Below are 115,343 nucleotides of genomic sequence, written 5' to 3'. Positions count from 1 at the left end.
GCGGCGGCCTCTCCTTCGAGGAGGCCGCCGCCCTGGTCTGACAGAGGTCGTCAGGTCTTGGTGCGGTACTTGTGGATGGCGACCGGGGCCATCACCACGGTGATGACGAGCGACCAGAGCAGCGTGATCATGACGTCGTGGGCGACCGGCTGGCCGCCGTTCATCAGACCCCGGGCCGCGTCCGCGAGGGACGACAGCGGGTTGTAGTCGGTGAACGTCTGCAGCCAGCCCGGCATGGTGGACGGCGGCGAGAAGATCGAAGAACCGAACTGCAGGGGCATCAGCACGAGGAACCCCATTCCCTGGATGGCCTGGGCGTTCTTCATCACCACGCCCATGGTCAGAAAGATCCACATGATGGAGGAGCCGAAGACCAGGGCCAGACCGATGGCGGCGAACAGGCCGGGGACGTTCGACACGGACAGACCGAGCAGGAAGCCGACCCCGAGCAGGATCGCCGTGGCGAGCAGCAGCCGGCCGATCTCCACCGAGATCTTGGCGATCAGGACCGAGGCCCGGGAGATCGGCAGGGACCGGAAGCGGTCCATCACGCCGGTCTGGAAGTCCTGGTTGAAGCCGGTGCCCACACCCATCGCGATGTTCATGCCCATCATCGCCATGAGGCCCGGGACGACGTAGTTGACGTACTCGTCCTGGTTGCCCTTGCCGGCGATCGCGCCGCCGAAGACGAACACGAAGAGCAGCGTGAAGACGATCGGCATCAGGATGACGTCGAACATCGACTCCGGGTCCTGGCGGATCCACAGCACGTTGCGGCGGACCAGGGCGCTGATGTGGCGCAGATGGGCGCGTATGCCGACGTGCGGATCGTCGTCGGTGCCGAGCGCCGAGGGCGCCTCGATGACGGTGGCGGCGCTCATACGGCGGCCTCCTCGTAGGACTCGTGGGAACGGTCGGCCGGGGTGTCCCGCGGGTCGTCCGGATCGGTCGGTTCGGTGGCCCGGTGGCCGGTGAGGGAGAGGAACACCTCGTCCAGGCTGGGCAGTTCGGTGCTGAGGCCGGCCAGGGTGATGCCCCGGGCGGTGAGCGCGCCGACCACGGCGGTCAGCTGCTCGTCGCTGAGGATCGGGACGAGGACCGTGCCGGTGGTGATGTCCACCGTGGCACTGCCCGGGCCCGTGAGGCCGAAGTCGTCGAGGGCCCCGGCCGTGGGGCGCAGCTCCAGCGGGTCGGCCGGGCGGATGCGCAGGGTACGGCCGCCGACCTTCGCCTTCAGCTCGTCGATACCGCCGTTCGCGATGACCTTGCCGCGGTCGATGACCGTCAGCTCGTTCGCGAGCTGCTCGGCCTCCTCCATGTACTGGGTGGTGAGCAGGACGGTGACACCGTCCCCGACCATCCGCTTGACCTCGCCCCACACCTCTTTACGCGTACGGGGGTCCAGGCCGGTCGTCGGCTCGTCCAGGAACAGGACGGTCGGACTGCCGATCATGGACGCGGCGAGGTCGAGGCGGCGCCGCATACCGCCGGAGTACGTGCTCGCCGGGCGCTTGCCCGCGTCGGTGAGCGAGAACCGCTCCAGCAGTTCGTCCGCGCGGGTGCGGGCGTCCTTGCGGGTCAGGTCGAGGAGCCGGCCGATGAGGTAGAGGTTCTCGCGGCCGGAGAGCTTCTCGTCCACGGACGCGTACTGGCCGGTGAGGCCGATCACGCGGCGCAGGCGGCGGGGCTGGCGCACGACGTCGAAGCCGGCGACCGTGGCGCGGCCCGCGTCGGGTATGAGGAGGGTGGAGAGGATGCGTACGAGGGTCGTCTTGCCGGCGCCGTTCGGGCCGAGCACGCCGCGGACCGTGCCCTCGCGCACGTCCAGGTCCACGCCGTCCAGTGCTTTGGTCTCGCCGTAGTGCTTGACCAGTCCCCGCACGCTGACGGCGTCGGGGCGGGGTGTGCCGCCGTCCTGCCGGGGCTCGTTGTCGATTCGCGTCATGCCCCCCAAACTCCCACCCCCCACCGACAAACCACCGACAGCTCACCGACAGGCTCCGCCTGGGGGTGGGCCCAAAAGACTGCGCTAGGTACCTAGGGGCGCGGGGAACTGCGCAATGGGGGGCGAGGGGGCGCAGCCCCCATGCGGGGGCGGGTGGAGGGAAAACGGCAGCCCGCCGACGGGGGAAATCGGCGGGCTGCCTTCTTGCCGCAGTGGACCGTTGGGTCAGTGGACGGAGTGCTCCTCCTGAGGGAACGTTCCGCCAATGACATCGTCGGCGAACGCCTTCGCCGCATCCCCCATGACCTGCCGCAGATCCGCGTACTGCTTCACGAACCGCGGCATCTTCCCACCCGTGAGCCCGAGCATGTCGGTCCACACGAGAACCTGCGCGTCCGTCTCGGCCCCCGCCCCGATCCCGACGGTCGGAATGTGCAGCACGCGCGTGACCTCGGCGGCCAGCTCCGCCGGCACCAGCTCCAGTACGACGGCGAACGCCCCCGCGTCCTGCACGGCCTTGGCGTCACGCAGCAACTGCTGAGCCGCCTCCTCGCCCCGCCCCTGCACCCGGTACCCCATGGAGTTCACGGACTGCGGAGTGAGCCCGATGTGCGCCATCACGGGGATACCCGACTCCACGAGCAGCTTGATCTGTTCGTGCGAGCGCTCGCCGCCCTCCAGCTTCACGGCCCCGACCCCGGCCTCCTTCACCAGCCGCATGGCCGACCGCAGCGCCTGCACGGGTCCTTCCTGGTACGACCCGAACGGCAGGTCGCCCACGATGAGGGCGCGCGAGGTGCCCCGTACGACCGCGGCCGACAGCATGGCCATCTCGTCGAGGGTGACGGGCACGGTGGTCTCGTAGCCCAGGTGACAGTTGCCCGCGGAGTCGCCGACGAGCATGACCGGGATGCCGGCCTCGTCGAAGACGGACGCGGTCATCGCGTCGTACGCGGTGAGCATCGGCCACTTCTCGCCGCGCTCCTTGGCCACCGTGATGTCGCGGACAGTGATACGGCGTGTGCCCTTGCCTCCGTACAGCGCCCGGTTGCTGCTGTCGGTGGTGTTCTGGGCAGCCGAAAACTGCGTCATTGCAACGGCTCCTTCTGTCATCTCGAAGCGCCCTGACGGCGTCCCCGGATCCCCTCCATGGTGGCACCTCGTGCCACAGAACGGCTAGGGGGGCCGCAGTGGCCCTCGTCTCCGCCTCCACCGGGCCCCAAGCGCGCCTCCAGAGCTCGTAAGGTCTCGGTAAAGGAATCCGATACGAGACGGTCTCGTATCGAATCCCCTCTAGCCTTTTCAGCATGACAACTCCTGCCGACACCGCGCCCCGGATACCGGAGGCCGTGCACCGACGACGCTGGGCGATCCTCGGCGTGCTGATGCTGAGCCTGCTGATCGTCGTTCTCGACAACTCGATCCTGAACGTCGCGATCAAGACCATCTCGACGCCCGCCCCGACCGGTCTGGGAGCCACCCAGAGCGAGCTGGAATGGGCGATCAACTCGTACACCCTCGTCTTCGCGGGCCTGCTCTTCTCCGCGGGTCTCCTCGGTGACCGGCTCGGGCGCAAGAAGGTGCTGCTCGGCGGCCTCCTCGTCTTCGGCATCGGCTCGGCGCTCGCCGCCTCCTCGGGCTCCCCGGTCGAGCTCATCTCGTTCCGCGCGGTGATGGGCCTCGGCGCCGCCTTCGTGATGCCGGCCACCCTCGCCGTCCTGATGAACGTCTTCGAGCGCGACGAGCAGCCGAAGGCCATCGGCATCTGGGCGGGCGGTGTCGGCCTCGCCATCGCCATCGGCCCGATCACCGGAGGGGTCCTGCTCGACCACTTCTGGTGGGGTTCCGTCTTCCTGATCAACGTACCGATCGTGATCGTGGCGATCGGCCTGATGATCTGGCTCGTCCCCGACTCGCGCGACCCGAAGCCCGGCCGTATCGACCCGGTGGGCGTGGTGCTGTCCGTCATCGGCCTCGTCCTGCTGGTGTACGGCATCATCAAGGGCGGTCAGCTCGCCGACTTCACGGACGCCAAGGTCCTCGCGACCATCGGCGCCGGACTCGTCGTACTCGTCGGCTTCGTCGTGCACGAGAAGCGCAGCGACCATCCGTCGATCGACATCGACTACTTCAAGAACAAGGTCTTCTCCGCGGCCATCGCCGCCATAGCGCTGGTGTTCTTCGCGCTGATGGGCGTGACCTTCTTCTCCGTCTTCTACACCCAGAGCGTGCGCGGTTACTCGCCCCTGCAGACCGGTCTGCTGATGCTGCCGCTGGCCGTCGCGCAGCTCATCTTCGCGCCGCGCGCCCGGCTGGTCGTGGACCGTTTCGGCAACCGGGCCACCACGACCGCGGGCATGCTCACCATCGCCGCGATGCTGGGCGCGTTCGCCGTGCTGGAGGCGGACACGCCGATCTGGATCCTGGAGGTCGTCTTCTTCCTGATGGGTGCGGGCATGGCGCACATCATGACGCCGACCAGCGTCGTGATCATGCAGGCGCTGCCCCGCGAGAAGGCGGGCTCCGCCTCCGCGCTCAGCAACACCTTCCGCCAGGTCGGCGGCGCTCTGGGTATCGCCGTACTCGGCTCGGTCCTCTCCGCGGCGTACCGCTCGGGCATCGAGGACAAGCTGCCCGAGGCCGCCCGGCACGAGGCGGGCGAGTCCATCGAGGCGACCCTCGGTTTCGCCGCGAAGCTCGGCCCCAAGGGCGACGCCCTGATCGGCCCGGCCAACGACGCCTTCCTCCACGCGATGCACGTGACGGCCCTGTGCGGCGCGGGCGTGGCGGTGGTGGGCGCACTGGTCGTCTACCTGTTCCTCCCGGGCCGCACCCCGACAAAGACAGAAAAGGAAACGGACCTGGTGAGCGCCGATCACTGAAGCGCCCTGAAGGGGCGCGGGGAACGGCGCGCCCGGCCGCGACGCACCCGCACCCAGGCCACAACCCCCCCCGTCTGACAGGGACAATCGACCCGAACGGTGAAGGGCGGGCGGCCACACGACGGCCCGGCGTCAAGGACAGCAACACCCAACAGAGCGGAGCGATCACGTGGGCGGCGTGGAGCAAGGGCCGGGCGGAGCCGGACGGACCGGCGGCGGCCCCGCCAGAGGCCGCCCCCGCAGCGAGGCGGTGGAACGCTCGATCATCGAGGGCGTCATGCGCCTCCTGGAGGAAGGCGTCCCGCTCGCGGAGATCTCCATAGAGCGCGTAGCCCGCATCGCAGGCGTCGGCAAGGCCACCATCTACCGGCGCTGGAGCGGCCGCGAGGAACTCTTCTGCGACGTGATGCGCACCGCCGAACCGCCCGACCCCGGGCTGCCCGGCACGTCCATGCGCGACGACCTGATCGTCATACTCGAATCGCTGCGGCACCGCGGTCTGGCCTCGCGTTCGTCGGCGATCATGCACAACGTCTACGCGCAGATGAAGAGCAGCCCCAAGCTGTGGAAGGTCTACCACGCGGCCGTCATCGAACCGCGCCGCCTGATGACGCTCGACGTCCTGCGGCGCGGCCAGGCGAACGGCGAGTTCCGCGCGGACGTCGACGTCGAACTGGCCAACGACCTCTTCGTGGGCCCCATGCTCGTCCGCGCGGTCATCCGTCCGGACGCGGGCCTGGAGGAGGGACTGTCCGAACGGATCGTCGACACGGTCCTGGCGGGGCTGGGCCCCGCCGCCCGCTGAGACTGTGAGTTCCGCCCCCTGGACGCCGGTCGGTCCAATGTGCGCGTTCCGTCACAGACCACCCCACCTGGACCGCCGCCGGAACTCGCCGTGCCCCCTCGGTCGTCCTTGTGCCCGTACGGCCGCCGTGCGGCGGCGGGAACGATCGCGATCATCCCCTAGGGTCTTAGGGCGCGGGGATGATGTGAACGGCAGTTGGTGAGGCGACGGTATGGCGCAGGCGTACATGACGGAGACGGGCAGCGGCGGCCAGGGACCCGACCGCAGAGGCCCCCGGCTCCGCCGCCTGCTGACGTCGCTCCGTACCGACCGGGGCATCTGGCGGCGGGGGATCGTCCTGGCCGCGTTCGCCCTCGTACTCGCCCTGGTGATGGCGCTGCACGCGCAGATCCCGAACCGGATCGGCAACCTCGGCAGCCTCCTGGAGACCTTTCTGCCCTGGCTGGGCCTGGCGATCCCGGTGCTGCTCGTCCTCGCGCTGTTCCGTAAGTCCGCGACCGCGCTGATCGCCGTGCTCCTGCCCGCCATCATCTGGGTCAACCTCTTCGGCGGGCTCCTCGTCGACCGGACGGGCTCCGGCGGCGACCTCACCGTCGCCACGCACAACGTCAACGCGGACAACCCGGACCCGGAGGGCACGGCCCTCGACGTGGCCGCCTCCGGCGCGGACGTGGTGGCCCTGGAGGAGCTGACGACCTCGGCGGTCCCGGTCTACGAGAAGGCGCTCGCCTCGACGTACAAGTACCACTCCGTGCAGGGCACGGTCGGCCTGTGGAGCAAGTACCCGCTGAGCGGGGCCGCCCCCGTCGACATCAAACTCGGCTGGACCCGCGCGATGCGGGCGACCGTCACCGCGCCCGAGGGGCGGCTCGCGGTGTACGTGGCGCACCTGCCCTCCGTGCGGGTGAAGATGGAGGCCGGTTTCACCGCGCGGCAGCGCGACAAGAGCGCCGACGCGCTCGGTGAGGCCATCGCCGACGAGAAGCTGCCGGACATCGCCCTCCTCGGCGACCTGAACGGCACGATGAACGACCGTGCGCTGAACGGCGTCACCTCGCAGATGCGCTCCGCGCAGGGCGCGGCGGGCAGCGGCTTCGGGTTCAGCTGGCCGGCGTCGTTCCCGATGGCGCGGATCGACCAGATCATGGTCAAGGGCGTCGAGCCGGTCACCTCGTGGACCCTCCCGGAGACGGGCAGCGACCATCTCCCGATCGCCGCCCGCGTGAAGCTCTCGGCAACCGGCTCGTAAGAGCTTGTGTCACAGGCTCTTACCTCTGGGAAACCTCTGGGAATACTGAGGCTGGAAGAGTTTGTTCCGCAGGTGAACATAAACTGCACGGAACACCGCTCTCCCCTGTGAAAGGTCCCTCATGCCCCTGGCCCTGCTCGCCCTCGCCGTGGGCGCCTTCGGCATCGGCACCACCGAGTTCGTGATGATGGGGCTGCTGCCCGACGTCGCGGACGACCTGAACATCTCGATCCCCAGCGCGGGCCACCTCGTCTCCGCGTACGCGATCGGCGTCGTCGTCGGCGCCCCGCTGCTCGCGGCGGTCACCGCGCGCATGGCCCGCCGCAAGGTCCTGATCGGACTGATGGTGCTGTTCGTCGTGGGCAACACGCTCTCGGCGTTCGCCCCCGACAACACCTCACTGCTCGCGGCCCGCTTCCTGAGCGGCCTCCCGCACGGCGCGTTCTTCGGCGTCGGAGCCGTCGTCGCCACCGGTATGGTCTCCGCCGAGCGCAAGGCCCGCGCGGTCTCCCTCATGTTCCTCGGCCTGACCGTCGCGAACATCGTCGGCGTCCCCGCCGCGACCTTCGTGGGCCAGCAGTTCGGCTGGCGCGCCACCTTCCTCGGCGTCAGCGTGATCGGCCTGGCGGCCATCGGCTCCCTGGCGCTGCTCCTGCCCCGGAACTCCGAGCACGACGCCACCGCCACCGGACTGCGCGGCGAACTGGCCGCCCTCAAGTCGCTCCCCGTCTGGCTGGCCCTCGGCACGACCGTCGCGGGCTTCGGCGCGCTCTTCTCGGCGTACAGCTACATCACGCCGATGCTGACGGACTCCGCCGGGTACGCCGACTCCAGCGTGACCCTGCTGCTGGCGCTGTTCGGCGTGGGCGCGACGGCGGGCAACCTGCTCGGCGGGCGCCTGGCCGACCGCTCGATGCGCGGCACCCTGTTCGGCGGCCTGGTCTCCCTGGTGGCGGTCCTGGCCCTCTTCCCGCTCATGATGAACACGGCATGGAGCGCCCCCCTCGCGGTGGTCCTGCTCGGCGCGGCGGCGTTCATGACCAGCTCCCCGCTCCTGCTCATGGTCATGGAGAAGGCGTCCTCGGCCCCGTCCCTGGCCTCCTCCGCCAACCAGGCGGCCTTCAACCTTGCGAACGCCGGCGGCGCCTGGATCGGCGGCCTGGCCCTCGCGGCGGGCTACGGCGTCACGTCCCCGGCGCTCGCGGGCGCGGGCCTGGCGATCCTGGGCCTGGGCGTCGCGGCCGTCGCGTACGTCGTGGACCGCAACCGCGGTACGACGAACGCGGGCCGCATAGTGGCGACCCACACCCCGCAGCACGCGGAGGTCCCGGCCCACCACTGACGCCGGCCGCCACTGCCGCCCGGCGGCGGGGATAAGCGGTTGAGGTGCACCGACATCCCTGTTACAAACGTGGGCGGGTCAGCGGGTGGCCGGCGGAACGAGGGGGCCATCGCGTGGCACGGGCGAGGACGGGCGACGGTACGGGCCGCAGCGGCTTACGGCGCGGACGCCGGCCGCTGCTGGCGGCGGTGGCGGTCGACTCGCTGGGCACGGGCCTGTACCTCCCGCTGTCCATGCTGTACTTCCTGCGGGTCACCGATCTGGACCTGGTGACGATCGGCGTGCTCACCAGTGTGAGCACCGCCCTGACCCTGCCGCTGCCACTGGTCGTCGGAAAGCTGGCCGACCGGTTCGGGCCGCGGCTGGTGGTCGCCGCCGGACAGGCGCTGCAAGGGACCGGGTTCCTGCTCTACCTGCTGGTCTCGGGAACGGGTTCGCTGGTGGCCGCCATGCTGGTGACCACGGCGGGCCTGCGGGTCTACTGGTCCTCGGTCTTCACCCTCATCGCCGACCTGGCGGACGCCGAGAGCGCGGACGCGACGGGCACGGACGCGACGGGACTCGCGGGGGCGGACGCCAAGGACCACTGGTTCGCCCGGGCCGGGATGATCCGGGAAGCGGGCGCGGGCGGCGGCGCCCTGCTCGCGGGCGCGGTGCTCGCCGTCGACTCGACACGCGTCTACGACGGACTGATCCTCGCCTCCGGGCTGGCGTTCCTGGCCGCCGCACTGGTGGTCGCCCTCGCCGTACCCGCCCTGCCGCACACCGCCCCGCCGGCCGAGGGCCGCTCCGGCTACGGCGCACTGCTGCGGGACCGCCCCTACCTCGCACTGATCGCGATCTCCACGATCTTCGCCACGTGCAGCACGTTCCTGTCCCTGTCACTGCCCGTGTACGTCATCCAGGGCCTGTCGGGACCGGACTGGGCGCCCGGCCCCCTCCTCGCCCTCAACACCCTGCTGCTCGCCACCTGCACGGCCGCCGTGACCCGCTTCGTGCGGCGCCGCTCCACCCGCGCCCGAGCCATGGCCTGGGCCGGCGGCCTGTGGGCGCTGTGGTGTGCCGCGTCCGCGTCGGCCGTCCTGCTGCCGTCCCGGGCACTGGTGCCGTTCCTGGCGGCTGCGGTGGTCTGCTACACCCTCGCGGAGATGGTCTACGGCCCCGCCTCCAACGCGCTCGCCGCGGACGCGGCGCCGCCCGGGTCGCGGGGCACCTATCTGGCGGCGTTCCAGTACTCCTACGCCGGGGCGAACGTCCTCGCGCCCACCCTGTTCGGCGTGCTCTTCACCCACAACCGCCTGCTGCCCTGGCTCGCCGTGGGCCTGCTCGCCGCACTGGGCGCGGCACTGATGCTGCTCCTGGCACCCCGCCTGCCGCGAGAACACGGCCCGCGGCAGCGCGTGGCCGCGGCCACGCCCGTGCCCCCACAAGACAAAAGCCTGCGCCGTTCCCCGCGCCCCTGAGGAACCCGGGCGTGCTTTTCAGGGGCGCGGGGAACGGCGCGATCAGCCCCCGCCGGCCCGCAGTCGACGACGGAGCTGCCGTCAGGCGTGCCTTTCGGGGGCGCGCCCCGTCACAGCCGCTCGCGCCACTGATTCGTGATGGGCAGCCGCCGGTCCTTGCCGAAGCCCTTCGCCGAGATCTTCGTACCCGGCGGGTACTGCCGCCGCTTGTACTCGGCCGTATCGACCATCCGGAGCGTCTTGGTGACCATCTCCCGGTCGAACCCCGCGGCCACGATCGCGTCGGCCCCGGTGTCCCGGTCGACGTACAGCTCCAGAATCGCGTCCAGGACGGGATAGTCCGGCAGCGAGTCCGTGTCGACCTGCCCCGGCCGCAGCTCGGCGCTCGGCGGCTTGGAGATGGAGTTCTCCGGGATCGGCGGAGTCTGCCCCCGCTCGACCGCGGCCCGGTTGCGCCACTCGGCGAGCCGGAAGATCGACGTCTTGTAGACGTCCTTGATCGGCCCGTACGCGCCCACGGAGTCGCCGTACAGCGTCGAGTACCCCACCGCCAGCTCGGACTTGTTGCCCGGCGCCAGCACGATGTGCCCCTCCTGGTTGGAGAGGGCCATCAGCATGGTGCCGCGCAGCCGCGACTGGAGGTTCTCCTCGGCGAGCCCGGTGAGGCCCAGCGACCCCATGTACGCGTCGAACATCGGCTCGATCGGTACGGTCCGGAAGTTGAGCCCGGTCCGCCGCGCCAGCTCGGCCGCGTCACCCTTGGAGTGGTCCGAGGAGTACTTGGACGGCATCGACACGCAGTACACGTTCTCGGCGCCCAGCGCGTCGCAGGCGATCGCGGCGACGAGGGCGGAGTCGATACCGCCCGAGAGCCCGATCAGCACGGAGCGGAAACCGTTCTTCGCGGTGTACGCCCGCAGGCCCACCACGAGCGCCGAGTACACCTCCTCGTCGGCGTCGAGCCGCTCGGCGTACCCGCCGGAGAGCTCCGCCTCGTACGGCGGCAGCGGCTCGTCGGAGATCACGAGGTGATCGATGCGCAGCCCGTCGTCCACGATGCCCGAGGGCTGCTCGGGGGCGGCGGCGGGCAGGTCCAGGTCGAGGACGACACACCCCTCGGAGAACTGGGGCGCCCGCGCGACGACCTCGCCGTGCCGGTCGACGACGATCGAGTCGCCGTCGAAGACCAGCTCGTCCTGGCCGCCGATCATGGCCAGGTACGCGGTCGTGCAGCCGGCCTCCTGCGCGCGCTTGCGCACGAGGTCGAGGCGGGTGTCGTCCTTGTCGCGCTCGTACGGGGAGGCGTTGATCGAGAGCAGCAGGCCCGCCCCGGCGGAACGGGTCGCCGGGACCCGGCCGCCGTCCTGCCAGAGGTCCTCGCAGATGGCGAGCGCGACGTCGATGCCGTGCACCCGTACGACCGGCAGGGTGTCGCCGGGCACGAAGTAGCGGAACTCGTCGAAGACGCCGTAGTTCGGCAGGTGGTGCTTGGCGAAGGTGAGGACCACCTCGCCGCGGTGCAGCACCGCCGCGGCGTTCCGCGGGGCGCCGGCCGGCTGCCCGTACCTGGGCTGGGCCTTCTCGGAACGGTCCAGGTAGCCGACGACGACCGGCAGCTCCCCGAACCCCTCCTCGGCGAGCCGCGCGGCGAGGGCGTGCAGGGCCGCGCGGGACGCCTCCACGAAGGACGACCGCAGGGCCAGGTCCTCGACGGGGTACCCGGTCAGCACCATCTCGGGGAACGCGACGAGGTGCGCTCCCTGCTCGGCGGAGTGCCGGGTCCAGCGGACGACCGCCTCGGCGTTCCCGGCGAGATCGCCGACGGTCGAGTCGATCTGATTCAGGGCGAGGCGTAGTTGAGGCACGAGACCCAGTGTAATCGTCAGACCGACGTTATGGGGTGCCCGCCCTGCCCCACACCCCAACGGACCTGCTTGCGCCGTTCCCTGCGCCCCTGGGGGCCCCTGGGGTTTGTCGGCCGACTGCGGCCCGGTGGGGGTTGGCCGCGCCGTTCCCCGCGCCCCTTTGGGGCGGGTCGGTGTGGGCCCGGTGCGTGGCCCGCCCGCTCAGGGGCGCGGGGAACGGCGCAGTCTTTGGCTTTTAGGGGCGCGGGGAACGGCGTGGTCAGCTCCATCGGCCCGCCCTTCAGGGGCGCGGGGAACTGCGCGGCCCGCCCCCACCGGCCCGTGCCCGCGAACATGCGGAACCAACACCCCGCCCCGATCATGGGCGTCAATGACCACACCCCGCCCCGCCCCGGCCGCAACCGCCACCCTCCTGGCCCTGGCAGCCCTCACCTACTCCGCATGGACCCTGGAGACGTTCCTCGGAACAGGCCTCCCCCCGGCCCACACCTACGTGAGTGAACTCGCCGCGACCAACCAGCCGTACACCACCCTGTTCCGCACGACGGACCTCCTCGCGGGCACGCTGGTGTGCGCCGCAGTCGCAGTCGCAGCCGCAGCCGCGACCCTGTCGGCCCGCCGCATCCCACGGACCGCCCGAGCCGCCCTCCTCCTCTTCGGCGCGGCCACAGCCGTGGACTCCCGACTGCCGCTCAGCTGCACCCCCACCACGGACCCGGAGTGCGCCGCGAGGGAGACCGCGGCCCTGGTCCCGTGGACCCATTCCGCGCACACGGTGAGCAGCACGGTCGCCCTGTGCGGCATCCTCGTCGCCATGGCGACCCTCACCCGCACGGCCCGCATGGGCCCCGCCCTCCTGGCGCTCGAACTGGCCGCCACCGCCTGGACCCTGGCCGCGATCGCCGCCCTGGAGACGGGCCACGACGGCTGGGGCGTCGGTATCGCCCAGCGCCTCCAGGTCGGCGTCATCGCGATCTGGCTGGGCGCACTGGCCGTCTCCCTCCGCCACGTCCCTGAGCCCGCCGCCCGCGGGGCTCTCCGCGCAGCGGACGTCCGGCCATGACCTTTGTCCGCATCGACGGAATCCCGCACCACATCCGCGTGGACGGCACAGCCACCGCCCCCGTCTGTCTGCTCAGCGTCGGCCTGGGCATGTCCTGGTTCGACTGGGATCCCGTGCTGCCGTTCCTCGCCCCGTACCGCACGGTCGTCCGCTTCGACCGGCCGGGCCTCGGGCTCAGTGCTCCCGCGCCCGCGCGCGCGTGGCCCACGCTCACCGGTGAGGCGCACCGCATCGCGCGCGTGCTCGACGCGGCCGGTGTCCGCACGCCCGCCACCGTCGTCGGGCACTCCCTCGCCGGTTTCCACTGCGAGGCCTTCGCGCGGCTGTACCCGGAGCGGACGGCCGGGCTCGTCCTGGTCGATTCCAGCGTCGAGGAGGAACCGCGCCCGAGCCGCGCGCCCGCCCTCCGGAACACCGTCACGCGCGCGTGCGGCACGCTGCTGGCGGGCGCGGGCCTCCCGCGGGCACTGGGCCCACTCCTGCGGCGTACCGCGGTCAGGGCCGTACGGCACAACGGCGGCGACTCCGCCCCGTACGACCCGGCCCCGTACGATCCGTCGCCGTTCGACCTCGTCCGGCGTGCCTACTCCACCAGCCGCTTTCTGCGCGCCGCCCTCGCCGAGAACGCGACCTACCGGGACCAGGCGGTCGCGCTGGACGGCCTGCGGGAGCGGCCTCTGCCGGACGTACCCGTCACCGTCCTGGCCGCCGCCGACCACGGCGGCAACGGTTCACGACACTGGCTGGACCGCCAGGAACGCCTCGCCGAGCGCCTCGGCGCCACCTTCCGCGTCTCCGCCCCGGCGGGTCACCTCGTCATGCTGGACCGCCCCCAGGACGTGGCGGCGGCGATCCTGGACGCGCCGAACGAACCGGTGCGCCCGTCCCCCGCCGGCCAGGAAGAGGAACGGACGCACCGGAGATGAGAAGCCGCTGAACCTCGGATCCTCAGCGGTTCGGCGGTTCAGCGGCTCAGTGACTCAGCGGCGGTACGAGGTCACGTAACCCGGTGCGGGCGAACCCACCCCCGTGACGTCGTCGTACCCCCGCACAGCCTTCAGGCTGCTGTCCTTGCCGAGGCTGCGGACCGAGGTCAGCAGGCCCTCCGAGGCGTCGAAGGCGTTGGCGAAGTCGACGCGTGCCACCGCGAGGTCGCGGCCCGTGGGGCGGTCCGTGACGTCGTGGTAGAGCTTCGTGCCGTAGCGGTCGTAGATCGCCGGGTTGGCGAACCCGATCGGGCGCCCGCCGCGTGCCTGCTGGGCGAGCGCCTGGACGCCCGCGACGACCGGAGCGGCGAGCGAGGTGCCGCCGATGCGGTACTCGTCGTACTTCTGCGTCCCGTCCGGGAAGGTCTGCGTCTGCCCGACCAGGAACCCGGTGTTGGGGTCGGCGATCGCCGCGATGTCGGGAACCGTCCGCATGGCCTGCCGGCCGTTCGCCTTCGCGAGCCGCGACGGCACGACACCCCGCTGGTAGAACGGCTGCTTCACCGTCGCGCTGGTCCCGCCGCCCGCACCCGAGGTGTACGCGCCCGGGAAGTCCGTCCAGCTCTTCCCGTCGGCGGACAGGTTGGCCTTGAGTGTGCCCCAGCCGGTCTCCCACTTGTACGTGTCGCCCTTGCCGACGGCGAGCGAGGTGCCGCCGACCGCCGTGACCCACGCCGAGTTGGCGGGGGTGTCGACCTGCTTCGTACCGGTGTTGGCGACCTCGTCGCCGTTGTCGCCGGACGAGAAGTAGAAGCCGATGCCCTCGATCGCGCCGAGCTGGAAGACCTGGTCGTAGGCGGCGGCGAGGTCCGGCGTCTGGTTGGCCTCGATGTCGCCCCACGAGTTGGAGACGATGTCGGCGAGGCGCCCGTCGACGATCTTGCCGAGCGAGTCGAGGAAGTCGTCGTCGTAGCAGGACGCGGCGCCCACGTAGACGATGTCCGAGGCGGGCGCGACCGCGTGCACGGCCTCCACGTCGAGGGTCTCCTCGCCGTACCAGCCCGCCGCCCCGCACTCCTCGGTCCGCGTGTACTGACCGGGCAGCACCTGCTGCAACTGCCCGCCCCTGTACCTCGCGTCACCGTGCTTCGCCGCGTACGTGGCCGCGTCCGCCGCGATCGTCGGCGAGGCGTACGCGTCCGTGATCGCCACGGTCACGCCCTTGCCGGTCGCCTTCCCCGCTCCGTAGGCGGCCCGCAGCTGCTTGCCGGTGTAGCCCTTCACGGCGTACGGGACCTTCGTGCCGTACGCGCCCGGCAGCGTCGTCGCGGTCTTCGAGCCGTAGTACGACGAGAACGGCCCGGCGTTGCGGAACACGGCGTCCGGCGGCGGCAGGGTGTCGGAGTGGTCCGCCTTGTGCGGGGCGTTGTCCAGACCGGTCACGGTGAGGACGGCGCCGTTCAGCCCGGCGGGCGCGGAGGCGGCCTTCGCGGGGGCGCGGTAAGTCTTCTTGCCCTTCGCGTAGTTGTGCAGCTGCGTGCCGAACGCCTTCTCCGCGTCCGCCACTTCACCCGTCACCGACACGTAGTGCGTACTGGTGCCCGTGACGGTCAGTCCCGCCGACTTCAGCCAGGCCGTCACCCCGGCCACCTGCGCCTCGGTCGCGCCGAAGCGGGAGCGGGCCTGCCGCGCGGTGAGGTACTTCCCGTACGAGGCCGACGACGGGTCGGAGACGGCCTCGGCGTAGGCGCTCAGGCCCGCCGCGTCCCGTCCGGCGAGGTAGACCCGGGCGGAGACCCGGGAGCCGTCCGCCGTGGCCCCCTTGTCCGCCCCGGCCGTGGCCCACAGGGGCTTGGTGCCCTGGAGCGTGTCACGGCCGGCCGGGTCGTCGGAGGCGTGGGCCGCGGGTATGCCCAGGGCCAGCGCGCCGGCGAGCAGCGGCAGGGTCGCCGCCATGCTCACACCGGCGCGTACCGCGGCGCGATTGGATCTCATGGAACCCCCAAAGGATCACTGGATGGGGGTCACTCTTGCGATGAACTGTCCATGCCAGGGGAATGGCCGGGACATGGCTGGCCCAAAAACCACCCAAGGAACCGTATGGCAAGGGCATTTGGGGTGTTATGGATCAGTTGTGGATCGATTGCGGATCGGTCGTGGATCGGTTGCCGATCGGTTGTGGATCAGCTCTGGATCAGTTCAGCGGCTTCGCGCCGCGCTGCTCCAGCAGATCCGAGATCAGCTTCATCTCCGACTCCTGGGCCTGCACCATGCCCTGCGCGAGCCGCCGCTCCACGCCGACCTGGCAGCGCTCCACACACCCCTTGGCCATGTGCACACCGCCCACGTGGTGGGCGTACATGAGCTGCAGATAGCGCACCTCGGCCGCCTTGCCGCTCAGCTTGCGCAGCGCGTCCATCTCGGTGTTGGTCGCCATGCCCGGCATCAGCGCGCCGTCCTCGCCGGACCCCATGCCGGCCATGCCCATCCACTCCATGGGCTCGTCGGCGGACACCTTGGGCAGCTCCCACAGGTCCAGCCAGCCGAGCATCATGCCGCGCTGGTTGGCCTGGGTCTGCGCGATGTCGTACGCGAGGCGGCGCACGTCCTCGTCGTCGGTGAGGTCGCGCACGATGTACGACATCTCGACGGCCTGCTGGTGGTGCACGGACATGTCACGGGCGAAACCCGCGTCCGCGGAGTCCGCCGCGGGCGGCCGCATCCCGGAGTCGTCGCCGTCGGCGACCGCGTAGGTGATCGCCCCGGCCGCCACGAGGACGGCCGCGGCGGCTCCGGTGATCCAGCCCGCGGACTTCATCCCCGTCACTTCGACAGGCCGTTGGTGCAGGCGGCGCCGGGCTCGGGCGTCTGCTTGCCCTGGACGTACGTCTCGAAGAACGTGCCGACGTCCGGGTCGTCCGCGCTCTTCACCGTCCGCTGGTGGCCCCACGCGGAGAGCATGATCGGGTCCTGCTGGTCCTCGACGGGGCTCATCAGCGAGTACGGCGTCTTCTTGACCTTCTCGGCGAGCGCCTTCACATCGGCGTCGGACGCCTTGCTGTTGTACGTCACCCAGACCGCGCCGTGCTCCAGCGAGTGCACGGCGTTCTCGTTCTTGATCGCGTCTTCGTAGACGTCGCCGTTGCAGTTCATCCAGACCTGGTTGTGGTCACCGCCGACCGGGGGCTCCATCGGGTACTCCACGTCCTTGGTGACGTGGTTCTGCGTGAGCTTGGTGCTCCACTTCTTCACGCCGTCCTTGCCCGTGACGAACTTCCCCGACGCCGCCTTCGAGTCGCTCGCCGCACTGTCCTTGTCGTCGGACTGCGACTTGATCAGGAACGCGCCACCGGCGACGAGACCGGCGACGACGATCACGCTGGCGGTGATCGTGAGGACCCGGTTGCGCCGCTCGCGGGACTGCTCGGCGCGCCGCATCTCCTCTATCCGCGCCTTGCGCGACGGGGACTCTGTCTTCTTGGCGGAACCCATGGGGTGGTCCTTCTGGGGGAAAGGGGCAGTGGAGTGGTCTGCTGATCGTAGTGGGGGAGGAGGGGTTCCAGATGGGGAGCCCTGCGGATTGGCCGAATGGACGGGGCCGCGGCAGATAATTTGAAGCAGGGATGCGCATTATCTACGCTGCCGGTATGCGGCTGTTGCGATCGACCGACCTGGCTCTGCGCGTCCTGATGCGGCTCGCCGTCGCCGAGGAGACCGCGACGCCCACGACGCGTGACGTGGCGGCGGCGATGGAGGTGCCGTACACGCACGCCGCGAAGGTCGTCGCCGAGCTCCAGCACCTCGGACTGCTCTCCGCGCGGCGGGGACGCGGGGGTGGGCTCGCGCTCACGGAGGAGGGGCGTGGGGCGTCCGTGGGGGCGGTCGTGCGGGTCTTCGAGGGTGAGGGGGATGTCGTCGACTGCGAGGGGGCGTCGCCGTGTCCGCTGCACACGGGGTGCCGCCTACGGGTCGCCCTGCGGCGCGCCCAGGAGGCGTTCTACGCCTCCCTGGACCCGCTGACCATCACGGACATGGTGGCTGAGCCGACGGGTCCGCTGCTACTGGACATCACAATGCACTGAGCGACGACGCTGCCGCTGCGGGCGGGCTTGCCGGTCGGCTGCGGGCCGGTGGGGGCCGTTCGCGCAGTTCCCCGCGCCCCTAGAGGGTGCCACCTGGCGTTTGTCGGTCGGCTGCGGGCCGGTGGGGGTCGGCCGCGCAGTTCCCCGCGCCCCTAGAGGGTGCCGCCTGGGGTTTGTCGGTTGGCTGGGGGCCGGTGGGGGCGGGCCGCGCAGTTCCCCGCGCCCCTTTGGGGCGCCCCCCAGGGGCGCGGGGAACTGCGCAATCTTTGAGGGTGCGAGGACCGACGCGACCAGCCCCCACCGGGCCCGTTTTTCAGGGGCGCGGGGAACGGCGCAATCTTTTAAGGGGCGCGGGGAACGGCGCGGGCAACCCCCACCGGCCCGCAGCCAAGGCGCAACCCCCGTCACGCGTCGGTAGTCGCCAGCCACAGGTCAGGGCCGAAGACCTCGTAGTGGACGTCGGCCGGAGAGACCCCCTTCTCCAGGAGCTGCCCACGCACCGCCCGCATGAACGGCAACGGCCCACACAGATACGCCCGAGTACCCGGCGCGATCACCACTCCGGAGAGGTCGACCAGCCCCGCACGGTCGACCGGATGCCCGGCCGCCGCCCCCCGCTCGTACCAGAAGCACGCCACCCCGTCGGCGAGCTTCGAGACGCACCCCTCATGCTCCTCGCGCAAGGCGTGCTCCTCCGGGGACCGGTCCGCGTGCACCACGGTCACCGCCCCCCGATGCCCGTCCGCCACGAGCTGCTCCAGCACGGCGAGAATCGGCGTCACGCCGATACCGGCGGACGCCAGAAGCACCGGCGTGAGCGGCCCGGCGTCGAGGACGAGATCCCCGTACGGCGCGGACACTTCGAGCGTGCTGCCGACCCGTACGCGCGCGTGGAGGTGGTTGGAGACCTCCCCGTCGGGCGCGCCCCCGCCGTGCACCCGCTTCACGCCGATCCGCCGTACGGACGAGCCGGCCGCGCCGATGAGGCTGTACTGGCGGGTCTGGAGCGCCCCGTCCGGCAGCTCGACGCGTACGGAGACGTACTGGCCGGGCCGGAAGGCGGGCGCGGGGGAGCCGTCGGCCGGGCGGATCAGGAAGGTGGCCACGTCCGTGGTCTCCTCGACGCGCTCGACGACCTGCCAGGTCCGCAGCCCGCCCGGGCCGCCGTCGACGCCGTCCGCCTCGCTCGCCGCGTACAGCCGCTTCTCGATGGCGATGAGCGCGTTCGCCATCAGCCAGTACACCTCGGTCCAGGCGGCGGCGACCTGAGGGGTGATCGCCTCGCCGAGGACGCCGGCGATGGCGGCGAAGAGGTGCTTGTGGACGACCGGGTACTGCTCGGGGGCGATGCCCAGGGACGCGTGCTTGTGCGCGATGCGGTTGAGCATCGCGTCGGGCCGTACGTCCGGCCGCTCGACGAGCTGGGTGGCGAAGGCGGCGAACGCGCCCGCCAGGGCCTGGCGCTGGGTGCCGGAGGACTGGTTGCCGCGGTTGAAGAGGTCGCGCAGCAGCTCGGGGTGGGCGGCGAAGAGGCCTGCGTAGAAGCGGTCGCTGATCTCTCCCAGGGCCCCGCCGACGGCGGGAAGGGTGGCGCGGACGGTGGCGGCGGACTGCTCGGACAGCATCGGGGCTCCTCAAGCTCGACTGTCCGCACGGTATTAAAACTTGCATCTCAAATGCAAGTTATAGAGGGGTGTCTGTGGGTGTGGGGAAGGTGACGGAGAGACGCCAGTGGTCGGCCATTTCATGTGCGCCGCTCAGCGGGCAAGATGGGCGTCAGTGCAGTACACCTGCCGTGTGCGAGGCGTTCGGGCGGAGGTCGGCCGGACGATCGGGGCCCGCAACGCGCATGAAATGCTGATGTGGTGTGATGCGCAGGTGCCCGACCGCCTCCCTGGGACGGGAGCAGGCGGCCTGACCAGCAAGATTGGGTGGAAGCGGAAGATGGACAAGCAGCAGGAGTTCGTGCTCCGTACTTTGGAAGAGCGCGACATCCGTTTCGTACGCCTGTGGTTCACGGACGTGCTGGGCTTCCTCAAATCGGTGGCCGTGGCCCCGGCGGAGCTGGAACAGGCCTTCGACGAGGGCATCGGTTTCGACGGATCGGCCATCGAGGGCTTCGCCCGCGTCTACGAGTCCGACATGATCGCCAAGCCGGACCCGTCGACCTTCCAGGTGCTGCCGTGGCGGGCCGAGGCCCCCGGCACCGCCCGGATGTTCTGCGACATCCTGATGCCGGACGGCTCGCCGTCCTTCGCGGACCCGCGGTACGTGCTGAAGCGGGCGCTGGCGAAGGCCTCCGACCAGGGCTTCACCTTCTACACGCACCCGGAGATCGAGTTCTTCCTGCTGAAGGACAAGCCGACGGACGGCTCGCGGCCGACCCCGGCCGACAACTCCGGCTACTTCGACCACACCCCGCACAACGTCGGCATGGACTTCCGCCGCCAGGCGATCACCATGCTGGAGTCGATGGGCATCTCGGTCGAGTTCTCGCACCACGAGGGCGCGCCGGGCCAGCAGGAGATCGACCTGCGGTACGCGGACGCGCTGTCCACGGCCGACAACATCATGACGTTCCGGCTGGTCATGAAGCAGGTGGCGCTGGAGCAGGGCGTGCAGGCGACGTTCATGCCGAAGCCCTTCAGTGAGCACCCGGGCTCGGGCATGCACACGCACCTCTCCCTCTTCGAGGGCGACCGCAACGCGTTCTACGAGTCGGGCTCCGAGTACCAGCTCTCCAAGGTCGGCCGCTCCTTCATCGCGGGCCTGCTGAAGCACTCGGCGGAGATCGCCGCGATCACCAACCAGTGGGTCAACTCGTACAAGCGCATCTGGGGCGGCTCCGAGCGCACCGCGGGCGCGGGCGGCGAGGCACCCTCGTACATCTGCTGGGGCCACAACAACCGCTCGGCCCTGGTCCGCGTACCGATGTACAAGCCCGGCAAGACGGGTTCGGCGCGGGTGGAGGTCCGCTCGATCGACTCGGGCGCGAACCCCTACCTGACGTACGCGGTCCTGCTGACCGCCGGCCTCAAGGGCATCGAAGAGGGTTACGAGCTGCCGCCGGGCGCCGACGACGACGTGTGGGCCCTCTCCGACGCGGAGCGCCGCGCGATGGGCATCGAGCCGCTGCCCCAGAACCTGGGCGAGTCCCTCTCCCTGATGGAACGCAGCGAACTGGTCGCCGAAACGCTCGGCGAGCACGTCTTCGACTTCTTCCTGCGCAACAAGAAGGCGGAGTGGGAGGAGTACCGCTCCGAGGTGACGGCCTTCGAACTCCGCAAGAACCTGCCGGTGCTGTAGGAACTGCGGCCGGGTCGCGGGAGCGGCCGGCTGCTTGAACCACCTGAAACGTGAACCACTCGGGGCCGACGGTCGTGGACCGTCGGCCCCGACTGGTTTTCCGGGAGACGCGGGTCACACGGGTGCGTGTCACAGGGTGTCGGGCTGTCTCGTCTCAGGGGTGTAGGTCCCCGACGAGCACCGAGGAGTGCGTGATGGACGCTCGACTGAACTATTTCGCCAGTCCGATGGCCGGGAAAGCTCTCAAGTACTTCATGTCGGCGGGCAAGGCGCTCAAGGAGTCGCCGTTGCCGGTCGTGACGCAGGAGTTGGTGGCCCTGCGGGTCAGTCAGGTCAACGGGTGTGCCGTCTGCCTCGACATGCACACCAAGGAAGCCGCCGCTGCCGGGGAGAGCGCCGTGCGGCTCAGTCTCGTGGCGGTCTGGCGGGAGGCCACCGTCTTCACCGAGGCCGAGCGGGCCGCGCTGGAGCTGGCCGAGCAGGGGACCCGGGTCGCGGACGCGGCCGGCGGGGTCAGCGACGAGGTCTGGGCGCGTGCCGCCAAGCATTACGACGAGGAGCAGCTCACCGCCCTGGTGATCCTGGTGTCCTTCATGAACACGGTGAACCGGCTGAACATCATCACCAGGCAACCCGCCGGTGACTACAAGGTCGGCCAGTTCCACTGAGCGGAGACAGGGAAGGGGAGTCGGCGTGAGCAAGGTCGAGGAGTTCGAGGAGCTGCGTCCCCTGCTGTTCTCGATCGCCTATCGCATGCTGGGCAGCGTGAGCGAGGCCGAGGACGCGGTCCAGGAGACCTGGCTGCGCTTCGACGGCTCCGCGACCCGGCCCACGTCGACCAAGGCCTTCCTGTCCGCCACGGTGACCCGTATCTCGATCGACGTACTGCGTTCCGCCCGGGTGCGGCGCGAGGAGTACGTCGGGCCGTGGTTCCCCGAGCCGCTGCTCACCGACCCCTACCAGGACCCGGCCCGCTCGGCGGAACTGGCCGACTCGGTGTCGATGGCCGCGCTGCTGCTCCTGGAACGGCTCAGCCCGCTGGAGCGGTCGGTGTTCGTGCTGCGCGAGGTGTTCGGCTTCGGCTTCGACGAGGTCGCCGCGGCGGTGGGGCGGTCGGAGGCGGCCTGCCGGCAGTTGCAGGTACGGGCGCGGCGGCATATGCGGGCCGGACAGCCACGGTTCGAAGCGGACCGTCAGGAACGGGAGGAGCTTGCGACCCGGTTCTTCGGCGCCCTGCGCGAGGGTGACGTCGACGGTCTGCGGGATCTGCTCGCCGCCGATGTGTCGATGGTCGGGGACGGCGGTGGCAAGGCACCGCAGCTGGCCAGAGCCGTCGTCGGCGCCGAGAACGTGGCCCGGCTGCTCGCCTCCGTCTTCCCCCACATGGCCCGCGTCGACGTCACCTTCGAGCCCCACGAGGTCAACGGCCGCCCCGGCGCGGTCTTCCGCGACCGCGACGGCAAGGTGCTCCACATCCTGGCCCTTGAGGTGCTCGACGGGCGCATTCACACCATCCGTTCGGTGATCAACCCCGACAAGCTCGGCCACCTCGGTCCGGTCGCCGACGCGTGGGCCGTCGACCGCGAGGTCAAGCGGGCCCGCCGCCAAGCCAATTGAGCGATCGATCGACCCGTACGCGGGCTCAGCGTACGGGCTCACTCTGTGGACAGTATGCGTAACCCTCCGTGATCATGGGTGGGTTGGCGGTGTTGGCGGGGTGGACGGGTCGGTGGGTGCGGGTGAACGGAGGGCCTGGCATGACGGACGGTACGGGTGGGGTGGGTGCCCCTCTTGGCTGTGGTGGCGGCGAACCGGAGGTGTCCGACAGCCTCAAGACGTTCGGCGAGGTGGTCAAGGCCTTCCGGAAACGGGCCCGCCTCACGCAGGAGGAGTTCGCGCCCAGAGTGCGGTACTCGGCGCCGACCGTGGCCTCCATCGAACAGGGCCGCCGGTTTCCGCCGCCGGACTTCGTCGAGCGTGCGGAGGAAGTGCTCGACGCGTTCGGGGCGTTGCGGGGGGCCGCACGGCATCTGTCGCGTCAACCGGGGCTGGCCAGTTGGTTCCGCCAGTGGGCCCGCCTGGAGGAGACGGCGGTGAGTCTCTACACGTACGAGTGCCGCCTGATCCCCGGGCTGTTGCAGACCGAAGCGTATGCGCGCACGCTGTTCGTGAACCAGCTGCCTCCATTGGGCGACGACCAGATCGAGGCCCAGTGGGCGGCACGGTCGGAACGCCAACGGCTGCTGCGGGAGCGGCCGAACACGGCGTTCAGCTTCATCCTGGAGGAGCATTTGTTCCTCCGGAGGACGGGGGAGGCCGAAGTAACCGTGGGCGTTGTGGACCATGTACTGGAGCTTGCTGAGCAACGCAACGTCGAGGTCCAGGTGATGCCCCTTGCCCAAGGGGCGCATGCCGGCGTCGCGGGGCCGATGCAGCTGTTGGAGGCCTCGGAAAACCGTTGGTTCGCCTACAACGAGGGTCAGCGCGGCGGCCTGTTCGTTTCCGAATCGAAGGAACTCAGCGTCCTCCAGATGCGGTATGCCAGGATGCGCTCACAGGCTCTCTCCCTCGATGACTCTGTGAGCCTGTTGCGGCAGATGCGAGGAGCGCTATGAAGACGACCGAACTGGCCTGGTTCAAGAGCAGTTACAGCAGCAGTGGTGATGGCGACTGTGTCGAGGTCGCCCTGTCCTGGCACAAGTCCAGCTACAGCAGCGGGTCGGGAGACGACTGCGTCGAGATGGCCCGCTGCCCGGATCTCATCCACGTGCGTGACTCCAAGGCGCAGGCAGGTCCCCAGCTTGCCGTCACCCCCAGCGCCTGGACCAGCTTCCTGGCGTACGCGGCCAGCGGCTGACGTCGGCCGGTCCAGGCGCTCGGGCCGGGGGACTACTGCTGTTCCGCCTGGTCCGTCAGCAGCTTGTGCAGCGGCTTCGCCGCTCGTTCGCGGTACTCCTGGATCGCCCAGCCGTTACCGTCCGGGTCGGTGAAGTGCATGAACGTGCCGCCGTCCTGGGGTGCGTACGCGACGGGCTCGCTGAGTTCCAGGCCCCGAGCGGTCAGCTCCTCGTACGCGGCCTTGGCGTCCGCGACGACCAGTTGCATGCCGTGGTACGTGCCCGGCTGCGGGGTGCCCGACGGGATCGGCACGCCCTTGGCGAGCGCGATCGAACAGCCGGACCCGGGGGGAGTCAGCTGGACCACCCGCGCGCCCGGCATCACCTCCGTGTCGATGTCGACGTGGAAGCCCACCTTGTCCTCGTAGAAGGCCTTCGCCCGGTCGATGTCGGTGACCGGCAGCATGATCACTTCAAGGGCCATGTCCATGGAACGACTCCTTTGTCGTGTCTCGCGTGTCGTGTGTCGCGGAGCCTTCGCGGCGCATCCGCTCGGTGCCCCAGACGCCCAGCGGGCCGAGCGCCTGGTTGAGCGTGCGGCCGTGCTCCGTCAGGGAGTACTCCACCCGCGGGGGCACCTCGGCGTGGACCTCCCGGTGTACGAGATCGTCCTCCTCCATCTCGCGCAGGTGCTGCGTGAGCATCTTCTCGCTCACCCCGGGCAGGCCGCGACGGAGTTCGGCGAAGCGGCGTACGCCATGGGTTTCGAGCTCCCAGAGGATCAGCCCCTTCCACTTGCCGCTCACCACGTCGAGCGCGGCGTCGATGCCGCAGATGTAAGGCCCGAGTCTCGGCGCCTTGGCCATCCCTGATCCCCCTCGCGAACGCACGGACTTACGAAAAGGTGAGTACCGCAGAAAATAGTGCGTACTTCCTAGATTAGTGAGGCTCTTCGAGCATGGAGGAGTGAACGAACAACAGAACGCCACCGACACGCCGGACAGCACTGCCACCGCCGGCGGCATCACCGCCGCCACCGTCATCGGGCTCGGTCCGATGGGCCGGGCCATGGCCCGCACTCTCCTCACCGCCGGTCACCCGGTCACCGTCTGGAACCGCACCGCCGGCCGGGCCGACGGGGTCGTCGCCGACGGGGCGGTACTGGCGGCGACCCCCGCCGAGGCCGTCGAAGCCGGCGACCTCGTGATCCTCGGCCTCACCGACTACGCGGCGATGTACGACGTCCTCGGCAGCGCCACCGGATCCCTCGCCGGCCGGACACTGGTCAACCTGAGCTCCGACACCCCCGACCGCACCCGCGAGGCCGCTGCCTGGGCGGCCGGTCATGGCGCCGCCTTCCTCACCGGCGGTGTCATGGTTCCCGCGCCGATGGTCGGCACGGCGGCGGCCCACGTCTACTACAGCGGTCCCCGCCAGGTGCTGGAGAGCCGGCTGGCGGCACTGGCGCCGCTCGGCACGCCGAAGTACCTGGGCGAGGACCCGGGGCTCGCCCAGCTGATGTACCAGGCCCACCTCACGGTGTTCCTGACCACCCTGTCCGCGCTGATGCACGCCACCGCGATGCTGGGGAGCGCGGGAATGAAGGCCGTGGAAGCGCTGCCGGAGCTGCTGTCCTCCGCCGACTCGATCGGCGCCATCCTGAGGGCGGGCGAGGACGACCCCGGCGCCGCGCTCGACGCGGGTGAGCATCCCGGTGACCTCAGCACGGTCACCATGATGGGCGCGACCTCCGACCACATCGTCGAGACCAGTACGTCCCTCGGCCTCGACCCGGCGCTCCCGCTGGCCGTGCGGGCCCACTACCGGCGCGCGATCGAGGACGGGCACGGCGGCGACAACTGGACCCGCATCATCGACGGCATCCGCGAACCGCGCTGACCGGACGCGAGGCCCGCGCACCGACGGCCCCGCGCACCCACGGCCCGCCGCACCACGCACCCACTCCCCGGCAGTCCAGGCGCTTCCCCGCGGCTCTGCGGTTAGGCTCAAGCCGTACGACCTTGATCGCGTGGGTGGCATCCGGTGGGTGGCATCCGATGGGTGGCGGCGCGCGGGGTGACATCGCGGGGGACGACGGAGGCCGGGATGACGGTGCCGGGGCGCAGGAGCAGTACCTTCTCTCGGCTGCTGCGGCACGGTTTCACCGATCCGTCGGGCGCCGAGCGGCTGCTCGACAGCCCGCAGCTCGCGGCCGTGACGAACGACCCGGTGCTGCTCGACGCGCTCGGCGCCACCGCCGACCCGGATCTGGCGCTGCTCGGGCTCGTCCGGATCGTCGAGGCGCAGGACAGCGACACGGGGCGGCGCGAACTGCTCGACACGCTGATCGCGGCCAAACCGCTGCGCGACCGGCTGCTCGGGGTGCTCGGCGCCTCCGACGCGCTCGGCGACCACCTCGCGCGCCACCCGCTCGACTGGCAGGCCCTCGTCACCTACGAGCCGCAGGACCTGCATCCCGGCGTCGCGGAGTTCGAACGCGGGCTCGCCGAGGCGGACGACCCCGTGTCGCTGCGGGTCGCCTACCGGCGGTGCCTGCTGTCCATCGCCGCCCGTGACGTGTGCGGGACCACCGACATCGCACAGGCCGCGGCCGAGCTGGCCGACCTCGCGACCGCCACCCTGCGCGCCGCGCTCGCCCTCGCCCAGGCCGCCGCGCCCGAGGACGCCGGGATGTGCCGGCTCGCGGTGATCGCGATGGGCAAGTGCGGCGGCCACGAGCTGAACTACGTGTCGGACGTCGACGTCATCTTCGTCGGGGAGCCCGCCGAGGGCACCGACGCGGCCGACGAGGACAAGGCGATGCGGGCCGCCACCCGGCTCGCGGCCCATCTGATGAGGATCTGCTCGGAGACCACCGTCGAAGGGTCCATCTGGCCCGTCGACGCCAACCTGCGCCCCGAGGGGCGCAACGGCCCGCTCGTACGCACCCTCAGCAGCCACCTCGCCTACTACCACCGCTGGGCCAAGACCTGGGAGTTCCAGGCCCTGTTGAAGGCGCGGGCCGTCGCGGGGGACCTCGAACTGGGCGAGGAGTACGTCTCCACGCTGGCCCCCCTCGTCTGGCAGGTCGCCGAGCGGGACAACTTCGTCGCCGATGTGCAGAAGATGCGGCGGCGCGTCGTCGAGAACATCCCGCCCGCCGAGATCGAACGGGAACTGAAACTCGGCCCCGGCGGACTGCGGGACGTCGAATTCGCCGTACAGCTCCTGCAGTTGGTGCACGGACGCGTGGACACCTCGCTGCGCAGCGGGACCACGCTGGACGCCCTGAAGGCACTGGCGGCGGGCGGGTACGTGGGACGCGTCGACGCCGTGCAGTTCGACGAGGCGTACCGGTTCCTGCGGTCCATGGAGCACCGCATACAGCTCTTCCGGCTGCGGCGTACGCACCTGGTGCCCGAGGACGACGCCGATCTGCGGCGCATCGGACGGTCGCTCGGGCTGCGGACCGACCCGGTCAAGGAACTGAACCGGGAGTGGAAGCGGCACGCCGGGGTGGTGCGACGGCTGCACGAGAAGCTGTTCTACCGGCCGCTGCTCGACGCCGTCGCCCAACTCGCCCCAGGCGAAGTCAGGTTGAGCCCGGGAGCGGCACGGGAGCGACTGGTCGCCCTCGGGTACGCGGACCCGGCCGCCGCGCTGCGCCACCTGGAGGCGCTGGCCTCCGGCGTCTCCCGCAAGGCCGCCATCCAACGTACCCTGCTGCCCGTCCTGTTGGGCTGGTTCGCCGACTCCGCCGACCCCGACGCGGGACTGCTCAACTTCCGCAAGGTCTCGGACGCGCTCGGCAAGACCCCCTGGTACCTGCGGCTGTTGAGGGACGAGGGGGCCGCCGCCGAGAACCTGGCCCGCGTCCTGTCCGCCGGACGGCTCGCCCCCGACCTCCTGATGCGGGCGCCCGAAGCCGTGGCCCTGCTCGGCAACGGGTCCAGCGGCGGCCTCGTGTCCCGCACCCGCGCCCACCTCGAACAGGAGATCCTCTCCGCGGTGGGCCGGGCCGGCAAGGGAGAGGCCGCCGTCACCGCCGCGCGGGGCGTACGGCGGCGGGAGCTGTTCCGCACGGCCGCCATCGACATCGTCAGCTCCTACGGCACCGAGGAGACACCGGCCAACGCCGACCAGGGCGCACTCGTCGACCTGGTCGGCGGCGCCATCTCGGACCTCACGGCGGCGACGATCTCCGGCACCCTGCGGGCCGTCGTCCGCGACGGCTGGGGCGAGACCCTGCCCACCCGCTTCGCGGTCATCGGCATGGGCCGCTTCGGCGGCCACGAACTCGGTTACGGGTCCGACGCGGACGTGCTGTTCGTGCACGAGCCCCGGGAGGGTGTCGGTGAGGAGGAGGCCGCGCGGGCCGCCAGCACCGTCGTCTCCGAGATGCGCAGACTGCTGCAGATCTCCAGCGCCGATCCGCCGCTGCTCATCGACGCCGACCTGCGCCCCGAAGGCAAGTCCGGGCCGCTCGTACGGACACTGAAGTCGTACGAGGCCTACTACCGGCGCTGGTCGCTGGTGTGGGAGTCGCAGGCCCTGCTGCGGGCCGAAGTCGTCGCGGGCGACGAGGAGTTGGGGCGCCGGTTCCTCGACCTCGCCGATCCGCTGCGGTACCCGGCGGAAGGGCTCGGGGAGGACGCCGTACGGGAGATCCGGCGGCTCAAGGCGCGGATGGAGACCGAGCGGATGCCCCGCGGGGCGGACCCCACGCTGCACACCAAGCTCGGGCGGGGCGGGCTGTCCGACGTGGAGTGGACCGTGCAGTTGCTGCAGTTGCGGCACGGGTGGGTGGAGCCGGGGCTGCGGACGACCCGTACGCGGGAGGCGCTCGCCGCGGCGTGTGCGGCCGAGCTGATCGCCGGGGAGGACGCGGCGATCCTGGACGAGGCGTGGGTGCTGGCCACTCGGGTGCGGAACGCTGTGATGTTGGTGCGGGGGCGGGCGGGGGACACGTTTCCGTCCGACGGGCGGGAGTTGGCTGCGGTGGGTCGTTATCTGGGGTACGGCCCCGGGCATGTGGGGGACATGCTCGACGACTATCGGCGTACGACGCGGCGGGCGCGGGCGGTCGTGGACGAGTTGTTCTACGGGGCGTAGTGGTGGCGACGGGCTTTTCCCGCCCCCGCCGCCCCTACCCTTCCCGTCACTGCATGGGGGCTGCGCCCCCTCGCCCCCCTTTGTCCTCAAACGCCGGACGGGCTGAAAGATTCGCGGGCGGGCTGGAGATCTTCGGCCGCCCGGGGACATCTCAGCCCGTCCGGCGTTTGAGGACCGGGGGTTCGGGGGCAGCGCCCCCGAGGCAGGTACGGGATGGGTAGGGGCGGCGGGGGCGAGAGAATGCCACCCCCGCCAGCACCACGCCCATCCCCACCACCACCCGCAGCCCGACCTCCTCGCCCAGCACCACCGCCCCCATCCCCACCGACACCACCGGCAACAGGTACCCGACCGTCGCCGCACTCGTCGGACCCTCGTCCGCGATCAGGCGGTAGTTGAGGTAGAACGTGACCCCCGTGCCGAGCACCCCGAGCGCGGTCACCGCCAGGAGACCCGTGGCGTCGGTGTGGACGGGCCCGGCCGCCGGAAGCGCCACGCACGTCCACGCCGTGGCCGTCAGCAGCTGCGCCGCCGACACGGCGAGCGGCGCCCCCCGCCCCGTAAGCGTGCGCGCCATGTACGCGAAGGCCACCGCGTAGCTCGCCGCCGCGCCCAGCAGGGCCAGCGCGCCCCACGTCAACAGGCCCGAGCGATGCCACGGGGCGAAGATCAGGAGCGTACCGGCGAAGCCCAGGAACAGGCCGGTCAGCCGGACGCGGCCGAGTCCGCGGTCCGTGCCCAGGGCGATCCCGATCAGCAGCGACCACAGGGGAGTCGTCGCGTTCAGCACGCCCGCGACGCCCGAGTCGACCGTCTGCTCGCCGACGCTGAACAACGCGAACGGGACGGCGTTGCAGAAGAGGGCCGCGACGACGAGGTGGCCCCACGTCCCGCGGTCGCGCGGCAGGCGCCGGCCCGCCGAACGGGCCAGGAGCAGGAGCACGGCCGTGCCGAGCGCGCAGCGCGTGATGGTGATCTGGGCCGGGGACAGCCCGTGGTTCAGGGCGAGTTTGATCCACAGGAAGCCCGAGCCCCAGAGGAGCGCCAGGGCGGCCATGCGGAGCGTGGAGGTGAGCGGCATGCGTCCACGGTGAGTCACGGGTGACGTAAGGACAAGTGAAAGATGTTGCATGGACTGTTAACCTCACCTACATGCTTGATGTGCGACGCATGCAGATGCTGAGAGCCGTGGTCACCAGCGGGTCCGTGACGGCGGCGGCGACCCGCCTCGGCTACACGCCCTCGGCGGTCAGCCAGCAGATCGCGGTGCTGGAGAAGGAGGCCCGTACGCCCCTGCTCGAACGGGTCGGCCGGGGCGTACGGCCCACCGAGGCCGGCCTGCTGCTCACCGGGTACGCGGACGCCATCGGCCGCCAGGTCGCCGAGGCCGAGACCGCGCTCGACGACCTGCGGGCGGGCCGGACCGGGCGGCTCGCGGTGCGGTACTTCGCGACGGCGGGAGCCGCGCTGGTCGCCCCGGCGGTGGCCCGGGTCCGGGCCGAACACCCCGGCGTGCAGATCGAGTTGAAGCTCATCGACCCCGAGGATCCGCTGCCGGACGTACGGGAGGGCCGGGCGGACCTGGCCCTCGTGGTGCGGCCGGAAGGGGAGACGGAGGGGGCCGACGGCGTACGGCTGGTGCGGCTGCTCGACGATCCGTATCGCGCCGTACTCCCGAAGGGGCACCCGCTGGCGGGGCGGCGGACCGTGGCGCTGGCCGACCTCGCCGAGGAGCCGTGGGTCGGCAGCGAGTGGCCGGGGCCCTGTCTGGACGCACAGCTCGCGGCGTGCGAGGCCGCCGGCTTCCGGCCCCGGTTCGTGGTGGAGAGCGAGGACTACGTCACCGCGCAGGGCTTCGTCGCGGCGGGCCTCGGCGTCAGCCTGGTCCCGCGCCTGGGCCTGGGCAGCCGGCACCCCGGAGTGGTCGTACGGGAGGTCCGGCGGCCGGAGCCGGTGCGGGCGATCTTCGCCGCCGTGCGGGAGGCCGCGGAGCCGACACCCGCGCTCCGGAGTTTCCTGGCGGCGCTGCGGGAGGCCGGGGGCGGCGGGGAGTGACCCCGCCGGGGTCTCCGTGGCGGGCTCCCCGTCGGGGCCCCTGCCCCGGACCCTCGCCCTGGACCCCTGCCCTGGACCCCTGCCCCGGACCCCTGCCCCGGCCTCTCAGGTTTTGGGCGGCACCGGCTGTGGGACGGGCTGCGGGACCTGTTGCGGGAGCGCGTACGGCAGCGATCCGTACCAGAGCCTCGCCACCGTGTAGCCGAACGCCAGGCACGCCATGCCGCCCACCGCGTCCAGCCAGAAGTGGTTGGCCGTGGCGACGATGACCACGAGGGTCGCCACCGGGTAGAGCAGGCCGAGGACCCGGACCCAGGGGACCGAGGCCAGGGCGAAGATCGTGAGGCCGCACCACAGGGACCAGCCGATGTGCATGGACGGCATCGCGGCGTACTGGTTCGACATGCTCTTCAGGTCGCCGGAGGCCATCGAGCCCCAGGTCTGGTGGACCACGACCGTGTCGATGAAGTCGTTGTCGGTCATCAGGCGCGGCGGGGCCAGCGGATACAGGTAGTAGCCGACCAGGGCCACACCCGTGGTCGCGAAGACGACCGTGCGCGTGGCCGCGTACCGGCCCGGATGGCTGCGGTAGAGCCACACCAGGACGCCGATGGTGACCACGAAGTGCAGGGTCGCGTAGTAGTAGTTCATGCCGACGATCAGCCAAGTCACCGAGTTCACGGCATGGTTGACCGATTCCTCGACGGCGATGCCGAGGTGGTGCTCCATCCTCCAGAGCCAGTCGGCGTTCTCCAGCGCCTGGGTCCGCTGCTCCGGAACGGCGTTGCGGATCAGCGAGTACGTCCAGTAACTCACTCCGATGAGCAGGATCTCGAACCAGAGCCTGGGGCGGCGAGGCGTACGCAGCCTTCGCAGGAGACGGTGTCCCGCGCTGCCGTGCGCCTCGTCCGCGACGGGCTGTGGAGGGGCCTGCTCCTGGCCTTCCAGTGTCGTCACGGTGCTCTCACCCATAGGGACAGAGTCTGCCAGATGAGCCTTTCCCGACCGATCATCCCTTGGGTGGGTCCTGGCCGCACGTTCTACACCTGAAGTAGGTGAGGCACTACTTCCTGCGCACGAGAACGCCCGCCCCGCACCCCTGAGAGGTACCCCTGGGTGGTATCGCAGATATGGCCGGTCTGGCTGGTGTCGCCGGTATCGCTAGGCGCGGTTGCGGTCCCCGGGGGACGAGGCCGTCGAGCCCCGCACCACCAGCTCGGGCATGAACACGAACTCGCTGTGGGGGGCCGGGGTCCCGCCGATCTCCTCCAGCAGCGTACGCACCGCGGCCTGGCCCATCGCCGGGACCGGCTTGCGGACCGTGGTCAGGGGCGGGTCGGTGAACGCGATCAGCGGGGAGTCGTCGAAGCCGACGACGGAGATGTCGTCCGGGACTTCGAGCCCGCGCTGCCGGGCCGTGCGTATGGCACCCAGCGCCATCATGTCGCTCGCGCAGACGATCGCCGTGCAGTCGCGGTCGATGAGGGCCGCGGTGGCGGCCTGTCCGCCCTCCAGCGTGTACAGCGAGTGCTGGACGAGGCGCTCCTCGATGTCCGCCGTGGCCAGACCCAGCAGGTCCTGCATCGTGCGGACGAAGCCCTCGATCTTGCGCTGCACCGGCACGAACCGCTTGGGTCCCAGCGCCAGGCCGATCCGGGTGTGGCCGAGCGAGACGAGGTGCGTGACCGCGAGGGCCATCGCCGCCCGGTCGTCCGGGGAGATGAAGGGTGCCTGCACCTTCGGCGAGAAACCGTCGATGAGGACGAACGGCACTCCCCGTCCGCGCAGTTGCTCGTAGCGCTGCATGTCCGCGGAGGTGTCCGCGTGCAGTCCGGAGACGAAGATGATGCCGGCGACCCCCCGGTCGACCAGCATCTCGGTCAGTTCGTCCTCGGTGGAGCCGCCCGGGGTCTGTGTCGCGAGCACCGGCGTGTAGCCCTGCCGTGTCAGCGCCTGGCCGATGACCTGGGCCAGGGCCGGGAATATCGGGTTCTCCAGCTCCGGGGTTATCAGCCCGACGAGCCCCTCGCTGCGCTGGCGCAGTCGTACGGGCCGCTCGTAGCCGAGCACGTCGAGCGCGGCCAGTACGGACTGGCGGGTGGTGGCGGCGACGCCCGGCTTCCCGTTCAGGACCCGGCTGACGGTCGCTTCGCTCACCCCCGCCTGCGCTGCGATGTCGGCAAGCCGTGTGGTCACGGGATTGGACTGTACCGGCCGGGGATCGCGTTGCCCACTGAACGAACGCCGTGCGCGGGCACTTGGACGGCCCGCTCCGGGCTGCTGCGTCATCGCGTTCCCTCGTGATTCTGGTCGGCAGTGTCGTGGCGGGGTGGTCGTCGTCCGCCGCGTGCGCCCGTGCGGACGGGGTGTTTCCTGCAAGGCGCCGAGCGCCGATGATCCTCGTGACGGACGAGTATGGCAAGAGCTTGCAGAGTCTTGCACGGCGGCCCCGCACCCCATGAATGCCTCTGTGGCAAGGCATGGCGGCAGATCGGGACGGTTCCGAAGAGGTCACGGCGGGGTAACTGTCCGCGGGTCTTGCACTTTTTTGCTGCAAGGCCTTTCGCGCCGCTTACATCGCTGTTACGTTCACGTCGCCCGACGGCGGCAACGGTGCGGTCGGCGAGTCGGCAGGGACGGCGGACGGGGCCGCTCCCTCAAGCACACGGGCTTTCACCCTCAAGGAGAACTCATGCGGCGTGGCATAGCGGCCACCGCACTGGTGGCGTCCCTCGCCCTCGCGGCGACGGCCTGCGGCGGAGACAGCGACGACAGTGGCAAGGCGGACGGCCCGGTCACCCTCACGTGGTGGGACACGTCCAACGCCACCAACGAGGCACCGACGTACAAGGCCCTCGTGAAGGAATTCGAGAAGGCCAACCCGGACATCAAGGTCAAGTACGTCAACGTGCCCTTCGACCAGGCGCAGAACAAGTTCGACACCGCCGCCGGTTCCAAGGGCGCCCCGGACATCCTGCGTTCCGAGGTCGGCTGGACCCCCGCGTTCGCCAAGAAGGGCTTCTTCCTGCCGCTCGACGGCACCGAGGCCCTCGCGGAGCAGGACAAGTTCCAGGCCAGCCTGATCGAGCAGGCCAAGTACGAGGGCAAGACGTACGGTGTGCCGCTGGTCACCGACACCCTCGCGCTGGTCTACAACAAGGAACTCTTCGCGAAGGCCGGCATCGACGCGGCGCCCACCACCTGGGCCGACCTCAAGACGGACGCCGGCACGGTCAAGGAGAAGACGGGCGTCGACGGCTACTGGGGCTCCACCCAGGCCTACTACGCGCAGTCGTTCCTGCACGGCGAGGGCACCGACACGGTCGACGCCGACGCCAAGAAGATCACCGTCAACTCGCCCGAGGCGGTCAAGGGCTACAAGACCTGGCAGGGCCTGTTCAGCGGCAAGGGCCTGCACAAGGCCGACACCACCGCCGACGCGTACGCCCACATCCAGGACGCCTTCGTCAACGGCAAGGTCGCCTCGATCATCCAGGGCCCGTGGGAGATCACGAACTTCTACAAGGGCTCGGCCTTCAAGGACAAGGGCAACCTCGGTATCGCCACCGTCCCGGCCGGCTCCAACGGCAAGGCGGGCGCCCCGACCGGCGGCCACAACCTCTCCGTGTACGCGGGTTCGGACAAGGCCCACCAGGAGGCCTCGCTCACGTTCCTGAAGTTCATGACGTCGGCGAAGTCGCAGGAGACCATCGCCCTCAAGAACTCCACGCTGCCGACCCGCGAGGACGCCTACACCACCGAGGTCAAGTCCGACCCGGGGATCGCCGGCTACCAGGGTGTGCTCGCCGCCGCCCAGCCGCGTCCGGCGCTGCCGGAGTACAGCTCGCTGTGGGGTCCGCTCGACACCGAGCTGCCGAAGATCGCCGGTGGCAAGGAGTCCCTGGACAAGGGCCTGGGCAACGCGGAGACCGCGATCGCCAAGCTGGTCCCGGACTTCAGCAAGTGACACCGGGTGGCCGCCGGATCCGTCCCCGTCCAGAACGGGGGGCGCGTCCGGCGGCCACCGGCCCACGACCGGCCCACAGGCTCAGGCCGGCAGACCCACCGGCCTGCTGAGCAGCCCCTGATTTTCCAGAAGGTGTCGAATCATGACAGTCGTCATCGACCGCGCGACCGGCAAGCGCCGGGGGAGCCGGGCCCCGCGCCCCGGCCCGCTCCAGCGCATGAAGCGTTCGTACCAGAAGTACTGGTACGCGTACGCGATGACCGCCCCGGTGGTCGTCGTGCTCGGTGTGCTGGTGCTCTATCCGCTGGTGCGCGGCATCTACCTGACGTTCACCGACGCCACCAGCCTCAACTCGGCCCGCACGATCGGCGTCAACCACATCGACGCCACGTACGAGTTCATCGGCCTGGACAACTACGCCGACATCCTGTGGGGCCCCACCGCGTACGACCGGTTCTGGTCGCACTTCATCTGGACGATCGTGTGGACGGCGCTCTGCGTGCTGCTCCACTACGTCATCGGGCTCGGGCTGGCGCTGCTGCTCAACCAGAAACTCAAGGGCCGCACCTTCTACCGGCTCATCCTCGTGCTGCCGTGGGCCGTGCCGACCTTCGTCACCGTCTTCGGCTGGCGGTTCATGCTCGCCGACGGCGGCATCATCAACTCCATGCTCGACGCGGTCCATCTGCCCTCGCCGCTCTGGCTCGAGGACACCTTCTGGCAGCGGACCGCCGCGATCATGGTCAACACCTGGTGCGGTGTGCCGTTCATGATGGTCTCGCTGCTCGGCGGACTGCAGTCCATCGACCCCGTCCTGTACGAGGCCGCGGAGATGGACGGCGCCAACGCCTGGCAGCGCTTCAGGAACGTGACCCTGCCGGGTCTGCAGTCGGTCAGCTCCACCGTCGTCCTGCTGGGCGTCATCTGGACGTTCAACCAGTTCGCCATCATCTTCCTGCTCTTCGGCGACACCGCGCCGGACGCGCAGATCCTCGTCACCTGGGCCTACCAACTGGGCTTCGGCCAACAGCCGCGCGACTACGCGCAGTCCGCCGCGTACGGCGTCCTGCTGCTGTCCATCCTGATCGTCTTCACCTCCGTCTACCGCCGCTGGCTGGCCCGCAACGAGCAGCAGCTCGCGATCTGAGGCAGGAGCCCCCATGAGCACCACGACCGTCAAGACCCCGCCCCCGGTGGACGGGACGCCCGCGGGCACCGCACCGGCCGGCAAGGGGCCGCGGCGCGGCGAGCGCAGTCGCGCCGGGGCCCTGACCTCGCACGGCATCCTCGTCGTCGCCAGCCTGATAGCCCTGTTCCCGATCGTCTGGCTGATCTATCTGTCGCTCGGCCCGGACAAGGACGACTATCTGCACCCCGGGGGCATCCTCGGCAAGATGACGTTCGACAACTACACGTTCGTGTTGCAGCACACGCCGTTCTTCGACTGGCTGTGGAGCACGCTCGTCGTGTCGCTGGGCACGACCGTCATCGGCGTGCTGGTCGCCGCCACCACCGGCTACGCGGTCTCGCGCATGCGCTTCCCCGGCTACAAGAAGTTCATGTGGGTGCTCCTGGTGACCCAGATGTTCCCGGTCGCGGTACTGATGGTCCCGATGTACGAGATCCTCAGCGAACTCCAGCTGATCGACAACTACTTCGGCCTGATCCTCGTCTACTGCTCGACGGCCGTGCCGTACTGCGCGTGGCTGCTCAAGGGGTACTTCGACACGATCCCCTTCGAGATCGACGAGGCCGGGCGCGTCGACGGGCTCTCGCCCTTCGGCACGTTCGCGCGGCTGATCCTGCCGCTCGCCAAGCCGGGGCTCGCCGTCGCCGCGTTCTACAGCTTCATCACCGCGTTCGGTGAGGTCGCGTTCGCCTCGACGTTCATGCTGTCCGACACGAAGTACACGTTCGCGGTGGGGCTGCAGAGCTTCGTCAGTGAGCACGACGCCCAGCGCAATCTGATGGCCGCGACGGCTGTGCTCGTGGCCATTCCGGTGTCCGCGTTCTTCTATCTCGTGCAGAAGAATCTGGTGACCGGGTTGACCGCGGGTGGCACGAAGGGCTAGCCGCCGGCTGCGGGTTGTTTGTCGTCTGCGGACCCGTTGTGGCTGGTCGCGCAGTTCCCCGCGCCCCTTTGGGGCGCTCCTCCGTCACGTATCTAGGAAGCCATGAGCCAGCAGTATTCCGCCGACTCGGCACCGAAATCCGCTCTTGTGACCGTCGCCGATCGTCGCGACTGGTGGCGGGACGCGGTGATCTACCAGGTCTATCCGCGCAGCTTCGCCGACAGCAACGGTGACGGCATGGGCGACCTGGAGGGCGTACGTTCCCGACTCCCGTATCTGCGCGACCTCGGCGTCGACGCCGTGTGGCTCAGCCCGTTCTACGCCTCGCCGCAGGCCGACGCGGGCTACGACGTGGCGGACTACCGGGCCGTGGACCCCATGTTCGGCAATCTGCTCGACGCCGACGCGCTGATCCGCGACGCCCATGAACTGGGCCTGCGGATCATCGTCGACCTTGTCCCCAACCACTCCTCCGACCAGCACGAGTGGTTCAAGCGTGCCCTCGCGGAGGGGCCCGGTTCGCCGACCCGGGAGCGCTACCACTTCCGCGCCGGCAAGGGCGAGAACGGTGAACTGCCGCCCAACGACTGGGAGTCCATCTTCGGCGGCCCCGCCTGGACGCGGGTCACCGAGCCGGACGGCACCCCGGGCGAGTGGTACCTCCACCTCTTCGCGCCCGAGCAGCCCGACTTCGACTGGGACCACCCGGCGGTCGGCGACGAGTTCCGCTCGGTGCTGCGGTTCTGGCTCGACATGGGCGTCGACGGCTTCCGGATCGACGTGGCCCACGGCCTTGTGAAGGCGGAAGGGCTGCCCGACCTGGGATCCCACGAGCAGCTGAAGCTCCTGGGCAACGATGTCATGCCGTTCTTCGACCAGGACGGTGTGCACGAGATCTACCGCCGGTGGCGGCTCGTGCTCGACGAGTACTCCGGCGACCGCATCTTCGTCGCCGAGGCGTGGACGCCGACCATCGAGCGCACCGCCAACTACGTGCGCCCCGACGAGCTGCACCAGGCCTTCAACTTCCAGTACCTGAGCACCCACTGGGACGCGGAGGAACTGCGTGCCTGCATCGACCGCACGCTCGACGCGATGCGGCCCGTGGGCGCCCCCGCCACCTGGGTGCTGTCCAACCACGACGTGACCCGGCACGCGACCCGGTTCGCCAACCCGGCCGGGCTCGGCACCCAGATCCGGCTCGCCGGAGACCGCGAACTGGGCCTGCGCCGGGCCCGCGCGGCCACCCTGCTGATGCTCGCGCTGCCCGGGTCCGCGTACCTGTACCAGGGCGAGGAACTGGGCCTGCCGGACGTCGTCGACCTGCCGGACGAGGTCCGCCAGGACCCCGCGTACTTCCGGGGCGCCGGCCAGGACGGGTTCCGTGACGGCTGCCGGGTGCCGATCCCGTGGGACCGCGAGGGCTCCTCGTACGGCTTCGGCGGCGGGGGCAGCTGGCTTCCGCAGCCCGCCGGGTGGGGCGAGCTGAGCGTCGAGGCACAGACCGGGGTCGCCGGTTCGACCCTTGAGCTGTACCGGGCCGCGCTCGCCGCGCGCAGTGAGCAGGCCGACCTCGGCGCGGGCGACCGGGTCGAGTGGCTGAAGGCGCCCGAAGGCGTGCTGGCCTTCCGGCGCGGGGCGTTCGTGTGCACCGCCAACACCGGGGGAGAGGCGGCGACCGTCCGCGCGTACGGGCGGGTGCTGCTCGCGAGCGGCGAGGTGACCGTCACCGACGACGGCGAGGCGAAGGTGCCCGCCGACGCCACCGTGTGGTGGATCGCCGACTGACCGTTCACCAACCGGCGTGTCCTGTAAGAAGTTTCAGGAATTTTCAGAAGCCCGTCTTCCGCTTTGGGAGGCGGGCTTCTACGATCTGCGGCACCGCACTGCTGTTGAATTTTGCAGCAAGAACCTTCAACGGAGAAGGGACCCCCACACATGGCCAAGAGAGCACTGTCCTGCGCGCTCGCCGTGGCGGCCGCCGCGTTCGTCGTCCCCGCGAGCACCGCCGGTACCGCCCACGCCTCCCCACCGGGCACCAAGGACGTCACCGCCGTCCTCTTCGAGTGGAACTTCGCGTCCGTGGCCAAGGAGTGCACCAACCGGCTGGGCCCCGCCGGATACGGATACGTCCAGGTCTCCCCGCCCGCCGAGCACATACAGGGCTCGCAGTGGTGGACCTCGTACCAGCCTGTCAGCTACAAGATCGCCGGGCGCCTCGGTGACCGTACGGCCTTCCAGAACATGGTCAACACGTGTCACTCGGCGGGCGTGAAGGTCGTCGCCGACACCGTGGTCAACCACATGTCGGCGGGTAGCGGCACGGGTACGGGCGGCTCGTCCTACACGAAGTACGACTACCCGGGCCTGTACTCGTCGTACGACTTCGACAACTGCACCTCGCAGATCAGCAACTACCAGGACCGCGCGAACGTCCAGAACTGCGAACTCGTCGGACTCGCCGACCTCGACACCGGCGAGGAGTACGTCCGCGGGGCCATCGCCAAGTACATGAACGACCTGCTGTCGCTCGGCGTCGACGGGTTCCGCATCGACGCGGCCAAGCACATACCGGCCGCCGACCTCGCGAACATCAAGGGCCGGCTGAGCAACACGTCCGCGTACTGGAAGCAGGAGGCCATCTACGGGGCCGGGGAGGCGGTCCAGCCGACCGAGTACACCGGCACGGGGGATGTGCAGGAGTTCCGGTACGCGTTCGACCTCAAGCGGGTCTTCAACAACGAGAATCTCGCCTACCTGAAGAACTACGGGGAGGGCTGGGGGTACATGAGCAGTGGTGTCTCGGGCGTCTTCGTCGACAACCACGACACCGAGCGCAACGGGTCGACGCTCAGCTACAAGGACAACGCGAACTACACGCTCGCGAACGTGTTCATGCTGGCGTACCCGTACGGGGCGCCCGACATCAACTCGGGGTACGAGTTCTCGTCCGCGGACGCGGGGCCGCCCAACGGGGGCTCCGTGAACGCCTGTTGGCAGGACGGGTGGAAGTGCCAGCACGCGTGGCCGGAGATCCAGTCGATGGTGGGCTTCCGGAACGCCGTCCGGGGGGAGTCTGTCTCCAACTGGTGGGACAACGGAGGTGACGCGATCGCCTTCGGACGCGGCGGCAAGGGCTTTGTGGCGATCAACCACGAGTCGTCGTCGCTTTCGCGCACGTACCAGACGTCGCTCGCTGCGGGCACGTACTGCAATGTGCAGGCGGGGTCCACGGTGACGGTGAACGGGTCCGGTCAGCTGACGGCGACGCTCGCCGCGAACACGGCGCTGGCGGTGTACGCGGGCAAGTCCACCTGCTGATCCGCCTGCGGGCCGACGGGGGCAGGCCTCAACGATCGCGCAGTTCCCCGCGCCCCTGAAAAACCGTGCTCGTCTGCGGGCCGGTGGGGGCGGGCCCAAACGATTGCGCAGTTCCCCGCGCCCCTGAAAAACCGTGCTCGTCTGCGGGCCGGTGGGGGCTGGCCGCGCAGTTCCCCGCGCCCCTCGGGGAGGGGCTGCGCCCCGTCCCACCCAGGGGCGCGGGGAACGGCGCAGTCTTTTGTCTTTGGCTTTAGGGGCGCGGGGAACTGCGCAATCGTTTGGCGGTCGGTGAAAACTCTTTCTACCCTTTGCAAGGCTCTTGCAGAAAGCGTTTCGGCGGGGATAGCGTCGCGCCGATCCCATCGCAAGGAGTCAGGCCTGTGATACCGAGACGGACCGCGGCCCTCACCGCCGCAGCCCTCGCCGCCGTGCTCGTCCAGCCCCTCGCCGCCCGCGCGGCAACCCCACCCGCGCCCCCCTCGGACGCGGCCCTGGCGAAGACGCCCGCCCGTAACGACCTCACCCGGGAGCAGTTCTACTTCGTCCTGCCGGACCGGTTCGCCAACGGGGACACCGCCAACGACAGGGGCGGCCTCACCGGCTCCCGGCTCGCCACCGGTTACGACCCCACCGACAAGGGTTTCTACCAGGGCGGCGACCTCAAGGGCCTGACGAAGAAGCTCGACTACATCAAGGACCTCGGCACGACGGCCATCTGGCTGGCGCCGATCTTCAAGAACCAGCCCGTGCAGGGCACCGGTGATGGGGGCACCTCCCAGACGGAGTCTGGGGCAGCCTCGGCCGGCTACCACGGCTACTGGATCACCGACTTCACGCAGGTCGACCCGCACTTCGGCACGAACGCCGACCTGGAGCGGCTGATCGACAAGGCCCACGGCAAGGGCATGAAGGTCTTCTTCGACGTCATCACCAATCACACGGCCGACGTCGTCGACTACGAGGAGAAGTCCTACTCCTACCTCTCCAAGGGCGCGTTCCCGTATCTGACGAAGGACGGCGAGCCCTTCGACGACGCCGACTACGCGGACGGCGAGCGGAAGTTCCCGGCCGTCGGCGGCGGCTCCTTCCCGCGTACCCCCGTCGTGGCCCCCGCGAAGAAGAACGCCAAAGTCCCCTCCTGGCTCAACGACCCGTCGATGTACCACAACCGCGGCGACTCGACCTTCGCCGGTGAGAGTTCCGAGCAGGGTGACTTCTCCGGGCTCGACGACCTGTGGACCGAGCGTCCCGAGGTCGTCACCGGTATGGAGAAGATCTACCAGCGCTGGGTGCGGGACTTCGGCATCGACGGCTTCCGGATCGACACCGTGAAGCACGTGAACATGGAGTTCTGGACGCAGTGGGCGACCGCGCTCGACGCGTACGCGGCCAAGCAGGGGCGCGACGACTTCTTCATGTTCGGTGAGGTGTACTCGGCGGACACGTCGATCACCTCCCCGTACGTCACCGAGGGCCGCCTCGACTCCACGCTGGACTTCCCCTTCCAGGACGCGGCACGGGCGTACGCCTCCCAGGGCGGCAGCGCGCAGCGGCTGGCCTCGGTCTTCGGCGACGACTACAAGTACACGACGGACAAGGCCAACGCGTACGAGCAGGTCACCTTCCTCGGCAACCACGACATGGGCCGCATCGGCACGTTCCTCAAGCAGGACAACCCCGGTGCGTCCGACGCCGAGCTGGTGAAGAAGGCCGAACTGGCCAACGAGCTGATGTTCCTCGGCCGCGGCAACCCCGTCGTCTACTACGGCGACGAGCAGGGCTTCACCGGCGCGGGCGGCGACAAGGACGCCCGCCAGACCATGTTCGCGTCGAAGACCGCCGACTACCTGGACGACGACCAGCTCGGCACGGACCGCACGCACGCCGAGGACGCGTACGACACGAGCGCGCCCCTGTACCGGCAGATCGCCGCGCTCGCGGGGCTCCGCAAGGCCGACCCGGCCCTCGCGGACGGCGTACAGACCGAGCGGTACGCGGCCGAAGGCGCCGGCGTCTATGCCTTCTCCCGCACCGACGCGAAGACCGGTGTCGAGTACGTCGTCGCCGTGAACAACGCGGACGAGGCGAAGAGCGCCACCTTCGCGACCGGGTCGGCGGGCATGACCTTCCGTGGGATCCATGGGACGAAGGAGTCGCTGAAGAGCGGCGCAGACCGGCGAGTTGCCGTGACCGTTCCGGCCGGGTCCTCCGTCGTCTACAAGGCTGCCGGGCGGCTCGCCCCGCCCGCCGTCAAGCCGACTGTCACGCTCAAGGCCCCCGCCGCCGGTGCCACCGGCACCGTCGAGATCGCCGCCGACGTCGACGGGGGACAGCTCAACCGGGTCGCCTTCGCCGCGCAGGTGGGCAACGGGAAGTGGCGCACGCTCGGCTCCGCCGACCACGCGCCGTACAAGGTCACCCAGGTCGTCGGTAAGGACGTGCCGGCCGGAACCGCCCTGCGCTACAAGGCCGTTGTCGTCGACTCGGCCGGGCGTACCGCGAGTGCGACGGCCGCCTCCACCACCGGCACCCCGCCCGCCGAGGAGGTGCCGACCGCCTCTTCGCGCGAGGACGCGATCGTCCACTACAAGCGCGCCGACGGCGACTACACCGACTGGCGGCTCTACGCCTGGGGCGACATCGCCGAGGGCGAGGAGACCACCTGGCCGGCGGGTCATGACTTCGTCGGCCGGGACGCCTACGGGGCCTTCGCGTACGTCAAGCTCAAGCCGGGCTCCTCCGCCGTGAACTTCCTCGTCATCGACAAGGACGGCACCAAGGACGTCTCCGCCGACCGCACGATCGACGTCACGAAGACGGGCGAGGTCTGGGTCGAGCAGGGCAAGGAGGCCGTACGGACCGAGAAGCCCGCCGCCGACTACCCGGCACCGGACAGGACCAAGGCGGTCCTGCACTACCACCGGGCCGACGGCACGTACGACGGCTGGGGTCTGCACACCTGGACCGGCGCCGCGAACCCCACGGACTGGTCGAAGCCCCTGGAGCCGGTGCGGACCGACGCGTTCGGGGCCGTCTACGAGGTGCCGCTCGCCGAGGGCGCCACCAGCCTCAGCTACATCCTCCACAAGGGCGACGAGAAGGACCTGCCCACCGACCAGTCGCTCGACCTCACGGCGAACGGCCACGAGGTGTGGATGCTGGGCGGCCGGGAGAAGTACCTCCTGCCACAGCCCGCGGGCAGCGCCGCCGCACTCGACCCGACCACCTCCAAGGCGGTCTGGATCGACCGGAACACCGTCGCCTGGAACGGCGACGAGAGCGCCGCGTCGACCCAGTTGCTGTACTCCCGCAAGGGCAGCATCAAGGCGGAGAACGGCACGCTCACCAGCACCGACGAGCGGTGGCTGCGGCTGGGGAAGACCTCCCTGACCGACGCCCAGAAGGCCGCGTTCCCGCATCTCAGGGACTACAGCGCCTGGTCCGTCGACCCGCGCGACCGCGACCGGGTGCGCGAGTCCCTGCGCGGCCAGCTCGTCGCCTCCCAGCGGGCCGCCAACGGGGCCGTGCTCGCCGCGACGGGCGTACAGATCGCGGGCGTGCTCGACGACGTGTACGGGACGGCCGCGACGAAGGCGGACCTCGGCCCGACGTTCCGCGGCGGCCGGCCCACACTGGCCGTCTGGGCGCCGACCGCCCAGGACGTCTCGCTGGAGATCGGCGGCACTACCGTCCCCATGAAGCGGGACTCCGCTTCCGGGGTCTGGTCCGTCACCGGGCCGGGGTCCTGGAAGAACAAGCCCTACCGGTACGTCGTCAAGGTGTGGGCGCCCAGCGTCCGCCGACTCGTCACCAACAAGGTCACCGACCCGTACTCGGTCGCCCTCACCGCGAACTCCGAGCGCAGCCTCGTCGTCGACCTGGACGACAGGTCCCTCGCCCCGGGCGGCTGGTCGGGCCTGAAGAAGCCCAGGGCCGTACCGCTGAAGGACGCGCAGATCCAGGAACTGCACATCCGTGACTTCTCCGTCGAGGACGGAACCGTCCCGGCGAAGGACAAGGGCACTTACCGCGCCTTCACCGACAAGGACAGCGCGGGCTCCCGGCACCTCAAGAAGCTCGCCGAGGCCGGGACCTCGTACGTCCACCTCCTGCCCGTCTTCGACATCGCCACGATTCCCGAGAAGAAGGCGGACCAGGCGGTCCCCGACTGCGATCTCGCCTCCTACGCGGCCGACTCCGACAAGCAGCAGGAGTGCGTGGCGAAGAGCGCCGCGAAGGACGCGTACAACTGGGGGTACGACCCGTACCACTACACGGTGCCGGAGGGCTCGTACGCCAGTGATCCCGGCGGGACGCGCCGCACGGTCGAGTACCGGCAGATGGTGAAGTCGCTCAACGAGGACGGTCTGCGGGTCGTCATGGACGTGGTCTACAACCACACCCCCGCCAGCGGGCAGGCCGACACGAGCGTGCTCGACAAGGTCGTCCCCGGCTACTACCAGCGGCTCCTCGCCGACGGCTCGGTCGCCACCTCCACCTGCTGCGCCAACACGGCACCCGAGAACGCCATGATGGGCAAGCTGGTCGTCGACTCGATCGTCACCTGGGCCAGGGAGTACAAGGTCGACGGGTTCCGCTTCGACCTGATGGGCCACCACCCCAAGGCCAACATCCTGGCGGTCCGCAAGGCCCTCGACGCGCTGACCGTCGCCAAGGACGGCGTCGACGGCAAGAAGATCGTCCTCTACGGCGAGGGCTGGAACTTCGGCGAGGTCGCGGACGACGCCCGGTTCGTCCAGGCCACCCAGAAGAACATGGCCGGGACCGGCATCGCCACCTTCTCCGACCGGGCCCGCGACGCCGTGCGCGGCGGCGGACCCTTCGACGAGGACCCCGGCGTCCAGGGCTTCGCGTCCGGCCTCTACACCGACCCCAACGACAGCGAAAACAACGGGAGTACGGCCGAGCAGAAGGCGCGCCTGCTGCACTACCAGGACCTGATCAAGGTCGGGCTCTCCGGCAACCTCGCCGGCTACACCTTCACCGACACCGCGGGCAAGCAGGTCAAGGGCTCCCAGGTCGACTACAACGGGGCGCCCGCCGGATACGCGGACGCGCCCGGCGACGCCCTCGCGTACGCGGACGCCCACGACAACGAGTCGCTGTTCGACGCGCTCGCCTTCAAGCTGCCCCAGGGCACCTCGGCGGCCGAGCGCGCACGGATGCAGGTCCTCGCGATGGCCACGGCCACCCTGTCGCAGGGCCCCGCGCTCTCCCAGGCGGGCACCGACCTGCTGCGCTCCAAGTCCCTGGACCGCAACTCCTACGACAGCGGCGACTGGTTCAACGCCATCCACTGGGAGTGCCGCGAGAGCAGCGGCGGTGGCAGCGGCAACGGATTCGGACGCGGGCTGCCGCCGGCCACCGACAACGAGGCCAAATGGTCCTACGCCAAGCCCCTGTTGACGTCCGTCGAGGTGGGCTGCCCGCAGATCGAGGGCGCGTCCGCCGCGTACCGCGATCTGCTGCGCATCCGTACGGGTGAAGCCGACTTCGGGCTCGGCACCGCGGGACAGGTGCAGTCGAAGCTGTCCTTCCCGCTGTCCGGCAAGGACGAGACCCCCGGAGTGATCACGATGGAACTCGGCGACCTCGTCGTCGTCCTCAACGCGACCCCCGGGGCACAGGAGCAGAAGGTGGCGGACCTGAAGGGCACGGCGTACGCGCTGCACCCCGTACAGGCCAAGGGCGGGGACGCCGTCGTCAAGTCCGCTTCCTACGCGGCGGACTCGGGCACGTTCACCGTCCCCGGACGGACCGTGGCGGTGTTCTCCCGAACCTCCTGACAGGGCATTACCGTTGGTGGGGCGGCCCCGGGACCCCGGGCCGCCCCACCGGTGTGTCCGAGGGCTGGCAGATGGACGTCAACGGCAAGCGAACAGACGCGACCGTGCTGCTCGTGGACGACACGGCGGCAGGCCGCTACGCCATGGGCGCCCTGCTGCGCCGGGCCGGCCACCAGGTCGTCGCGGCCACCACCGGCAACGAGGCCCTCGTCGAACTCGACGCACGGCTGCGCAGGGGAACCCTCCCCGACGTGGCCCTCGTCGACGTGGAACTCTCCGACATGAACGGCTTCGAACTCTGCCGCAGGATCAAGGCCCGCGCGCACATGGCCGGCCTGCCCGTCGTGCACTTCTCGGTGTCCGCCGTCAGCCCCGGCGACCGGCGCCGGGGTCTTGAAGCGGGCGGCGAGGCGTATCTGGCGGTGCCGGCCGAGCCCGAGGAGATCGACGCGGTGGTCCGGGCCGCGGTGCGCACCGCGCGGCTGCGGGCCGACGACCAGGCACTGGCCCGGCGCCTGACGCTGCTGTCGGAGACGATCGTCACCATCCAGGCCGCCCGCAACCTCCAGGAACTCGCCGACGCCGCCGCCAACGGCACCGCGCGGCTCACCGGTGGCCCCGCCGCCGTCTTCTTCCTCGGCCCGGACGACGAGCTGTACCGCGCCCTCTCCAAGGACCGCACCTCGCTCGCGCTGCCCGACGAGGGCGCCCACCGGGCCGTGGCCGGACTGCTCCGGCGGCTCACCCGCGGGCAGTCCGGGGTGCGGATCACCACGGTGCCCGCGCCGCTGTGGCCCGGCGGGTTCTTCCGGCCCGGCATGCAGCACGACGCCCGGCTGGCGCTCATCCTCACGCAGGAGGGCAAGGCCGCGGTGTGCCTGGCCACGCCCACCCGCGGGGTGCGCAGGGTGAACCCGGAGGAGGAGACCCTGGTGGCCCGGCTCGCCCAGGCCACGGCGTACGCCGCCGAGCCGCTGCTCATGTACCAGGTCGAACGGCACGTCGCCCTCACCCTCCAGCACAGCTTCCTGCCCCAGCCGCACCGGCTCCCCGAACTGCCGGGCATCGACGTCGCGGTCCGTTACGTGCCCGCCTCGCAGCAGACCGAGATCGGCGGCGACTTCTACGCGGCCCTGCGCACCGACGACGGCGTGCTCGTCGCGGTGGGCGACGTTGTGGGGCACTCGCTGGACGCGGCCACCGTCATGGTCGAGATCCGGCACGCCCTGCGCGCCTACTGCGTCGACGAGAGCGACCCGGCCGTGCTGGCCGAGCGCCTCGACAAGATGCTGCGGTACTACCACCCCGGGATCACCACCACGGTCTGCCTGGCCCTCATCGACCCCGCCACCGGGCGCACCCGGATCGCCAACGCCGGCCACATCCCGCCGCTGATCATCCGCGACACCGGTACGGCCGACTACGCGAAGGCCGCCGGACCACTGCTCGGGGTGGGGCTGCCCCATCCGGCGCCGACCGAGCTGTTCCTCGAAGCGGGCGACCGGCTCCTGATGGTGACCGACGGGCTGATCGAGACCCGGGGTACGGATCTGGCGGCGTCGATGGAACACCTCCGGGCCGCCGCCGTCGGAGCGCTGCCCGGTCTGGACGCCCTGTGCGACACGCTCCTGGACTGCTTCGGCCATGAGCGGGAGGACGACATCGCGCTGCTCGCCCTGAGGCTAGGGTGAGGGTTGTTTTCCCCTCGAACAGGAGTGCCCATGCCGCAGATCACCGTCGACTACTCCGCGTCGCTCGGCGACGCCTTCGACCGGCAGGGGTTCGCTGCCGCGCTGCACGCCATGGTGGTGGAGACGGCCGCCGCGAAGATCGAGGCGTGCAAGTGCCGGTTCCGGGTCGTCCACGACGTCGTCGTCGGGACCGATGTGGCGGGGCACGCGCTGGTGCATGTCGGGGTGGCGCTGCTGCCGGGGCGCTCCGCCGAGGTGAAGTCGGCGCTGACTTCGGGGGCGTTGGAGCTTGTACGGGGGCATGTGAAGCCGGTCGACGGGCTCGCGCTCCACGCGTCCGCGGAGGTCCGCGACCTTGAGCCGTCGTACCAGAAGTACGTGGACTGACCTCACAGTGCGGGCCGGTGGGGGTCACCCGCGCAGTTCCCCGCGCCCCTGACGGGGCGCCCTTCAGGGGCGCGGGGAACTGCGCAGTCCTTTGGGCCCGCCCCCACCGGCCGGCACCGTGAGCTCGGCCCGGGCGACGGGTCAGCCGGCCAGGGCGAGCAGGCGGGTGACCAGGTCCGCGAACGGGCTCTCGGACGGTTCCTGGGACAGAGCCGCCCGCAGAACCGCCGCCATCTCCGCATCCGACGCCGCACTGACCGCCGCCAGCGCGGCAAAGTCATGCACCAGCTGAACCTCGAGCTCCGCCCGCGGAATCCGGCGGCCGTCCAGCCAGAGCAACGCAGTCGCCTCCGCCAGCGAGATCCAGGAGCGGACGACGAGTTCGAGCCGGGCCGACGGCCGCTCCACCCGCAGATGGGACAGGATCTGCAGGTACGCCGCCTGCCGCACCCCGTCGACGAGCGCGTTCGTCGTGGTGGACCCGACCGAGGGACCACCCCGCATCAACGCCGAGAAACCGGGCCCGTGCTCGTCGACGAAGTCGAAGTACCGCCGCATCACGCGCAGCAGCCGCGCCCCCAGCGGACCTTCCCGCGGCTCAACGAAACGTTCCGCCAGATCGTCCGAGGCGCGCTTCAACGCGGCCTCGTACAGGCTGAGTTTGCCCGGGAAGTAGTGGTAGACCAGCGGTCGTGAGATGCCCGCGGCGGAGGCTATCTCGTCGATGGACACCTCGTCCGGCGAGCGCCGGCTGAACAGTTCGAGGGCGACGCCGATCAACTGCTGCCGTCGCTCCTCGACGCCCATTCTGCGTCGCACCCCGGTAGTCATATGAACACCTTACCGATCGAACCGATCGGAACCGGCCTCGAACAGACCGCCGCTCGGGGCCGGTACCGGGGGCGGCACCAGGACCGTTCAGCGGAGCCCGCCGATCTCCCTCCCGCTGCTCAGCGTGCCCTTCAGGACCGCCTGAGCGCCCTGTTCGGCCCGCACGGCGAGGAGATTGCTCCCCGCCGCCCCGCTGACGCCGCCCGTCGCACGGATCGACGCCGTGTCCTTGCTGCCTGCGGCGAGGAGGTACCAGTCGCCCTTGACGGACTTCCACAGCACACCCGCCAGGACGTGGGGGTCCTTCGAGCCGCACGCGGACGCGTTCTCCGCCTTCGCCGCGACCGCGCCGAACCGCTGCCCCGGCGCGTGGAACTGGGCGAGCACCCGCGGGCCCCCGCCCCGCCAGGTCTCCGCACGGGTGCACAGCCACTCCGCGGTGCCGCTCCCGTCGGGGAGGGGCTGACGGGCGTAGCTCCAGGAGTTGACCGAGCGCACGCCCTGGCCGCGGGCGTCCGCGAGGGAGCAGGCCAGTGGGGACCAGTCCGCCGCCGAGGCGTCGCCGGGCCGCCCGGGACGGCCCGAGGTGAGCCGGGCGGGTGTCAGCTCCCCGAGGTCGGTCGACAGCCGGGTGCCCGTCCGGTCCGTCAGCTCCAGCACGTTCCAGGAACGGCACTCGCCGGTCTGCAGGGCCGGGCTCGCGAACGGCTCGGTCACCCCGTCCGCCGAGCGCGCCAGCGGTGTCGTACCGGACGTACCGGCTGCACCGGTCGCACCCGCGGCGGACTTCAGCAGGTCGCGCACGACGGCCGTACGCACCCAGGGTGCCGTCAGATAACGGACGTTGCCGTCGGTGCGGCCCAGGACCACCGCGTCGGCGTCGGCCCCCGAGGCGCCGTCGACCCGGGCGAAGTCGAGGGCGGCGCCCTGGGTGCCGCCGTCCTTCGCCTCGGCGTACCGCGCGATCCGCAGTCCGTCGTACAGCAGCACCACGCGGCTCTGGTCGACCTCGCCCGCGTACAGCAGCTGGGGCGGTCCCGGCGGGGCGCCCGAGGGGGTGCCGGGGGTCGCCGAGACCTGTACGGACCCGCCGGGCCGCGCCCATACGGCGAGCGCGCGGCGCAGCAGGCCCTTGTCGCCGGTGAGCGCGCCGCGCGCGGGCCACACGGAGAAGTCGGTGCGCGCGGACGACTCCCACGCCCCCGCCGGGACCAGCGTGAGTTTGCCGGGGTCCAGGGCGGCCTGGGCCGCCGGGTTCTGCGCGTACGGGGGAGCGGCGGCGCCCTCGGGGCCCCAGCCGTCCCCGGGCATGCCGAGGAGCGCCCCGCACACGGCCACCGCGGCGGCTGCGGCGATCGCCGCCTTGATGTGCTGGCGGCGGCGCACCAGATCGGTGGGCCGGGCGTGCAGCGAGCACGGGTCGAACTCGGGGGAGGTCAGCAGCGCGTCGGCGCCCTCGGCCGTGTTCATCGTGTCCGCCTCCGCGAGGGCGGCGGCCGGGGCCTCCTCGCCGGCCGCGGCCAGCACCTTGCGGACGTCCGCGTCGGTCATCCGCTCCAGGCCGCGCAGGACGAACGCGGCGCGGGCCGGGGCGGACAGGGCCGACAGCCGTTGGTCCAGGGCGAGTTCGTCGGCTCCGCCGGAGCGGGGGAAGAGCCGCAGGCCCCACACCTGCGGGAGCAGCGGCGGCAGTTGGGCCCGGGTGGGCCAGGCGCGGAAGGTCAGCGGCCGGGCCGCCTCCAGTGCCGTCCGCAGGACGCGCAGACGCACGTACGCGTACCCGGGGTCCGCGTCACGGCCCTCGGTGGCGGTCTTCTGGGCCGGGAGCACGGAGGTGTCGCCCGAGGCCCTGCCGCGGGGCAGGGTGCGCTGGGTGAGCGCGTGCGCGGTGAGCACCCGGCGGTTGCGGCCCAGGCTCGGCGGCAGCACCAGATAGGCGAGCCGGACGAGCCGCGGATAGTGCTCGACGAGCGCGGCCTCGGCCTGCTCGATGTCGACCACCGGCCCGGGGGCGGCGGCTGATGCGGGGCGGGGGCGCGGGGCGACATCCTGTGACTGCACGTTCAGCAGAACGAGCGAATCGGTGGATGGTCACCTGGACCGCCCGGTACCACCGGGACTCGGCCGCCGTGTGCTATGCCTCCGGCTCGACGAGCAGGCGCGCGTAGTTCGCCATGGACCGCTGGTAGCGCGGCAGATGGGGGGCGAGGGCGCCCAGGACGAGCGAGAGGCCTTCGCGCTCACGGCCCAGGCTCGCCAGGCACAGGGCGAGAGTCGCCCGTACGGCGTCGTCCAACTCGTCGGACACTCCCACGAGTTCGGGCGACAGCAGCTTGACGCCCTCCTCCGGCTGCCCGATGTTCCGCAGCGAGCTGGACAGCTGGATCTTCGCACGCCGGCCGCGGTAGCCGTCGAGGCCGAGGTCCAAGGCCTCCCGGTACAGCGGAACGGCGTTGCCGGAGTGGCCCGTCGAGTCCCAGGCGCACGCCCGCTCGAAGGGGGCGACCGGGCTGTCGGCGGGCAACTCGGCCGCGAGCGTGTCGATCAGCGTCCGGAACTCCACCGCGTCCGTCTGCGGATCGGCCTCGAAACCGGCCCAGGCGGCGGCCACCCGCTCGTCCCAGCCCGCCGCGCCTGCGCCCTCGTTGCCGGCCGTACGGTCCGCTGCCCTGTTGGTCGCGCTGTCCTCTGTCGTCACTGGCTCACCTTCGCACACGTGCGCCAATCAAAAGCAACGCTTCTGTGGCGCAGGTCACTGTCACGTGTCCCGTGGTGCCTGTATGACGGAATCGGTCACTCGTGCCGCCGTCGTTTGAGCGTGGAGCGTGCGGGAGCCGTATCGAAGACCGGGGCCCCTGTGCGGGCTTTCGGAGGCGTGGGCGCACGGCCCCGGCGAGGCATGTCGCCGGAATGGACCCGGAGGTACGGACGTAATGAGTTTTACGGGCAAGAGGCTCGCGGTCGGCACGGCCGGGGCGGTCGTGGCACTCCTCGCGGTGACCGGCTGCGGTTCCGACGGCGGCGACGAGAAGAAGGTTCCCGAGACCGCCACCGGGAGCCTGGAGCACATCGCGAGCGAGGCGGGCTGCAAGCCGAACATGCAGACGGACGCGGACACGATCCGGCAGGCCATCTGCAAGAGCTCCGGCGAGAAGTACGTCCTCGCGACGTTCGCCACCGACCGCGGCCAGGCCGAGTGGCTGACCGGGGCGAAGGACTACGGCGGCTACTACCTCGTGGGCCGCAAGTGGGTCGCCGTCGGGGAGAAGAAGACGGTCACGGCCCTGCGCGGCCGGCTCGGCGGGACCATGGAGGAAGGCTCCGAGCACATGAACCCGGGCGGCAGCCACAACAGCGGTACGCACAGCGGCGGCAGCCACGAGGGCTGACCCCGCCGAAGGGGCCGGGCCCGCCGAACGACCGCGGACCGGCCAGGAGGACTCGGGCCACAAGGGCTCAGGACACGAAGAAGCCGGCGGTGGGAATTCCCACCGCCGGCTTCTTCTTCATGCCCGGCGTTCAGCGCTCACGTAAGGATCACGTGCAGTTCTGGCCGCTGTTGATGCAGTTCACGACCTCGTTCATCTCGTTCTCGTCGAAGAAGTTGATGAAGTCGTTGTGGTCGGTGATCGGCTTGTGCAGCTGGTCCGGGAAGGAGTCCACCGCGAACGCGTTGGTGATCTGGTCACCCTGGATCTGCGGGGCCGCCACGTCGTAGACGAGTCGGACCTGCAGCTGGGGGATGGCCTGGAAACCGTTGCCGCAGGTGCCGTCCGCCTGGACGAAGGACACGTGCGTGCGGTGGTTGGCGCTGTCGATGTTCTGGCCGTCCCAGCAGCTCTGGAAGTTGGACGTGCGCACCACGGAGCTGCCCTCGGGGCAGATCGGGAACTTGTCCGTCAGCTGGCGGTCCTCGAAGCCGGTGCAGCTCCAGTTCGTGTTGGCGTTGTTGAGGCCGTTGACGAAGGCCTTGGCGTCACCGGTGATGATGCGCAGGGCCGTCGGCATCGCGACGACATCGCCCTTCTTGTTGCCCACGAACTTCAGCTGCGCTTCGCTGGCCTGCTGGATCGTGCCGACGTTGCCGTCCTGACCGCCACCGGCGGCACCCGCGTCAATGTCGTCCTTGCCGTCCTGCACACGCAGTACCGGCCAGAAGTACGAGGACTTGTCGCCCTGGTTCTGGCAGGTGGTGTCGGCGTTCGCCAGGTCCTGGTCGCTCGCGAAAGCGTCGTTGGACTGGTTGCCGACGTAGTCGTGCTGGTGCTGGGCGCCGTTGCTGACACCCGGGGCGACGATCACGTTGTCCGAGTTGCGGAGCTCGTTCTCGTTGGTGCCGCAGCTCGTGGTGAAGGTGCCGGTGGAACCGCTGTCCCCGTTCGCGGGGAGCCCGTTGGCACCCACGCCCTTGGGGCCGCCGTTCGGCTGGACCTGGGTGATGTCCTGGAAGTCGGCTGCCACGGGCCCGTTGTCGGCCTGACCGCCGTTACCGCCGTCGCCACCCTGGCCGCCGCCGTTGCCGGCCTGGCCACCGTTGCCGGCCTGGCCGCCATTGTTGCCCTGGCCACCGTTGTTGCCCTGACCGCCGTTGTTACCGGCCTGGCCACCGTTGTTGCCCTGGCCCCCGCCGGTGGGATTCTCGGCAGGCACACCCTGGCACCCGGCGAGCTTGCCGCCTCCTCTCGGACCCTTGCCGCCCGCGCGCTTGATGTTGTTGCTGATCCTGTCGATCGTCGCAACACGCTTGGACTTCAGTGGACCGAGGATGGCGTTGTTGACGTAGCCGGGGTCCCCCGCCTGGGCCTGGCGGGTGTCCGCAAGACGCTTATAGGCCTCCGTGACCTGCTGGTCGAGCTGGGCCAGCTCCTTGTCGACACCGGCGCGGGCGCCCTTGGGCACGGAGGTCAGCTTCTGGCCGACGTCCGGGCATTTGATCGTGGCCACCGAGGCGGCGGTCGTCTGCGCGTTTCGCGTCGAGTTCTTGCTCTCGCCCGCGGAAGCGTAGATGTTGGCCGCAAGCAGACCGCCGCCACCCAGCGCGAGAGCCGCCGATGCGGCTATCGCCCGGTTGGCGAGCGTGGAGCGGCGTTTTCGGTTCGTGCGTCCCATGGAACTCCCTCTGGCTTCCTTGCGGGGGCATCGAGGCGCCCGGCAGGAGGTGAAGCGGCTCCGTTCAATACGGAGGAGGTTCCTGGGGCGTTCAGAGGCCCCAGAAATTGATGAGAGTTCCGTGGCGCAATCCTGCCGCAAGGGGCGCAGAAGCCCCTGAAACAACGGCAGTTGAGCGGGAATTATTGAATATCATTCAGCGGATCTGAAACTCGGGAACGGTTCGGTCCCGCCCTTGTCCCCCTCGCTTATGAACCCTTTCAGCGGCCCTGGTCCAAATAGGCGAGAACGGCCAGGACGCGACGGTTGTCGTCGTCCGAGACATCGAGATCGAGCTTCTGGAAGATGTTGGACGTGTGCTTGGCGATCGCCCGCTCCGTGACCACGAGTTGGCCCGCGATCGCCGCATTCGACCTGCCCTGCGCCATCAGTTCCAAAACCTCCAGCTCACGAGGTGTCAGCCGCCCCAGCGGCCGGCCGTCGCCCTGCCGCCGCGCCAGCAACTGCTGGATGACCTGCGGATCCATCACCGTGCCGCCCGCGGCCACCCGCCGTACCGCGTCGATGAACTGCTCGGCGTCGAACACCCGGTCCTTCAGCAGATAGCCGACGCCGCCGGTCCCGTCGGCGAGCAGCTCACGCGCGTACAACTGCTCGACGTGCTGGGACAGGACGAGGACCGGCAGCCCGGGTCTGGCCCGGCGCGCCGCGAGCGCGCACTGCAGCCCCTCGTCGGTGTGCGAGGGCGGCAGGCGTACGTCGACCACGGCGATGTCCGGCTGCAACTCGGCGAGGGCCTGCGTCAGTTCGGGCCCGCTCTCGACGGCGGCGGCGATCTCGAAGTCGAACGCCTCCAGCATCCGGACCAGACCGTCGCGCAGCAGGAACAGGTCTTCGGCTAGGACAACTCGCAAGGGATCTCCATGGTCACCATCGTGGGACCGCCCGCGGGACTGCTGACGGCCAGGATGCCGTCGAATGTACCGAGTCGCCGCTCGACTCCGGAGAGCCCCGACCCCGAACCGATCACGGCGCCGCCCCCGCCGTCGTCGGTGACCGCGATCCGCAGCGTGCCGCCGTGCTCCGGGCTGTGGTGCAGGTCCACCCAGATCCGCTCGGCGCCCGAGTGCTTGACCGCGTTGGTGAGGACCTCGCTGACGGCGAAGTACGCCGCCGCCTCCACCGGTTCCCCGAGGCGGCCGGGCAGGTCCACGTCGACCTCCGTGGCAATCGGCAGCCGCAGCGCCAACGCCCGTACGGCATCCCCGAGTCCGCGTTCGGCGAGCACCGGGGGATGGATGCCGCGTACGAGGTCCCGGAGTTCGGTGAGGGCCTCCGCGGAGGACCGGCGGGCCTGCGCGACGAGCTGCCTGGCCTTCGCCGGGTCCTTCTCGATCAGCGCCTCGATCGTGCCGAGGTCCATGCCCATCGCGACCAGCCGGGCCTGGGCCCCGTCGTGCAGATCCCGCTCGATCCGGCGCAGTTCGGCCGCGGAGGTGTCCACGGCGTCGCGCCGCGTCTCGGTCAGTACGCGGACCCGCTGGGCGAGTTCGCCCTGCCCGGACGCCAGGACGGACCGGGTCAGCAGGAAGTGGACGCGCAGCAGGAAGGGGGCCGTGTACACGCCGACGACGAGCAGGGCGGCGCCCAGGGCTCCCGCGGCGAGGGCGCCGGGCTGCCCGCCGACCGGCACGAACCCGTACCACCAGCCGACGTACGTGCCGTCGGTGAAGACCCGCCACAGCCCGGCGGCCAGCGCGAACCCCTCGAAGGGGTAGAGGATCAGCAGGGCGGGCAGCAGCGCGGTGACGAAACCCGCGGTCATGTCCACCGGGAGCCACAGCAGGTCCCGCCGGACGGCCGGATCGCCGAGCAGACGGAAACACCGCTCCCACGGATTGGCGCCCTGCGGGACGGGCCGGTACGTGGGCGGGATCCGCACCCCGCTCCACCGGACCGCCAGCAGCCGCCGCCAGTTCGCGAAGCCGCGTACGGCGGCCAGGACCCCGGGCGTCGTCATGATGCCGATGCCCAGCGGTACGAGCACGATCGACACGACGGAGAACACGAAGAGGACGATCGACCCGGCCGGCGCCACGACGGCCAGCAGCAGGGCCCGCACTCCGGCGACCGCGGCGGTACGCGCCCGGCCGCCGGTCCTGTCGTCCCCGTGATCCCGGTGGTCCGGACGGTCCCCGTTGGTGTCCATGCCCCCAGTCTCGCCCACCGCGCGACGGTGGTCAGGGGGCCGAACCACCTGAAAGGGGGTGGTGCTGGCACCACCCCCTTCGCCGCTCCCCGGATCTCAGCCGCGCAGGAGCTTGTCCTCCACGGCGGGATCGAGCCCGACGACGGGACGGTCGGGGCGCCGGGGCGGGGTACCGCCGATGTCCTGGAGCCAGCTCCAGGTGTCGGCCACCGTCTCGGAGACGGGACGGCAGCGCAGCCCCGCCCCTACCGCCTTCGACACGTCGACGCGGTGCAGCATGGCGTGCATCTCGGAGTCCGGCGGCACCCACACGGGCAGCTGTGTCCAGGGCTCGACACCGGCCGCCAGGATCACCTCGGGCTCGGTCCACCGCAGTTCCGCCCGCCCGCCGGTGACCCGCGCGCAGGCGTCCAGCAGCGTCTGCGTGGTCGCGTGCCCCGAAGGACTGATGAGGTTGTACGCCCCACCGGCCCCGCCCTCCACGGCCCCCAGCGTCCACTCGACGAGGTCGCGCACGTCGATGTACTGGAGGGGGAGTTCACGGGGGCCGGGCGCGAGCACGGGGCCGCCGCGGGCCGCACGGGTGAGCCACCACGGCAGCCGGCCGATGTTCTCGTACGGGCCGAGGATCAGCCCGGCCCGTACCAGGAGCGCCCGCTCCTCGCCGAAGGCGTCGAGCACGGCCAGCTCGCCACCGCGCTTGTCGCGGGCGTAGTCGGTCCGTCCGGCGTCGGGGGAGGCGCCCTCGACCGGCGGGCCGCTCTCGTCGTAACCGGCCGGCTGCGGCCACGCGTACACGGAACAGCTCGACACGTAGACGTACCGCCGGACGCGGTCCTTCAACAGCTGCGCGGAGTCCCGCACCACGTGGGGAGCGCCCGACCACGTATCGACCACGAGGTCCCACGAGCCGCCGCCGGGGCCCTGTCCGTCCTCGGCGAGGGCCGCGAGTCCGCCGGGCGCGGTGCGGTCGCCGTGCAGGGAACGTACGCCCGCGGGCGGGTCGTGGCGGCCTCGGTGGAAGACGGTCACGTCCCAGCCGCGCCGCAGCGCCGCCTCCACGACCGCCCGCCCCACGAACTCCGTACCGCCGAGCATCAGAAGTCTCATGGAGGGGACTCTGCCCCGCTCAGCCGTGCGGCGGAACGGAATTCTGCCCACAGGCAAACCGTCCCGCCGCCGGATGGATCAACTGCCCGTGACGGGCGCGTACTTGTAGCCGACGCGCCGCACGGTCCTGATGGTGTCGCGGTGCTCCACGCCGAGCTTGCGGCGCAGCCGGGCGATGTGGACGTCGACGGTCCGGCCGTCGCCCACGTGTCCGTAGCCCCACACCGTGGTGACCAGCTGGTCGCGGGTGTGCACCCGGTGCGGATGCGCCACCAGGTGTGCGAGCAGCTCGAACTCCAGGTACGTGAGGTCGAGCGGGCGCCCGTCGACCTCGGCGGTGCGCTGGACGGTGTCGACCCGCACGGGCAGGTCGTGCCCGGCCACCGCCTCCGTCTCCGCCCCGGTCTCCGTCTCGGGCACGGCGACCGGCAGCAGGGAGGGCTGGTCGGCGGGTACGAGGACCAGGTACCCGATCATCGGCGGGTGGCCCGGCAGCGTGGGCAGGGTGTGCGGGGGAGCGGGCAGCCAGGTGGCGCCCGGCGGCAGGAAGTCGGTGACGTCGACCACCTCGTCCCGGTCGACGGCCCGCAGCCGATGACGTGCGGAGCCGGTGGACGGGGCCGGGGAGGTGGCGGTGGCCACGGAGGAGAAGGAACGGGTGTTCGCCATGAGAGGTCAGCTCTTTTCGCGCGAGAGGTCGTCGAGGACGTACGTCGTGCGCGCTGGCCGAAGGCCGGTGTACGGCTTTAGAGGGCCTGCGCGTTCGTCGCGCGACAACACACCCGGTCGAAGTCGTGGTGCTGACGGGAAGGCCAGAAGGGCTCAAGGTCGTGCCGACCCGTAGCGATGCACTCCTGGAAGCTGGCCATGCCCCCATTGAAGCAGACACAGCCCCGCAACATCAGCCTCCTCTCACTGTCCGGACACCCACGACAGCACGAGGCCCGCACAGGTGCGCCCCGTCAGGGGCGCGGGGAACGGCGCAGTCTTTTGTCTTTAGGGGCGCGGGGAACGGCGCAGTCTTTTGTCTTTAGGGGCGCGGGGAACGGCGCAATCCTGTCGCTTCTAGGGGCGCGGGGAACGGCGCAGGCTTGTCGTTTTCAGGGGCGCGGGGAACTGCGCGACCAGCCCCCACCGGCCCGCACGTGCCCACAACCCCCGCCCCCCCCATCCCCCGAGCGGACGCGAAGGGGCGCCCACCGATCCCGGTGAGCGCCCCTTCACGTTCAAGCAGAACAGCCGGTTCAGACCTGCCCGGCCTTCTCCAGCGCGGAGCAGCACGTGTCGACGATCAGCCGAGTCACCACATACGGGTCGACATTCGCGTTCGGACGCCGGTCCTCGATGTACCCCTTGCCGTCCTTCTCGACCTGCCAGGGGATACGCACGGACGCCCCACGGTTGGACACCCCGTACGAGTACTCGTTCCACGGCGCCGTCTCGTGCAGCCCCGTCAGCCGGTCGTCGATGCCCGCGCCGTAGTTCTTGACGTGGTCGAGCGGCTTCGAGCCCTCGCCCAGCGACTCGCACGCGGTGATGATCGCGTCGTACCCCTCGCGCATCGCCTTCGTGGAGAAGTTGGTGTGCGCACCGGCCCCGTTCCAGTCACCCTTCACCGGCTTCGGGTCCAGCGTCGCGGAGACGTTGAAGTCCTCGGCGGTGCGGTAGAGCAGCCAGCGGGCCACCCACAGGTGGTCGGAGACCTCCAGCGGCGAGACCGGTCCGACCTGGAACTCCCACTGTCCGGGCATGACCTCGGCGTTGATGCCGGAGATGGCCAGACCGGCCTTGAGACAGTTGTCCAGGTGCGCTTCGACGATCTTGCGGCCGAAGATCTCGTCCGCGCCGACGCCGCAGTAGTAGCCGCCCTGGGGGGCCGGGAAGCCGCCCACGGGGAAGCCGAGCGGGCGCTCGCCGTCGAAGAAGGTGTACTCCTGCTCGATGCCGAAGATCGACTCCTGGGCGGCGAACTTCTCGGAGACCTCGCTGAGCGCGGCACGCGTGTTGGACTCGTGCGGCGTCATGTCGATGTTGAGGACCTCGCACATGACGAGGATGTCGTCACCGCCGCGGATCGGGTCCGGGAAGGTCGCGACCGGCTTGAGCACACGGTCCGATGCGTGACCCTCGGCCTGGTTCGTGGACGAGCCGTCGAAGCCCCAGATCGGCAGCTCCGCACCCTTCGCGTCGTCGCCGAGTATCTTCGTCTTCGAACGGAGCTTGGCCGTCGGCTCGGTGCCGTCGATCCAGATGTACTCAGCCTTGAAGGTCACGGGCCACATCCTTCGGGGTGGGTCTCTAAGCGCAGTGCGGTAGCTGCGGCGCTGCGGCACTGGGGCGCCGCGGAGGATGCCCGAAGCCTGTCAACAGGCAGTTTCCCGATCATTGCCCGGATGTGAACCCCGTGTTACCTGGTGCCCATGTGGTAGGGGTCACCTATGGAGAGCGTCCCTGACTCGTATGCGATGGGTTTCGGACAGGTGGCGGCCGTGGCCGCCACCCGACACGAAACGGAGCGGGCGGGACGGAGCGGTCCGGTGGGGCCCGTCAGCCCACCTTCTCGATGAGAGCCTTGCGGATCAGGAACTTGCCGGGCTCGCGGACCTGCTCGAACGCCTCGTTGTTCAGGAGCGCGCAGCTGCCGGAGACCGAGGTGACCTCCACGGTCGTGGACTTGTTGTTGTCCAGGTTCGTGACCTTGAGCTTCGTACCGGCGGGGAACTGGTTGCTGGACGCGGCGGGCGCGCCCGCCTCACCCGAGAGGGTGACCGTGGACCCGTTGCAGACCTGCTCGCCGGCGGCGCCGCCGCCACCGGCGGCCGGGACGGACGGGGCCTGCGACGGCTGCTCGGCGGGAGCGGACTCGGCGGGCGGTGCCTCGGTCCCCGCCCCGGTACCGTTCCCGGTGCCGGCGTCGCCGCCCCCTTCGCCCACGGTCGCGTCGGACTCGCCGACCGTGCAGCCGGAGGCCTCCTGCTGCAGCTTGATCTGCGCGATGACCGCTTCACGGTTGGCGATCCGCGCCTCGGACTGGGCGTCCGGTGCCGTGCGCTGTCCCTCGATGAACTTCTCGTTGTTGCCGAGGGCGGTGGCCAGTCCGCCGCACACCACGGAGGACTGCGCGGTGGACTTGGCGGAGTTCGTGGCTGGCGTCGCGTTCGACGTGGCGGCCAGGGCGAAGGCCCCGCCACCGGCCACCGCGGCGGCGCTCACCAGCAGGGCGATCTTCTTCTTCGTCCCGAGAGTTCTTCTGCGCGACATGAACGGCTCCTGTCCCCGGCCGCCCCTGGCGGCGGCCGTTCGCCGTTATGTACGAGATACCGAACGAACTTGCTCACTGATTGACCGGAGTCGCTCAAGTAACGTGGATCACACGGGTGTTGTCAGGGCTGCTGCCGGCCCAGAGCGTCCCGTACCGCCTCGTCCGTCCGCGCGACGACGGCGGTCCCGTCCTCCGCGGTGATGATGGGCCGCTGGATGAGCCGGGGGTGCTCGGCCAGCGCCGTGACCCACCGCTGGCGCGAACCGGCGTCACGGGCCCACTCCTTCAGCCCCAGCTCCTTCGCCTCGGCCTCCTGGGTGCGGGTGATGTCCCACGGCTCAAGACCGAGCCGCTCCAGGACCGCCCGGATCTCGGCCTCGCTCGGCACGTCCTCCAGATACCGCCTGACCGTGTACTCGGCCTCCTCCGCGTCCAGCAGGCCGATGGCGCTGCGGCACTTCGAACAGGCCGGATTGATCCAGATCTCCATGCCGCCCAAGGTACGCGAGAACACCGTGCCACTCACTGGTCACGGCACCCCCAAAAGGCCTCTGGCCAGGGGCGATTGTCAGTGGGCGGCAGTAGAATAGAAGCAGTGTTCGAGGGTGCCGCCGGAGACGCCGACCGGCGCCCCGACCGCGACAGGAGGATGCCTGTGCCCGCTGCCGCACTGAGTCCGCTGCCCACCCAGTCCACCGCCAAGAGGGCGGTCCAGCTGGACCTGCCCTACCAGCCCGTCGAGAAGCGCGCGCTGCCACCGGGGCGCCCGCGCGAGTGGTACGTCACGCACAACCGCCGCCTCAAGGCGATGCGGCTGGCCATCGCCCTCCTCGACTCCGGCGTCTACGTACCCAGGCAAGCCCACAACGACACGATCCGCAGCACGGCCGCACTCATAGGCGTACACCCCCCGTCGGACACGACCTGTCACATGGTCCGTGCCCTGATGAGGTACGCACGCTGAGCCCGCGCCCGTAGCGCCGCCCGTGTCCGTGCGCCGCCCGCGTCCCGGGCGGCGCGTCGGCGGTTCTCCGCTCTCAGCCGGACGCCAACTCCCGTTCCAGCGGGGTCCGGAAGCGGGGAGTGACCCGGGTGGGACCCATCCACGACCGCAGCCGGTCTGCCTCGGCACCGATCGCGTCCAGGGCCTCGGCGCCGACGTCCTTCGTGTCCGCGCCCTCGCCGGCCGGCAGTCGCCAGACGATCTCGCCGTCGGGGCGCTGCGCCCAGCCGCCCACGATCCGCCCGTCCCACCAGACGGTCGGCCCGATGTTCCCGCTGCGGTCGAAGAGCGCGGGCCGCAGCCCGGGCGGGCAGTACCAGTCCCGTTCCTGCCAGCCCATGGCCGTCGGGTCCAGGCCGGGCAGCAGCGCGGCCCACGGTTCGACGGCCCCGGCCGGTTCCACCGCGTCGGCGAGCACGTACGCCACGCCCTCGTCCACCGAGACGGTCACCGCTCCCACCGCGCCCAGCGCCCGCCGTACGTCGCTGACCTTCCACCCCGTCCACCACTTCAGGTCGGCCTCCGTGGCCGGCCCGCACGCGGCGAGCCAGCGCCGGATCAGCTCCGCCTGGGCCTCGGCGACGGGCAGTTCGGCGCACGGGGGAGCCGCGGCCCACCGGAACTGCGTGGACGTCCACGACCCCAGCGGACGCCCCCGTACGACCCTGCCCTCGGCCCCCAGGACCCGCAGCAGCCGCGACGAAACGGTGTGCACTCCCTCGTAGCCCGTACCCGGCGCGTACGCGAACTGCTCCCTCAACCGCGGCTCCTCGCGCGCCAGTTCGGCGGCCGTCGCCTCGCCGCGCCGGGTCAGCGCGGCCAGCGTGGACGTCTCCACCTCCGCGAGCCACTTCGCGTCGGGAGCGCCGACGCGGGCCATGTCCTTGACCAGGGAGGCCCGCGCCCGGGCGGCCACGGCGAGCCCGGTGGACGCGTGCACGACCGGAACGAGCCCGGTGGGGAACACGAACACGGTCTGCCGCATGCCGTGCATCCGGATCAGCGTCCGGTCCTCGTACAGGGCCCGCTCCATCTCCGGCACGACCCTTGCCGCGTCCGCGAGTCGCGCCCCCACGGCGAGGTGGACGCTGACGGGATCCGTCCCGTGCAGCGCCACCAGCGAGGCCGCGACCTCCTCGGGGGTGCCGGCCCGGGCGGCCCGGGCCAGCCGTTGCCCGACGGCCAGCCGAGCCCGCCGCTCAACCACCCCGATGTGCCGCCGTTGCCCGCTCATACCGTTCCCCCTGTCCGGTTCCCGTCCTCGGATTCTTGCGGATTCCTTCCGGATCCGCCCTCGGCCGGGAGCCGGGAGCGGCGACGGGGACTGGGTCGGGGGCCGAGGAGGGCGGTGGCCCCGGACGCAGATTTACTCACTCCGAAGCACCCTCATTGCTCCCCTCTGTGACGATTTGGCTTGACCCCGGGCTGTTTTGTGACTGCTCGTAAGCGGACCCGGCCGTTATTCGTTTCCGTCGGACAGGGAGCGCCGGGCATCCTGAGGGCTACTCTCGACGACACCGACGGCCCGGCGCACAGTCCGGCACGGCGTCGGACAGCTCAAGGTCCCACCACCCACGTACAAGGAGACCCACCATGGGTACCTTGATCATTTTGGCGATCCTCGTCCTGGTAGTCCTGGGATTCAACAGTCCCGTCTGGTGGCTCACCGCGGCCGCCCTGATCTACCTCTACGTCCGCTTCTTCCGGGCGGGCCAAGGAGCCTCCGGCCCGTCGTCGGGCGGTGGAGGCGGCGGCGGAGGTGGCGGAGGCGGAGGCGGAGGCGGAGGCGGTTCGAGCTCCACGACCCGGATGGACAGCGACTACCACTCGTACCGCCAGCGCCGCGACCGGATGGCCAAGTGGGAACGCCGCTACCGCCGCGAACGCCCCTGGAACGTCAAGAAGTGACAGAGCCCCGCCACTGCCCGAGGGGCGATGGCGGGGCTCCGGTCACACCGTACGACTGGTCACCGGTCGGACACCGGATCGATCACACGTCGTAGTACAGCTCGAACTCGTGCGGGTGCGGACGCAGCTGCAGCGGGGCGATCTCGTTCGTGCGCTTGTAGTCGATCCACGTCTCGATCAGGTCGGACGTGAAGACGTCGCCCGCGAGCAGGAACTCGTGGTCGGCCTCAAGGCGGTCGAGGACGGCCGGGAGCGAGGTCGGGACCTGCGCCACGCCCGCGTGCTCCTCGGGCGCCAGCTCGTAGAGGTCCTTGTCGATCGGCTCGGCCGGCTCGATCTTGTTCTTGATGCCGTCGAGGCCCGCGAGGAGCAGCGCCGAGAAGGCGAGGTACGGGTTGCCGGAGGAGTCGGGCGCGCGGAACTCGACGCGCTTGGCCTTCGGGTTCGAGCCGGTGATCGGGATGCGCATGGCCGCGGAGCGGTTGCGCTGCGAGTACACCAGGTTGACCGGGGCCTCGAAGCCGGGGACCAGACGGTGGTACGAGTTCACCGTCGGGTTGGTGAAGGCCAGCAGCGACGGGGCGTGCTTGAGGATGCCGCCGATGTAGAAGCGGGCGGTGTCCGACAGGCCCGCGTAACCGGCCTCGTCGTAGAACAGCGGGTCGCCGTTCGCCCACAGCGACGAGTGGATGTGCATGCCCGAGCCGTTGTCACCGAAGATCGGCTTCGGCATGAAGGTCGCGGTCTTGCCGTTGCGCCACGACACGTTCTTCACGATGTACTTGAAGAGCTGGAGGTCGTCGGCCGCGGCGAGCAGCGTGTTGAACTTGTAGTTGATCTCGGCCTGGCCGGCCGTGCCCACCTCGTGGTGCTGGCGCTCGACCTGGAGGCCGGACTTGGCCAGCTCCAGGGAGATCTCCGCACGCAGGTCGGCGAAGTGGTCGACCGGCGGGGTCGGGAAGTAGCCGCCCTTGTAGCGGACCTTGTAGCCGCGGTTGTCCTCGATCGCACCGGTGTTCCAGGCGCCGGCCTCGGAGTCGATGTGGTAGAACGCCTCGTTCGCCTTGGTGTCGAAGCGGACGCTGTCGAACACGTAGAACTCGGCCTCGGGGCCGAAGAACGCCGTGTCGGCGATACCGGTCGACGCGAGGTACGCCTCGGCCTTCTTCGCCACGTTGCGCGGGTCACGGGAGTACTGCTCGCCCGTGATCGGGTCGTGGATGAAGAAGTTGATGTTGACCGTCTTGTCGCGGCGGAAGGAGTCGACGCGCGCGGTGGACAGGTCGGCGCGGAGCGCCATGTCGGACTCGTGGATGGCCTGGAAGCCGCGGATGGAGGAGCCGTCGAAGGCCAGTTCCTCGGTCGGGTCGAAGGCCTCTGCCGGAATCGTGAAGTGCTGCATCACACCCGGCAGGTCGCAGAAGCGGACGTCGACGAACTTGACGTCCTCGTCCTTGATGAACTTCTTGGCCTCGTCGGCGTTCTGGAACATCCAGCTCCTCCTACTCCCGCTCACTTCGGACCGGGGTGGTAGTTCGTTCGTGCGGCCAGTGCGGTGGCACACGCTGAGCCCGACCTTAAGGACGGGTGATTTCTCCAGCGTGACCCATTTGTTTCGCCCAAGTTAACCGGACGAGGTCCGGTGTACCCCACCTGTCCGCATGGCAAAACGGTCGCAGTACCGTGGACGGGTGGACAACAGGCAAGCAATCGGATCGTGGCTGTCCGGACCCCGCGCCGCCGCGGAGGACGCCGGTGCCGACTTCGGATACCGCGGAGAGCAGCTGGGCCTGCCCGAGTCGGGCCCCGGCTCCATCGCGCGCCCCGGCAGGCGGCTGGGTGCCCTCGTCGTCGACTGGGGCCTGTGCACCTTGATCGCATACGGCCTGATCACCGACGGCTACGGCCAGGCGACCGGGAACTGGGCACTGCTCATCTTCTTCGCCGCGAGCGCGCTGACCGTGGGCACTCTCGGCTTCACACCCGGCAAGCGGCTGTTCGGTCTGCGGGTCCTCGCCCTGGAGACCGGCACGGTCAGCCCGCTGCGCGCCCTCCTGCGCACGGTCCTGCTGTGCCTCGCGCTGCCGGCCCTGATCTGGGACCGCGACGGACGCGGGCTGCACGACCGCCTGGCCCGCACGGTCGAGGTCCGGATCTAGGTCCGCCACCCTTTTCGTGCGACGGGCCCGGCTTCCGTACGAAGCCGGACCCGGGCATCAGAAAGGGGCGCCCCGGAACCGTCGGTGATTCCGGAACGCCCCGTTCCAGTGGAGCTCAGGTGCGCCGCTAGCGCATCTTCCCGCCGCGCGGCATCCGCATTCCCTTGGGCATCGGACCCTTGGGGAGCGGCATGTTGCTCATCAGGTCGCCGAGCGCGCGCAGCCGGTCGTTGGTCGCGGTGACCTGCGGGCCGGTCAGTACGCGCGGCAGCTTCACCATCGTCGTACGGAGCTTCTTCAGCTCGACCTGGCCCTCGCCCGTGCCGACGAGGATGTCGTGCACCGGCACGTCCGCGACGATGCGGGCCATCTTCTTCTTCTCGGCGGCCAGCAGGCTCTTCACCCGGTTCGGGTTGCCCTCGGCCACCAGCACGATGCCGGCCTTGCCCACGGCCCGGTGGACCACGTCCTGGCTGCGGTTCATCGCCACGGCCGGGGTCGTCGTCCAGCCGCGCCCGACATTGTCGAGCACCGCCGCCGCCGCGCCCGGCTGGCCCTCCATCTGGCCGAAGGCCGCCCGCTCGGCCCGGCGCCCGAAGACGATCGCCGACGCGAGGAAGGCGAGCAGGAGGCCGAGAATGCCGAGATAGATCGGGTGACCGATCCAGAAGCCGATCGCGAGGAAGACACCAAGGGTGACGATTCCGACAGCCGCGAGTACAAGACCGATCTTTTTGTCGGCCTTGCGGGTCATCTTGTAAGTCAGAGCGATCTGCTTGAGTCGCCCGGGGTTCGCAGCGTCCGCTGCGGGTTCCTTCCTCGCCATGCCGTGAAGTCTACGTGTCGGGGGAAGCGCCGACGACGGCGGTGCCTGCTCGGCCTTCGTCACGGCCCTCGCTCGGAGGCGGGGGACGGCCCGCAGACGGGTGGCGGCTCAGAGGTGGCTGACGAAGGACTGCTCCACGGCACGCTGTGCCTCGACGCGGTCCTTGGCGCGGCGGCGGTCCTCCAGGACGGACGTCCAGGCGTTGCGGCGGGCGGTGCGCTGGCCACTGCTCAGGAGCAGGGACTCGACGGCACGGAGTGCATCGGTGAACGACGGAATCGCTGTGGCGCGTACGGGCGCGGCCTGCATGATGGGGGTCCCCCCTCGGGACGGCGGCTCTGGCTAAGGCTCTACGGGGTGTAGGACCAGGGTCACTGAATGGTGTTACCAGGGCGTGACCGACCGGTCAAACGCCAGTGAAGCCTTGATGCGCAGGCCCGAAACCTTGACGCGGCCCTGAGGTGGCCCCCATCTGCGGGGACGCTCAGGACCGCGTCGTACAGGCCATTACTGATGAGTAGCCACTTGTGCGCAGATTCACACGCTGGTCTGGCACTGCGTGCCATTCGGCGGGGTCGCCGATGGCGGCCGAAACGGCTCAGACGGCCTGCGAGGCGACGTACGAACCGCGCTTCTCGATGGCCATCTGGTAGAGGCGGCCGGCCCGGTACGAGGAGCGGACCAGCGGGCCCGACATGACTCCGGAGAAGCCGATCTGCTCGGCCTCCTCCTTCAGCTCCACGAACTCGTGCGGCTTCACCCAGCGCTCGACGGGGTGGTGACGCACGGTGGGCCGCAGGTACTGCGTGATGGTGATGAGCTCGCAGCCCGCCTCGTGCAGCTGACGCAGGGCCTCGCTGACCTCTTCGCGGGTCTCGCCCATGCCCAGGATCAGGTTCGACTTCGTGACCAGACCGTAGTCACGCGCCTCGGTGATGACCTTCAGCGAACGGTCGTACCGGAAGCCCGGACGGATGCGCTTGAAGATGCGGGGGACCGTCTCCACGTTGTGCGCGAAGACCTCCGGGCGGGAGGAGAAGACCTCGGCGAGCTGGGCCGGCTCGGCGTTGAAGTCCGGGGCCAGCAGCTCCACCTTGGTCCGGCCCTCGGCGCGGTCCGCGGTCTGCTGGTGGATCTGGCGGACCGTCTCCGCGTACAGCCAGGCGCCGCCGTCCTCCAGGTCGTCGCGGGCGACGCCGGTGATGGTGGCGTAGTTGAGGTCCATGGTGACCACGGACTCGCCCACGCGGCGGGGCTCGTCACGGTCCAGCGCCTCGGGCTTGCCCGTGTCGATCTGGCAGAAGTCGCAACGCCTCGTGCACTGGTCGCCGCCGATGAGGAACGTGGCCTCGCGGTCCTCCCAGCACTCGTAGATGTTGGGACAGCCCGCCTCCTGGCAGACCGTGTGCAGGCCCTCGCTCTTCACGAGGTTCTGCATCTTGGTGTATTCGGGACCCATTTTCGCCCGGGTCTTGATCCACTCGGGCTTGCGCTCGATGGGGGTCTGGGCGTTCCGGACCTCCAGGCGCAGCATCTTGCGTCCGTCGGGTGCGACTGCGGACACATCGGCTCCCTGTAGCTTCGATTCTTCGGCGTACACCAGGGTACGCCCGTTCGGTGCGTGGCCCCCGAGGAGGGGAACCTTCGGGAACGGGGGTGCATTCCCGAAGCTCGGGGCGCCGGCTGAAGCCTTCGGCTGCGCGCCGGTGGGGGCGGGGCCAAAGGACTGCGCAGTTCCCCGCGCCCCTTGGTGTCTCGGCCCGTCCGCTGCCTTTCAGCCCGTCCGGCGTTTGAGGACGAAGGGGGCGAGGGGGCGGATCCCCCATGTGTGGACGGGAACGGGTAGGGGCGGCGGGGGTGAGGAAAAGCCCTACACCCCCACCCCCTCCACCGCCCGCGGCAGGAGCTCCGCGTTCCCCAGGACGTCCGACAGGTGGCGCTCGGCCACGGGCAGCACCTCCGCGATGGTCAGGTCCCGCCCCAGCTCGTGCGCCAGCGACGTGACCCCCGCATCCCGGATCCCACAAGGAATGATCTTGTCGAAGCTGGACACGTCGGGGTTCACGTTCAGGGCGAAGCCGTGCATGGTGACCCCCTTGGCCACCCGGATCCCCATCGCGCAGATCTTGCGGTCCTCGCGCCGCTGCCCGGCGTTGGAGGGCGCGTACTCGGGCCCGTTCAGCCGCGGATCGAACTCCTCGTCCGCCAGCCGGGGATCGAAGTCGAGGGAGAGCCCGCCGAGCGCCGGCCGCTGGTCCACCGGATCGCCGAGGACCCAGACGCCGGCCCGTCCCTCCACCCGGCTGGTCTCGACGCCGAACTCCGCGCAGACCCGGATCATCGCGTCCTCGAGGCGCCGGAGATGGGCGACGACGTCCACCGGACGCGGCAGTTTCTGGATCGGGTAGCCGACCAGCTGCCCCGGACCGTGCCAGGTGATCTTCCCGCCCCGGTCCACGTCGACGACGGGTGTGCCGTCGAGGGGCCGCTCGCTGTCCGCCGTGCGGCGGCCGGCCGTGTAGACCGGCGGGTGCTCGAGGAGCAGACAGGTGTCGGGGATCTCGTCCTGGAAACGGGCCGTGTGGACACGGCGCTGCTCGTCCCAGGCTTCCTGGTACTCGACGGCGTCCGCACCGAAACCCATGCGGACGAACCGCAGCTCACTCACGGCAAGCGCCTCCCTTGCAAGAGTTTGTGGGGCCGGTGGACGGTCCCGTAAGGCTCGTAAACGCCCCACGCCACTGTACGTCCGGTCGGCGCGCGTCAGCCCTGAGGGCAATCCTCACACGATCGGATGAATGAACGTCGAAATGTGCGATCGGTTGCTTACAGACCGCTACATTCGCGCCGTTCACGAGGCAAATAAGGGCTGCTCAAGGCATGGCGGCCGACCTCGCCCCGGGCCTGCCCGCGCAGGCCCCCAGCCCGGAAGGCAGGAGTTCGCACCGCAGATGACGGAACGACCCGCGCAGCGCACCCCCAACCGTCAGCTCGCCGCACTTATCGCAGAAGCGGGGTTCTCCAACGCGGGGCTCGCCCGTCGAGTGGACCAGCTCGGCCTCGAACACGGTCTCGATCTGAGATACGACAAGACATCAGTGACCCGCTGGCTGCGAGGGCAGCAGCCACGGGGCACCACGCCGGCTCTGATCGCCGAGGTGTTCACCCGCCGCCTCGGCCGCCGGCTCAGCGCACAGGACCTCGGACTCGACGCGTGCGCACCCGTCTACGCGGGGCTTGAGTTCGCCGCCACACCGGAGGAGGCCGTCGACATCGTCGGCGGGCTCTGGCGCAAGGACTCGGGAAGCCATGCCGAGCTGCGCAAGATCGCGTTCACCCCGGCGGGGCTCGTCGTGCCCAGCCGAGACTGGCTGATCGGCCGGGCCGACGACCGGGTGAGCCGCGGCGACCCCGGTGCCGCGCGCATCCCCGTACAGGGCGGCCGTCCGGTTTCCGCCAAGCCGCCGGCCGTGCCGGAACCGGTCAGGCCGCCGTTCCGGCAGCGTGCGGGGACCGAGCGCGGGCCCGGACAGCGGGTGACCGCGGGGGACATCGCGGCCCTGCGCTCGGTCGGTGAACTCTTCCGCTCGCTCGACAACGCGTACGGCGGAGGGCACGCTCGGCAGGCCCTCGTGCGGTACCTGGAGCACGAACTGGAGCCGATGCTCCGCGGCACGTACGGCGAGCAGACGGGGCGCCGGCTGTTCGCCGCGGCGGCCGATCTGACCCGGCTGGCGGGCTGGACGTCGTACGACATCGCCGCGCACGGGCTCGCGCAGCGGTACTTCGTGCAGGCGCTGCGGCTGTCGCAGGCGGCGGCGGACCGGGCGTACGGGTCCTACGTGCTCGTCACGATGAGCCGGCAGGCCGTCTACCTCGGGCACGGGCGCGAGGCCGTGCAACTGGCCCGGGTCGCCCAGCAGGGCGTGGGATCGTCCGCGCCGCCCGTCGTCCAGGCGCTGCTGTACGCGGTCGAGGCGCGCGGGCACGGCGTGCTCGGCGAGGTGCGGGCGGCCACGGCCTCGCTCGTACGGGCCGAGCGGGCGCTGGAGATCGCGCGGCCGGGGGACGAAGTCCCTTACTGGGCGCGGTTCTTCGACGAGGCGCAGCTCGCGGACGAGTTCGGGCACTGCCACCGGGATCTGCAGCAGTACCGGGCGGCGGCTCAGCATGCCGAGCGGTCGCTGCAGTTGCGCGCGCCCGGGTATGCGCGCAGCCGGCTCTTCTGCCGGGTGGTGCTGGCTTCCGCGCGGCTCGGTCTGGGGGAGCTGGACCAGGCGTGCCAGCTGGGGGCCGAGGCGGCTACGCAGGCGTCCGAGATGCGGTCCGTTCGGGCGCTGGAGTATGTGCGGGACTTCGAACGGCGGCTGGAACCGTATCGGGACGCTGCGCCGGTGAGGGGGTACCGCGACAAGGTCGCTGCGCTTGGCTGAGCGTGGTTGCGGGGGCGCGGTTCGGCCGCGGGCCGGCGGGGGCGGTTCGCGCCGTTCCCCGCGCCCCTTGGGGGCGGGGGTGCGGCGGGTCGTGTTCCGGCTGCGGACCGGCCGTGGCTGGCCGCGCAGTTCCCCGCGCCCCTTAAGGGCGGAAGGATTGCGCCCCTCCCCGCGCCCCCTGAAAGGGTCCCTCGTCGCTGGTGGGAGTGGAGGTCCCGCCCCGCGTCGGGGCCTCCACTCCGGCTTTGCGAGGGGGGTTGTCTTTAGGGGCGCGGGGAACTGCGCGGCCAGCCCCCACGGACCCGCAGCCGAAACACGACCCCCCCGGGAGGGGCTACGCGGCTGTGGTGGTCGGTAACGGCGCCGCAGCCACCGCCGTGGGCGCGGCGCCCAGTTCCTTCAGCAGGGCCCGCGCCACCCGCCGCCCCGAGTGCAGAGCACCCTGCACCGTGCTCGTGTCCCGGTGGTCGCCGCACACGTACAGGCCCGCCAGCAGCCGCACCGGACGGCGCAGGTCGTGCGGCGCCGGCATCGCCGGCACGGCGTCGGGCGTGTGGCGGACCGCCAGCAGCTCCCAGCGGTGCGTGGCGGTGCCGTAGAGGGCCGCCAGATGCGCGCGTACGACCCGGTCCGTGTCCGCGGGCGGTGCGCCCAGCACCGTCGACGAGATCAGGGCACGGCCCACGGGCGCCCGCGACGGGTCGACCTGGCTGATGACCGCCGTGTGGGCCACGGGCCCCCGCCGGTCCGCGTCCAGGAGCAGCGCCGCGTCCGTCAGGGGCGGCTCGTCCACCGTGTGGTGCACCACCGTCACGGGGTGGCACGGCGGCACCCGCAGACCGGGCAGCAGCTCCGCCGCGGCACGGGCGCCGGTCGCCACCAGGACGGCCCGGCAACGGAGTTCACCGTGCTCGGCCGTCGTCACGGACGTCGTCGAGACGGAGGTGGCCCGCACCCCGGTACGGACCGTCCCCGGCGGCAGGGTCCCGGCGAGCAGCTCCGGCAGGGTGTCGGCCCCGCCCTCCGGCAGGCACAGCCGCCCGGAGGCGAAGGCCCGGAGCGCGAGGTCGGCGCACCGGCTGGACGTCGTCAGGTCCGGGTCGCAGAGCAGCGCCGCCAGGAGGGGGCGCAGAAAACCCTCGACCGTACGCGCGGGCATGCCGCGGGCCGCGAGTGCCTGCCCGGCGGGCCGCTCGGGCCGGGCCAGCAGCCGTTCGACGGGGACCGTCGCGATCCGGCCGAGGGCCGCGGCCAGCCGGGCCTGGTCGAGTGCGCCGCCGAGCGGGGGGTACGCCCGGGACATGGGCGGCGCGGCGGCCGGGGCCAGCTGCCGGAGCCTGCGAGGGGGGCTCACAAAGGCGCGCGCCGCGTCGAGTGCGCCCCTTGCGCCCCCGGCGCTCGCGGGCTCACCCGCCCGGTGCACACGCCCCTCGGCGTGGACGAGGACGCCGGCGGCGAACGGGCGCAGGACGAGGGCGTCCAGGCCCGGCGTCAGGCGCAGTTCGGGGTACGACGTGGAGAGGAGCCGTCCGACGTGGTCCAGACGGAAACCGTCGATCTTCTCGGTCGCCATCCGGCCGCCCACATGGGGGGCGGCCTCCAGGACGACGGTCGACACACCTGCGCTGTTCAGCCGTTGGGCGGCCGAGAGTCCCGCGACCCCGGCCCCCACGATGACGACGTCCGCCTGGCAAGCGGGCTCAAGCACGTGCCCCTCCTAGAGGTCGCGCGGCTGCTTGGAGGCGTCCCGCCCCCAACGGGTATCCGGAATACCCGACTTCGGGACGAGCGTAGGGCCGCGACCGGCCGGAGGAACTCGCGCATGAACAGGGCACGGTCGCACGCCGGTCGCATGGGGTCGGCGTACGACCGGCGTGCGCGCCAGGGGAGCGGGCCCCTGCGCTGGGGGCGTACCTAGCTCTGAGCCGCCCTGATGGTCTCCTCGATGCCCGGGAACGCGAAGGTGAAGCCCGACTCCAGCAGCCGGGTGGGAAGGACGCGTTGGCTGCCCAGCACCTCCTGGGCCATCTCGCCGAGCGCTGCCTTCAGGACGGGCGCGGGCACCGAGAACAGCGTGGGCCGGTGCAGGACGCGCCCCATGGCGGCCGTGATCTCGCCGTTGGTGAGCGGCTCCGGAGCCGTCAGGTTGAAGGGTCCTGACAGTGAATCGGAATCGATCAGGAACCGCAGCGCGGCCACGTGGTCGTGCAGCGCGATATAGCTCCAGTACTGCCGCCCGTCGCCCATCTTCCCGCCGAGCCCCGCCTTGAACAGCGGGAACAGCCGCCCCCAGGCGCCGCCCTCGGGCGCCACCACCAGTCCGGTGCGGGCGAAGACGGTCCGTACGCCCGCCTCCTGCGCCGGCGCCGCCGCCTCCTCCCACTCCACGCACAGCGAGGGCAGGAACCCGTCCCCGGGCGGCGCGCTCTCGTCCACGGCCCGCGTGCCGGTGTCCCCGTAGAAGCCCATGGCGCTGCCGTTGAGGAAGACCCTCGGCGGCCGGTCGAGGGAGGCGGTGGCCTCCGCGAGCGTGGCGGTGCCGAGGAGCCGGCTGTCGCGGATCGTCCGCTTGTACGCGTCGGACCAGCGGCGGTCGGCGATCCCTGCGCCCGCGAGGTTCACCACGGCGTCGCAGCCGGAGAGGCCCACGGCGTCCACGTAACTCCGCTCGGGGTCCCACTCGACCTCGTCGTCCGACCGGGGCGTACGGCGTACCAGCCGCACCACCTCGTGCCCGTCGGCGGTCAGTGAGCGCACCAGGGCCGTACCGATGAGGCCGGACGCGCCGGCCACGGCGATTCGCGAAGCTTCCATGCCCCCATCCTGCGCCAGTCTCCCGGGGAGCACCGCGCCGAGGGGCCCGCGGCCGGGGGCGGTGCCCGGCGCGCCCGCTCTACAGTGACGTCCATGCCGGAGCCGTACATACGCACCGCCGTGCCCGAGGACGAAGAGGCGCTGGGCCGTCTCGACCGCGCGGTCTGGTCCTACCAGCACGCGGTCAGACCCCGGGAGCAGCCACCGTACGAGCCGTTCTTCAACGACCGCTTCGGTCCCCGCGACCATCTGGTCGCCGAACTGGGCGGGCTGCTCGTCGGCTACGTACGGCTCGGATTCCCCACCCCGCTCGCGTCCAACGCGCACGTACGGCAGATCCAGGGCCTCGCCGTCGCCGACGCGGTCCGCGGCAACGGAGTGGGCCGCTCGCTGATCCGCGCCGCCGTCGAGGCGGCCCGCCGCCAGGGCGCACGCCGGATCACACTGCGCGTCCTGGGCCACAACATGCCCGCACGCAGGCTGTACGAGTCGGAGGGCTTCGCGGTCGAGGGCATCCAGCCGGAGGAGTTCCGCCTGGCCGGCCAGTACGTGGACGACGTTCTCATGGGCCGCAGGCTCTGACCGGCTGCCGGCGGGGCCGCGCGGCCGGCCCGCGGGACAGCGAACCGACCGGCACGGTCACCCGCTCGTTACGCCGGTCACGACGTCACGAGATCTCCCGTGTCCACCGGCGTCGTCGCCTTCGCCGCCCGCGCCGCGTCGTCCGCGACCTCGTCGGCCGTCAGCACGTAACCCGTCTCGGCGTCGCTCGTGGAGCGGGCGAAGACGACGCCGTAGACCTTGCCGTCGATGGTCAGCAGGGGGCCGCCGGAGTTGCCGGGGCGGACCGTGGAGCGGATCGAGTAGATCTCGCGGGTGACCTGGGCGGAGCCGTAGATGTTCCGGCCCTGGGCGTTGATCTTGTTCGCGACGGTGGCCGCCTGGAGGTCGAGCCCGCCGTCCTGCGGGTAGCCAGCGACCACGGCCGCGTCGTCGCGCTTCGCACTCGTGTCGAAGGACAGCACGGGTGCCTTGAGCCCCGGCACGTCCAGCACGGCCACGTCCTTCTGCGGGTCGAAGAGGACGACCTTCGCCTCGTACGCCCGGCCCGTGCCGCCCACCCGCACGGTCGGGTCGTCGATGCCCGCCACCACGTGCGCGTTGGTCATCACGTGCTCCGGGGCGAACACGAAGCCGCTGCCCTCACGGCCCTGGGTGCCGACGGCGCCCTCGACCTTCACCGTGGAGCGCTGGGAGGCCCGCGTGGCGGCCGCGGTGACGCTGTCCCCGGAGGGCTTGGCCACGGACGCCGTCGGCTCGTTCTCGAAGGGGTTGAAGACCTGCGGGAAACCGGCCTCCGTGAGCGCCGAGGTGGCCCGGGAGAACCAGGCCGGGGTCGTCTCCGGCATGGTGTCCTGCACGGCGCCGAGCAGCGCGGAGTCCCGGATCGAGGACGTGACGACGGGCGAGGCCGACGCGCCGAGGACACTCGCGGCCACCCAGGCCACGAGCAGCACGGAGACCGTGTTCGCCGCGGCGCCGCCCACTCCGTCGACCACGCGCAGGGGTCCCTGGTCCAGCTCGCGGCGCAGCTTCAGCCCCAGCCGCCCCGCCAGCTCGTGGCCCACCGCGGCGGGCAGCAGCACGGTGAGCACCGCCGTGACCGTCGCGGTCGTGGTCCCCGCCTCCACCAGGTCCATCACCCAGGGCAGCACCCATACGCCGATGACGGCACCGCCCACGAAGCCGGCCAGCGAGACACAGCCCGCGACCAGTCCGCGCCGGTAGCCGGACGCCGCGTAGCCGAGAATGACCAGCAACAGCAGGATGTCGAGCAGGTCCACGGAGCTCCCTTTCTCTTGGGCCCCCTAGTACGCGCCGGGAGGGCCCAGTGATCAGGTACGCGCGTGGGGGACCGGCCGGCCGGCACACGTGCGTGGACCTGTAGAAACGTCCCGGACCGGGGCGTTGGTTCCACCGGGTGGCACACCACACATCGCGGACCCTCCCGGCGTCCCGGAGAGTGGGTCGCATGTGCGCCCACCGGAGCCTGCTCACGGCCCGCATACCCCGCCTCCCGCGCCTCGCGCCGGACCGGCTGCCCCGGCCCGCGCGCGCCGTGCTGGCCTGCGTCCCAGGCCTCGCGGCCGTCGCCGCGCTGGTGCTCTGCGCCGTGGGTGTCGACCGGACGCCGGGTGACGGCGAACGGGCCGTCGCGGCCCGCGCCCAGGTCGGGCACCGGGCCCCGAAACCGCCCATCGTGCCGAGGGAACGCTGGCTGGGCGACGCCGCGTCCACCCAGCCGCCGACCCGGTACGCCGACCGGGTGTCGGCCGTCTTCGTGCATCACACCGACTCGCCCAACGGCTACGACTGCGCCGACGCGCCCCGCATCATCCAGTACCTGTACACCGGGCAGGCCGGGGTCCGGCACTGGGACGACATCGGCTACAACTTCCTCGTCGACCGCTGCGGCACCGTGTACGAGGGCCGGGCGGGCGGCGTCGAGCGGGCCGTCGTCGGCGCCCACACCCAGGGCTTCAACGTGGGTACGGCGGGCATCGCCGCGCTGGGTACGTTCACCGCGGGCGTGCCCGTTCCCAAGGCGATGACCGACGCGATCGCGGCCGTGGCCGCGTGGAAGCTGGGGCTCACGGGCACCGATCCGCGCGCGTCCGTGCAGCTTGTGTCGACCAACAGTCTGAGCAAGTACCGGGCGGGTACGCGGGGGACGTTCACGGCGGTGTCCGGGCACACGGACGGGTACTGGACCGCGTGCCCGGGGGCTGCGCTCATGGCCCGGCTGCCGTCGATCCGGCAGGAGGCCGCGCGATTGCAGGGGCGGCGCTGAGCGCTGGGCTGGGCTGTGCTGGGCTCGAAAGGTTGTGCTTCGGCTGCGGCCCGGTGGGGGCTGGTCGCGCAGTTCCCCGCGCCCCTTCAGGGCGCCGGTGTGACGCGTGCCTCTTCAGGGCGCCGGTGTGCCGCGTGCCTCTTCGGGGCGCCGGTGTGCAGCCCTGCCTCACAGGTGGGCCACAGCGGAGGCATGGATCACGCCGAGCTGCGCCTTCTAGCGTCGGGGTACGCACTGACCGGAGGTGGGGATCATGAACAGTCGTACGAGTACGAGTACGAGCGGTCGCGAGCAGCAGCAGCCCGGGCGTACGTCCCTGTGGGGGCGGGTCGCGCGCAGCCCCTGGACCGTCGCCTGCGTGGTGGCCGCGGTCGTGGTGGGCCCCTCCGCCGCCACCGCGTCCGCCCTGGACCGGGCCAACGCGGCGCCCCCGCACAGCGCCCCGCGGGCGTCAGTCCGCGAAGCGGTCCCACAGGCGGGGCAGGCGTTCCTCAAGGAGTGAGTTGTTCTCCAGGTCGAGCGGGGTGCCCAGCGGCTCGGGAGGGGCCGCCGGGATCCCCAGGTCGGGGGCGACCGCGCCGGTGAGCTGCTCGTACGCCTCGTCCGCCGCGTAACCCAGCTCCTCGGCGTCCCCGTCGACCTCGTCGTCGAAGTCCGTGATGAGGTCGGCCAGTTTGTCCGGATCGTGCACGGCACCCTCGTACGTCTCCCGGCCCTGGCCGATCAGCCAGCAGCGGAAGAAGTCGAAGGCGTCGTCGCTGGCCCCGTCGAGCAGGATCCAGGCCGCGCCCCACAGATCCCAGGTGTACGCGCGGTTGTAGCGGGCCTCGAAGTGACGGGCGAAGTCGAGGACCATCTCGGGGTCCAGCCGGAGCAGCCGCTCGACGAGCAGGTCGGCCTGCTCCTCGGGGTCGCCCTCGGCGGCCTCGCGGGTCGCGTCCACCAGCTCCCAGAACTCCGTCTCGTCCATCACGGGACAAGCATCGGGCCTGGACCCGGCCCGCGCACCCGGGGACAGGCGGATCGTTATGCGCGCACATGCCGCCGGAAAATCCGACAGCAGGTGTCGGCATTCGGCGCGATGCTCGGCACATGGAGAGAGCAGAGCAGGCATTACAGCAGAACACGGGACCGCTCGACGGCAGGATCGCGCTGGTCGCGGGTGCCACGCGCGGTGCCGGCCGGGCCATGGCGGTCGAGCTGGGGCGCGCGGGGGCCACGGTGTACGTGACGGGACGCACGACCCGCGATCGGGTCAGCGAGGTCGGCCGGACCACCGAGACGATCGAGGGGACGGCCGAACTGGTCGACGAGGCCGCCCGCGCCGCCGGTACCGCGGGCCGGGGGATCGCCGTACCCACGGACCACCTGGAACCGGAGCAGGTACGCACGCTGGTCGAGCGCATCGACCGGGAGCAGGGCCGCCTCGACATCCTCGTCAACGACATCTGGGGCGGTGACGTCCATCTCGACTTCACGGCCGAGAAGCAGCCCGACATGTGGGACATGGATCTCGGCAAGGGGCTGCGGATCATGCGCCTGGGCATCGAGTCGCACCTCGTGACCAGCCACGTCGCGGCGCCCCTGCTCATCCGCAACCCCGGCGGGCTGCTCGTCGAGGTCACGGACGGCACCGAGGAGTACAACCGCCGCTACCGCAAGCCGTTGTTCTACGACCTCGCCAAGACGGCCCCGATCCGGATGGCGTACGACCTGGGGGAGGAACTGAAGGAGTACGGCTGTACGGCGGTCTGCGTCACCCCGGGCTGGCTGCGCTCCGAGGCGATGCTCGACACCGCGTTCAAGGTCACCGAGGAGAACTGGCGGGACGCCTGCGAGCACGTACCGCACTTCGCGATCTCCGAGTCGCCCACCTATGTCGGGCGGGCCCTGGTCGCCCTGGCCGCCGACCCGGACGTGGCCCGCTGGAACGGGCAGTCGCTGTCCAGCGGCGGCCTGGCCCAGGAGTACGGCTTCACCGACGTCGACGGCTCGGCGCCCGACGCGTGGCGCTATCTGCTGGAGGTGGAGTCGCAGGGCAAACCGGCGGACGTGACGGGCTACCGCTAGTCCTTGTCGGCCCGGGTCGCCGCGTCGACGTAGTACGCGGCGATCCGGGCCGCGGCGTCGGAGAAACGTTTCCTTAGCTCGGCCGGCTCCAGTACCTCCGCCTCCGGACCGAGGGAGAGGAACTGGCTGTACGCGACGTCGTACGACTCGACCGGCAGCGTGAGTGTCACCCGGCCCTCGCCGTCGGGCGGGCCGGCCGCGTCCAGGGCCTCCTGGGCCGAGAGCGGGTCCACGGTGTGTCTGAGCCGCCGCGCACCCGCCTCCGTGAGGCGCACCACGACGGTCGCCCGCAGGAGCGAGCGGGCGAACTGCTCGGCCTGGTCGGCCCAGAAGCCGGGCAGGTCGAAGGACTCGTCACGCTCGAAGCGGTCGCCCGCGGGTTCGGCGGAGGTGAACCGTTCGATGCGGTAGACCCGGAAGGGGCCGGGTCCCTGTTCCGGTGCGTGCTCCGGCCCGACGACCCTGGCGCACACGTACCAGACACCGGCCTTGAGGACGAGGCCGTACGGCTCCAGCTCGCGCTCCAGGTCCGTCTCCTCGCGCCGGTAGCGCGCGGTGATCCGGCGGTCGTCCCAGACGGCCTCCGCGATCGCGGGCAGCAGTTCGGGGGTCCTCGGCTCGGCGAACCACGCGGGGGCGTCCAGATGGAAACGCTGGGCCGCGGTACGGGAGGCGTCCCTGAGGGACGGCAGGAGGGCGGCGGACACCTTCAGGAGGGCGGCGGAGGAGGCGTCCTCCAGGCCCATCTCGCGCAGGGCGCCCGGGACGCCGGACAGGAACAGGGCCTCCGCCTCGCTGCGGGCGAGGCCTGTCAGCCGGGTCCGGTAGCCGCCGACCAGGCGGTATCCGCCGGTGCGGCCGCGGTCGGCGTACACCGGGACGCCCGCCTCCGACAGCGCTTGCGCGTCCCGCGTGATCGTCCGCTCGGACACTTCCAGCTCGCGCGCCAGCTCGGCGGCGGTCATGGAGGGCCGGGACTGCAGGAGCAGCACCATCTTGATGAGCCGGGCAGCGCGCATGCCCCCCATGATGCCGGTGGCTCCGCCGGTGCGGTGACTGGGGTGGGTACGCGTCTGTCTGCGGCGCCGTCGTGGCTGGTCGCGCAGTTCCCCGCGCCCCTAAAGACGAAAGGCAGGGGCGCAGCCCCGCTTTTCAGGGGCGCGGGGAACTGCGCGACCAGCCACACGCGACCCGCACCCGACGACCGGCACCCCCCCCACGCCACCCCACCCTCCCGCAGGCTGTGAAACGGCCGCGGGAGGGTGGGGGAGGAACTACAGGCCGTACCTCGCGCGGGCTTCCTTCACCGCGGACGCGGGGACCTCGCCGCGCCGCGCGAGCTGCGCCAAAGCGGCCACCACGATCGACTGCGCGTCGACGCCGAAGTGGCGACGGGCCGCCGCCCGGGTGTCGGACAACCCGAACCCGTCCGCGCCCAGCGACGAGTAGTCCTGCTCGACCCACTGCGCGATCTGGTCCGGCACCTGCCGCATGTAGTCGGAGACGGCCAGTACCGGCCCCTCCGCCCCCTGCAGCGCCTGCCGAAGGAACGGCACCCGGTCCTCGCCGCGCAGCAGCGCCGCATCGGCCTCCAGCGCGTCGCGCCGCAGCTCGGTCCAGGACGTGGCCGACCAGACGTCCGCGGCCACACCCCACTCCTCGGCGAGCAGCTTCTGCGCCTCCAGGACCCAGTGGATCGCCGTGCCGGAGCCCAGCAGCTGGATGCGCGAGGCGTTGGCGGCGTTCACCTGGACACCCGCCGACTCCGCCGTGTTGAAACGGTAGAGCCCCTTGACGATGCCCTCGTCGATGCCGGTGGCGGCGGGCTTGGCGGGCTGCGGGATCGGCTCGTTGTAGACGGTGAGGTAGTAGAAGACGTTCTGGTCCTCACCGGGGGCGGACTCGCCGTACATCCGGCGCAGCCCGTCCTTGACGATCGTCGCGACCTCGTACGCGAACGCCGGGTCGTACGACAGCGCCGCCGGGTTCGTCGCGGCGATCACCGGCGAGTGCCCGTCCGCGTGCTGCAGGCCCTCGCCCGTCAGCGTCGTACGGCCGGCCGTGGCACCGACCAGGAAGCCGCGGCCCAGCTGGTCGCCGAGCTGCCACATCTGGTCGGCCGTGCGCTGCCAGCCGAACATCGAGTAGAAGATGTAGAACGGGATCATCTGCTCGCCGTGCGTGCTGTACGCGGTCGACGCGGCGATGAAGTCCGCCATGGAACCGGCCTCGGTGATCCCCTCGTTGAGGATCTGGCCGTCCTTGGCCTCCTTGTAGTACATCAGCTGGTCGCGGTCGACCGGCTCGTACGTCTGGCCCTTGGGGGAGTAGATCCCGAGCGACGGGAAGAGGCTCTCCATGCCGAAGGTGCGCGCCTCGTCGGGGACGATCGGCACCCAGCGCTTCCCGGACGTCTTGTCGCGGACGAGGTCCTTGACCAGGCGTACGAAGGCCATGGTCGTCGCGACGTTCTGCGAGCCGGAGCCCTTGTCGAAGGCCGCGAACGCCTTGTCGGCGGGCGCGGGAAGGGGCGTCAGCGGCTGCGTACGACGGGCCGGGGCCGGGCCGCCGAGGGCCGCGCGGCGCTCCTGGAGGTAACGGACCTCGGGGGAGTCGGCGCCCGGGTGGCCGTAGGGGACCACGCCGTCGACGAAGTCGCTGTCCTTGATCGGCAGCTCCAGCAGGTCACGCATCTGCTTGAACTCGTCCGTCGACAGCTTCTTCATCTGGTGGTTGGCGTTCTTCGACGCGAAGCCCGAGCCGAGGGTGTGGCCCTTGACCGTCTGGGCCAGGATGACCGTCGGAGCGCCCTTGTGCTCGACGGCGGCCTTGTACGCCGCGTACACCTTGCGTGCCTCGTGACCACCGCGGGAGAGGTGGAAACACTCCAGGATCTTGTCGTCGCTCAGCAGCTTCGCCAGCTCGACGAGCGCCGGGTCCGAACCGAAGAAGTCCTGGCGGATGTAGGCGGCGTCGCGCGTCTGGTACGTCTGCACCTGCGCGTCCGGGACCTGGCGAAGGCGGCGGACGAGGGCGCCGGTGGTGTCGAGCCGGAACAGCTCGTCCCAGGCGTTGCCCCACAGCGACTTGATGACGTTCCAGCCGGCGCCGCGGAACTGGGCCTCCAGCTCCTGCACGATCTTGAAGTTCGCGCGGACCGGACCGTCGAGGCGCTGCAGGTTGCAGTTGATGACGAAGGTCAGGTTGTCCAGACCCTCGCGGGAAGCCAGTGCGAGTGCCGCCGTCGACTCGGGCTCGTCCATCTCGCCGTCACCGAGGAACGCCCACACGTGGGACGCCGAGACGTCCTTGATGCTGCGGTTGGTGAGATAGCGGTTGAAACGCGCCTGGTAGATCGCGGAGAGCGGGCCGAGGCCCATCGACACCGTCGGGAACTCCCACAGCCAGGGCAGGCGCCGCGGGTGCGGGTACGACGGGAGGCCGTTGCCGCCCGCCTCCTGGCGGAAGTTGTCGAGGTGCGCCTCGGTCAGGCGGCCGTCGAGGAAGGCGCGGGCGTAGATGCCGGGGGAGGCGTGGCCCTGGATGTAGAGCTGGTCGCCGGACCCGTCGGCCTCCTTGCCCTTGAAGAAGTGGTTGAAGCCGGTCTCGTAGAGCCAGGCCGCGGAGGCGAAGGTGGCGATGTGGCCGCCGACGCCGTGTTTCGCGCCGCGGGTCACCATCGCGGCCGCGTTCCAGCGGTTCCACGCGGTGATCCGGCGCTCCATCTCCTCGTCGCCGTCCACGGTGGGCTCGGCGGCGGTCGGGATGGTGTTGACGTAGTCGGTCTCAAGCAGCTTGGGTAGCGCGAGTCCGTTGCCCTCGGCGCGCTCCAGCGTGCGGCGCATCAGATACGCGGCACGGTGCGGCCCGGCCGCCTCGGTGACGGCGTCGAGGGAGGCCTGCCATTCGGCGGTCTCCTCGGGGTCGCGGTCCGGGAGCTGGTCGAGCTCGCTCGGCTGGATAGCGGTGGGGTCGGTCATAGCGCCGCCTTCCGGATGCGGAGGGGGTTCCCTCGTCGGCAAGGGGTGTGTCGGGGGATTGCCCTTGGTCTTTGGCAGGACAGGGCGGCGGGCTCTGGTGGGAGCCCGCCGATGACTGTAACTCGCTGATCGATGATCGATCAAAGGGTTGAAGGGCAAAACCTCTTGATCACGAGAAAGTAGGCACGCGGTGCCTTCGCTGTGGGCACGGGGTGCCTTGTTTTCGCAGGTGAGGCGGGCTGTCGGCACTCTGTGGGGGTACGTATGAGCGGGGCCCCGCTCCGCTGGTCGGCGCGGTCACGGGGCGGCTTCGTCGCCCGTCCTGGGGGCGCAGCCCAGCACATGCGCCTTCACCAGCTCGGCGATCATGGGGTCCCGGCGCCGGAACGCCTCCACCAGGGCCTCGTGCTCCTCCGCGTACGACTGCTGGACCGTGCCCAGCCAGCGGATCGACAGAGCCGTGAAGACCTCGATGCCCAGGCCTTCCCAGGTGTGCAGCAGCACGCTGTTGCCCGCGGCGCGCACCAGCTCGCGGTGGAAGCCCACCGTGTGGCGGACCTGGCCCGTACCGTCCGCCTTGCGGTCGGCCTCGTACAGGGCGGCCACGTGGGGCTCCAGGGTCGAGCAGTCGGCCGCGAGGCGCTCCGCGGCCAGCTCGGCGGCGATGGCCTCCAAGCCGGCCCGGACGGGGTAGCTCTCCTCCAGGTCGGCCGCGGTCAGATTGCGTACGCGTACGCCCTTGTTCGGGGCCGACTCGATCAGCCGCAGGGACTCCAGCTCGCGCAGGGCCTCCCGTACGGGGGTCTGGCTGACCTCCAGCTCCGTGGCGATCCGGCGCTCCACGATCCGCTCGCCCGGCTTCCAGCGGCCGCTGACGATCCCCTCCACGATGTGCTCGCGGATCTGCTCGCGGAGCGAGTGGACGACGGGCGCGGTCATGGGGGCTCCTTCGTTTTGACCTTTAGACAATAAGGCCACGACGCGCCGCGGGCTTTGGCCGGGCGCGTGCGGGGTGGGGCTGCGGGCCTGTTCTTCGGCCGCGGGCCGGTGGGGGCTGGCCGCGCAGTTCCCCGCGCCCCTTCAGGGCGGGGCTGCGCCCCGGCGGGTTGTACGTCGGCCGCGGGCCGGTGGGGGCCGTTCGCGCAGTTCCCCGCGCCCCTGAAAGGCGGGGCTGCGCCCCAGCCCTACACGACCGGCACCCGCAGGCTTTCAGGGACGCGAGGAACTGCGCGACCAGCCACACACGACCTACAGCCGTGGAACCGGCCCGTCTTTAGGGGCGCGGCGAACTGCGCGCTCAGCCCCCACCGGCCTGTAGGCGAAGAACCGGCCCGTTTTTTCAGGGGCGCGGGGAACGGCGCGACCAGCCCCCACCGACCCGCAGACGCAAAACCGGCCCGTTTTTTGGGGGCGCGGGGAACTGCGCGAACGGCCCCCACCGGCCCGCAGGCGAAGAACCGGCCCGTTTTTTCAGGGGCGCGGGGAACTGCGCGACCAGCCCCCACCGACCCGCAGACGCAAAACCGGCTCGTTTTTGGGGGCGCGGGGAACTGCGCGAACGGCCCCCACCGGCCCGCAGGTGTAGGACGGGCCTGTCTTCAGGGGGCTCTGCCAGACCGCGGGCAACGCGAAAGGTGCCCCCGTCCGGTAGACCGGACAGGGGCACCTCGTCGTGCGTCGCTGCGGTGGCGGCGGAGCCTACAGGCCGAGCTCGACCTCGAACTCGCCCGCCTCAAGGATCGCCTTGACCGCGGTCAGGTAACGGGCCGCGTCGGCGCCGTCCACCAGCCGGTGGTCGTAGGACAGCGTCAGGTACGTCATGTCACGCACACCGATCACCGTACCCTCGTCCGTCTCGATGACGGCCGGCCGCTTGACCGTCGCACCGATGCCCAGGATCGCGACCTGGTTCGGCGGCACGATGATCGTGTCGAACAGCGCACCACGCGAACCGGTGTTGCTGATCGTGAAGGTCGCACCGGACAGCTCGTCCGGAGTGATCTTGTTCGCCCGGACCTTGCCCGCCAGCTCGGCGGTGGCCTTGGCGATACCGGCGATGTTGAGATCCCCCGCGTGCTTGATGACCGGGGTCATCAGGCCCTTCTCGGAGTCCACCGCGATACCGATGTTCTCGGTGTCGAAGTAGGTGATCGTGCCCTCGTCGACGTTGATCCGGGCGTTGACGGCCGGGTGGGCCTTCAGCGCCTGGGCCGCCGCCTTCACGAAGAACGGCATCGGGGAGAGCTTGACGCCCTCACGCGCCGCGAAGGAGTCCTTCGCCTGCGCGCGGAGCTTCATCAGCCGGGTGATGTCGACCTCGACGACCGAGGACAGCTGGGCCTGCTCGTGCAGGGCCTTCACCATGTTGTCGCCGATGACCTTGCGGATGCGGGGCATCTTCACGGTCTGGCCGCGCAGCGGAGAGGCCTCCAGCGTCGGCGCCTTCTTGCCGGCGCTCGGCGCGGCCGGGGCGGCGGCCGGAGCCGGAGCGGCGGCAGCGGCCTTCGCGGCCTCGGCGGCGGCGATGACGTCCTGCTTGCGGATCCGCCCGCCGACGCCGGTGCCCTTGACGGTGGACAGGTCGACGCTGTTCTCGGCGGCGAGCTTGCGCACCAGCGGGGTCACGTACGCGCCGTCGTCACCGGAGGTCGCGGCGGGCGCCGCGGCCGGGGTGACGGGGGCGGGAGCCGGTACCGGCGCGGCCGGAGCCGGGTCGGGGGCCGGGGCCGTCTGCTGCTGCGGCGCGGGAGCCGAGGGCGCCTGCGGAGCCGGAGCGGCAGGCGCGGCCGGGGCCGCCGGAGCCGGGGCGGCGGGAGCGGCCGGAGCCGGTGCCGGGGCAGCGGCGGCGGGCGCCGGAGCCGGGGCGGCCGGAGCGGGCGCCGCGGCCGGAGCCGCGCCGGGAGCACCGATGACGGCCAGCTTCGCGCCGACCTCGGCGGTCTCGTCCTCGCCGACCACGATTTCGAGCAGCACACCGGAGGTGGGCGCCGGAATCTCGGTGTCGACCTTGTCCGTGGAGACCTCAAGCAGCGGCTCGTCGGCCTCGACCGACTCCCCGACCTCCTTGAGCCAGCGGGTGACGGTGCCCTCGGTGACCGACTCGCCCAGTGCCGGAAGCACCACGTCGGTGCCCTCGGCGCTGCCGCCGCCGGAGGCGGCCTCGGCGGTCGGGGCCGCCGCCGGAGCGGCGGCCTCGGTGGACGGAGTGGCCTGCGGGGCCGGCTCCGGAGCCGCGGCGGGCTCGGGAGCGGGGGCAGCCTCGGGCTCGGCGGCCGGGGCGGACTCGGCGGCGGGGGCGCCCGAGCCGTCGTCGATGACGGCCAGCTCGGCGCCGACCTCGACGGTCTCGTCCTCGGCGACCTTGATGGAGGCGAGCACACCGGCGGCAGGGGAGGGGATCTCGGTGTCGACCTTGTCGGTCGACACTTCGAGCAGCGGCTCGTCGGCCTCGACGCGCTCGCCCTCGGCCTTCAGCCAGCGGGTGACAGTGCCCTCGGTGACGCTCTCGCCGAGCGCCGGAAGGGTTACGGAAACCGCCATGGTTTCGGTTGCTCCTTACGAATTGCGGAAGTCTGTGTCGTCGCGTCGTGAGTTGACCGAGGGTCGGTCAGTCGTGCGAGTGCAGCGGCTTGCCCGCCAGGGCGAGGTGAGCCTCGCCCATGGCTTCGTTCTGCGTCGGGTGCGCGTGGATGAGCTGCGCCACCTCGGCGGGCAGCGCCTCCCAGTTGTAGATCAGCTGGGCTTCGCCCACCTGCTCGCCCATGCGGTCGCCGACCATGTGGACGCCGACCACGGCACCGTCCTTGACCTGGACGAGCTTGATCTCGCCCGCGGTCTTGAGGATCTTGCTCTTGCCGTTGCCCGCGAGGTTGTACTTCAGAGCGACGACCTTGTCCGCACCGTAGATCTCCTTGGCCTTGGCCTCGGTGATGCCCACGGAGGCGACCTCCGGGTGGCAGTACGTCACCCGGGGCACGCCGTCGTAGTCGATCGGGACGGTCTTGAGACCGGCCAGACGCTCCGCCACCAGGATGCCCTCGGCGAAGCCGACGTGCGCGAGCTGGAGCGTCGGGACGAGGTCACCCACGGCCGAGATGGTCGGCACGTTGGTGCGCATGTACTCGTCGACCAGGACGTAACCGCGGTCCGTCGCGACGCCCTGCTCCTCGTAACCGAGACCGGCGGAGACCGGGCCGCGGCCGATGGCGACCAGGAGGATCTCCGCCTCGAAGGTCTTGCCGTCGGCGAGGGTCACGCGGACGCCGTCCTGCGTGTACTCGGCCTTGTCGAAGAACGTGCCGAGGTTGAACTTGATGCCGCGCTTGCGGAACGCGCGCTCAAGAAGCTTGGAGCTGTTCTCGTCCTCGACCGGGACGAGGTGCTTGAGGCCCTCGATCACGGTGACGTCGGTGCCGAAGGACTTCCACGCCGAGGCGAACTCGACGCCGATGACACCGCCGCCCAGCACGATCGCGGACTGCGGTACGCGGTCCAGCGTCAGCGCGTGGTCGGAGGAGATGATGCGGTTGCCGTCGATGTCCAGGCCCGGCAGCGACTTCGGCACGGAGCCGGTCGCCAGGAGCACGTGACGGCCCTCCACGCGGCGCCCGCCGACGTCCACGGAGGTGGCGGACGACAGACGTCCCTCACCCTCGATGTACGTCACCTTGCGGGAGGCCACGAGGCCCTGCAGGCCCTTGTACAGGCCGCTGATCACGTCGTCCTTGTACTTGTGGACGGCGGCGATGTCGATGCCCTCGAAGGTGGCCTTGACACCGAACTGCTCGCTCTCGCGTGCCTGGTCGGCGATCTCGCCGGCATGCAGCAGGGCCTTGGTGGGAATGCAGCCGTTGTGCAGGCAGGTGCCGCCGAGCTTGTTCTTCTCGATCAGGGCGACGTCCAGGCCCAACTGCGCTCCGCGCAGGGCCGCGGCGTAGCCGCCGCTACCACCGCCGAGGATCACTAGGTCGAAAACGGTGCTGGCGTCGTTCGCCACGTCACGTCCTCCATGCATGTGCGCCGGCGCCGGTCTTCAGTGACCGGGCGGCGGCTGGTGTGGCCGCTCTTTCTTCGGCCCTGAGGTGGGCCCTGTCCTGCCGAGAACCCATCTTCGCACTTGTCGCCGCCGCCCGGGACGCCGGGCCGGGCTGTAGGACGTCTGATCGATCACACGGGAGGCCCCGCACCCGGTCGGGGCACGGGGAACTGCGCGACCGGCCCGCACTCGCCGCGGAAGGGGTGCGGGCCCGATCGACGGGCGGGCGTCAGCCCAGATCGCCGGCGGCGGTCAGCTCGGCCAGCCGCACCAACGTACGCACGGAGGACCCCGTACCACCCTTGGGCGTGTAGCCGAACGGCCCCTGCTCATTGAACGCGGGCCCGGCGATGTCGAGGTGCGCCCACGTGATGCCCTCGCCCACGAACTCCTTCAGGAAGAGCCCGGCCACCAGGCCGCCGCCGTAGCGCTCGCCCATGTTGGCGATGTCGGCGGTCGGGGAGTCCATCCCCTTCTTCAGGTGGTCCGGCAGCGGCATCGGCCACGCGGGCTCGCCGACCTCCTCGGCGGCCTCGTGCACCGCGGAGCGGAACGCGTCGTCGTTCGCCATGATCCCGAACGTACGGTTGCCGAGCGCCAGCATCATCGCGCCGGTCAGCGTCGCCACGTCGACGATCGCGTCGGGCTTCTCCTCGGACGCCTTGGCGAGCGCGTCGGCGAGCACGAGCCGGCCCTCGGCGTCGGTGTTGAGCACCTCGACGGTCTTGCCGCTGTACATGCGCAGCACGTCGCCCGGACGGGTGGCGGAACCGGAGGGCATGTTCTCGGCCAGCGCGAGCCAGCCGGTCACGTTGACCTCGAGGTTCAGCCGCGCGGCGGCGACCACGGCCGCGAAGACCGCCGCCGCACCGCTCATGTCGCACTTCATCGTCTCGTTGTGCCCGGCGGGCTTGAGTGAGATGCCGCCCGAGTCGTACGTGATGCCCTTGCCGATGAAGGCGAGGTGCTTCTTCGCCTTGGACGAGGTGTACGAGAGCTTCACCAGCCGGGGCGCGGACGCGGAACCGGCGCCGACGCCGAGGATGCCGCCGTACCCGCCCTTGGCGAGCGCCTTCTCGTCGAGCACCTGCACCTTGATGCCGTGCTCCTTGGCCGCGGCCTGCGCGACAGCGGCGAAGGCCTCCGGGTTCAGGTCGTTCGGCGGGGTGTTGATGAGGTCGCGGGCGCGGTTCAGCTCCTCGGACACGGCCGTGGCGCGCTCGACGGCCGCCTTGAACGCCTTGTCGCGGGCCTTGCCGCCCAGCAGCGTGGCCTCGGCGAGCGGGGCCTTGCCGTTCTTGGAGCCGTTCCCGTCCTTGGCGGTCTCCTTGTACGTGTCGAAGGAGTACGAGCCCAGCAGCACGCCCTCGCCGATGGCGCCCGCGTCGGCGGCGTCCGAGACCGGCAGGGCGAACGCGGCCTTCTTCGTGCCGGCCAGTGCACGGGCGGCGACACCGGCGGCGCGGCGCAGCGTCTCCGCGGAGAAGGAGCCGTCCTTCTCCGGGAGGGCACCGAGGCCGACCGCCACGACGAGCGGTGCCTTGAAGCCGGAAGGGGCCGGCAGCTTCGTCACCTCGCCCTCGCCGCCCGAGGCGCCGAGGGTCTCCAGAACGCCGGCGAGCCTGCCGTCGTACGCCTTGTCCACGGCTTCGGCGCCCGGTGCGACCACCAAGTCCCCGGACTTGGACCCGGTGACCTTGGCGACACCGACGACGATCGCGTCGGTGCGCAGACCGGGCGCCGCGGCGGTGCTGAGAGTGAGAGCAGTCACGGTGGTGAAATCTCGCTTCCGTTGAGTTGCTGTGGCCGGCGGGGGTGTGGTCGGCCAGGGGGTTGGAGTCCCGCCCCCGAGCCTACGCGCGGTCCCGACGTTCGCTCCTACCAGAGTCCGTCCCTGGGGGCTGCCGCCCCCGGACCCCGGCAATCGCGCTGCCGCGCTCGTCCTCAAACGCCGGACGGGCTGAAGGGTTCACGGGCGGGCTGAAGATCTCCGGCTGTCCGGGGACATCTCAGCCCGTCCGGCGTTTGAGGACAAAGGGGGGCGAGGGGGCGCAGCCCCCATGCGTGGACGGGAACGGGTAGGGGCGGCGGGGGCGAGGAATCCGCCGCCACGGCCTGTCCTAGGCGAAGAGACAGAAGCCGACCAGCGCGACGGTCACGGCGGTCTCTTCGAGCGCACCGAACACGTCCCCCGTCACACCCCCGAACCGCCGCACGCAGTGCCGCAGCAGGAACTCGGCGGCGACACAGCCGAGCACGACGGCCAGGACGCACCCGAGCACCCCGTACGTGCCGAGCAGCACCCCCGCCCCGGCCGCCAGAACCGTCACAGCGACGGCGGCGACGACAGCGCCCCGTACGGAAACCACGCCCGCGACCGCCGCCCCCAACCCCTCGGGCCGGGCAGCAGGCACCCCCACCCGCGCGGCCAGCGTCAGAGCCAGACGTCCGACGGCCGCAGACACGACGGCCGCGAGAGCACCCCGCCCCCAAGACCCCCCGTACGCCTGAGCCAGCGCGGCGACCTGCGCGAGCAGCACGAACAGCAGGGTGATGACCCCGAACGGCCCGATGTCCGACTGCTTCATGATGCGCAGCGCATCCTCGGCGGGCTTGCCGCTGCCGAGGCCGTCTGCGGTGTCGGCGAGGCCGTCGAGGTGGAGGCCGCGGGTCAGGACGGCGGGCACGGCGGCGCTCGCCACGGCCGCGAGGAGCGGGCCCGCGCCGAGCACCAGCAGGAGCAGCCCGGTCGCGGCGGCGAGAACGCCCACGGCGAGGCCGGCGACGGGCGCGCTCAGCATGCCGGTGCGTGCGGCCCCGCGGTCCCAGCGCCGCACGGTCACGGGGAACACGGTCAGCGTGCCGAAGGTGAAGCGGAGTCCGTCGCTCCAGGACGCCGGGGGCGTCTTCGGCGTCTTCGGCGTCTCGGGCGGAGGACCGGGCGACGGGTTCGGCGGGGGCGTGGACACCGGCGCAGAGTACCGGTCGCCGCCCACGGAACGACCGCCTGACGACCGCCTGACGATCGCCGGACGGCCGTCGGACGGCCGTCGGACGACCAGGAGACGTCCACGGCAGCCGCGGATAAAGTGCGCACATGGGGCATTGGTGGACACGGAACATCATCGAGCCGGGAAAGCTCCCGCTGCTGCTGGCGCTGGCCTCCTTCGTCCTCACCTTCGTGATCACCCGGATCGTGGTCCGGCTCATCCGGGCGGGCAAGGGCCCGTTCGGCAACGTGAAGGCGGGCGGTCTGCACATCCACCACGTCGTCCCCGGGGTCGTCCTGACCGTGATCGGCGGCTTCGGCGCGGTGGGCAGCGACCGGCACGGTTTCGGCTCGGCCGTGTCCGCCGTGGTGTTCGGCATGGGCGCGGGTCTGGTGCTCGACGAGTTCGCGCTGATCCTGCACCTCGACGACGTCTACTGGAGCGAGGAGGGCCGCAAGAGCGTCGAGGTCGTGGTGGTCACGGCGGCGCTGGTCGGCCTGATGCTCAGCGGCTTCCTGCCGTTCGGCGTCAACGACCTCACCGAGGACGAACTGCAGGACCGCGCCGGTGTCGTCCTGAGCATCGCGCTCAACTTCGGCGTCGCGCTGCTGGCGCTGAGCAAGGGCAAGGCCCGTATGGCGATCTTCGGGGTGATCGTCCCGCTCGTCGCCCTGGTCGGCGCGGTCCGACTGGCCCGCCCCACGTCTCCCTGGGCCAGACGCTTCTACCGGCGACGGCCGCGCGCCCGGGCCAGAGCGCGCCTGCGGGCCTACCACCACGACCGCCGCTGGGTGGGACCGCGCCGCAGATTCCAGGACCTGATCGGCGGCAAACCCGACCCGGAACCCGTACGTTCCCTGCCCGGACGCCCCTGACAGGGCCACCTATCCGCGCGCGTCCAGGCGCTTGCGGTGCAGCCACTTCGGCAGGCCCGGGGCCTCCAGGAAACCCTCCGCGCGGGCGGCGGCGAGACCGATGCGCGGCAGGTCGGCGCTCTTCTCGAACAGCAGGAACCGCGGTTCCCAGATGGGCCGGTACTTGGCGTTGGCGCGGTACAGCGACTCGATCTGCCACCAGCGGGAGAAGAAGCTGAGCAGTGAGCGCCACAGCCGCAGCACCGGTCCCGCGCCGAGCCGCGCGCCGCGTTCGAAGACGGAGCGGAACATGGCGAAGTTGAGCGAGACCTGCGTGATCCCGAGTTCGGAGGCCCGCTGGAGGAGCTGGATCACCATGAACTCCATGAGGCCGTTCTCGGAGTCCCGGTCCCGTCGCATCAGATCGAGGGAGAGCCCGTTGGGCCCCCAGGGCACGAAGGACAGCACGGCCCGCAGCTCGCCCTCCCCGTTCCCCTCCTCGCCGCCGCCGTCCCGGCATTCGAGCATCACGCACCGGCCGTCGCCCGGGTCCCCGAGCCGCCCCAGCGCCATGCTGAAACCGCGCTCGGTCGCCCCGTCCCGCCAGTCGTCCGCGCGGGCGAGGAGGTACGCCATCTCGTCGGCCGGGATGTCCTCGTGCCGCCGGATGCGTACCCGGTAGCCCGCGCGCTGCACGCGGTTGTAGGCCTGGCGGACGGTCCGCATGGCCCGCCCGTCGAGGGTGAACTCGGCGGTCTCGACGATGGCCTCGTCCCCGAGCTCCAGCGCGTCGAGACCGTGCCGGGCGTAGACGGTCCCGGCCTCCTCGCCCGCTCCCATCACGGCCGGGATCCAGCCGTGGGCGCGGGCCTCGGAGAGCCAGGGTTCGATGGCGCCGGGCCACGCCTCGGAGTCGCCGATGGGGTCGCCGGAGGCCAGTGAGACACCGCCGACGACGCGGTAGGCGACGGCGGCCTTGCCGGTCGGCGACCACACCACGCTCTTCTCGCGGCGCAGCGCGAAGTAGCCGAGGGAGTCCCGGTCGCCGTGCCGGTCCAGCAGGGTCCGCAGCCGTTCCTCGTCGTCGGCGGTGAGCGGGTCGACGACGCGGCGGGAGCGGAAGGCCGCGTACAGGACGGCGAGGACGAGCAGGGTGCTCAGTACGTTGATGGCGACGTTCACCCAGTTGGGAGTGGTGATCCCGGGGAAGCGGGAGTCGTCGGCGGCGACCGAGACGAGCCGCAGGGTGCCGTAGCGCCAGCGGTCGGTGAAGGTCGACAGGTGCGCGTCGTGGGCGTGGTTCGTGACGGTCACCAGGAGTGCGGCCAGCAGGGAGCAGGCGAGGAGGCCGCCGACGGCGACGGCTGCCGCGAGCCGGGGGTTGGAGCGGTCGCCCTTCGCGTAGAACGCGGGTCGGCCCACGATCAGGGAGGCCACGAAGGCCGCCGTCAGGGCGAGGGAGATCCAGTTCTGCGGGTAGCGGCGGACCTCCGGGAAGACCATGGCGAAGGCGAACAGCAGCAGGAACGCTCCGCTCAGGGCCAGGTTGAGGATCCAGGCGGCTCGCTTGCGCCGTCGCATCGTGATCGCCAGGAACATGGTGAACACGCCTGACGCGAAGCCGGCGGTCAGGAGGTACGGGGTGAAGTAGTCCTCCGTGTTGTGGCGCCGCACGTCCTGGCCGAGGGAGACCCATACGGCGCTCAGGAAGTTGAGGAACGCGACGGTGCGGAGGTACCACACGGCGGTTGCCGCGGCGATGGATCGGGCGCTTCCCATGAAACTGGATCATATGGGGCGCCCTGGCCGTTGGGCTGCCGCCCGGGCGGGGTGACCCACGCATGAACTCCACCTGAGGCCCGGTGGGGCCTGGCCGCGCAGTTCCCCGCGCCCCTGAAAGAACGGGGCTGCGCCCCCGCCCTTTTGTCGGCAGGGGCGCAGCCCCGCCGACAAGGGGCGCGGGGAACTGCGCGGGCAACCCCCACCGGACCCGCACCCGACGACCCCCGGGCCGGAGCCCACCCCTACTCGGACTCGGACTCGGCCTCCAAGGCCTCCGTAGGAGCCGTAGGAGCCAAAGGCAACTCCGCCGCAAGCGCCGCAGCAGCCTGCACCAAAGGCAGCGCGAGCAACGCCCCCGCCCCTTCCCCCACGGTCACCCCATGCGAAAGCAGCGGTTCGAGCGCCATCCGGTCGAACGCCTTCGCCTGCGCCGGCTCCCCGCTGCTCTGCCCCGCGAGCCACCAGTCCGGCGCCCGGAAGGCGACCCGCTGCCCGACCAGGGCGCAGGCCGCGGACACGACCCCGTCGAGCACGACGGGCGTCTTCCGTACGGCGCTCTGCAGCAGGAACCCGGTGATCGCCGCGAGATCGGCCCCACCCACCGTCGCGAGCAACTGCAACTGGTCCCCGAGAACGGGCCGGGCCCGCCGCAGCGCGTCACGCACCGCCGCGCACTTGCGCATCCACGCGAGGTCGTCGATCGCCCGCCCCCCACGCCCGGTCACCACGGACGCGTCGGTCCCGCACAGCGCCGCCACGAGCACGGCCGCCGCGGTCGTCCCGCCGACACTCACATCCCCGAGCACGACGAGATCGGTCCCGGAGTCGGCCTCCTCGTCCGCGACGGCGACGCCCGCCCGGAACGCGGCCTCCGCCTCCTCCAGGGTCAGCGCGTCCTCGATGTCGATCCGCCCGGACCCGCGCCGCACCCGGTGCCGTACGACCTCGTCGGGCAGGCTCTCCGGCTCGCAGTCGAGTGCCATGTCCACCACCCGCACGGGCACTCCGAGGCGCCGGGCCAGTACCGACACGGGACTCGCGCCGTCCAGCACGGAGCGCACCAGGTCGTCCGCGCTCCCGGCGGGCCGCGCCGAGACCCCCAGCCCGGCGACCCCGTGGTCGCCCGCGAACAGCACCACACGCGGACGCTCGATCGCCCGCACCGGCACGGCCGCCTGCGCGGCGGCCAGCCACTCACCGAGTTCGTCCAGGCGTCCCAGTGACCCGGGTGGCACGACCTGGCGCTCGCGGCGCGCCTCGGCGTCACGGCGTACGCCACCGTCGGGGCGCTCGATCAGGTCGGTGAAGTCGTCGAGATTAAGCGAGCTCATTCGCCGAACAGTACCGGCAGTGATCCGGCCGGGATCCTGACGGGCGGTCAGTGGCCCGCGCGGGGAGGACGCGTCAAGGGCGGTGATCCCATGTGTGCCGTTTTGCAGTGGATTGTCATACCGGTTTGTATTAGCTGGTAGCGGCTCATATCAGCCTCTAAAGGGTCTTACCCCGTCGGACCGGCAGGAGCAGACAGACCATGCCCCCCACACCCGTCACACCCCCGACCCCGGCCACACCCCCCACGCCGCCTCCCGCAGCCGTCACGTCCGCCGCCCAGCAGTCCGCCGCCCAGCGCCGCGCCGTCTACCTGGGGGAGCTGGCCCAGGGCACCGACCGCTTCCACGAACCGCGCAGACCCGACTGCCCCTGGTGCGGCTCGGAGCGGCTGCGCACCCGGCTGCGCACCCCCGACCTGCTCCAGCACAAGCCCGGCACCTTCGTCGTCGACGAGTGCGAGGACTGCGCCCACGCCTTCCAGAACCCCCGCCTGACCACCGAGGGCCTCGCCTTCTACTACCGCGACTTCTACGAGAACCAGGACGGCGGCGAAGAACGCCAGGAGCACGACGGCGAACGCCACGAACACGAGAGCTTCGCCGAACGGACCCTGCGCTCCCGGGCCGGCCGCCGCCGCCACGAGGCCGCGGCCCGCGCGATGCTCCCGTTCCCGGAACCCGAGAGCTGGCTGGACGTCGGCACCGGACACGGCCACTTCCCGGCGGCGGCCAAGGAGTTGTTCACGTACACGTCCTTCGACGGGCTCGACCCCACCTCGCGCGTCGACAAGGCCCTGGCGGCGGGCCGGGTCGAGGAGGCGCACCGCGGCCGGCTGCCCGACCTGGTCGGCCGGCTGCGCGCCCGCTACGACGTGGTCAGCATGTTCCACCACCTGGAGCACAGCCCCGACCCGCGCGAGGAACTGCGCGCCGCGCTCGCCGTACTGCGCCCCGGCGGGCATCTGCTCGTCGAAGTCCCGGACCCGGACTGCGCGTTCGGCGCGCTGCTCGGCAAGTGGTGGGTGTCGTACTGCCAGCCGCAGCACCTCCACCTCATGCCACTGCGCAACCTGCTCGACGAGCTGGACGCGCTGGGCTGCTCGGTCGTCTCCACCGACCGCCGCGAACCGCACGTCCCGTACGACCTGACCGGCGCCCTGGCCCTGGCGATCGGCAACCGGCTGCCCGGCGGCGACGAGCCCTGGCGCCCCGCCCCGCCGACCGACCTCCAGCGCACCCTGCGCACGGCCCTCACCCGGGCCACCGCCCCGCTGCTCGCCTCCGCGTTCGTCCTGGACCACGCCCTGGCCCCGCTCCTGCGCCGCACCCGCTTCTCGAACGCGTACCGGATCATCGCCCGCAAGAACCCGCGCGCGACCCCCCTCTGACCGGGCCTCAGCCCTTCAGGGTCACCGCCTGGCCCGCCACCACCAGCAGCACGTGCTCGCACTCGGTCGCGAACGCCGCGTTGAGGCGGCCCAGTTCGTCGCGGTAGCGGCGGCCCGAGGGGGTGGCGGGGACGATCCCGGAGCCGACCTCGTTGGAGACGGCGACCACTGTGCGGCGCGACTCGCGGACGGCGGCCGTCAGCTCCTCGACGCGCGCCCGCAGCACGCGTTCGCCGCCACCGGCCCACTCGGCGTCGTCCCACGCGTTCGCGGAGTCCATCGCGTCCGTCAGCCACAGCGACAGACAGTCGATGAGCAGCGCGGACCCGTCCTCCTTCAGCAGGGGTACGAGGTCGCAGGTCTCGGCGGTACGCCAGGAGCCGGGGCGCCGCTCGCGATGCGCGTGCACCCGGGCCGCCCACTCCCCGTCCCCGTTGCGCGCGCCGCCCGTCGCCACGTACAGCACGTCCGGGAAGGCCTCGAGCCGCCGCTCGGCCTCCACCGACTTGCCCGACCTGGCCCCGCCGAGGACCAGCGTCCGGCGCGGTACGTCGGGCACGTCCTCGTACACCCCGACGGTCAGCGTCCTGCCGTCCGGGACCGTCCGTGCCCCCGCCGCGGCGAGGCGCCGCCGCAGCTCGCGGCCCGGCGGCACGTCGTGGTCGAGATGCACCGCGATCACATCGGTGGCGGGCCCCACCGCACCCACCAGCCGCAGCCGGGCCAGCGCGTCCGGCCGCCCGACGACATCGCCGACCACCATGTCGTACGTCTCGGTCGTCTCGTCCAGGCCCGCGGGGGCCGCACCCGGCGGCAGATAGAGCAGCCGCTGACCGTCCGGGCCCGTGACCGCGTACCCGGTGCCCGGCGCGTCCATCGACAGCGCCCGCACCCGATGCCCCGTCAGTAGCGTCAGCTCCCGGCCGTCCGGCACGCGCCCCGGCTGCGGCAGCCCCGCCGGCACCTCCACGGCGGGTCCGTCGTGCGGGTGCGACAGCAGGACCTGGCGCACCCCGCTCAGCGAGTGCCCGGCCCGGGCCGCCGCGAAGGCCGCCCCGGGTGTCAGGTCCAGCAACAGGGTCCCGTCCACCAGGAGGGCGGTGGCCGCGCGGGCGTCCGCACCGAGCGCCACCGCGCAGACGGCGCACGAACAATCGGGCCTGGGCAGCCCCATGGGCCCGCCGGTACCAAGCAGAGTCACTTCCACGGGCCCGATTTTCCCGTGTCGGCGCGGCTCGTGCCCGTCAGGGGGGTGCACAAGGGCGCACCTCGTGCGGGGCGCGGGTGAGCGCGCGAGCGGAGCGCGCACACCGACCACCGGCACCCCATGGTTCTCGACCTGCACTTTTGAACACCGGACCGGCAACGGAGCGCCTAGGCTGACGGCGAGAGCCCGATCTTGCTCGGTACTTTGGGAACTTTTGGGAGGCTGACATGGCGGCATGGACGTGGCGGTTCGAGAAGGCCGATGGGACGGAAGTCCAGCCCGCGGTCCAGCCCGAGGAGTTCACCACCCAGGGCGACGCGGAGTCCTGGCTCGGCGAGAACTGGAAGGAGCTGGCCGAGGGGGGAGCGGACCAGGTCCGGATCTTCGAGGACGCCGCGGAGATCTACGGCCCGATGAGCCTGCACGCCGAGGCGTCCTGACCTCGTAGATCCGCACGAGACCCTGGGGTCCGTACGAGATCCTGTGGTCCGCACGAGGCCCTGTGGTCCGTACGAGTGAGAGGCCGCGACCGTACGAACCGGTCGCGGCCTCTTGCTGTCCCGCCCCCGCATCCGACCTGACCGGCCGGGCGGTGAAAAACAGTGCGGGCCTCAGCCCCGTACGCCGCACAGGTGCAGCAGCGCCGCCACCCGGCGGTAGGGGTCGGTCCGGCCGGCCCGCTCCTCGGCGGCCAGCAGGGCGTCCACGTCGTCCGGCACCGCCGCGTCGTCGGCGGCCGTGTCCGTGAAGACCCGCACCCCGTACCAGGCGTGCAAAGGCGCGCCGATCCCGGCGAGGGTGCCGGTGAGGGTGTCGAGCCCGTCGGCGCGGACGTCGAGCCCGAGCCGGTTCGTGTACGTGCTGGTGTCGAAGGAGGTCAGCGTCGCCGCCCAGTCGCCGGCCAGCCCCGGCCGCATGGCCAGCGCGTCGGCGTTGCGCACCAGCAGGGACAGCAGCCCGCCGGGGGCCAGCATCCGGGCGAGCCCCGCCAGCAGCGCGTCGGGCTCCTCGACGTACATCAGTACGCCGTGGCACAGCACCACGTCGAAGCTGCCGGGCAGGAAGTGCACCCCGGTGTCGCGTCCGTCGCCCTCGATGATCCGGACCCGGCCGCGGATGCCCTCGGGCTCGGCGGCAAGGGCCTCACGAGCCACGGAGATCATCGTGCAGTCCTGCTCGACGCCGGTCACCTGGTGCCCGGCGCGAGCCAGCCGCAGGGCCTGCGTGCCCTGGCCCATGCCCACGTCGAGCACACGCAACCGCTGCCCGACGGGGAACCGCCCGGCTATCTGCTCGTCGAGCTGCCGGGCCACCAGCTCCTGCCGTACGACGTCACGCAGAGCGCCCAGCCTGTTCAGCCAGGCTTTCGCCGCGCCTCCCGAGAAAGGTGCCGCGCTCAGGGCCGCTCTCCGCGCTTGACCTGCGGCTTCGGCAGCCGGAGGCGACGCATCTGGAGGCTGCGCATCAGCGCGTACGCGACAGCGCCGCGCCGGGGCTCGTCCGGGAAGCGGGCGGCCAGCTGCTTCTTCAGGCGGATCGCGATACCGATCGAGTCGAGCACGATCAGCACGATCACGAACAGCCACATCAGCAGCGCGACGTTCTGCAGCTGCGCGATGCGGACCATGCTCAGGACGAGGATGACCACCGCGAGCGGCAGGAAGAACTCGGCGATGCAGAACCGCGAGTCGATGAAGTCACGCGCGAGCTTGCGCACCGGGCCCTTGTCACGGGCGGGCAGATAACGCTCGTCGCCGCTGGCCAGCGCCTGGCGCTGCTTCTCCATGTGGGCGCGGCGCTCGTCGCGCTGCCGCTTGGAGGCCTCCTTGCGCGACGTCGGCGTATTGGCCACGCTGCGGCGCTGGGACTGGGCCTCACTGCGCTTGGGAGTGGGCCTGCCCTTGGGGGCCTGCGGGTGACGGATCTGAGGGGAGTCGGTCACCGACGCCTTGTCGGCGTGGGCCTTCTCGTCTTTGGCGCGGCTACGGAACACAAAACCCAAGGGTAAGGGGTGCGGAGGCATGGACGTCGGCCGAGTGGGGAACGATCCGGCAACACCGGTCGTCTGTAGGGGGACAGGAGGCCTGAAATGGGGTGGTGGCATGCGGTTGCGCGTGTCGGCCCCGGGACGACTCCGGAGCCGATCCGGACCGAACCCGGAGCGACCCCTGGGGGGACACCTACTCCCTACGCCGGAGCAAGATCGTCGTCAGTCGTCCTTGGGGATGAGCGCATCCGTCCCCGAACAGTGCGGTAATGGATGCAGGGCCCGTACTGTGGGTTCTGTTGCAGTCGCTGGAGCCGGAGTCCGTCAGAAGGGGGCGCGCGAAGCCCATGAGCGGTGTCATGAAGCGTATGGGGATGATCTTCCGCGCGAAGGCGAACAAGGCCCTTGACCGGGCCGAGGACCCGCGCGAAACCCTCGACTACTCGTATCAGAAACAGCTGGAGCTGCTGCAGAAGGTGCGCCGCGGCGTCGCCGACGTGGCGACCTCCCGCAAGCGCCTTGAGCTGCAGTTGAACCAGCTCCAGGGCCAGTCCTCCAAGCTGGAGGACCAGGGGCGCAAGGCGCTCGCGCTGGGCCGTGAGGACCTCGCCCGTGAGGCGCTGTCCCGCCGTGCCGCCCTCCAGCAGCAGGTGACCGACCTGGAGACGCAGCACCAGACCCTGCAGGGCGAGGAGGAGAAGCTCACCCTCGCCGCGCAGCGGCTCCAGGCCAAGGTCGACGCCTTCCGCACCAAGAAGGAGACGATCAAGGCCACGTACACGGCCGCCCAGGCGCAGACCCGGATCGGGGAGGCCTTCTCCGGCATCTCCGAGGAGATGGGCGACGTCGGGATGGCCATCCAGCGGGCCGAGGACAAGACCGCGCAGCTCCAGGCGCGGGCCGGGGCCATCGACGAACTGCTCGCCTCCGGCGCCCTCGACGACCACTCGGGGCTCGCCAAGGACGACATCCAGAGCGAGCTGGACCGGCTGTCCGGTGGCACGGACGTGGAGCTCGAACTGCAGCGGATGAAGGCCGAGCTGGCCGGGGGGTCCTCGTCCTCCCAGCAGGCGATCGAGGGCGGTCAGGGGCAGACTCAGTCCCAGCCGCAGTCGAAGTCGGACACGCCGCGCTTCGACAAGCAGTAGTCGCGGGCCGTCCCACGCCGAGGAGGGCGTCATGATCGTACGGATCATGGGGGAGGGACAGGTGAGGCTGGACGACGGCCACCTCGCCGAGCTGAACGAGCTGGACGACGAGCTCCTCGCGGAGACCCGGTCCGGGGACGAGGAGGGCTTCCGGCGGACGCTGGGGGCACTGCTCGACGCGGTGCGTCGTCTGGGAGCCCCGCTCCCGGACGACTCGCTGGAACCCTCGGAGCTGATCCTCCCGTCCCCGGACGCGACGCTGTCGGAGGTCCGAGAACTCCTGACGGACGAGGGCCTGCTCCCCGGCTGACGCTTTCCTCGCCCCCGCCGCCCCTACCCGTCCCGTCACGTACCTGGGGGCTGCGCCCCAGACCCCCCGGTCGCGCTACCGCGCTCGTCCTCAAACGCCGGACGGGCTGAAAATGAAAAGCCAGGGCGCAGCCCCACCCCCCAGGGGCGCGGGGAACTGCGCAACAAGCCCCACCGGCCCGCAGCCGAAGCCGAACCCCCCGCCCCCCCAGCGCCCCGTACCGTAAAGAACCGTGAGCACACTGACGCGCGCAAGGACCTGGCTGAGGTCCCACCCCCTCGTCGCCGACGGCACCCTCGCCGCCGCGGTCCTCGCGTGCATGCTGGCCGGCTCCTTCGCGGAGCCGAACGGCCGGCACGGCGGCACGATGTGGGGCACCCGCGCCCCCGACGCCCTCGGCCTCACCCTCATGCTGCTCGCCGCGACCACCCTGATCCTGCGCCGCAGGTATCCGATGGGGGTCCTCGCCGCGACGGGCGCCCTGTCCGTCGTGGAGTTCGTGACGGGCGACCCCCGCGCCCCCGTCGCGATGTCCGCCGTCGTCGCCCTCTACACCGTCGCCGCGGCGACCGACCGCCCCACCACCTGGCGCGTGGGCCTGCTCACGATGACGGTTCTGACGGCCTTCGCCATGCTCGCGGGCCCCCTGCCCTGGTACGCCCAGGAGAACCTGGGCATCTTCGCCTGGACGGGCATGGCCGCAGCCGCGGGCGACGCGGTCCGCAGCCGCCGCGCCTTCGTGCACGCCATCAGGGAGCGCGCCGAGCGAGCGGAACGCACCCGCGAGGAGGAGGCCCGCCGCCGCGTCGCGGAGGAACGCCTGCGCATCGCCCGCGATCTGCACGACGTCGTCGCCCACCACATCGCCCTGGTCAACGTGCAGGCCGGAGTCGCCGCGCACGTCATGGACAAACGCCCCGACCAGGCGAAGGAGGCCCTCGCCCACGTCCGCGAGGCCAGCCGCTCCGCGCTCAACGAACTCCGTGCCACGGTCGGCCTGCTGAGGCAGTCGGGCGACCCCGAGGCCCCCACCGAACCGGCCCCGGGCCTGCACCGCCTCGAAGAACTGGTCGGCACCTTCCGCAGCGCGGGCCTGCCCGTCGAAGTGGCCCGCACCGACCAGGGCACGGCCCTGCCGGCGGCCGTCGACCTGGCCGCGTACCGCGTCATCCAGGAAGCCCTCACCAATGTGCGCAAGCACGCGGGCCAGGAGGCGAAGGCCGAGGTCAGCGTCGTACGGGTGGGCCCGAACGTGGAGATCACCGTCCTCGACAACGGCCCCGGCGACGACGCCCCGGCCCGCCTGGAGGAGAACGGCGGCCACGGACTGCTCGGCATGCGCGAGCGGGTCACCGCGCTCGGCGGCACCTGCAGCGCGGGACCCCGATACGGAGGCGGCTTCCGGGTGCATGCGATCCTGCCGGTCAAGAGCCGCGCCGGAGCCACCGCGTCCGCGACCGAGGCAGCCAGGGGGAACCCCGTATGACGATCCGTGTCCTGCTCGCCGACGACCAGGCACTGCTGCGCAGCGCCTTTCGCGTCCTGGTCGACTCCGAGCCCGACATGGAGGTCGTCGGTGAGGCCTCGGAGGGCGCGGAGGCGGTCCGCCTCGCCCGTGAGGAACGGGCCGACGTCGTGCTGATGGACATCCGGATGCCCGGTACCGACGGACTGGCCGCGACCCGGCTCATCAGCGCCGACCCCGGCCTCGCCCATGTGCGCGTCGTCATGCTGACGACCTTCGAGGTCGACGAGTACGTGGTGCAGTCGCTGCGCGCCGGCGCCTCCGGCTTCCTCGGCAAGGGCTCCGAGCCGGATGAACTGCTCAACGCCATCCGTGTCGCGGCGGCCGGCGACGCCCTCCTGTCGCCCGCCGCCACCAAGGGACTGATCGCGAAGTTCCTCGCGCAGGGCGGCGACGACGACCGCGACCCCGCGCGTGCCGAACGCCTCGAAGCGCTCACCGTCCGCGAACGCGAAGTCCTCGTCCAGGTCGCGGGCGGGCACTCCAACGACGAGATCGCCGAGCGGCTGGAAGTCAGCCCACTCACCGTGAAGACGCACGTCAACCGGGCCATGGCCAAGCTGGGAGCCCGTGACAGGGCCCAGCTCGTGGTGATCGCCTACGAGTCCGGACTGGTACGCCCAAGGGTGGAGTGAGCTCCACCCGTACGTACTGCGGGCGCGGTATGCGCCGTATAAGGAAACGGGACCTGGGGGCGAGGGGAGTGGCCCCACCGATGGCTCAGAGTGATAGGCGGACGCTCACATGAGCCCATCGCGCCGCTCCCCGCACAGGCAACAGCCTCCAGACACAGAGGCGACAGCCTCAAGCAACAGAAGAGAGACCCGTCACCCATGTCCTGGCTGTCCCGCTTCAGCCTCGCCCAGCGCGCCCTCATCGGGCTGATGTCGATCATCGCGCTCGTCTTCGGGGCGATAGCGATACCGCAACTCAAGCAGCAGCTGCTGCCCACCATCGAACTGCCCATGGTGTCGGTCCTGGCGCCGTACCAGGGCGCGTCCCCCGACGTGGTCGAGAAGCAGGTCGTCGAGCCCATCGAGGACAACCTCGAAGCGGTCGACGGGATCTCCGGCGTCACCTCCACGGCCAGCGAGGGCAACGCCCTGATCATGGCCTCCTTCGACTACGGCAACGACTCCGCCCGGATCGTCGCCGACGTCCAGCAGGCCGTGAACCGCGCCCGCGTCCAGCTCCCCGACGACGTGGACCCGCAGGTGGTCGCCGGTTCGACCGACGACATCCCGACCGTGGTCCTCGCCGTCACCTCCGGCAAGGACCAGCAGGCCCTCTCGGACCAGCTGGACCGTACGGTCGTCCCCGCGCTGAAGGACATCGACGGCGTCGCCCAGGTCACGGTCGACGGCGTACGGGACCTTGAGGTCGCGGTCACGCCCGACGACGCGAAGCTGGCGAAGGCGGGGCTGACCACGGCCGCGCTCGGCCAGGCCCTGCAGGCGGGCGGCGCGACCGTACCGGCCGGCTCCTTCGACGAGGACGGCAACAACCGCACGGTCCAGGTCGGCGGCGGCTTCACCTCGCTCCAGCAGATCGAGGACCTGATGGTCACCGGCGAGGGCGGCAAGAAGCCCGTACGCCTGGCGACCGTCGCGACCGTCGAGGAGAAGCCCGCCAGGACGGAGTCCATCACCCGCACCGACGGCAAGCCCAGCCTCGCCGTCTCCGTCACCATGGACCACGACGGCAGCGCGGTCGCGGTCTCCGACGCGGTCCAGGACAAGCTGCCCGGCCTGCGCAAGGACCTCGGCTCCGGCGCCACCCTGACGGTCGTCAGCGACCAGGGCCCGGCCGTCTCCAAGTCCATCAAGGGCCTGACCACCGAGGGCGCGCTCGGACTGCTCTTCGCGGTCCTGGTCATCCTCGTCTTCCTGGCGTCGGTCCGCTCGACGCTGGTCACCGCGGTCTCCATCCCGATGTCGGTCGTCCTCGCGCTGATCGTGCTCTGGGTCCGCGACGAATCGCTCAACATCCTCACCCTGGGCGCCCTGACCATCGCCATCGGCCGGGTCGTCGACGACTCGATCGTGGTCCTGGAGAACATCAAGCGGCACCTCGGCTACGGCGAGGAGCGCCAGGAGGCGATCCTCAAGGCGGTACGCGAGGTCGCGGGCGCGGTCACGTCCTCGACGCTCACCACGGTCGCGGTCTTCCTGCCCATCGGCCTGACCGGCGGCATGGTCGGCGAGCTCTTCGGCTCGTTCTCCCTGACGGTCACCGCGGCCCTGCTGGCCTCGCTGCTCGTCTCGCTGACGGTCGTCCCCGTCCTCTCGTACTGGTTCCTGCGCGCCCCCAAGGACGTGCGCGGGGCCGACCCGGAGGAGGCCCGCCGCAAGGCCGAGGAGAAGGAGGAGCGCAGCCGCCTCCAGCGCTTCTACGTCCCCGTGCTGCGCTTCGCCACCCGCCGCCGCCTCACCAGTGTGGCCATCGCGGTGGTCGTACTCATCGGCACGTTCGGTATGACGCCCCTGCTGAAGACGAACTTCTTCGACCAGGGCGACCAGGAAGTCCTCACCGTCAAGCAGGAGCTGAAGCCCGGCACCAGCCTGGCCGCGACCGACGCGCAGGCGAAGAAGGTCGAGCAGCTGCTCGCCGACGTCAAGGGCGTCGAGGACTACCAGGTCACGATCGGATCCTCCGGCTTCATGGCCGCGTTCGGCGGGGGCACGGACACCAACCAGGCCTCGTACACCGTCAAGGTCGCCGACTCGGCCTCCTTCGACGACGTCCAGGACAGCATCGAGGAGGGGCTCGGCAAGCTCTCCGGGATCGGTACGACGACGGTCGCCGCCGGTGACGGGTTCGGCAGCCAGGACCTGAGCGTCGTGGTGAAGTCCGCCGACGGCGAGGTGCTGCGCGAGGCGGCGGAGAAGGTCCGCGACGAGGTCGCCGAGCTGGACGACGTCACCGACGTCACCAGCGACCTCGCCCAGTCGGTGCCGCGCATCTCGGTCAAGGCCAACGACAAGGCCGCCGCCGCCGGTTTCAACGACGCCACGCTCGGCGCGGCCGTCGGCCAGGCCGTCCGCGGCACCACCAGCGGCAAGGCGATCCTCGACGACACCGAGCGGGACGTCGTCATCAAGTCGGCGAAGCCCGCCGAGACGCTGTCCGAGCTGAAGAACCTCAAGCTCGGCCCGGTGAAGCTCGGCAACATCGCGACGGTGCAGCTGGTCGACGGCCCGGTCTCGATGACCCGTATCGACGGTCAGCGCGCGGCCACCATCACGGCCAAGCCGACCGGTGACAACACCGGAGCGGTCAGCAACGAGCTGACGACGAAGCTCGACAAGCTGAAGCTGCCGGCCGGGGCCACGGCCTCCATCGGCGGAGTCTCCGAGGACCAGGACGACGCGTTCGCGTCCCTCGGCCTCGCGATGCTCGCGGCGATCGCGATCGTGTTCATGCTGCTGGTCGCGACCTTCCGGTCACTGATCCAGCCGCTGATCCTGCTCGTCTCGATCCCGTTCGCGGCGACGGGCGCGATCGGTCTGCTGGTCGTCACCGGCACCCCGATGGGCGTGCCTTCGATGATCGGCATGCTGATGCTGATCGGCATCGTCGTGACGAACGCGATCGTGCTGATCGACCTGATCAACCAGTACCGCAAGCAGGGGTACGGGGTCGTGGAGGCCGTGATCGAGGGCGGCAGGCACCGCCTCCGCCCGATCCTCATGACCGCCCTGGCGACCATCTTCGCCCTGCTGCCGATGGCCCTGGGCATCACCGGAGAGGGCGGCTTCATCGCCCAGCCGCTCGCGGTGGTCGTGATCGGCGGCCTGATCACGTCGACGCTGCTCACGCTGCTGCTGGTGCCGACGCTGTACGCGATGGTCGAACTCCGCAAGGAGCGCCGCGCGACGAAGAAGTCCGCGAAGCGGACGGCTGCCGACGAGCGGGAGGCCGTGGGGGTGTAGGTCACCGACTGCGCCGTTCCCCGCGCCCCTTTTCAGGGGCGCGGGGAACGGCGCAGTCTTTTGCTTTTCAGGGGCGCGGGGAACTGCGCGATCAGCCCCCACCGGGGCCGCAGACGAACGGCTACGGCAGCGCCAGCATCCGTTCAAGCGCGAGCTTGGCGAACTGCTCCGTTTCCCGGTCCACCTCGATGCGGTTCACCAGGTTGCCCTCGGCGAGGGACTCCAGGGTCCAGACCAGGTGCGGCAGATCGATCCGGTTCATCGTCGAGCAGAAGCAGACCGTCTTGTCGAGGAAGACGACCTCCTTGCCCTCGGGCGCGAACCGGTTCGCCAGGCGGCGGACGAGGTTCAGCTCCGTACCGATGGCCCACTTCGAGCCGGCCGGAGCCGCCTCCAGCGCCTTGATGATGTACTCCGTGGACCCCACGTAGTCCGCGGCGCTCACGACCTCGTGCTTGCACTCGGGGTGCACGAGCACGTTCACGCCGGGTATCCGGGCGCGGACGTCCTCCACCGACTCCACCGAGAAGCGGCCGTGCACCGAGCAGTGGCCGCGCCACAGGATCATCTTCGCGTTCCGCAGCTGCTCGGCGGTCAGACCGCCGTTCGGCTTGTGCGGGTTGTACAGGACGCAGTCGTCGAGCGACATCCCCATGTCCCGCACAGCGGTGTTGCGCCCCAGGTGCTGGTCGGGAAGGAACAGCACCTTCTCGCCCTGCTCGAACGCCCACTCCAGGGCCTTCTTGGCATTGGACGACGTGCAGATCGTGCCGCCGTGCTTGCCCGTGAACGCCTTGATGTCCGCGGAGGAGTTCATGTACGAGACGGGTACGACCTGCTCGGCCACCCCCGCCTCGGTCAGTACGTCCCAGCACTCGGCGACCTGCTCGGCGGTGGCCATGTCGGCCATCGAGCACCCGGCGGCCAGGTCGGGCAGGACGACCTTCTGGTCGTCGGAGGTCAGGATGTCCGCCGACTCGGCCATGAAGTGCACACCGCAGAACACGATGTACTCGGCCTCGGGGCGCGCGGCGGCGTCCCTGGCGAGCTTGAAGGAGTCGCCCGTGACATCCGCGAACTGGATGACCTCGTCGCGCTGGTAGTGGTGACCGAGCACGAACACCTTGCTGCCGAGCTTCTCCTTGGCGGCGCGGGCGCGCTCCACCAGATTCGGGTCGGACGGCGAGGGCAGGTCACCGGGACACTCGACGCCGCGCTCGCTCCGCGGGTCGGCCTCGCGGCCGAGCAGCAGCAGGGCGAGGGGCGTCGGCTGTACGTCGAGTTCCTGGGTCTGGGCGGTGGTCACGACACGCACCCTTTCTGTTCTGCGGCTCGCTTGGACCGTCCGACTGGAGCGATCAAGCAGGACACGTCTTTTCGTCGAAATGACGCTATCTATCATAACCGCTTCACGTCACGTTGACGATGCCCATAGCGTCCATGTGACGTGAATCCCGTGGAGCGCGCCGCGGGACCACCGGCACCTGCCCACCGGGGTTGTCCACAGGTCGTTTTCCGCTTCAGGGCGGGTGTGCGAGCATGAAGAGAGAAGACAAAGACTCGACGCCCGGCCCGGAATGAATCCGCGGCCCCGCCGGTTGAAACCGTCGGCAAGCAGTCTCCGTACAACCCGGGAGAGAAGCAGATGTCCGTATCGGACGAGACCACCACCGTGAGCGACGGCATCCTCCTGTCGGACGCCGCCGCGGCCAAGGTCAAGGGCCTGCTGGAGCAGGAGGGCCGCGACGACCTGGCGCTGCGCGTCGCCGTCCAGCCCGGCGGCTGCTCCGGCCTGCGGTACCAGCTCTTCTTCGACGAGCGCTCCCTCGACGGCGACGTCGTCAAGGACTTCGGCGGTGTGAAGGTCGTCACCGACCGCATGAGCGCTCCGTACCTGGGCGGTGCCTCCATCGACTTCGTGGACACCATCGAGAAGCAGGGCTTCACGATCGACAACCCGAACGCGACGGGCTCCTGCGCCTGCGGCGACTCGTTCAGCTAGTTGGTCGGCCATGGCCCCGTAAGCCATGGCGACAGCGAAAGGCGGCGCCCCCTCCAACGGGGCGCCGCCTTTCGCGTTCCCGGACCGACGGACCGACGGACCGACGGACCGACGGGCCGCGGTGCTGCCCGGCCCTCCGGCCCTCCGGCCGTCAACCGGTCCGGTCGGGCAGGTCCTTCTCCTGGGGCACGGCCTTGCCGTCCGAGCCGACCACCTTGCGGTCCCCGAGCGGCTTGTCGAGGTCGATCTTCTCGTGGAAGACCTTGGCGATCAGGATGCAGACCTTGTCCTTGTCCGGCTTGTCGGTGACCTCGACCATCACCTCGCCGCCGCTCTCGTCCGCCGAGGCCGCATAGTCGCTGCACACACCGCCGGTGAAGCGCACGGTCAGCTCCTTGCCGTCCGCGCTGTAGCCCTCGACCCGTACGTCCCGGGTCTCGGGCGCCGTGCTCGTCCCGCCGCCGGGCTCGCTCGTGCGCGGGCTCGGCCGCCCGGTCGCGCTGCCACTCGGCTCGACCTCCGGCGGCTTCGGAGCCGTCAGGTACTTCGGGTCGACCGCGGGGTGGGTGACCGTGAAGCTGTCGTCGGTCCCCGGGGGCCGTACCTCGAAGAGCCAGGACGGCACCAGCGCCTGCCGGCCGTCCACGAAGTGCGCGGCGAGACCGAACACCGCGTCCTCCACGACGACCGGATCGGACTTCGGCGCCGTGCTAGACGCCTCGCAGGGCGTCTCGTCCCGGTCCTTCAGCGGTACGGGGCTGGCGCAGCCGCCGATCCCCACGCGCCCGTCACCGGTCCCGGACCCGTTCAGCAGGCCGAGCGTCTTCTCCGCACTGATGACGGGGTACGTGTCCGTCTTGGCCGGGGCCTTCAACTGGCCGCTGCCGCCCACCACCTGGCCGTCCGGGCCGATCTGCACACCGGTCGTCCAGCCGTAGGTCGGCAGGCCGCCCACCTTCGGCTCCGCGTTCACCACGCGCACGGCGTCCATCAGCTGGCCGGCGTGGAGCTTCGCGTCGTCCTGGCCGACCGCCTTCAGGACCGGAGCCGCGGCCTTCTTCGCGGCGGCGGCGCTCACCGGGTCCACGTCGGCGCCCTTGGCACTCTCGCTCCCGCCCGCGCCCCCGCTCCTGTCGGCGCAGGTGGTCGTGCCCTTGCAGTTGTCGGTGCCGGGGGCGAAGCGGCTGAACGTCCAGGTGCCGGGCGCCTGCTTGCTCACCCGCAGACCGGCCCCGAAGCCGTCCTTCGTCGCGCCGACCTTCCAGGCGTCGCCCTCCGCCTTCGGGGTGCCCTCCACCCCCAGTGCCTCGGCCAGCTTCGCCACCTCGGCGGCCGTGACCGTGCCCTTCGTCCGGTAGACGGCCGCGGAGGAGGGGCCCTCCGGCAGCTCGCCCTCGGCGCGGTAGGTCACGCCGTTCGGGTCGGGCTCACCGGGCGCGATGCCGTCCGTGCCGCCGGAGCCCGCGGTGCCGTTGCCCGTACCGCTCTCCGTGTAGCCGTCGAGGGCCAGGAGCGGCGGGTTCCCGTCGCCGCGCGGCGCACCGGAACCTTCTTTCCCTCCGGAGCCGCCGGTCGCGGTGGCGGCGAAGTACGCCCCGCCGCCTCCGACGAGGAGCACGGCGGCCGCCACCGAGGCGACGGCCACCGGCGAACGCCGTCGGCGCGGCTGGTCCTCGTCGGCGGCTCCGGCCGCTTCGTTGTCGGGTCGCTCGGTGTCCACCGCATTGCTCCTTCTGCCACGCCGTCGTCCCACGGGACCCACCCCTGACCGGACCGGGCCGGATCAGGGCAGAGCAGGGTCGTATCCTGCCTCCCCTTTACGGGGGACAGCGATGGGACGCGGCGGGGGAGCGTGCGGTTCCCTTCAGGGGGAGCGGGTTCGAGATCGGCGGGCCGTCGTCGTCCCGCGCGCCTTCGCTTGGTGATCAGTTGCCGTAGTCGGACATGCCGTCCAGCAGGCGGGCGGAGGCCGGTGGCACGGTCACGCCGTTGATGAGTGCCGGGGACACCGGCCGGGCAGTGATCCGGGCGGGGACCTCCCAGTGCGGGACCATCCGCGCGCAGTCGCCCCGCAGCTCCGCGAGACCGCCTTCGCGGCCTTCGACGGTGTCGAGGGCTTCGAGACCGAGCGGGGCGTCGCCACCATGGATCTTGAGGTTCGTCATAACGGAACCGTATGCACCGGAAGCCGGATGAAAAAGCCCTACTATCGGGTAGTTTTGCCTGCTTCGCAGTTCAGGACTCCAGCGGACTCCGACGACAACTCCAGCAGGACCCCACCGCCGGCCGTACGCCGACCCGGTAGCGTGAACTGTCAATCCCCCTCCTCGCAGGAGTGTGTCCTAGCCGTGCGTATCGCTGTCTCGGGCTCCATCGCCACCGACCACCTCATGACCTTCCCCGGCCGCTTCGCCGACCAACTGGTCGCGGATCAGCTGCACACGGTCTCCCTCTCCTTCCTGGTCGACAATCTGGACGTACGCCGGGGCGGCGTGGGCGCGAACATCGCCTTCGGCATGGGCCAGCTCGGCTCGTCGCCCATCCTGGTCGGGGCCGCGGGCTCCGACTTCGACGAGTACCGGGCCTGGCTGGACCGGCACGGCGTCGACACCGAGTCCGTCCGGATCTCCGAGGTGCTGCACACCGCGCGCTTCGTCTGCACCACGGACGCCGACCACAACCAGATCGGCTCCTTCTACACGGGTGCCATGAGCGAGGCCCGCCTCATCGAGCTCAAGAAGGTCGCCGACCGGGTGGGCGGGCTCGACCTCGTCCTCATCGGCGCGGACGACCCCGAAGGGATGCTCCGGCACACCGAGGAGTGCCGGACGCGCTCGATCCCGTTCGCCGCGGACTTCTCCCAGCAGATCGCGCGGATGGACGGCGACGAGATCCGGCTGCTGCTCGACGGGGCGACGTACCTCTTCTCGAACGAGTACGAGAAGGGGCTCATCGAGTCCAAGACCGGCTGGAGCGACGCGGAGATCCTGTCGCGGGTCGGCCACCGGGTGACGACGCTGGGTGCGCGCGGCGTGCGCATCGAGGCCGTCGGGTCCGACCCGATCGAGGTCGGCGTTCCGGAGGAGACGGCGAAGGTCGACCCGACCGGGGTCGGGGACGCCTTCCGGGCGGGATTCCTGTCGGGGCTGACGTGGGGCGTCGGGCACGAGCGGGCTGCGCAGGTCGGGTGCATGCTGGCGACGCTGGTCATCGAGACGAAGGGGACGCAGGAGTATCAGCTCCGGCGCTCACACTTCCTCGACCGCTTCACGAAGGCGTACGGGCATGACGCGGCGGCGCAGGTCCAGGCGCACCTGGCTTAGCCCGCTGCGCGGGTCCGAGTGCCTCGGGTGCGCTGTTCGTCCGCGGGCGCGCGGGGGCTGGTCGCGCAGTTCCCCGCGCCCCTGAGGACGGAGGGGGTGGCCCTGCGCTGCTCCCCGCGCCTCTGTGGGGCGTGAGGCAAAAGATTGCGCCGTTCCCCGCGCCCCTGGGGGTGGTGGGTGAACCGGGCGTTGACCCCCGCGCCCTGAGCGACGCAAGGCCAAAGACTGCGCAGTTCCCCGCGCCCCTAGGGGGGAGCAAGGCCAAAGATTGCGCAGTTGCCCGTGCCCCTAGGGGGAGCAAGGCCAAAGACTGCGCCGTTCCCCGCGCCCCTAGGGGGGTGGGGGTGAGCGATGCGTTGTTTGGCGTCCCGTCCCCGAGCGGGGCGGGACGGGGCGTAGCCCCTTCCCGAGGGGCGCGGGGAACTGCGCGGCCAGCCACTACGTGGCCGCAGTCGCCGACGGACGCCGCGCCACCCGAGCTCGGCGGCGTCCGCACGGCGGGGGCGGCGCTAGAGGGTCACCCTGCGGACCAGGTATGCCGTACCCCGAGGAGCCGGCTCCTCGCCCGCGTACTCCTGGCCCCGCATCTCGCACCACGCCGGAATGTCCAGCCGTGCCGCCTCGTCGTCCGAGAGGACCCGGACCGTGCCGCCGAGGGGCACCTGGGTGATCACCTTGGCGAGTTCGATCACGGGGATCGGGCAGCGCTTGCCGAGGGCGTCCACGACGAGCGCGTCCGGCGCCCCGGTGGGCGACACCGCGACGGCACCCGCCGGGGGAGCGCCCAGCTTCTCGCGCACCGCGGCGACCGTACGGGGCAGGACGGCCAGGAAGCGGTCCACCTCCTCCGCCGGAGTGCCCAGCGGCAACGACACCCGCACATTGCCCTCGCTCAGCACCCCCATCGCCTTCAGCACATGGCTGGGCGTCAGCGTGCTGCTCGTGCAGGACGATCCCGACGACACCGAGAACCCCTCGCGATCCAGCTCGTGCAGCAGTGTCTCTCCGTCGACATAGAGACAGGAGAAGGTGAGGAGATGGGGCAGCCGGGTGACCGGATCGCCCACCACCTCCACGTCCGGCACCAGTTCGGGCACCCGCGCGCGGATCCGGTCCGTCAGCTCCCGCAGCCGGACCGACTCGGCGGCGGCCTCGGCGCGTACGGCCCGCAGGGAGGCCGCCGCGGCGACCACGGCCGGGATGTTCTCGAAGCCCGGGGCGCGCCCCGACTCCCGCTCGTCGGCGGGGCCTTGAGCCGCGTACCGCACCCCCTTGCGTACGGCGAGCAGGCCGACGCCCGCGGGGCCGCCCCACTTGTGGGCGCTGCCCGTCAGCAGTGACCAGCCGCCCTCGACCGGCCCCCAGGCCAGCGACTGCGCCGCGTCCACCAGGAGCGGTACGCCCGCTTCGCGGCACGCTTCGGCGACCGCGGCCACCGGCTGGCGCGTACCCACCTCGTGGTTGGCGGACTGGAGGCAGGCGAGCGCGGTGTCGGGCCGCAGGGCGTCCGCGTACGCGTCGGGGGAGACCGCGCCTGTGCGCAGAACGGGCACTTCGGACACCGTGCCGCCCGTTCGGCGGTGTGACTCCGCCGAATGGAGTACCGAAGAGTGTTCGACGGCGGACACGATCAGGTGGTGTCCGACGCGGTGCCGTCCGGCGAGCGCGCCGGTGATTCCCGCGTGTACGGCGCGGGTGCCGGAGGTGGTGAACGTCAGCTCGTCCGGGCGGCAGCCGATCGCCTCGGCGGCGGCCTCGCGGGCGGCGTCCAGGAGGAGCCTGGCGCGCCTGCCCTCGCGGTAGAGGCGGGCGGGGTCCGCCCAGCCCTCGTCCAGGGCGGCGTGCAGGGCCTTGCGGGCCACGGGGTGGAGGGGTGCGGACGACGCGGCGTCGAAGTAGGACACGACGCTCACGCTATGCGGTGGCCTTCGGCGGGGGTAGCGGGGGTAGCGGGGGTAGCGGGGGTATGGGGGCCGGTTAGGTCGCCTGCGGGCCGGTGGGGGCCGCCCGCGCAGTTCCCCGCGCCCCTTAAGGGGGAAGGTCCGTGGGGCTGCTGCCCCCAGCCCCCCCCGCGCCTTGAATGGCGGAAGGCAAAAGATTGCGCAGTTCCCCGCGCCCCCAAAAAAACACCGGGGACGGGGCGAAGCCCCTCCCCAAGGGGCGCGGGGAACGACGCACCCGCAGCCATCAACGAATGGCCCAGCCCCGCCCCGCAAGGGGCGCGGGGAACTGCGCGGCCAGCCACGACGGACCCGCAGCCGTCAACGATTGGCTCAGCCCCGCCCCGCAGGGGGCGTGGGGAACTGCGCGGCCGGCCGCGACGTACCCGCAGCCGTCGACGAACCGCCCCGCCCCCCGGCAGGGGCCCTCACCCGACCCCCGTCGTCGGCGGACCGTGGCGTTCCGGGGTGCTCGCACACCCGAACGCCCCGTCACATGCCTCGCAGAGCCCCGTATTCCACCCCTTCGGGGTGAGTGGCGGCGCGTTGGGGACCCTCCCCGCGCGACCCCAAAAAGCGTCCAGTAGGGTTTGGTCCGCATAAACATCCAAACCCCTGCCCGACGCAGGGCGGCGACCGACCAGCGAGAAGGCCGCAGCCAACCGCGCGGGCGAGACTCTCGGAAGGCGCTACGTGAGTCCCTACGGCTCCGACCGCTCGCCGCGGCGCCCGATGCGGCGGAAGCTGCTGCAGGCACTGACTGCGGGTCTGGTCCTGGCGACCGCGACCGGTTGCACATACAAGGACTTCCCCCGCCTTGGTATGCCCACCCCGACCACGGAAGAGGCTCCTCGGATCCTCTCCCTGTGGCAGGGCTCGTGGGCCGCAGCACTCGCCACGGGCGTGCTGGTCTGGGGCCTGATCCTGTGGAGCGCGTTCTTCCACCGGCGCAGCCGCACCAAGGTCGAGGTTCCCCCGCAGACCCGGTACAACATGCCGATCGAGGCGTTGTACACGGTGGTCCCCCTCATCATCGTCTCGGTGCTGTTCTATTTCACAGCCCGCGACGAGTCGAAGATCCTCAGCCTCGACAAGAAGCCCGACGTCACGGTCAACGTCGTCGGCTTCCAGTGGAGCTGGGGCTTCAACTACATCGAGAACGTCGACGGCTCGTCCGGTGACGCGAAGACCGACAAGAACCTCGACGCGATCCCGGATCGCTTCAAGAAGGACTTCCCGGCGGCCGCCGGCGGGGTCTACGACGTCGGTACGCCCGCCTCGGAGAACCCGCAGACGAACAACCCGGGTCCGACCCTCTGGCTCCCCAAGGGCAAGACGGTCCGCTTCGTCCTCACTTCGCGTGACGTCATCCACTCCTTCTGGGTGGTGCCGTTCCTCATGAAGCAGGACGTCATCCCGGGTCACACCAACTCCTTCCAGGTGACTCCCAACAAGGAGGGCACCTTCCTGGGCAAGTGCGCCGAACTCTGCGGCGTCGACCACTCCCGGATGCTCTTCAACGTGAAGGTCGTCTCTCCCGAGCGTTACGAGGACCACCTCAAGAAGCTCGCCGAGAAGGGTCAGACCGGTTACGTCCCGGCCGGCATCGAGCAGACGGACCACGAGAAGAACCGGGAGACGAACAACCTGTGAGCATCCTCAATGAACCTCAGGGTGCCGCCGCGGCTGAAGACTCGTACGAGAGCGAGCTGCCAGTACGGCGCAAGCAGCCCGGCAACGTCGTGATCAAGTGGCTGACCACCACGGACCACAAGACGATCGGCACGATGTACCTGGTCACGTCGTTCGCGTTCTTCTGCATCGGTGGCGTCATGGCGCTGCTGATG

At 71.0% G+C, this 115,343-nt stretch carries 95 protein-coding genes and 1 pseudogene (1 of these 96 running past the window's edge); 46 read left to right on the top strand and 50 right to left on the bottom strand.

The window, feature by feature from the left end; genetic code table 11:
* On the top strand, positions 1-41 hold the 3' end of the coding sequence (locus ACZ60E_RS32660; RefSeq protein ID WP_469445085.1) for an AfsR/SARP family transcriptional regulator. Its footprint begins 3,334 nt before the window's first position; only the last 41 of its 3,375 coding nucleotides appear in the window; its start codon lies beyond the left edge, outside the window; it ends in the stop codon at positions 39-41.
* A gap of 9 nt (positions 42-50) precedes the next feature.
* On the opposite strand, the gene ACZ60E_RS32655 is transcribed toward ACZ60E_RS32660, so the two are convergent.
* From ACZ60E_RS32655 to panB, 3 genes are all read right to left on the bottom strand, one after another.
* Complete coding sequence (locus ACZ60E_RS32655) at positions 51-881, bottom strand: ABC transporter permease (RefSeq protein WP_385837567.1); 831 nt, start codon at positions 879-881, stop codon at positions 51-53.
* Positions 878-1,945 carry an ATP-binding cassette domain-containing protein gene (locus ACZ60E_RS32650; RefSeq protein WP_453795575.1) on the bottom strand — a complete coding sequence of 356 codons (1,068 nt, stop codon included), beginning with the start codon at positions 1,943-1,945 and terminating at the stop codon, positions 878-880. Before ACZ60E_RS32650 ends, ACZ60E_RS32655 begins: the two co-directional genes overlap by 4 nt.
* A 225-nt stretch (positions 1,946-2,170) precedes the next feature.
* Positions 2,171-3,037 (bottom strand): 3-methyl-2-oxobutanoate hydroxymethyltransferase, encoded by an 867-nt coding sequence (panB, locus tag ACZ60E_RS32645; protein ID WP_384814151.1) that lies wholly within the window; start codon positions 3,035-3,037, stop codon positions 2,171-2,173.
* 215 nt (positions 3,038-3,252) lie between these two features.
* Between panB and ACZ60E_RS32640 the strand changes: the two genes are divergently transcribed.
* The 5 genes from ACZ60E_RS32640 to ACZ60E_RS32620 all read left to right on the top strand — a co-directional run bounded on the left by ACZ60E_RS32640 (position 3,253) and on the right by ACZ60E_RS32620 (position 9,686).
* On the top strand, positions 3,253-4,827 hold the full coding sequence (locus tag ACZ60E_RS32640; RefSeq protein ID WP_469445082.1) for an MFS transporter: 1,575 nt from the start codon (positions 3,253-3,255) through the stop codon (positions 4,825-4,827).
* 178 nt (positions 4,828-5,005) lie between these two features.
* Positions 5,006-5,632, top strand: a complete 627-nt coding sequence (locus ACZ60E_RS32635; protein ID WP_384814157.1) for a TetR/AcrR family transcriptional regulator — start codon at positions 5,006-5,008, stop codon at positions 5,630-5,632.
* A 211-nt stretch (positions 5,633-5,843) separates the two neighbouring features.
* Positions 5,844-6,881 (top strand): endonuclease/exonuclease/phosphatase family protein, encoded by a 1,038-nt coding sequence (locus ACZ60E_RS32630; protein ID WP_384814160.1) that lies wholly within the window; start codon positions 5,844-5,846, stop codon positions 6,879-6,881.
* A 121-nt stretch (positions 6,882-7,002) separates the two neighbouring features.
* Complete coding sequence (locus ACZ60E_RS32625) at positions 7,003-8,223, top strand: MFS transporter (RefSeq protein WP_469445080.1); 1,221 nt, start codon at positions 7,003-7,005, stop codon at positions 8,221-8,223.
* Positions 8,224-8,336: 113 nt separating this feature from the next.
* Positions 8,337-9,686, top strand: coding sequence for an MFS transporter (locus ACZ60E_RS32620; RefSeq protein ID WP_469445078.1), 1,350 nt, complete (start codon positions 8,337-8,339; stop codon positions 9,684-9,686).
* A 110-nt stretch (positions 9,687-9,796) separates the two neighbouring features.
* Here the strand turns inward: ACZ60E_RS32620 and ACZ60E_RS32615 are convergent, their stop codons facing one another.
* The gene (locus ACZ60E_RS32615) at positions 9,797-11,551 is read right to left on the bottom strand and encodes an NAD+ synthase (protein WP_469445077.1); all 1,755 of its coding nucleotides are present in this window, start codon (positions 11,549-11,551) and stop codon (positions 9,797-9,799) included.
* A gap of 370 nt (positions 11,552-11,921) precedes the next feature.
* On the opposite strand from ACZ60E_RS32615, the gene ACZ60E_RS32610 reads away from it, so the two are divergent.
* A complete protein-coding gene (locus ACZ60E_RS32610; protein ID WP_469445076.1) occupies positions 11,922-12,614 on the top strand; it encodes a DUF998 domain-containing protein in 693 nt (230 codons plus the stop codon).
* On the top strand, positions 12,611-13,540 hold the full coding sequence (locus ACZ60E_RS32605; protein WP_469445075.1) for an alpha/beta fold hydrolase: 930 nt from the start codon (positions 12,611-12,613) through the stop codon (positions 13,538-13,540). The genes ACZ60E_RS32610 and ACZ60E_RS32605 overlap by 4 nt, the downstream gene beginning before the upstream one ends.
* A gap of 54 nt (positions 13,541-13,594) precedes the next feature.
* On the opposite strand, the gene ACZ60E_RS32600 is transcribed toward ACZ60E_RS32605, so the two are convergent.
* The 3 genes from ACZ60E_RS32600 to ACZ60E_RS32590 all read right to left on the bottom strand — a co-directional run bounded on the left by ACZ60E_RS32600 (position 13,595) and on the right by ACZ60E_RS32590 (position 17,032).
* A complete protein-coding gene (locus ACZ60E_RS32600) occupies positions 13,595-15,535 on the bottom strand; it encodes a S53 family peptidase (RefSeq protein WP_469445073.1) in 1,941 nt (646 codons plus the stop codon).
* Between the two features lie 199 nt (positions 15,536-15,734).
* A complete protein-coding gene (locus tag ACZ60E_RS32595; RefSeq protein ID WP_384280772.1) occupies positions 15,735-16,358 on the bottom strand; it encodes a DUF305 domain-containing protein in 624 nt (207 codons plus the stop codon).
* Between the two features lie 5 nt (positions 16,359-16,363).
* Positions 16,364-17,032: a DUF3105 domain-containing protein gene (locus tag ACZ60E_RS32590; RefSeq protein ID WP_469445071.1), complete on the bottom strand. Its 669-nt coding sequence runs from the start codon at positions 17,030-17,032 to the stop codon at positions 16,364-16,366.
* A 155-nt stretch (positions 17,033-17,187) separates the two neighbouring features.
* Between ACZ60E_RS32590 and ACZ60E_RS32585 the strand changes: the two genes are divergently transcribed.
* On the top strand, positions 17,188-17,622 hold the full coding sequence (locus tag ACZ60E_RS32585) for an RrF2 family transcriptional regulator (protein ID WP_384815180.1): 435 nt from the start codon (positions 17,188-17,190) through the stop codon (positions 17,620-17,622).
* A 404-nt stretch (positions 17,623-18,026) separates the two neighbouring features.
* Here the strand turns inward: ACZ60E_RS32585 and ACZ60E_RS32580 are convergent, their stop codons facing one another.
* On the bottom strand, positions 18,027-19,247 hold the full coding sequence (locus ACZ60E_RS32580; protein ID WP_469445069.1) for a globin domain-containing protein: 1,221 nt from the start codon (positions 19,245-19,247) through the stop codon (positions 18,027-18,029).
* Positions 19,248-19,566: 319 nt separating this feature from the next.
* Here ACZ60E_RS32580 and ACZ60E_RS32575 point away from each other — a divergent pair, with 319 nt between their 5' ends.
* The 5 genes from ACZ60E_RS32575 (at position 19,567) to ACZ60E_RS32555 (ending at position 23,785) form a co-directional block, all read left to right on the top strand.
* Complete coding sequence (locus ACZ60E_RS32575; RefSeq protein WP_384815175.1) at positions 19,567-20,928, top strand: glutamine synthetase family protein; 1,362 nt, start codon at positions 19,567-19,569, stop codon at positions 20,926-20,928.
* Between the two features lie 194 nt (positions 20,929-21,122).
* On the top strand, positions 21,123-21,596 hold the full coding sequence (locus ACZ60E_RS32570) for a carboxymuconolactone decarboxylase family protein (RefSeq protein WP_453794857.1): 474 nt from the start codon (positions 21,123-21,125) through the stop codon (positions 21,594-21,596).
* A gap of 25 nt (positions 21,597-21,621) precedes the next feature.
* Complete coding sequence (locus ACZ60E_RS32565; RefSeq protein ID WP_469445066.1) at positions 21,622-22,545, top strand: RNA polymerase sigma-70 factor; 924 nt, start codon at positions 21,622-21,624, stop codon at positions 22,543-22,545.
* A gap of 140 nt (positions 22,546-22,685) precedes the next feature.
* Positions 22,686-23,543 (top strand): helix-turn-helix domain-containing protein, encoded by an 858-nt coding sequence (locus ACZ60E_RS32560; RefSeq protein WP_469445065.1) that lies wholly within the window; start codon positions 22,686-22,688, stop codon positions 23,541-23,543.
* On the top strand, positions 23,540-23,785 hold the full coding sequence (locus ACZ60E_RS32555) for a DUF397 domain-containing protein (protein ID WP_469445063.1): 246 nt from the start codon (positions 23,540-23,542) through the stop codon (positions 23,783-23,785). The genes ACZ60E_RS32560 and ACZ60E_RS32555 overlap by 4 nt, the downstream gene beginning before the upstream one ends.
* Before the next feature lie 32 nt (positions 23,786-23,817).
* Here the strand turns inward: ACZ60E_RS32555 and ACZ60E_RS32550 are convergent, their stop codons facing one another.
* Together ACZ60E_RS32550 and ACZ60E_RS32545 are read right to left on the bottom strand one after the other, a co-directional pair.
* Positions 23,818-24,255: a VOC family protein gene (locus ACZ60E_RS32550; protein ID WP_384815166.1), complete on the bottom strand. Its 438-nt coding sequence runs from the start codon at positions 24,253-24,255 to the stop codon at positions 23,818-23,820.
* On the bottom strand, positions 24,239-24,631 hold the full coding sequence (locus ACZ60E_RS32545) for a winged helix-turn-helix transcriptional regulator (protein ID WP_469445061.1): 393 nt from the start codon (positions 24,629-24,631) through the stop codon (positions 24,239-24,241). Before ACZ60E_RS32545 ends, ACZ60E_RS32550 begins: the two co-directional genes overlap by 17 nt.
* A 100-nt stretch (positions 24,632-24,731) precedes the next feature.
* Between ACZ60E_RS32545 and ACZ60E_RS32540 the strand changes: the two genes are divergently transcribed.
* A complete protein-coding gene (locus ACZ60E_RS32540; RefSeq protein ID WP_469445060.1) occupies positions 24,732-25,664 on the top strand; it encodes an NAD(P)-dependent oxidoreductase in 933 nt (310 codons plus the stop codon).
* Between the two features lie 207 nt (positions 25,665-25,871).
* Positions 25,872-28,877, top strand: a complete 3,006-nt coding sequence (locus ACZ60E_RS32535) for a bifunctional [glutamine synthetase] adenylyltransferase/[glutamine synthetase]-adenylyl-L-tyrosine phosphorylase (protein WP_469445058.1) — start codon at positions 25,872-25,874, stop codon at positions 28,875-28,877.
* 151 nt (positions 28,878-29,028) lie between these two features.
* Here ACZ60E_RS32535 and ACZ60E_RS32530 read toward each other — a convergent pair whose 3' ends face one another.
* Positions 29,029-29,958, bottom strand: coding sequence for a DMT family transporter (locus ACZ60E_RS32530; protein ID WP_469445056.1), 930 nt, complete (start codon positions 29,956-29,958; stop codon positions 29,029-29,031).
* A 71-nt stretch (positions 29,959-30,029) separates the two neighbouring features.
* Here ACZ60E_RS32530 and ACZ60E_RS32525 point away from each other — a divergent pair, with 71 nt between their 5' ends.
* Positions 30,030-30,932, top strand: a complete 903-nt coding sequence (locus tag ACZ60E_RS32525) for a LysR family transcriptional regulator (protein ID WP_453794851.1) — start codon at positions 30,030-30,032, stop codon at positions 30,930-30,932.
* 105 nt (positions 30,933-31,037) lie between these two features.
* Here the strand turns inward: ACZ60E_RS32525 and ACZ60E_RS32520 are convergent, their stop codons facing one another.
* Positions 31,038-31,904, bottom strand: a complete 867-nt coding sequence (locus ACZ60E_RS32520; RefSeq protein WP_469445053.1) for a phosphatase PAP2 family protein — start codon at positions 31,902-31,904, stop codon at positions 31,038-31,040.
* A gap of 189 nt (positions 31,905-32,093) precedes the next feature.
* Positions 32,094-33,128, bottom strand: coding sequence for a LacI family DNA-binding transcriptional regulator (locus tag ACZ60E_RS32515; RefSeq protein WP_384815146.1), 1,035 nt, complete (start codon positions 33,126-33,128; stop codon positions 32,094-32,096).
* Between the two features lie 496 nt (positions 33,129-33,624).
* Between ACZ60E_RS32515 and ACZ60E_RS32510 the strand changes: the two genes are divergently transcribed.
* The 8 genes from ACZ60E_RS32510 to ACZ60E_RS32475 all read left to right on the top strand — a co-directional run bounded on the left by ACZ60E_RS32510 (position 33,625) and on the right by ACZ60E_RS32475 (position 48,177).
* Positions 33,625-34,899 carry an extracellular solute-binding protein gene (locus ACZ60E_RS32510; protein WP_469445051.1) on the top strand — a complete coding sequence of 425 codons (1,275 nt, stop codon included), beginning with the start codon at positions 33,625-33,627 and terminating at the stop codon, positions 34,897-34,899.
* Between the two features lie 142 nt (positions 34,900-35,041).
* Complete coding sequence (locus ACZ60E_RS32505) at positions 35,042-36,046, top strand: carbohydrate ABC transporter permease (RefSeq protein WP_469445050.1); 1,005 nt, start codon at positions 35,042-35,044, stop codon at positions 36,044-36,046.
* Positions 36,047-36,059: 13 nt separating this feature from the next.
* The gene (locus ACZ60E_RS32500) at positions 36,060-36,971 is read left to right on the top strand and encodes a sugar ABC transporter permease (protein ID WP_384815139.1); all 912 of its coding nucleotides are present in this window, start codon (positions 36,060-36,062) and stop codon (positions 36,969-36,971) included.
* A 102-nt stretch (positions 36,972-37,073) separates the two neighbouring features.
* Positions 37,074-38,759, top strand: a complete 1,686-nt coding sequence (locus tag ACZ60E_RS32495) for a glycoside hydrolase family 13 protein (RefSeq protein ID WP_469445049.1) — start codon at positions 37,074-37,076, stop codon at positions 38,757-38,759.
* A 150-nt stretch (positions 38,760-38,909) separates the two neighbouring features.
* Entirely contained in the window at positions 38,910-40,292 is a 1,383-nt protein-coding gene (locus ACZ60E_RS32490) for an alpha-amylase (protein WP_469445047.1), read from the top strand.
* A 380-nt stretch (positions 40,293-40,672) separates the two neighbouring features.
* Positions 40,673-46,099: a pullulanase-type alpha-1,6-glucosidase gene (gene pulA, locus ACZ60E_RS32485; RefSeq protein ID WP_469445046.1), complete on the top strand. Its 5,427-nt coding sequence runs from the start codon at positions 40,673-40,675 to the stop codon at positions 46,097-46,099.
* Positions 46,100-46,170: 71 nt separating this feature from the next.
* Positions 46,171-47,790, top strand: coding sequence for a SpoIIE family protein phosphatase (locus ACZ60E_RS32480; protein WP_384816511.1), 1,620 nt, complete (start codon positions 46,171-46,173; stop codon positions 47,788-47,790).
* Between the two features lie 30 nt (positions 47,791-47,820).
* A complete protein-coding gene (locus tag ACZ60E_RS32475) occupies positions 47,821-48,177 on the top strand; it encodes a 5-carboxymethyl-2-hydroxymuconate Delta-isomerase (protein WP_384816508.1) in 357 nt (118 codons plus the stop codon).
* Positions 48,178-48,318: 141 nt separating this feature from the next.
* Here ACZ60E_RS32475 and ACZ60E_RS32470 read toward each other — a convergent pair whose 3' ends face one another.
* From ACZ60E_RS32470 to ACZ60E_RS32460, 3 genes are all read right to left on the bottom strand, one after another.
* On the bottom strand, positions 48,319-49,008 hold the full coding sequence (locus tag ACZ60E_RS32470; protein ID WP_469445043.1) for a TetR/AcrR family transcriptional regulator: 690 nt from the start codon (positions 49,006-49,008) through the stop codon (positions 48,319-48,321).
* Between the two features lie 87 nt (positions 49,009-49,095).
* Positions 49,096-51,069, bottom strand: coding sequence for a hypothetical protein (locus tag ACZ60E_RS32465; RefSeq protein ID WP_469445041.1), 1,974 nt, complete (start codon positions 51,067-51,069; stop codon positions 49,096-49,098).
* Between the two features lie 73 nt (positions 51,070-51,142).
* Positions 51,143-51,619, bottom strand: a complete 477-nt coding sequence (locus ACZ60E_RS32460; RefSeq protein WP_469445401.1) for a tetratricopeptide repeat protein — start codon at positions 51,617-51,619, stop codon at positions 51,143-51,145.
* A gap of 322 nt (positions 51,620-51,941) precedes the next feature.
* Here ACZ60E_RS32460 and ACZ60E_RS32455 point away from each other — a divergent pair, with 322 nt between their 5' ends.
* A complete protein-coding gene (locus tag ACZ60E_RS32455; RefSeq protein ID WP_210883283.1) occupies positions 51,942-52,397 on the top strand; it encodes a hypothetical protein in 456 nt (151 codons plus the stop codon).
* Between the two features lie 148 nt (positions 52,398-52,545).
* On the opposite strand, the gene ACZ60E_RS32450 is transcribed toward ACZ60E_RS32455, so the two are convergent.
* The 8 genes from ACZ60E_RS32450 to ACZ60E_RS32415 form a co-directional block, all read right to left on the bottom strand.
* Positions 52,546-54,117 (bottom strand): DUF1996 domain-containing protein, encoded by a 1,572-nt coding sequence (locus tag ACZ60E_RS32450; RefSeq protein ID WP_384811360.1) that lies wholly within the window; start codon positions 54,115-54,117, stop codon positions 52,546-52,548.
* Positions 54,118-54,377: 260 nt separating this feature from the next.
* Positions 54,378-55,031 carry a LuxR C-terminal-related transcriptional regulator gene (locus tag ACZ60E_RS32445; RefSeq protein WP_469445038.1) on the bottom strand — a complete coding sequence of 218 codons (654 nt, stop codon included), beginning with the start codon at positions 55,029-55,031 and terminating at the stop codon, positions 54,378-54,380.
* Entirely contained in the window at positions 55,016-56,326 is a 1,311-nt protein-coding gene (locus ACZ60E_RS32440) for a sensor histidine kinase (protein WP_469445037.1), read from the bottom strand. Before ACZ60E_RS32440 ends, ACZ60E_RS32445 begins: the two co-directional genes overlap by 16 nt.
* Before the next feature lie 96 nt (positions 56,327-56,422).
* A complete protein-coding gene (locus tag ACZ60E_RS32435) occupies positions 56,423-57,436 on the bottom strand; it encodes an NAD-dependent epimerase/dehydratase family protein (protein ID WP_469445035.1) in 1,014 nt (337 codons plus the stop codon).
* Positions 57,437-57,514: 78 nt separating this feature from the next.
* Positions 57,515-58,105, bottom strand: a complete 591-nt coding sequence (locus ACZ60E_RS32430) for a winged helix-turn-helix domain-containing protein (protein ID WP_453794843.1) — start codon at positions 58,103-58,105, stop codon at positions 57,515-57,517.
* Positions 58,106-58,680: 575 nt separating this feature from the next.
* A complete protein-coding gene (gene glnII, locus ACZ60E_RS32425) occupies positions 58,681-59,709 on the bottom strand; it encodes a glutamine synthetase (RefSeq protein ID WP_384811374.1) in 1,029 nt (342 codons plus the stop codon).
* Between the two features lie 274 nt (positions 59,710-59,983).
* On the bottom strand, positions 59,984-60,697 hold the full coding sequence (locus ACZ60E_RS32420; protein ID WP_385835917.1) for an RlpA-like double-psi beta-barrel domain-containing protein: 714 nt from the start codon (positions 60,695-60,697) through the stop codon (positions 59,984-59,986).
* A 122-nt stretch (positions 60,698-60,819) separates the two neighbouring features.
* Positions 60,820-61,188, bottom strand: coding sequence for an ArsC/Spx/MgsR family protein (locus ACZ60E_RS32415; protein WP_469445033.1), 369 nt, complete (start codon positions 61,186-61,188; stop codon positions 60,820-60,822).
* Positions 61,189-61,353: 165 nt separating this feature from the next.
* Here ACZ60E_RS32415 and ACZ60E_RS32410 point away from each other — a divergent pair, with 165 nt between their 5' ends.
* Positions 61,354-61,662 (top strand): hypothetical protein, encoded by a 309-nt coding sequence (locus tag ACZ60E_RS32410; protein WP_384811382.1) that lies wholly within the window; start codon positions 61,354-61,356, stop codon positions 61,660-61,662.
* A 73-nt stretch (positions 61,663-61,735) separates the two neighbouring features.
* Here the strand turns inward: ACZ60E_RS32410 and ACZ60E_RS32405 are convergent, their stop codons facing one another.
* Positions 61,736-62,935 carry a winged helix DNA-binding domain-containing protein gene (locus tag ACZ60E_RS32405; protein ID WP_469445031.1) on the bottom strand — a complete coding sequence of 400 codons (1,200 nt, stop codon included), beginning with the start codon at positions 62,933-62,935 and terminating at the stop codon, positions 61,736-61,738.
* Between the two features lie 359 nt (positions 62,936-63,294).
* Here ACZ60E_RS32405 and ACZ60E_RS32400 point away from each other — a divergent pair, with 359 nt between their 5' ends.
* Positions 63,295-63,609 carry a hypothetical protein gene (locus tag ACZ60E_RS32400; protein ID WP_469445029.1) on the top strand — a complete coding sequence of 105 codons (315 nt, stop codon included), beginning with the start codon at positions 63,295-63,297 and terminating at the stop codon, positions 63,607-63,609.
* Positions 63,610-63,691: 82 nt separating this feature from the next.
* On the opposite strand, the gene glnA is transcribed toward ACZ60E_RS32400, so the two are convergent.
* Positions 63,692-65,101 carry a type I glutamate--ammonia ligase gene (glnA, locus tag ACZ60E_RS32395; protein WP_107018291.1) on the bottom strand — a complete coding sequence of 470 codons (1,410 nt, stop codon included), beginning with the start codon at positions 65,099-65,101 and terminating at the stop codon, positions 63,692-63,694.
* Between the two features lie 199 nt (positions 65,102-65,300).
* Between glnA and ACZ60E_RS32390 the strand changes: the two genes are divergently transcribed.
* On the top strand, positions 65,301-65,768 hold the full coding sequence (locus ACZ60E_RS32390; RefSeq protein WP_384811424.1) for an RDD family protein: 468 nt from the start codon (positions 65,301-65,303) through the stop codon (positions 65,766-65,768).
* 127 nt (positions 65,769-65,895) lie between these two features.
* Here the strand turns inward: ACZ60E_RS32390 and ACZ60E_RS32385 are convergent, their stop codons facing one another.
* The 4 genes from ACZ60E_RS32385 to lipB all read right to left on the bottom strand — a co-directional run bounded on the left by ACZ60E_RS32385 (position 65,896) and on the right by lipB (position 69,262).
* On the bottom strand, positions 65,896-66,594 hold the full coding sequence (locus ACZ60E_RS32385) for a DUF4191 domain-containing protein (RefSeq protein WP_189776609.1): 699 nt from the start codon (positions 66,592-66,594) through the stop codon (positions 65,896-65,898).
* A gap of 108 nt (positions 66,595-66,702) precedes the next feature.
* A complete protein-coding gene (locus ACZ60E_RS32380) occupies positions 66,703-66,903 on the bottom strand; it encodes an SCO2195 family GlnR-regulated protein (RefSeq protein ID WP_469445027.1) in 201 nt (66 codons plus the stop codon).
* A gap of 289 nt (positions 66,904-67,192) precedes the next feature.
* Complete coding sequence (gene lipA / locus ACZ60E_RS32375) at positions 67,193-68,158, bottom strand: lipoyl synthase (RefSeq protein WP_384811431.1); 966 nt, start codon at positions 68,156-68,158, stop codon at positions 67,193-67,195.
* Positions 68,159-68,464: 306 nt separating this feature from the next.
* Positions 68,465-69,262 (bottom strand): lipoyl(octanoyl) transferase LipB, encoded by a 798-nt coding sequence (lipB, locus tag ACZ60E_RS32370; RefSeq protein WP_453794839.1) that lies wholly within the window; start codon positions 69,260-69,262, stop codon positions 68,465-68,467.
* Between the two features lie 283 nt (positions 69,263-69,545).
* On the opposite strand from lipB, the gene ACZ60E_RS32365 reads away from it, so the two are divergent.
* Entirely contained in the window at positions 69,546-71,027 is a 1,482-nt protein-coding gene (locus ACZ60E_RS32365) for a tetratricopeptide repeat protein (protein ID WP_469445025.1), read from the top strand.
* Between the two features lie 334 nt (positions 71,028-71,361).
* Here ACZ60E_RS32365 and ACZ60E_RS32360 read toward each other — a convergent pair whose 3' ends face one another.
* Together ACZ60E_RS32360 and ACZ60E_RS32355 are read right to left on the bottom strand one after the other, a co-directional pair.
* Positions 71,362-72,735, bottom strand: coding sequence for an NAD(P)/FAD-dependent oxidoreductase (locus tag ACZ60E_RS32360; protein WP_469445024.1), 1,374 nt, complete (start codon positions 72,733-72,735; stop codon positions 71,362-71,364).
* 206 nt (positions 72,736-72,941) lie between these two features.
* On the bottom strand, positions 72,942-73,841 hold the full coding sequence (locus tag ACZ60E_RS32355; RefSeq protein WP_385835903.1) for a TIGR01777 family oxidoreductase: 900 nt from the start codon (positions 73,839-73,841) through the stop codon (positions 72,942-72,944).
* A gap of 93 nt (positions 73,842-73,934) precedes the next feature.
* Between ACZ60E_RS32355 and ACZ60E_RS32350 the strand changes: the two genes are divergently transcribed.
* Positions 73,935-74,423, top strand: coding sequence for a GNAT family N-acetyltransferase (locus ACZ60E_RS32350; RefSeq protein WP_469445022.1), 489 nt, complete (start codon positions 73,935-73,937; stop codon positions 74,421-74,423).
* 77 nt (positions 74,424-74,500) lie between these two features.
* Here ACZ60E_RS32350 and ACZ60E_RS32345 read toward each other — a convergent pair whose 3' ends face one another.
* On the bottom strand, positions 74,501-75,685 hold the full coding sequence (locus tag ACZ60E_RS32345) for a MarP family serine protease (RefSeq protein ID WP_384811445.1): 1,185 nt from the start codon (positions 75,683-75,685) through the stop codon (positions 74,501-74,503).
* A gap of 188 nt (positions 75,686-75,873) precedes the next feature.
* Between ACZ60E_RS32345 and ACZ60E_RS32340 the strand changes: the two genes are divergently transcribed.
* Together ACZ60E_RS32340 and ACZ60E_RS32335 are read left to right on the top strand one after the other, a co-directional pair.
* Complete coding sequence (locus tag ACZ60E_RS32340) at positions 75,874-76,692, top strand: peptidoglycan recognition protein family protein (RefSeq protein ID WP_469445020.1); 819 nt, start codon at positions 75,874-75,876, stop codon at positions 76,690-76,692.
* 253 nt (positions 76,693-76,945) lie between these two features.
* A complete protein-coding gene (locus ACZ60E_RS32335) occupies positions 76,946-77,194 on the top strand; it encodes a hypothetical protein (protein ID WP_469445018.1) in 249 nt (82 codons plus the stop codon).
* Here the strand turns inward: ACZ60E_RS32335 and ACZ60E_RS32330 are convergent.
* Positions 77,144-77,662, bottom strand: a complete 519-nt coding sequence (locus ACZ60E_RS32330; RefSeq protein WP_469445400.1) for a DUF4240 domain-containing protein — start codon at positions 77,660-77,662, stop codon at positions 77,144-77,146. The genes ACZ60E_RS32335 and ACZ60E_RS32330 overlap by 51 nt on opposite strands.
* Positions 77,663-77,784: 122 nt before the next feature.
* On the opposite strand from ACZ60E_RS32330, the gene ACZ60E_RS32325 reads away from it, so the two are divergent.
* On the top strand, positions 77,785-78,762 hold the full coding sequence (locus ACZ60E_RS32325) for an SDR family oxidoreductase (protein WP_469445016.1): 978 nt from the start codon (positions 77,785-77,787) through the stop codon (positions 78,760-78,762).
* Here the strand turns inward: ACZ60E_RS32325 and ACZ60E_RS32320 are convergent.
* The 7 genes from ACZ60E_RS32320 to ACZ60E_RS32290 all read right to left on the bottom strand — a co-directional run bounded on the left by ACZ60E_RS32320 (position 78,759) and on the right by ACZ60E_RS32290 (position 90,746).
* Positions 78,759-79,781: a helix-turn-helix transcriptional regulator gene (locus tag ACZ60E_RS32320; RefSeq protein WP_469445014.1), complete on the bottom strand. Its 1,023-nt coding sequence runs from the start codon at positions 79,779-79,781 to the stop codon at positions 78,759-78,761. The genes ACZ60E_RS32325 and ACZ60E_RS32320 overlap by 4 nt on opposite strands.
* A 255-nt stretch (positions 79,782-80,036) precedes the next feature.
* Positions 80,037-82,742 (bottom strand): pyruvate dehydrogenase (acetyl-transferring), homodimeric type, encoded by a 2,706-nt coding sequence (gene aceE / locus ACZ60E_RS32315; protein ID WP_469445012.1) that lies wholly within the window; start codon positions 82,740-82,742, stop codon positions 80,037-80,039.
* A gap of 297 nt (positions 82,743-83,039) precedes the next feature.
* Positions 83,040-83,681: a GntR family transcriptional regulator gene (locus ACZ60E_RS32310; protein WP_453795560.1), complete on the bottom strand. Its 642-nt coding sequence runs from the start codon at positions 83,679-83,681 to the stop codon at positions 83,040-83,042.
* A 759-nt stretch (positions 83,682-84,440) separates the two neighbouring features.
* Positions 84,441-86,282 carry a 2-oxoglutarate dehydrogenase, E2 component, dihydrolipoamide succinyltransferase gene (gene sucB, locus ACZ60E_RS32305; RefSeq protein ID WP_469445011.1) on the bottom strand — a complete coding sequence of 614 codons (1,842 nt, stop codon included), beginning with the start codon at positions 86,280-86,282 and terminating at the stop codon, positions 84,441-84,443.
* A gap of 67 nt (positions 86,283-86,349) precedes the next feature.
* Positions 86,350-87,738: a dihydrolipoyl dehydrogenase gene (gene lpdA / locus ACZ60E_RS32300; protein ID WP_107018272.1), complete on the bottom strand. Its 1,389-nt coding sequence runs from the start codon at positions 87,736-87,738 to the stop codon at positions 86,350-86,352.
* 268 nt (positions 87,739-88,006) lie between these two features.
* A complete protein-coding gene (locus ACZ60E_RS32295) occupies positions 88,007-89,548 on the bottom strand; it encodes a leucyl aminopeptidase (RefSeq protein WP_469445010.1) in 1,542 nt (513 codons plus the stop codon).
* 349 nt (positions 89,549-89,897) lie between these two features.
* Positions 89,898-90,746, bottom strand: coding sequence for an adenosylcobinamide-GDP ribazoletransferase (locus ACZ60E_RS32290; RefSeq protein ID WP_469445008.1), 849 nt, complete (start codon positions 90,744-90,746; stop codon positions 89,898-89,900).
* A gap of 128 nt (positions 90,747-90,874) precedes the next feature.
* Between ACZ60E_RS32290 and ACZ60E_RS32285 the strand changes: the two genes are divergently transcribed.
* Positions 90,875-91,642 (top strand): hypothetical protein, encoded by a 768-nt coding sequence (locus ACZ60E_RS32285; protein ID WP_384811474.1) that lies wholly within the window; start codon positions 90,875-90,877, stop codon positions 91,640-91,642.
* A gap of 9 nt (positions 91,643-91,651) precedes the next feature.
* On the opposite strand, the gene ACZ60E_RS32280 is transcribed toward ACZ60E_RS32285, so the two are convergent.
* Both ACZ60E_RS32280 and cobT read right to left on the bottom strand, forming a co-directional pair.
* Positions 91,652-93,400 (bottom strand): phosphatidylglycerol lysyltransferase domain-containing protein, encoded by a 1,749-nt coding sequence (locus tag ACZ60E_RS32280; protein WP_469445007.1) that lies wholly within the window; start codon positions 93,398-93,400, stop codon positions 91,652-91,654.
* Positions 93,401-93,645: 245 nt separating this feature from the next.
* Complete coding sequence (gene cobT / locus ACZ60E_RS32275; RefSeq protein ID WP_469445006.1) at positions 93,646-94,734, bottom strand: nicotinate-nucleotide--dimethylbenzimidazole phosphoribosyltransferase; 1,089 nt, start codon at positions 94,732-94,734, stop codon at positions 93,646-93,648.
* A 200-nt stretch (positions 94,735-94,934) separates the two neighbouring features.
* Here cobT and ACZ60E_RS32270 point away from each other — a divergent pair, with 200 nt between their 5' ends.
* Positions 94,935-96,122 (top strand): class I SAM-dependent methyltransferase, encoded by a 1,188-nt coding sequence (locus ACZ60E_RS32270; protein WP_469445004.1) that lies wholly within the window; start codon positions 94,935-94,937, stop codon positions 96,120-96,122.
* 7 nt (positions 96,123-96,129) lie between these two features.
* Here ACZ60E_RS32270 and ACZ60E_RS32265 read toward each other — a convergent pair whose 3' ends face one another.
* Positions 96,130-97,329 carry a bifunctional adenosylcobinamide kinase/adenosylcobinamide-phosphate guanylyltransferase gene (locus ACZ60E_RS32265; protein ID WP_384815485.1) on the bottom strand — a complete coding sequence of 400 codons (1,200 nt, stop codon included), beginning with the start codon at positions 97,327-97,329 and terminating at the stop codon, positions 96,130-96,132.
* A gap of 227 nt (positions 97,330-97,556) precedes the next feature.
* On the opposite strand from ACZ60E_RS32265, the gene ACZ60E_RS32260 reads away from it, so the two are divergent.
* Positions 97,557-97,769 carry a hypothetical protein gene (locus ACZ60E_RS32260; RefSeq protein ID WP_107018265.1) on the top strand — a complete coding sequence of 71 codons (213 nt, stop codon included), beginning with the start codon at positions 97,557-97,559 and terminating at the stop codon, positions 97,767-97,769.
* Positions 97,770-97,940: 171 nt separating this feature from the next.
* On the opposite strand, the gene ACZ60E_RS32255 is transcribed toward ACZ60E_RS32260, so the two are convergent.
* Together ACZ60E_RS32255 and ACZ60E_RS32250 are read right to left on the bottom strand one after the other, a co-directional pair.
* Positions 97,941-98,642: a class I SAM-dependent methyltransferase gene (locus tag ACZ60E_RS32255; RefSeq protein ID WP_384815482.1), complete on the bottom strand. Its 702-nt coding sequence runs from the start codon at positions 98,640-98,642 to the stop codon at positions 97,941-97,943.
* Between the two features lie 83 nt (positions 98,643-98,725).
* Positions 98,726-99,352: a DUF3043 domain-containing protein gene (locus tag ACZ60E_RS32250; protein WP_469445002.1), complete on the bottom strand. Its 627-nt coding sequence runs from the start codon at positions 99,350-99,352 to the stop codon at positions 98,726-98,728.
* Positions 99,353-99,663: 311 nt separating this feature from the next.
* Between ACZ60E_RS32250 and ACZ60E_RS32245 the strand changes: the two genes are divergently transcribed.
* The 5 genes from ACZ60E_RS32245 to ACZ60E_RS32225 all read left to right on the top strand — a co-directional run bounded on the left by ACZ60E_RS32245 (position 99,664) and on the right by ACZ60E_RS32225 (position 106,231).
* Positions 99,664-100,464, top strand: coding sequence for a PspA/IM30 family protein (locus ACZ60E_RS32245; RefSeq protein ID WP_384815480.1), 801 nt, complete (start codon positions 99,664-99,666; stop codon positions 100,462-100,464).
* A gap of 31 nt (positions 100,465-100,495) precedes the next feature.
* Positions 100,496-100,774 (top strand): PspA-associated protein PspAA, encoded by a 279-nt coding sequence (gene pspAA / locus ACZ60E_RS32240; RefSeq protein ID WP_384815477.1) that lies wholly within the window; start codon positions 100,496-100,498, stop codon positions 100,772-100,774.
* 232 nt (positions 100,775-101,006) lie between these two features.
* Positions 101,007-102,260: a sensor histidine kinase gene (locus tag ACZ60E_RS32235; RefSeq protein WP_384815475.1), complete on the top strand. Its 1,254-nt coding sequence runs from the start codon at positions 101,007-101,009 to the stop codon at positions 102,258-102,260.
* A complete protein-coding gene (locus tag ACZ60E_RS32230; protein WP_469444999.1) occupies positions 102,257-102,934 on the top strand; it encodes a response regulator in 678 nt (225 codons plus the stop codon). Before ACZ60E_RS32235 ends, ACZ60E_RS32230 begins: the two co-directional genes overlap by 4 nt.
* A 198-nt stretch (positions 102,935-103,132) precedes the next feature.
* Positions 103,133-106,231 (top strand): efflux RND transporter permease subunit, encoded by a 3,099-nt coding sequence (locus ACZ60E_RS32225; protein ID WP_469444997.1) that lies wholly within the window; start codon positions 103,133-103,135, stop codon positions 106,229-106,231.
* Positions 106,232-106,352: 121 nt separating this feature from the next.
* Here the strand turns inward: ACZ60E_RS32225 and nadA are convergent, their stop codons facing one another.
* On the bottom strand, positions 106,353-107,537 hold the full coding sequence (gene nadA / locus ACZ60E_RS32220) for a quinolinate synthase NadA (RefSeq protein WP_384815467.1): 1,185 nt from the start codon (positions 107,535-107,537) through the stop codon (positions 106,353-106,355).
* 339 nt (positions 107,538-107,876) lie between these two features.
* Here nadA and ACZ60E_RS32215 point away from each other — a divergent pair, with 339 nt between their 5' ends.
* Entirely contained in the window at positions 107,877-108,233 is a 357-nt protein-coding gene (locus ACZ60E_RS32215) for a HesB/IscA family protein (RefSeq protein ID WP_107018256.1), read from the top strand.
* A gap of 151 nt (positions 108,234-108,384) precedes the next feature.
* Here ACZ60E_RS32215 and ACZ60E_RS32210 read toward each other — a convergent pair whose 3' ends face one another.
* Together ACZ60E_RS32210 and ACZ60E_RS32205 are read right to left on the bottom strand one after the other, a co-directional pair.
* A complete protein-coding gene (locus tag ACZ60E_RS32210; protein WP_469444995.1) occupies positions 108,385-109,953 on the bottom strand; it encodes a hypothetical protein in 1,569 nt (522 codons plus the stop codon).
* A gap of 205 nt (positions 109,954-110,158) precedes the next feature.
* Complete coding sequence (locus ACZ60E_RS32205) at positions 110,159-110,398, bottom strand: hypothetical protein (RefSeq protein ID WP_453795552.1); 240 nt, start codon at positions 110,396-110,398, stop codon at positions 110,159-110,161.
* 183 nt (positions 110,399-110,581) lie between these two features.
* Between ACZ60E_RS32205 and ACZ60E_RS32200 the strand changes: the two genes are divergently transcribed.
* A complete protein-coding gene (locus tag ACZ60E_RS32200; protein WP_453795551.1) occupies positions 110,582-111,556 on the top strand; it encodes a carbohydrate kinase family protein in 975 nt (324 codons plus the stop codon).
* 509 nt (positions 111,557-112,065) lie between these two features.
* On the opposite strand, the gene ACZ60E_RS32195 is transcribed toward ACZ60E_RS32200, so the two are convergent.
* Positions 112,066-113,460 carry an aminotransferase class V-fold PLP-dependent enzyme gene (locus tag ACZ60E_RS32195; protein ID WP_469444993.1) on the bottom strand — a complete coding sequence of 465 codons (1,395 nt, stop codon included), beginning with the start codon at positions 113,458-113,460 and terminating at the stop codon, positions 112,066-112,068.
* 729 nt (positions 113,461-114,189) lie between these two features.
* Here ACZ60E_RS32195 and ctaC point away from each other — a divergent pair.
* Both ctaC and ACZ60E_RS32185 read left to right on the top strand, forming a co-directional pair.
* On the top strand, positions 114,190-115,149 hold the full coding sequence (ctaC, locus tag ACZ60E_RS32190; protein ID WP_469444991.1) for an aa3-type cytochrome oxidase subunit II: 960 nt from the start codon (positions 114,190-114,192) through the stop codon (positions 115,147-115,149).
* Positions 115,146-115,343 (top strand): annotated as a pseudogene (locus ACZ60E_RS32185) (aa3-type cytochrome oxidase subunit I); the annotation flags it as partial. The gene ctaC and the pseudogene ACZ60E_RS32185, both read left to right, overlap by 4 nt.

It is taken from the genome of Streptomyces sp. NPDC102514 (genome assembly GCF_055584525.1).
The sequence above is the reverse complement of the archived record's forward strand: the minus strand, read 5'-3'. Positions and strand labels throughout refer to the sequence as shown.

Bases quoted from the DNA above. Each gene is read 5' to 3' on its own strand.
- ACZ60E_RS32655 (WP_385837567.1), bottom strand. From the start codon at position 881: ATGAGCGCCGCCACCGTCATCGAGGCGCCCTCGGCGCTCGGCACCGAC.
- ACZ60E_RS32650 (WP_453795575.1), bottom strand. From the start codon at position 1,945: ATGACGCGAATCGACAACGAGCCCCGGCAGGACGGCGGCACACCCCGC.
- panB (WP_384814151.1), bottom strand. From the start codon at position 3,037: ATGACGCAGTTTTCGGCTGCCCAGAACACCACCGACAGCAGCAACCGG.
- ACZ60E_RS32640 (WP_469445082.1), top strand. From the start codon at position 3,253: ATGACAACTCCTGCCGACACCGCGCCCCGGATACCGGAGGCCGTGCAC.
- ACZ60E_RS32630 (WP_384814160.1), top strand. From the start codon at position 5,844: ATGGCGCAGGCGTACATGACGGAGACGGGCAGCGGCGGCCAGGGACCC.
- ACZ60E_RS32625 (WP_469445080.1), top strand. From the start codon at position 7,003: ATGCCCCTGGCCCTGCTCGCCCTCGCCGTGGGCGCCTTCGGCATCGGC.
- ACZ60E_RS32610 (WP_469445076.1), top strand. From the start codon at position 11,922: ATGACCACACCCCGCCCCGCCCCGGCCGCAACCGCCACCCTCCTGGCC.
- ACZ60E_RS32605 (WP_469445075.1), top strand. From the start codon at position 12,611: ATGACCTTTGTCCGCATCGACGGAATCCCGCACCACATCCGCGTGGAC.
- ACZ60E_RS32600 (WP_469445073.1), bottom strand. From the start codon at position 15,535: ATGAGATCCAATCGCGCCGCGGTACGCGCCGGTGTGAGCATGGCGGCG.
- ACZ60E_RS32595 (WP_384280772.1), bottom strand. From the start codon at position 16,358: ATGAAGTCCGCGGGCTGGATCACCGGAGCCGCCGCGGCCGTCCTCGTG.
- ACZ60E_RS32590 (WP_469445071.1), bottom strand. From the start codon at position 17,032: ATGGGTTCCGCCAAGAAGACAGAGTCCCCGTCGCGCAAGGCGCGGATA.
- ACZ60E_RS32585 (WP_384815180.1), top strand. From the start codon at position 17,188: ATGCGGCTGTTGCGATCGACCGACCTGGCTCTGCGCGTCCTGATGCGG.
- ACZ60E_RS32580 (WP_469445069.1), bottom strand. From the start codon at position 19,247: ATGCTGTCCGAGCAGTCCGCCGCCACCGTCCGCGCCACCCTTCCCGCC.
- ACZ60E_RS32575 (WP_384815175.1), top strand. From the start codon at position 19,567: ATGGACAAGCAGCAGGAGTTCGTGCTCCGTACTTTGGAAGAGCGCGAC.
- ACZ60E_RS32570 (WP_453794857.1), top strand. From the start codon at position 21,123: ATGGACGCTCGACTGAACTATTTCGCCAGTCCGATGGCCGGGAAAGCT.
- ACZ60E_RS32560 (WP_469445065.1), top strand. From the start codon at position 22,686: ATGACGGACGGTACGGGTGGGGTGGGTGCCCCTCTTGGCTGTGGTGGC.
- ACZ60E_RS32555 (WP_469445063.1), top strand. From the start codon at position 23,540: ATGAAGACGACCGAACTGGCCTGGTTCAAGAGCAGTTACAGCAGCAGT.
- ACZ60E_RS32550 (WP_384815166.1), bottom strand. From the start codon at position 24,255: ATGGACATGGCCCTTGAAGTGATCATGCTGCCGGTCACCGACATCGAC.
- ACZ60E_RS32545 (WP_469445061.1), bottom strand. From the start codon at position 24,631: ATGGCCAAGGCGCCGAGACTCGGGCCTTACATCTGCGGCATCGACGCC.
- ACZ60E_RS32535 (WP_469445058.1), top strand. From the start codon at position 25,872: ATGACGGTGCCGGGGCGCAGGAGCAGTACCTTCTCTCGGCTGCTGCGG.
- ACZ60E_RS32530 (WP_469445056.1), bottom strand. From the start codon at position 29,958: ATGCCGCTCACCTCCACGCTCCGCATGGCCGCCCTGGCGCTCCTCTGG.
- ACZ60E_RS32525 (WP_453794851.1), top strand. From the start codon at position 30,030: ATGCTTGATGTGCGACGCATGCAGATGCTGAGAGCCGTGGTCACCAGC.
- ACZ60E_RS32520 (WP_469445053.1), bottom strand. From the start codon at position 31,904: ATGGGTGAGAGCACCGTGACGACACTGGAAGGCCAGGAGCAGGCCCCT.
- ACZ60E_RS32510 (WP_469445051.1), top strand. From the start codon at position 33,625: ATGCGGCGTGGCATAGCGGCCACCGCACTGGTGGCGTCCCTCGCCCTC.
- ACZ60E_RS32505 (WP_469445050.1), top strand. From the start codon at position 35,042: ATGACAGTCGTCATCGACCGCGCGACCGGCAAGCGCCGGGGGAGCCGG.
- ACZ60E_RS32500 (WP_384815139.1), top strand. From the start codon at position 36,060: ATGAGCACCACGACCGTCAAGACCCCGCCCCCGGTGGACGGGACGCCC.
- ACZ60E_RS32495 (WP_469445049.1), top strand. From the start codon at position 37,074: ATGAGCCAGCAGTATTCCGCCGACTCGGCACCGAAATCCGCTCTTGTG.
- ACZ60E_RS32490 (WP_469445047.1), top strand. From the start codon at position 38,910: ATGGCCAAGAGAGCACTGTCCTGCGCGCTCGCCGTGGCGGCCGCCGCG.
- ACZ60E_RS32480 (WP_384816511.1), top strand. From the start codon at position 46,171: ATGGACGTCAACGGCAAGCGAACAGACGCGACCGTGCTGCTCGTGGAC.
- ACZ60E_RS32475 (WP_384816508.1), top strand. From the start codon at position 47,821: ATGCCGCAGATCACCGTCGACTACTCCGCGTCGCTCGGCGACGCCTTC.
- ACZ60E_RS32470 (WP_469445043.1), bottom strand. From the start codon at position 49,008: ATGACTACCGGGGTGCGACGCAGAATGGGCGTCGAGGAGCGACGGCAG.
- ACZ60E_RS32455 (WP_210883283.1), top strand. From the start codon at position 51,942: ATGAGTTTTACGGGCAAGAGGCTCGCGGTCGGCACGGCCGGGGCGGTC.
- ACZ60E_RS32450 (WP_384811360.1), bottom strand. From the start codon at position 54,117: ATGGGACGCACGAACCGAAAACGCCGCTCCACGCTCGCCAACCGGGCG.
- ACZ60E_RS32440 (WP_469445037.1), bottom strand. From the start codon at position 56,326: ATGGACACCAACGGGGACCGTCCGGACCACCGGGATCACGGGGACGAC.
- ACZ60E_RS32435 (WP_469445035.1), bottom strand. From the start codon at position 57,436: ATGAGACTTCTGATGCTCGGCGGTACGGAGTTCGTGGGGCGGGCGGTC.
- ACZ60E_RS32430 (WP_453794843.1), bottom strand. From the start codon at position 58,105: ATGGCGAACACCCGTTCCTTCTCCTCCGTGGCCACCGCCACCTCCCCG.
- ACZ60E_RS32420 (WP_385835917.1), bottom strand. From the start codon at position 60,697: ATGTCGCGCAGAAGAACTCTCGGGACGAAGAAGAAGATCGCCCTGCTG.
- ACZ60E_RS32415 (WP_469445033.1), bottom strand. From the start codon at position 61,188: ATGGAGATCTGGATCAATCCGGCCTGTTCGAAGTGCCGCAGCGCCATC.
- ACZ60E_RS32405 (WP_469445031.1), bottom strand. From the start codon at position 62,935: ATGAGCGGGCAACGGCGGCACATCGGGGTGGTTGAGCGGCGGGCTCGG.
- ACZ60E_RS32400 (WP_469445029.1), top strand. From the start codon at position 63,295: ATGGGTACCTTGATCATTTTGGCGATCCTCGTCCTGGTAGTCCTGGGA.
- glnA (WP_107018291.1), bottom strand. From the start codon at position 65,101: ATGTTCCAGAACGCCGACGAGGCCAAGAAGTTCATCAAGGACGAGGAC.
- ACZ60E_RS32385 (WP_189776609.1), bottom strand. From the start codon at position 66,594: ATGGCGAGGAAGGAACCCGCAGCGGACGCTGCGAACCCCGGGCGACTC.
- ACZ60E_RS32380 (WP_469445027.1), bottom strand. From the start codon at position 66,903: ATGCAGGCCGCGCCCGTACGCGCCACAGCGATTCCGTCGTTCACCGAT.
- ACZ60E_RS32365 (WP_469445025.1), top strand. From the start codon at position 69,546: ATGACGGAACGACCCGCGCAGCGCACCCCCAACCGTCAGCTCGCCGCA.
- ACZ60E_RS32355 (WP_385835903.1), bottom strand. From the start codon at position 73,841: ATGGAAGCTTCGCGAATCGCCGTGGCCGGCGCGTCCGGCCTCATCGGT.
- ACZ60E_RS32350 (WP_469445022.1), top strand. From the start codon at position 73,935: ATGCCGGAGCCGTACATACGCACCGCCGTGCCCGAGGACGAAGAGGCG.
- ACZ60E_RS32340 (WP_469445020.1), top strand. From the start codon at position 75,874: ATGTGCGCCCACCGGAGCCTGCTCACGGCCCGCATACCCCGCCTCCCG.
- ACZ60E_RS32335 (WP_469445018.1), top strand. From the start codon at position 76,946: ATGAACAGTCGTACGAGTACGAGTACGAGCGGTCGCGAGCAGCAGCAG.
- ACZ60E_RS32330 (WP_469445400.1), bottom strand. From the start codon at position 77,662: ATGGACGAGACGGAGTTCTGGGAGCTGGTGGACGCGACCCGCGAGGCC.
- ACZ60E_RS32325 (WP_469445016.1), top strand. From the start codon at position 77,785: ATGGAGAGAGCAGAGCAGGCATTACAGCAGAACACGGGACCGCTCGAC.
- ACZ60E_RS32320 (WP_469445014.1), bottom strand. From the start codon at position 79,781: ATGCGCGCTGCCCGGCTCATCAAGATGGTGCTGCTCCTGCAGTCCCGG.
- aceE (WP_469445012.1), bottom strand. From the start codon at position 82,742: ATGACCGACCCCACCGCTATCCAGCCGAGCGAGCTCGACCAGCTCCCG.
- ACZ60E_RS32310 (WP_453795560.1), bottom strand. From the start codon at position 83,681: ATGACCGCGCCCGTCGTCCACTCGCTCCGCGAGCAGATCCGCGAGCAC.
- sucB (WP_469445011.1), bottom strand. From the start codon at position 86,282: ATGGCGGTTTCCGTAACCCTTCCGGCGCTCGGCGAGAGCGTCACCGAG.
- ACZ60E_RS32285 (WP_384811474.1), top strand. From the start codon at position 90,875: ATGGGGCATTGGTGGACACGGAACATCATCGAGCCGGGAAAGCTCCCG.
- ACZ60E_RS32280 (WP_469445007.1), bottom strand. From the start codon at position 93,400: ATGGGAAGCGCCCGATCCATCGCCGCGGCAACCGCCGTGTGGTACCTC.
- cobT (WP_469445006.1), bottom strand. From the start codon at position 94,734: ATGAGCTCGCTTAATCTCGACGACTTCACCGACCTGATCGAGCGCCCC.
- ACZ60E_RS32270 (WP_469445004.1), top strand. From the start codon at position 94,935: ATGCCCCCCACACCCGTCACACCCCCGACCCCGGCCACACCCCCCACG.
- ACZ60E_RS32260 (WP_107018265.1), top strand. From the start codon at position 97,557: ATGGCGGCATGGACGTGGCGGTTCGAGAAGGCCGATGGGACGGAAGTC.
- ACZ60E_RS32250 (WP_469445002.1), bottom strand. From the start codon at position 99,352: ATGCCTCCGCACCCCTTACCCTTGGGTTTTGTGTTCCGTAGCCGCGCC.
- ACZ60E_RS32245 (WP_384815480.1), top strand. From the start codon at position 99,664: ATGAGCGGTGTCATGAAGCGTATGGGGATGATCTTCCGCGCGAAGGCG.
- pspAA (WP_384815477.1), top strand. From the start codon at position 100,496: ATGATCGTACGGATCATGGGGGAGGGACAGGTGAGGCTGGACGACGGC.
- ACZ60E_RS32230 (WP_469444999.1), top strand. From the start codon at position 102,257: ATGACGATCCGTGTCCTGCTCGCCGACGACCAGGCACTGCTGCGCAGC.
- ACZ60E_RS32225 (WP_469444997.1), top strand. From the start codon at position 103,133: ATGTCCTGGCTGTCCCGCTTCAGCCTCGCCCAGCGCGCCCTCATCGGG.
- ACZ60E_RS32215 (WP_107018256.1), top strand. From the start codon at position 107,877: ATGTCCGTATCGGACGAGACCACCACCGTGAGCGACGGCATCCTCCTG.
- ACZ60E_RS32205 (WP_453795552.1), bottom strand. From the start codon at position 110,398: ATGACGAACCTCAAGATCCATGGTGGCGACGCCCCGCTCGGTCTCGAA.